Source organism: Streptacidiphilus jeojiensis, assembly GCF_042510965.1.
Lineage (GTDB): Bacteria > Actinomycetota > Actinomycetes > Streptomycetales > Streptomycetaceae > Streptacidiphilus > Streptacidiphilus jeojiensis.
In genome coordinates this window covers 1-110132 of record NZ_JBEUKS010000004.1, presented here as the reverse complement: position 1 = coordinate 110132, position 110132 = coordinate 1, and the positions used below count along the sequence as shown (strand labels likewise).

118 protein-coding genes, 7 tRNA genes and 3 pseudogenes (1 of these 128 running past the window's edge) are annotated in these 110132 nt (G+C 71.5%); 75 read left to right on the top strand and 53 right to left on the bottom strand.

Annotation, left to right across the window (positions count from 1 at the left end):
- A protein-coding gene (locus ABUW04_RS12845) for an NHL domain-containing thioredoxin family protein (RefSeq protein ID WP_380564636.1) crosses the window boundary here: on the bottom strand, positions 1 to 1059 show its 5' portion. Its footprint begins 768 nt before the window's first position; 1059 of the gene's 1827 nt are visible here — the first part of the coding sequence; the start codon lies at positions 1057 to 1059; its stop codon lies off the left edge, out of view.
- 145 nt (positions 1060 to 1204) lie between these two features.
- Between ABUW04_RS12845 and ABUW04_RS12840 the strand changes: the two genes are divergently transcribed.
- A complete protein-coding gene (locus tag ABUW04_RS12840) occupies positions 1205 to 1699 on the top strand; it encodes an LURP-one-related/scramblase family protein (RefSeq protein ID WP_030257976.1) in 495 nt (164 codons plus the stop codon).
- A 41-nt stretch (positions 1700 to 1740) separates the two neighbouring features.
- Here the strand turns inward: ABUW04_RS12840 and ABUW04_RS12835 are convergent, their stop codons facing one another.
- Positions 1741 to 3633: a serine/threonine-protein kinase gene (locus ABUW04_RS12835; protein ID WP_380564635.1), complete on the bottom strand. Its 1893-nt coding sequence runs from the start codon at positions 3631 to 3633 to the stop codon at positions 1741 to 1743.
- A gap of 225 nt (positions 3634 to 3858) precedes the next feature.
- On the opposite strand from ABUW04_RS12835, the gene clpB reads away from it, so the two are divergent.
- Both clpB and ABUW04_RS12825 read left to right on the top strand, forming a co-directional pair.
- Complete coding sequence (gene clpB, locus ABUW04_RS12830) at positions 3859 to 6480, top strand: ATP-dependent chaperone ClpB (protein WP_380564634.1); 2622 nt, start codon at positions 3859 to 3861, stop codon at positions 6478 to 6480.
- 150 nt (positions 6481 to 6630) lie between these two features.
- Positions 6631 to 7239 carry a type III secretion system chaperone family protein gene (locus ABUW04_RS12825; RefSeq protein ID WP_380564633.1) on the top strand — a complete coding sequence of 203 codons (609 nt, stop codon included), beginning with the start codon at positions 6631 to 6633 and terminating at the stop codon, positions 7237 to 7239.
- A 91-nt stretch (positions 7240 to 7330) separates the two neighbouring features.
- Here the strand turns inward: ABUW04_RS12825 and ABUW04_RS12820 are convergent, their stop codons facing one another.
- Together ABUW04_RS12820 and qcrB are read right to left on the bottom strand one after the other, a co-directional pair.
- A complete protein-coding gene (locus tag ABUW04_RS12820; protein WP_380564632.1) occupies positions 7331 to 7681 on the bottom strand; it encodes a PPOX class F420-dependent oxidoreductase in 351 nt (116 codons plus the stop codon).
- Positions 7682 to 7805: 124 nt separating this feature from the next.
- Positions 7806 to 9407 (bottom strand): annotated as a pseudogene (gene qcrB / locus ABUW04_RS12815) (cytochrome bc1 complex cytochrome b subunit); the annotation flags it as partial.
- A 102-nt stretch (positions 9408 to 9509) separates the two neighbouring features.
- On the opposite strand from qcrB, the gene ABUW04_RS12810 reads away from it, so the two are divergent.
- Both ABUW04_RS12810 and ABUW04_RS12805 read left to right on the top strand, forming a co-directional pair.
- Entirely contained in the window at positions 9510 to 10202 is a 693-nt protein-coding gene (locus ABUW04_RS12810) for a TetR/AcrR family transcriptional regulator (RefSeq protein ID WP_380564630.1), read from the top strand.
- 74 nt (positions 10203 to 10276) lie between these two features.
- Positions 10277 to 10564, top strand: a complete 288-nt coding sequence (locus tag ABUW04_RS12805; protein WP_030257989.1) for a hypothetical protein — start codon at positions 10277 to 10279, stop codon at positions 10562 to 10564.
- A gap of 71 nt (positions 10565 to 10635) precedes the next feature.
- Here ABUW04_RS12805 and ABUW04_RS12800 read toward each other — a convergent pair whose 3' ends face one another.
- The 8 genes from ABUW04_RS12800 to ABUW04_RS12765 all read right to left on the bottom strand — a co-directional run bounded on the left by ABUW04_RS12800 (position 10636) and on the right by ABUW04_RS12765 (position 19407).
- Positions 10636 to 11103: an adenylyl-sulfate kinase gene (locus ABUW04_RS12800; RefSeq protein ID WP_380564629.1), complete on the bottom strand. Its 468-nt coding sequence runs from the start codon at positions 11101 to 11103 to the stop codon at positions 10636 to 10638.
- 4 nt (positions 11104 to 11107) lie between these two features.
- Positions 11108 to 12400, bottom strand: coding sequence for an MFS transporter (locus ABUW04_RS12795; RefSeq protein WP_051725741.1), 1293 nt, complete (start codon positions 12398 to 12400; stop codon positions 11108 to 11110).
- On the bottom strand, positions 12384 to 13358 hold the full coding sequence (locus tag ABUW04_RS12790; RefSeq protein WP_380564628.1) for a glycosyltransferase family 2 protein: 975 nt from the start codon (positions 13356 to 13358) through the stop codon (positions 12384 to 12386). Before ABUW04_RS12790 ends, ABUW04_RS12795 begins: the two co-directional genes overlap by 17 nt.
- 10 nt (positions 13359 to 13368) lie before the next feature.
- Positions 13369 to 14340, bottom strand: coding sequence for a dimethylarginine dimethylaminohydrolase family protein (locus ABUW04_RS12785; RefSeq protein ID WP_380564627.1), 972 nt, complete (start codon positions 14338 to 14340; stop codon positions 13369 to 13371).
- Positions 14331 to 15620 (bottom strand): hypothetical protein, encoded by a 1290-nt coding sequence (locus ABUW04_RS12780; protein WP_380564626.1) that lies wholly within the window; start codon positions 15618 to 15620, stop codon positions 14331 to 14333. Before ABUW04_RS12780 ends, ABUW04_RS12785 begins: the two co-directional genes overlap by 10 nt.
- A 35-nt stretch (positions 15621 to 15655) precedes the next feature.
- Complete coding sequence (locus ABUW04_RS12775) at positions 15656 to 17536, bottom strand: alpha-galactosidase (protein ID WP_380564625.1); 1881 nt, start codon at positions 17534 to 17536, stop codon at positions 15656 to 15658.
- A gap of 214 nt (positions 17537 to 17750) precedes the next feature.
- Complete coding sequence (locus ABUW04_RS12770; protein WP_380564624.1) at positions 17751 to 18218, bottom strand: NUDIX hydrolase; 468 nt, start codon at positions 18216 to 18218, stop codon at positions 17751 to 17753.
- 7 nt (positions 18219 to 18225) lie between these two features.
- Positions 18226 to 19407 (bottom strand): pyridoxal phosphate-dependent aminotransferase, encoded by a 1182-nt coding sequence (locus tag ABUW04_RS12765; protein ID WP_030258006.1) that lies wholly within the window; start codon positions 19405 to 19407, stop codon positions 18226 to 18228.
- A 572-nt stretch (positions 19408 to 19979) separates the two neighbouring features.
- Between ABUW04_RS12765 and ABUW04_RS12760 the strand changes: the two genes are divergently transcribed.
- The 5 genes from ABUW04_RS12760 to pyrE all read left to right on the top strand — a co-directional run bounded on the left by ABUW04_RS12760 (position 19980) and on the right by pyrE (position 25050).
- On the top strand, positions 19980 to 20498 hold the full coding sequence (locus ABUW04_RS12760; RefSeq protein ID WP_030258008.1) for a DUF2617 family protein: 519 nt from the start codon (positions 19980 to 19982) through the stop codon (positions 20496 to 20498).
- A gap of 201 nt (positions 20499 to 20699) precedes the next feature.
- Positions 20700 to 22358, top strand: a complete 1659-nt coding sequence (locus ABUW04_RS12755) for a spermine/spermidine synthase domain-containing protein (RefSeq protein ID WP_380565021.1) — start codon at positions 20700 to 20702, stop codon at positions 22356 to 22358.
- A gap of 149 nt (positions 22359 to 22507) precedes the next feature.
- Complete coding sequence (locus ABUW04_RS12750) at positions 22508 to 23575, top strand: hypothetical protein (RefSeq protein ID WP_380564623.1); 1068 nt, start codon at positions 22508 to 22510, stop codon at positions 23573 to 23575.
- A gap of 55 nt (positions 23576 to 23630) precedes the next feature.
- The gene (locus ABUW04_RS12745; RefSeq protein WP_380564622.1) at positions 23631 to 24488 is read left to right on the top strand and encodes an aldose epimerase family protein; all 858 of its coding nucleotides are present in this window, start codon (positions 23631 to 23633) and stop codon (positions 24486 to 24488) included.
- A gap of 25 nt (positions 24489 to 24513) precedes the next feature.
- Positions 24514 to 25050 (top strand): orotate phosphoribosyltransferase, encoded by a 537-nt coding sequence (gene pyrE / locus ABUW04_RS12740; protein WP_030258016.1) that lies wholly within the window; start codon positions 24514 to 24516, stop codon positions 25048 to 25050.
- Positions 25051 to 25095: 45 nt separating this feature from the next.
- Here pyrE and ABUW04_RS12735 read toward each other — a convergent pair whose 3' ends face one another.
- The gene (locus tag ABUW04_RS12735) at positions 25096 to 25902 is read right to left on the bottom strand and encodes a DedA family protein (protein ID WP_380564621.1); all 807 of its coding nucleotides are present in this window, start codon (positions 25900 to 25902) and stop codon (positions 25096 to 25098) included.
- A 33-nt stretch (positions 25903 to 25935) separates the two neighbouring features.
- Positions 25936 to 26964 carry a hypothetical protein gene (locus ABUW04_RS12730; protein ID WP_380564620.1) on the bottom strand — a complete coding sequence of 343 codons (1029 nt, stop codon included), beginning with the start codon at positions 26962 to 26964 and terminating at the stop codon, positions 25936 to 25938.
- Positions 26965 to 27250: 286 nt separating this feature from the next.
- On the opposite strand from ABUW04_RS12730, the gene fbaA reads away from it, so the two are divergent.
- Positions 27251 to 28273, top strand: coding sequence for a class II fructose-bisphosphate aldolase (fbaA, locus tag ABUW04_RS12725; protein ID WP_030258022.1), 1023 nt, complete (start codon positions 27251 to 27253; stop codon positions 28271 to 28273).
- Positions 28274 to 28468: 195 nt separating this feature from the next.
- On the opposite strand, the gene ABUW04_RS12720 is transcribed toward fbaA, so the two are convergent.
- Positions 28469 to 28891, bottom strand: a complete 423-nt coding sequence (locus tag ABUW04_RS12720) for a DUF3151 domain-containing protein (protein WP_030258025.1) — start codon at positions 28889 to 28891, stop codon at positions 28469 to 28471.
- A gap of 151 nt (positions 28892 to 29042) precedes the next feature.
- Here ABUW04_RS12720 and ABUW04_RS12715 point away from each other — a divergent pair, with 151 nt between their 5' ends.
- The 3 genes and pseudogenes from ABUW04_RS12715 to ABUW04_RS12705 all read left to right on the top strand — a co-directional run bounded on the left by ABUW04_RS12715 (position 29043) and on the right by ABUW04_RS12705 (position 31178).
- Entirely contained in the window at positions 29043 to 30155 is a 1113-nt protein-coding gene (locus ABUW04_RS12715) for a hypothetical protein (protein ID WP_380564619.1), read from the top strand.
- A 57-nt stretch (positions 30156 to 30212) separates the two neighbouring features.
- Positions 30213 to 30683 (top strand): annotated as a pseudogene (locus ABUW04_RS12710) (DoxX family protein); the annotation flags it as partial.
- A gap of 30 nt (positions 30684 to 30713) precedes the next feature.
- A complete protein-coding gene (locus ABUW04_RS12705; protein WP_380523927.1) occupies positions 30714 to 31178 on the top strand; it encodes a QcrA and Rieske domain-containing protein in 465 nt (154 codons plus the stop codon).
- A gap of 10 nt (positions 31179 to 31188) precedes the next feature.
- Here the strand turns inward: ABUW04_RS12705 and ABUW04_RS12700 are convergent, their stop codons facing one another.
- Positions 31189 to 32169, bottom strand: coding sequence for a diacylglycerol kinase family protein (locus tag ABUW04_RS12700; protein ID WP_030258035.1), 981 nt, complete (start codon positions 32167 to 32169; stop codon positions 31189 to 31191).
- A 132-nt stretch (positions 32170 to 32301) separates the two neighbouring features.
- Here ABUW04_RS12700 and ABUW04_RS12695 point away from each other — a divergent pair, with 132 nt between their 5' ends.
- The 6 genes from ABUW04_RS12695 (at position 32302) to ABUW04_RS12670 (ending at position 37918) form a co-directional block, all read left to right on the top strand.
- Positions 32302 to 33588 (top strand): adenylosuccinate synthase, encoded by a 1287-nt coding sequence (locus ABUW04_RS12695; RefSeq protein ID WP_030258037.1) that lies wholly within the window; start codon positions 32302 to 32304, stop codon positions 33586 to 33588.
- A gap of 156 nt (positions 33589 to 33744) precedes the next feature.
- Complete coding sequence (locus ABUW04_RS12690) at positions 33745 to 34347, top strand: GNAT family N-acetyltransferase (protein ID WP_380564618.1); 603 nt, start codon at positions 33745 to 33747, stop codon at positions 34345 to 34347.
- Between the two features lie 4 nt (positions 34348 to 34351).
- Complete coding sequence (locus ABUW04_RS12685; RefSeq protein ID WP_380564617.1) at positions 34352 to 34807, top strand: GNAT family N-acetyltransferase; 456 nt, start codon at positions 34352 to 34354, stop codon at positions 34805 to 34807.
- An 87-nt stretch (positions 34808 to 34894) separates the two neighbouring features.
- Positions 34895 to 36250, top strand: a complete 1356-nt coding sequence (locus ABUW04_RS12680) for an aspartate aminotransferase family protein (RefSeq protein ID WP_030258045.1) — start codon at positions 34895 to 34897, stop codon at positions 36248 to 36250.
- 139 nt (positions 36251 to 36389) lie between these two features.
- Entirely contained in the window at positions 36390 to 37184 is a 795-nt protein-coding gene (locus tag ABUW04_RS12675; protein ID WP_063757574.1) for a GntR family transcriptional regulator, read from the top strand.
- A gap of 86 nt (positions 37185 to 37270) precedes the next feature.
- Positions 37271 to 37918 (top strand): hypothetical protein, encoded by a 648-nt coding sequence (locus ABUW04_RS12670; RefSeq protein WP_030258051.1) that lies wholly within the window; start codon positions 37271 to 37273, stop codon positions 37916 to 37918.
- A gap of 91 nt (positions 37919 to 38009) precedes the next feature.
- On the opposite strand, the gene ABUW04_RS12665 is transcribed toward ABUW04_RS12670, so the two are convergent.
- Entirely contained in the window at positions 38010 to 38792 is a 783-nt protein-coding gene (locus tag ABUW04_RS12665) for an SLATT domain-containing protein (RefSeq protein WP_030258054.1), read from the bottom strand.
- 353 nt (positions 38793 to 39145) lie between these two features.
- On the opposite strand from ABUW04_RS12665, the gene purD reads away from it, so the two are divergent.
- The 4 genes from purD (at position 39146) to ABUW04_RS12645 (ending at position 45149) form a co-directional block, all read left to right on the top strand.
- Positions 39146 to 40387, top strand: a complete 1242-nt coding sequence (gene purD / locus ABUW04_RS12660) for a phosphoribosylamine--glycine ligase (protein ID WP_030258057.1) — start codon at positions 39146 to 39148, stop codon at positions 40385 to 40387.
- Positions 40388 to 40766: 379 nt separating this feature from the next.
- Positions 40767 to 42416 carry a hypothetical protein gene (locus ABUW04_RS12655; RefSeq protein ID WP_380564616.1) on the top strand — a complete coding sequence of 550 codons (1650 nt, stop codon included), beginning with the start codon at positions 40767 to 40769 and terminating at the stop codon, positions 42414 to 42416.
- A 98-nt stretch (positions 42417 to 42514) separates the two neighbouring features.
- Positions 42515 to 44095: a N,N-dimethylformamidase beta subunit family domain-containing protein gene (locus ABUW04_RS12650; protein ID WP_380564615.1), complete on the top strand. Its 1581-nt coding sequence runs from the start codon at positions 42515 to 42517 to the stop codon at positions 44093 to 44095.
- 139 nt (positions 44096 to 44234) lie between these two features.
- A complete protein-coding gene (locus ABUW04_RS12645) occupies positions 44235 to 45149 on the top strand; it encodes a phosphoribosylaminoimidazolesuccinocarboxamide synthase (RefSeq protein ID WP_380564614.1) in 915 nt (304 codons plus the stop codon).
- Between the two features lie 124 nt (positions 45150 to 45273).
- On the opposite strand, the gene ABUW04_RS12640 is transcribed toward ABUW04_RS12645, so the two are convergent.
- The 3 genes from ABUW04_RS12640 to ABUW04_RS12630 form a co-directional block, all read right to left on the bottom strand.
- Positions 45274 to 45349, bottom strand: a tRNA-Gly gene (locus ABUW04_RS12640).
- A gap of 113 nt (positions 45350 to 45462) precedes the next feature.
- A tRNA-Gly gene (locus ABUW04_RS12635) sits at positions 45463 to 45534 on the bottom strand.
- A 158-nt stretch (positions 45535 to 45692) separates the two neighbouring features.
- A complete protein-coding gene (locus ABUW04_RS12630; protein ID WP_030258066.1) occupies positions 45693 to 46010 on the bottom strand; it encodes a histone-like nucleoid-structuring protein Lsr2 in 318 nt (105 codons plus the stop codon).
- A gap of 98 nt (positions 46011 to 46108) precedes the next feature.
- On the opposite strand from ABUW04_RS12630, the gene ABUW04_RS12625 reads away from it, so the two are divergent.
- The 6 genes from ABUW04_RS12625 to ABUW04_RS12600 all read left to right on the top strand — a co-directional run bounded on the left by ABUW04_RS12625 (position 46109) and on the right by ABUW04_RS12600 (position 51305).
- Positions 46109 to 46285 carry a hypothetical protein gene (locus tag ABUW04_RS12625; protein ID WP_157623880.1) on the top strand — a complete coding sequence of 59 codons (177 nt, stop codon included), beginning with the start codon at positions 46109 to 46111 and terminating at the stop codon, positions 46283 to 46285.
- Between the two features lie 180 nt (positions 46286 to 46465).
- On the top strand, positions 46466 to 46714 hold the full coding sequence (gene purS, locus ABUW04_RS12620) for a phosphoribosylformylglycinamidine synthase subunit PurS (protein ID WP_380537253.1): 249 nt from the start codon (positions 46466 to 46468) through the stop codon (positions 46712 to 46714).
- Positions 46711 to 47391, top strand: coding sequence for a phosphoribosylformylglycinamidine synthase subunit PurQ (gene purQ / locus ABUW04_RS12615; protein ID WP_030258071.1), 681 nt, complete (start codon positions 46711 to 46713; stop codon positions 47389 to 47391). The genes purS and purQ overlap by 4 nt, the downstream gene beginning before the upstream one ends.
- The gene (gene purL, locus ABUW04_RS12610) at positions 47391 to 49646 is read left to right on the top strand and encodes a phosphoribosylformylglycinamidine synthase subunit PurL (protein WP_380564613.1); all 2256 of its coding nucleotides are present in this window, start codon (positions 47391 to 47393) and stop codon (positions 49644 to 49646) included. Before purQ ends, purL begins: the two co-directional genes overlap by 1 nt.
- Before the next feature lie 145 nt (positions 49647 to 49791).
- Entirely contained in the window at positions 49792 to 50364 is a 573-nt protein-coding gene (locus ABUW04_RS12605) for a carboxymuconolactone decarboxylase family protein (protein ID WP_380564612.1), read from the top strand.
- Positions 50361 to 51305 (top strand): RNA polymerase sigma-70 factor, encoded by a 945-nt coding sequence (locus ABUW04_RS12600; protein WP_380564611.1) that lies wholly within the window; start codon positions 50361 to 50363, stop codon positions 51303 to 51305. The genes ABUW04_RS12605 and ABUW04_RS12600 overlap by 4 nt, the downstream gene beginning before the upstream one ends.
- Here ABUW04_RS12600 and ABUW04_RS12595 read toward each other — a convergent pair.
- Positions 51253 to 51642, bottom strand: a complete 390-nt coding sequence (locus ABUW04_RS12595) for a MerR family transcriptional regulator (RefSeq protein ID WP_380564610.1) — start codon at positions 51640 to 51642, stop codon at positions 51253 to 51255. The genes ABUW04_RS12600 and ABUW04_RS12595 overlap by 53 nt on opposite strands.
- Before the next feature lie 60 nt (positions 51643 to 51702).
- Between ABUW04_RS12595 and ABUW04_RS12590 the strand changes: the two genes are divergently transcribed.
- Positions 51703 to 52299 carry a transglutaminase-like domain-containing protein gene (locus ABUW04_RS12590; protein ID WP_380564609.1) on the top strand — a complete coding sequence of 199 codons (597 nt, stop codon included), beginning with the start codon at positions 51703 to 51705 and terminating at the stop codon, positions 52297 to 52299.
- On the opposite strand, the gene ABUW04_RS12585 is transcribed toward ABUW04_RS12590, so the two are convergent.
- Positions 52278 to 53237, bottom strand: a complete 960-nt coding sequence (locus ABUW04_RS12585; protein ID WP_380564608.1) for a DMT family transporter — start codon at positions 53235 to 53237, stop codon at positions 52278 to 52280. The genes ABUW04_RS12590 and ABUW04_RS12585 overlap by 22 nt on opposite strands.
- 63 nt (positions 53238 to 53300) lie before the next feature.
- Here ABUW04_RS12585 and ABUW04_RS12580 point away from each other — a divergent pair, with 63 nt between their 5' ends.
- The 3 genes from ABUW04_RS12580 to purM all read left to right on the top strand — a co-directional run bounded on the left by ABUW04_RS12580 (position 53301) and on the right by purM (position 56957).
- The gene (locus tag ABUW04_RS12580) at positions 53301 to 54155 is read left to right on the top strand and encodes a maleylpyruvate isomerase family mycothiol-dependent enzyme (protein WP_380564607.1); all 855 of its coding nucleotides are present in this window, start codon (positions 53301 to 53303) and stop codon (positions 54153 to 54155) included.
- 100 nt (positions 54156 to 54255) lie between these two features.
- Entirely contained in the window at positions 54256 to 55839 is a 1584-nt protein-coding gene (purF, locus tag ABUW04_RS12575; protein ID WP_030258087.1) for an amidophosphoribosyltransferase, read from the top strand.
- A 32-nt stretch (positions 55840 to 55871) separates the two neighbouring features.
- Positions 55872 to 56957, top strand: coding sequence for a phosphoribosylformylglycinamidine cyclo-ligase (gene purM, locus ABUW04_RS12570; protein ID WP_380564606.1), 1086 nt, complete (start codon positions 55872 to 55874; stop codon positions 56955 to 56957).
- Between the two features lie 182 nt (positions 56958 to 57139).
- Here purM and ABUW04_RS12565 read toward each other — a convergent pair whose 3' ends face one another.
- Both ABUW04_RS12565 and ABUW04_RS12560 read right to left on the bottom strand, forming a co-directional pair.
- The gene (locus ABUW04_RS12565; protein WP_084714803.1) at positions 57140 to 57397 is read right to left on the bottom strand and encodes a DUF3073 domain-containing protein; all 258 of its coding nucleotides are present in this window, start codon (positions 57395 to 57397) and stop codon (positions 57140 to 57142) included.
- Between the two features lie 377 nt (positions 57398 to 57774).
- Positions 57775 to 58923: a Glu/Leu/Phe/Val dehydrogenase dimerization domain-containing protein gene (locus ABUW04_RS12560; RefSeq protein ID WP_380564605.1), complete on the bottom strand. Its 1149-nt coding sequence runs from the start codon at positions 58921 to 58923 to the stop codon at positions 57775 to 57777.
- A gap of 89 nt (positions 58924 to 59012) precedes the next feature.
- Here ABUW04_RS12560 and ABUW04_RS12555 point away from each other — a divergent pair, with 89 nt between their 5' ends.
- Together ABUW04_RS12555 and bldC are read left to right on the top strand one after the other, a co-directional pair.
- Entirely contained in the window at positions 59013 to 59975 is a 963-nt protein-coding gene (locus ABUW04_RS12555) for a hypothetical protein (RefSeq protein WP_380564604.1), read from the top strand.
- Positions 59976 to 60566: 591 nt separating this feature from the next.
- On the top strand, positions 60567 to 60773 hold the full coding sequence (bldC, locus tag ABUW04_RS12550) for a developmental transcriptional regulator BldC (protein ID WP_003949541.1): 207 nt from the start codon (positions 60567 to 60569) through the stop codon (positions 60771 to 60773).
- Between the two features lie 315 nt (positions 60774 to 61088).
- Here bldC and ABUW04_RS12545 read toward each other — a convergent pair.
- The 3 genes from ABUW04_RS12545 to ABUW04_RS12535 all read right to left on the bottom strand — a co-directional run bounded on the left by ABUW04_RS12545 (position 61089) and on the right by ABUW04_RS12535 (position 62732).
- Positions 61089 to 61162 (bottom strand) — tRNA-Asp (locus ABUW04_RS12545).
- A 100-nt stretch (positions 61163 to 61262) separates the two neighbouring features.
- Positions 61263 to 61979: a VIT1/CCC1 transporter family protein gene (locus tag ABUW04_RS12540; RefSeq protein WP_380564603.1), complete on the bottom strand. Its 717-nt coding sequence runs from the start codon at positions 61977 to 61979 to the stop codon at positions 61263 to 61265.
- A 33-nt stretch (positions 61980 to 62012) separates the two neighbouring features.
- On the bottom strand, positions 62013 to 62732 hold the full coding sequence (locus ABUW04_RS12535; RefSeq protein ID WP_380564602.1) for a glycerophosphodiester phosphodiesterase: 720 nt from the start codon (positions 62730 to 62732) through the stop codon (positions 62013 to 62015).
- A gap of 236 nt (positions 62733 to 62968) precedes the next feature.
- Here ABUW04_RS12535 and ABUW04_RS12530 point away from each other — a divergent pair, with 236 nt between their 5' ends.
- The 4 genes from ABUW04_RS12530 to ABUW04_RS12515 all read left to right on the top strand — a co-directional run bounded on the left by ABUW04_RS12530 (position 62969) and on the right by ABUW04_RS12515 (position 68374).
- On the top strand, positions 62969 to 64456 hold the full coding sequence (locus ABUW04_RS12530; RefSeq protein WP_380564601.1) for a hypothetical protein: 1488 nt from the start codon (positions 62969 to 62971) through the stop codon (positions 64454 to 64456).
- Positions 64457 to 64605: 149 nt separating this feature from the next.
- Positions 64606 to 65793: an IS701 family transposase gene (locus tag ABUW04_RS12525; protein WP_380564600.1), complete on the top strand. Its 1188-nt coding sequence runs from the start codon at positions 64606 to 64608 to the stop codon at positions 65791 to 65793.
- 180 nt (positions 65794 to 65973) lie between these two features.
- A complete protein-coding gene (locus ABUW04_RS12520; RefSeq protein WP_380564599.1) occupies positions 65974 to 66597 on the top strand; it encodes a hypothetical protein in 624 nt (207 codons plus the stop codon).
- Positions 66598 to 66709: 112 nt separating this feature from the next.
- Positions 66710 to 68374, top strand: a complete 1665-nt coding sequence (locus ABUW04_RS12515; protein WP_030258111.1) for an AbgT family transporter — start codon at positions 66710 to 66712, stop codon at positions 68372 to 68374.
- Between the two features lie 168 nt (positions 68375 to 68542).
- Here the strand turns inward: ABUW04_RS12515 and glsA are convergent, their stop codons facing one another.
- The 5 genes from glsA to ABUW04_RS12490 form a co-directional block, all read right to left on the bottom strand.
- Positions 68543 to 69799, bottom strand: coding sequence for a glutaminase A (gene glsA / locus ABUW04_RS12510; protein ID WP_380564598.1), 1257 nt, complete (start codon positions 69797 to 69799; stop codon positions 68543 to 68545).
- Positions 69796 to 71046, bottom strand: a complete 1251-nt coding sequence (locus ABUW04_RS12505; protein WP_380564597.1) for a hypothetical protein — start codon at positions 71044 to 71046, stop codon at positions 69796 to 69798. Before ABUW04_RS12505 ends, glsA begins: the two co-directional genes overlap by 4 nt.
- Before the next feature lie 174 nt (positions 71047 to 71220).
- Positions 71221 to 71294: transfer RNA gene (locus ABUW04_RS12500), tRNA-Phe, on the bottom strand.
- 28 nt (positions 71295 to 71322) lie between these two features.
- A tRNA-Asp gene (locus ABUW04_RS12495) sits at positions 71323 to 71396 on the bottom strand.
- Between the two features lie 33 nt (positions 71397 to 71429).
- Positions 71430 to 71502, bottom strand: a tRNA-Glu gene (locus tag ABUW04_RS12490).
- A 107-nt stretch (positions 71503 to 71609) separates the two neighbouring features.
- On the opposite strand from ABUW04_RS12490, the gene ABUW04_RS12485 reads away from it, so the two are divergent.
- The 5 genes from ABUW04_RS12485 to ABUW04_RS12465 all read left to right on the top strand — a co-directional run bounded on the left by ABUW04_RS12485 (position 71610) and on the right by ABUW04_RS12465 (position 77881).
- Positions 71610 to 71960, top strand: a complete 351-nt coding sequence (locus tag ABUW04_RS12485; protein ID WP_030258119.1) for a metallopeptidase family protein — start codon at positions 71610 to 71612, stop codon at positions 71958 to 71960.
- 200 nt (positions 71961 to 72160) lie between these two features.
- Positions 72161 to 72682, top strand: coding sequence for a hypothetical protein (locus tag ABUW04_RS12480; RefSeq protein WP_380564596.1), 522 nt, complete (start codon positions 72161 to 72163; stop codon positions 72680 to 72682).
- 282 nt (positions 72683 to 72964) lie between these two features.
- On the top strand, positions 72965 to 75289 hold the full coding sequence (locus tag ABUW04_RS12475) for a DEAD/DEAH box helicase (RefSeq protein WP_380564595.1): 2325 nt from the start codon (positions 72965 to 72967) through the stop codon (positions 75287 to 75289).
- Positions 75290 to 75620: 331 nt separating this feature from the next.
- Positions 75621 to 77630, top strand: a complete 2010-nt coding sequence (locus ABUW04_RS12470; RefSeq protein WP_380564594.1) for a hypothetical protein — start codon at positions 75621 to 75623, stop codon at positions 77628 to 77630.
- A gap of 178 nt (positions 77631 to 77808) precedes the next feature.
- Positions 77809 to 77881: transfer RNA gene (locus tag ABUW04_RS12465), tRNA-Lys, on the top strand.
- Between the two features lie 157 nt (positions 77882 to 78038).
- Here ABUW04_RS12465 and ABUW04_RS12460 read toward each other — a convergent pair.
- From ABUW04_RS12460 to ABUW04_RS12410, 11 genes are all read right to left on the bottom strand, one after another.
- Positions 78039 to 78296 carry a hypothetical protein gene (locus ABUW04_RS12460; RefSeq protein ID WP_380564593.1) on the bottom strand — a complete coding sequence of 86 codons (258 nt, stop codon included), beginning with the start codon at positions 78294 to 78296 and terminating at the stop codon, positions 78039 to 78041.
- Positions 78297 to 78506: 210 nt separating this feature from the next.
- Positions 78507 to 78752 (bottom strand): hypothetical protein, encoded by a 246-nt coding sequence (locus ABUW04_RS12455; protein WP_380564592.1) that lies wholly within the window; start codon positions 78750 to 78752, stop codon positions 78507 to 78509.
- A gap of 356 nt (positions 78753 to 79108) precedes the next feature.
- Positions 79109 to 79498, bottom strand: coding sequence for a hypothetical protein (locus tag ABUW04_RS12450; RefSeq protein ID WP_380564591.1), 390 nt, complete (start codon positions 79496 to 79498; stop codon positions 79109 to 79111).
- 76 nt (positions 79499 to 79574) lie between these two features.
- Positions 79575 to 79796 (bottom strand): hypothetical protein, encoded by a 222-nt coding sequence (locus ABUW04_RS12445; protein ID WP_380564590.1) that lies wholly within the window; start codon positions 79794 to 79796, stop codon positions 79575 to 79577.
- Positions 79797 to 79864: 68 nt separating this feature from the next.
- Complete coding sequence (locus ABUW04_RS12440; RefSeq protein ID WP_380564589.1) at positions 79865 to 80158, bottom strand: DUF6907 domain-containing protein; 294 nt, start codon at positions 80156 to 80158, stop codon at positions 79865 to 79867.
- Positions 80159 to 80393: 235 nt separating this feature from the next.
- On the bottom strand, positions 80394 to 80648 hold the full coding sequence (locus ABUW04_RS12435; protein ID WP_380564588.1) for a hypothetical protein: 255 nt from the start codon (positions 80646 to 80648) through the stop codon (positions 80394 to 80396).
- Positions 80645 to 80887, bottom strand: coding sequence for a hypothetical protein (locus ABUW04_RS12430; protein ID WP_380564587.1), 243 nt, complete (start codon positions 80885 to 80887; stop codon positions 80645 to 80647). The genes ABUW04_RS12435 and ABUW04_RS12430 overlap by 4 nt, the downstream gene beginning before the upstream one ends.
- Positions 80884 to 81138 (bottom strand): hypothetical protein, encoded by a 255-nt coding sequence (locus ABUW04_RS12425; RefSeq protein WP_380564586.1) that lies wholly within the window; start codon positions 81136 to 81138, stop codon positions 80884 to 80886. The genes ABUW04_RS12430 and ABUW04_RS12425 overlap by 4 nt, the downstream gene beginning before the upstream one ends.
- A 66-nt stretch (positions 81139 to 81204) precedes the next feature.
- A complete protein-coding gene (locus ABUW04_RS12420) occupies positions 81205 to 82059 on the bottom strand; it encodes a helix-turn-helix domain-containing protein (RefSeq protein WP_380564585.1) in 855 nt (284 codons plus the stop codon).
- Between the two features lie 6 nt (positions 82060 to 82065).
- On the bottom strand, positions 82066 to 82593 hold the full coding sequence (locus ABUW04_RS12415; RefSeq protein WP_380564584.1) for a DUF6879 family protein: 528 nt from the start codon (positions 82591 to 82593) through the stop codon (positions 82066 to 82068).
- The gene (locus ABUW04_RS12410) at positions 82565 to 82825 is read right to left on the bottom strand and encodes a hypothetical protein (protein ID WP_380564583.1); all 261 of its coding nucleotides are present in this window, start codon (positions 82823 to 82825) and stop codon (positions 82565 to 82567) included. The genes ABUW04_RS12415 and ABUW04_RS12410 overlap by 29 nt, the downstream gene beginning before the upstream one ends.
- Positions 82826 to 83008: 183 nt before the next feature.
- Here ABUW04_RS12410 and ABUW04_RS12405 point away from each other — a divergent pair, with 183 nt between their 5' ends.
- The 5 genes from ABUW04_RS12405 to ABUW04_RS12385 all read left to right on the top strand — a co-directional run bounded on the left by ABUW04_RS12405 (position 83009) and on the right by ABUW04_RS12385 (position 86059).
- Positions 83009 to 83578, top strand: a complete 570-nt coding sequence (locus tag ABUW04_RS12405) for a hypothetical protein (RefSeq protein ID WP_380564582.1) — start codon at positions 83009 to 83011, stop codon at positions 83576 to 83578.
- A gap of 16 nt (positions 83579 to 83594) precedes the next feature.
- A complete protein-coding gene (locus ABUW04_RS12400) occupies positions 83595 to 84209 on the top strand; it encodes a hypothetical protein (protein ID WP_380564581.1) in 615 nt (204 codons plus the stop codon).
- A 174-nt stretch (positions 84210 to 84383) separates the two neighbouring features.
- Positions 84384 to 84809, top strand: a complete 426-nt coding sequence (locus ABUW04_RS12395) for a hypothetical protein (protein ID WP_380564580.1) — start codon at positions 84384 to 84386, stop codon at positions 84807 to 84809.
- 102 nt (positions 84810 to 84911) lie between these two features.
- On the top strand, positions 84912 to 85502 hold the full coding sequence (locus ABUW04_RS12390; RefSeq protein ID WP_380564579.1) for an SHOCT domain-containing protein: 591 nt from the start codon (positions 84912 to 84914) through the stop codon (positions 85500 to 85502).
- 32 nt (positions 85503 to 85534) lie between these two features.
- Positions 85535 to 86059: an HIRAN domain-containing protein gene (locus ABUW04_RS12385; RefSeq protein ID WP_380564578.1), complete on the top strand. Its 525-nt coding sequence runs from the start codon at positions 85535 to 85537 to the stop codon at positions 86057 to 86059.
- Between the two features lie 80 nt (positions 86060 to 86139).
- On the opposite strand, the gene ABUW04_RS12380 is transcribed toward ABUW04_RS12385, so the two are convergent.
- Both ABUW04_RS12380 and ABUW04_RS12375 read right to left on the bottom strand, forming a co-directional pair.
- Positions 86140 to 86700 carry a hypothetical protein gene (locus tag ABUW04_RS12380; RefSeq protein WP_380564577.1) on the bottom strand — a complete coding sequence of 187 codons (561 nt, stop codon included), beginning with the start codon at positions 86698 to 86700 and terminating at the stop codon, positions 86140 to 86142.
- 111 nt (positions 86701 to 86811) lie between these two features.
- Entirely contained in the window at positions 86812 to 87648 is an 837-nt protein-coding gene (locus ABUW04_RS12375; RefSeq protein ID WP_380564576.1) for a recombinase family protein, read from the bottom strand.
- Positions 87649 to 87815: 167 nt separating this feature from the next.
- Here ABUW04_RS12375 and ABUW04_RS12370 point away from each other — a divergent pair, with 167 nt between their 5' ends.
- On the top strand, positions 87816 to 88346 hold the full coding sequence (locus tag ABUW04_RS12370) for a hypothetical protein (protein ID WP_380564575.1): 531 nt from the start codon (positions 87816 to 87818) through the stop codon (positions 88344 to 88346).
- A gap of 2 nt (positions 88347 to 88348) precedes the next feature.
- Here the strand turns inward: ABUW04_RS12370 and ABUW04_RS12365 are convergent, their stop codons facing one another.
- A complete protein-coding gene (locus ABUW04_RS12365; RefSeq protein WP_380565019.1) occupies positions 88349 to 88534 on the bottom strand; it encodes a helix-turn-helix domain-containing protein in 186 nt (61 codons plus the stop codon).
- 106 nt (positions 88535 to 88640) lie between these two features.
- On the opposite strand from ABUW04_RS12365, the gene ABUW04_RS12360 reads away from it, so the two are divergent.
- The 3 genes from ABUW04_RS12360 (at position 88641) to ABUW04_RS12350 (ending at position 89823) form a co-directional block, all read left to right on the top strand.
- A complete protein-coding gene (locus ABUW04_RS12360) occupies positions 88641 to 88961 on the top strand; it encodes a hypothetical protein (protein ID WP_380564574.1) in 321 nt (106 codons plus the stop codon).
- 46 nt (positions 88962 to 89007) lie between these two features.
- Entirely contained in the window at positions 89008 to 89247 is a 240-nt protein-coding gene (locus ABUW04_RS12355; RefSeq protein ID WP_380564573.1) for a hypothetical protein, read from the top strand.
- Between the two features lie 321 nt (positions 89248 to 89568).
- Positions 89569 to 89823: a hypothetical protein gene (locus ABUW04_RS12350; protein ID WP_380564572.1), complete on the top strand. Its 255-nt coding sequence runs from the start codon at positions 89569 to 89571 to the stop codon at positions 89821 to 89823.
- 55 nt (positions 89824 to 89878) lie between these two features.
- On the opposite strand, the gene ABUW04_RS12345 is transcribed toward ABUW04_RS12350, so the two are convergent.
- Positions 89879 to 90211: a hypothetical protein gene (locus ABUW04_RS12345; protein ID WP_380564571.1), complete on the bottom strand. Its 333-nt coding sequence runs from the start codon at positions 90209 to 90211 to the stop codon at positions 89879 to 89881.
- 289 nt (positions 90212 to 90500) lie between these two features.
- Between ABUW04_RS12345 and ABUW04_RS12340 the strand changes: the two genes are divergently transcribed.
- Entirely contained in the window at positions 90501 to 90947 is a 447-nt protein-coding gene (locus ABUW04_RS12340) for a lamin tail domain-containing protein (RefSeq protein WP_380564570.1), read from the top strand.
- 60 nt (positions 90948 to 91007) lie between these two features.
- On the opposite strand, the gene ABUW04_RS12335 is transcribed toward ABUW04_RS12340, so the two are convergent.
- On the bottom strand, positions 91008 to 91328 hold the full coding sequence (locus ABUW04_RS12335) for a hypothetical protein (protein WP_157623889.1): 321 nt from the start codon (positions 91326 to 91328) through the stop codon (positions 91008 to 91010).
- 127 nt (positions 91329 to 91455) lie between these two features.
- Between ABUW04_RS12335 and ABUW04_RS12330 the strand changes: the two genes are divergently transcribed.
- From ABUW04_RS12330 to ABUW04_RS12250, 17 genes are all read left to right on the top strand, one after another.
- Positions 91456 to 92031, top strand: a complete 576-nt coding sequence (locus ABUW04_RS12330) for a hypothetical protein (protein ID WP_380564569.1) — start codon at positions 91456 to 91458, stop codon at positions 92029 to 92031.
- Between the two features lie 36 nt (positions 92032 to 92067).
- Complete coding sequence (locus tag ABUW04_RS12325; protein WP_380564568.1) at positions 92068 to 92298, top strand: VOC family protein; 231 nt, start codon at positions 92068 to 92070, stop codon at positions 92296 to 92298.
- A gap of 15 nt (positions 92299 to 92313) precedes the next feature.
- Entirely contained in the window at positions 92314 to 92511 is a 198-nt protein-coding gene (locus tag ABUW04_RS12320; RefSeq protein WP_380564567.1) for a hypothetical protein, read from the top strand.
- Between the two features lie 194 nt (positions 92512 to 92705).
- Positions 92706 to 92981, top strand: a complete 276-nt coding sequence (locus ABUW04_RS12315; RefSeq protein ID WP_380564566.1) for an STAS domain-containing protein — start codon at positions 92706 to 92708, stop codon at positions 92979 to 92981.
- A gap of 222 nt (positions 92982 to 93203) precedes the next feature.
- Positions 93204 to 94304, top strand: coding sequence for a molybdopterin-dependent oxidoreductase (locus tag ABUW04_RS12310; protein ID WP_380564565.1), 1101 nt, complete (start codon positions 93204 to 93206; stop codon positions 94302 to 94304).
- A 50-nt stretch (positions 94305 to 94354) separates the two neighbouring features.
- Positions 94355 to 94915 carry a hypothetical protein gene (locus ABUW04_RS12305; RefSeq protein ID WP_380564564.1) on the top strand — a complete coding sequence of 187 codons (561 nt, stop codon included), beginning with the start codon at positions 94355 to 94357 and terminating at the stop codon, positions 94913 to 94915.
- On the top strand, positions 94866 to 96506 hold the full coding sequence (locus ABUW04_RS12300; protein ID WP_380564563.1) for a molybdopterin-dependent oxidoreductase: 1641 nt from the start codon (positions 94866 to 94868) through the stop codon (positions 96504 to 96506). Before ABUW04_RS12305 ends, ABUW04_RS12300 begins: the two co-directional genes overlap by 50 nt.
- Positions 96507 to 96596: 90 nt before the next feature.
- Complete coding sequence (locus ABUW04_RS12295) at positions 96597 to 97259, top strand: fasciclin domain-containing protein (protein ID WP_380565017.1); 663 nt, start codon at positions 96597 to 96599, stop codon at positions 97257 to 97259.
- A 125-nt stretch (positions 97260 to 97384) separates the two neighbouring features.
- On the top strand, positions 97385 to 97972 hold the full coding sequence (locus ABUW04_RS12290) for a sigma-70 family RNA polymerase sigma factor (RefSeq protein WP_030258196.1): 588 nt from the start codon (positions 97385 to 97387) through the stop codon (positions 97970 to 97972).
- On the top strand, positions 97969 to 98736 hold the full coding sequence (locus ABUW04_RS12285) for an anti-sigma factor (RefSeq protein WP_380564562.1): 768 nt from the start codon (positions 97969 to 97971) through the stop codon (positions 98734 to 98736). The genes ABUW04_RS12290 and ABUW04_RS12285 overlap by 4 nt, the downstream gene beginning before the upstream one ends.
- A 163-nt stretch (positions 98737 to 98899) precedes the next feature.
- A complete protein-coding gene (locus tag ABUW04_RS12280; RefSeq protein ID WP_380564561.1) occupies positions 98900 to 99466 on the top strand; it encodes a TetR/AcrR family transcriptional regulator in 567 nt (188 codons plus the stop codon).
- A gap of 42 nt (positions 99467 to 99508) precedes the next feature.
- Positions 99509 to 100117, top strand: a complete 609-nt coding sequence (locus tag ABUW04_RS12275; RefSeq protein ID WP_380564560.1) for a DUF4865 family protein — start codon at positions 99509 to 99511, stop codon at positions 100115 to 100117.
- On the top strand, positions 100114 to 100542 hold the full coding sequence (locus ABUW04_RS12270; protein WP_084714811.1) for a carboxymuconolactone decarboxylase family protein: 429 nt from the start codon (positions 100114 to 100116) through the stop codon (positions 100540 to 100542). Before ABUW04_RS12275 ends, ABUW04_RS12270 begins: the two co-directional genes overlap by 4 nt.
- Positions 100543 to 100544: 2 nt before the next feature.
- On the top strand, positions 100545 to 101474 hold the full coding sequence (locus tag ABUW04_RS12265) for a phosphotriesterase family protein (RefSeq protein ID WP_380565015.1): 930 nt from the start codon (positions 100545 to 100547) through the stop codon (positions 101472 to 101474).
- A gap of 39 nt (positions 101475 to 101513) precedes the next feature.
- Positions 101514 to 102179 carry a LysE family translocator gene (locus tag ABUW04_RS12260; RefSeq protein WP_380564559.1) on the top strand — a complete coding sequence of 222 codons (666 nt, stop codon included), beginning with the start codon at positions 101514 to 101516 and terminating at the stop codon, positions 102177 to 102179.
- 76 nt (positions 102180 to 102255) lie between these two features.
- Positions 102256 to 102495 (top strand): helix-turn-helix domain-containing protein, encoded by a 240-nt coding sequence (locus ABUW04_RS12255; protein WP_037596263.1) that lies wholly within the window; start codon positions 102256 to 102258, stop codon positions 102493 to 102495.
- 2 nt (positions 102496 to 102497) lie between these two features.
- Complete coding sequence (locus ABUW04_RS12250) at positions 102498 to 103067, top strand: Clp protease N-terminal domain-containing protein (protein ID WP_380564558.1); 570 nt, start codon at positions 102498 to 102500, stop codon at positions 103065 to 103067.
- 87 nt (positions 103068 to 103154) lie between these two features.
- Here the strand turns inward: ABUW04_RS12250 and ABUW04_RS12245 are convergent, their stop codons facing one another.
- The gene (locus tag ABUW04_RS12245; protein WP_232242392.1) at positions 103155 to 104774 is read right to left on the bottom strand and encodes an LCP family protein; all 1620 of its coding nucleotides are present in this window, start codon (positions 104772 to 104774) and stop codon (positions 103155 to 103157) included.
- A 578-nt stretch (positions 104775 to 105352) separates the two neighbouring features.
- Here ABUW04_RS12245 and ABUW04_RS12240 point away from each other — a divergent pair.
- From ABUW04_RS12240 to ABUW04_RS12230, 3 genes are read left to right on the top strand one after another with little or no spacing between them, the layout of a single operon-like run.
- Positions 105353 to 106501, top strand: coding sequence for an ABC transporter ATP-binding protein (locus ABUW04_RS12240; protein ID WP_380564557.1), 1149 nt, complete (start codon positions 105353 to 105355; stop codon positions 106499 to 106501).
- Entirely contained in the window at positions 106501 to 107139 is a 639-nt protein-coding gene (locus ABUW04_RS12235; RefSeq protein WP_030258222.1) for an ABC transporter permease, read from the top strand. The genes ABUW04_RS12240 and ABUW04_RS12235 overlap by 1 nt, the downstream gene beginning before the upstream one ends.
- Positions 107136 to 107807, top strand: coding sequence for an ABC transporter permease (locus ABUW04_RS12230; protein WP_030258224.1), 672 nt, complete (start codon positions 107136 to 107138; stop codon positions 107805 to 107807). Before ABUW04_RS12235 ends, ABUW04_RS12230 begins: the two co-directional genes overlap by 4 nt.
- A 144-nt stretch (positions 107808 to 107951) precedes the next feature.
- Here the strand turns inward: ABUW04_RS12230 and ABUW04_RS12225 are convergent, their stop codons facing one another.
- From ABUW04_RS12225 to ABUW04_RS12210, 4 genes and pseudogenes are all read right to left on the bottom strand, one after another.
- Positions 107952 to 108479: a GTP-binding protein gene (locus ABUW04_RS12225; RefSeq protein WP_232242408.1), complete on the bottom strand. Its 528-nt coding sequence runs from the start codon at positions 108477 to 108479 to the stop codon at positions 107952 to 107954.
- Positions 108480 to 108531: 52 nt separating this feature from the next.
- A complete protein-coding gene (locus ABUW04_RS12220; RefSeq protein ID WP_030258227.1) occupies positions 108532 to 109002 on the bottom strand; it encodes a DUF742 domain-containing protein in 471 nt (156 codons plus the stop codon).
- A 170-nt stretch (positions 109003 to 109172) separates the two neighbouring features.
- Positions 109173 to 109628 (bottom strand): roadblock/LC7 domain-containing protein, encoded by a 456-nt coding sequence (locus ABUW04_RS12215; protein WP_030258230.1) that lies wholly within the window; start codon positions 109626 to 109628, stop codon positions 109173 to 109175.
- Positions 109625 to 110132: pseudogene (locus ABUW04_RS12210) on the bottom strand (ATP-binding protein); the annotation flags it as partial. The gene ABUW04_RS12215 and the pseudogene ABUW04_RS12210, both read right to left, overlap by 4 nt.

The following is a 110132-nucleotide window of genomic DNA, read 5'->3' as shown; positions in this document are numbered from 1 at the left end:
GGCCAGTCCGGACGGCTGGGCGAACCAGGCCTCGTCCGCCGGGCCGTCGACCAGGCCCTCGTTGGTGGTCCCGGCCGCCACGGCGACGGTCCCGTCGGCCGGGTCCCAGGCCCACAGCTGGTGGGTGCCGGCCATGGCGATCCACACCCGGCCGTCGAACCAGGCGACGTCCCAGGGAGAGGAGAGGTCGACCTCGCGGGCCGGTCCCGAGGTGGCGGAGTTCTGCCACCACTGCCGGCCCGTCCCGGCCACCGTGGTCACCTCGCCGGTGGCCAGGTCCACCCGGCGCAGCGCGTGGTTGACGGTGTCGGCGACCACCACGGCGCCGCCATTGCTGTCCCCGGGCAGCAGGGCCAGGCCCTGCGGCTCGCTGAACCGTGCGGTGCCGGCCGGTCCGTCGACGAACCCGCGCTCGCCGTCGCCGATCCGGCGCAGCACGGTCTCGCTGTCCTCGGCCAGCTCGACCAGCGAGTGGTGCCCGGAGTCGGCCACCAGGTAGCCGCCGCCCGGCAGCCGTACCGCCTTGCCGGGGAAGCGCAGTGCGCCGGGCTCGGCCACCGGCGGGACGTAGGGGCTGTCGCCGCGCCGCAGCGTCCCCTTGGCGGCGTGCTCCGCCTCCAGCTCTCCCACCAGGGTGGCGATGGCGTGCGCGTGCCCCTCGCCCGCGTGCTGGGCGACGACGTACCCCTCCGGGTCCACCACCACCAGCGTGGGCCAGGCCCGCACCGCGTACTGCTTCCAGGTCACCAGCTCCGGGTCGTCCAGCACCGGGTGCGCCACGTCGTACCGGGCCACCGCGTCGACCACCGCGCCGTGCTCGGCCTCGTGCACGAACTTGGGCGAGTGCACCCCCACGATCACCAGGGTGTCGCGGTGCTTCTCCTCCAGCTCGCGGAGCTCGTCCAGGACGTGCAGGCAGTTGATGCAGCAGAAGGTCCAGAAGTCGAGGAGGACGATCTTCCCCCGGAGATCGCCGAGGGTCAGTTCCTTGCCGCCGGTGTTGAGCCAACCACCCTTGCCGACCAGTTCGGGAGCGCGAACGCGTGCACGTGAAGCCATGTCCCCATCCAACAGCATGATCCGGGTCCGCATTCCGGGCCGGGTTCGTCCCCGGGAGTGGGACAGTTGCCCCGGGCGGCTAGGAACTCCCTCCTGGGGGAAGGCGTCCTACCCGGTACAGGACCACTCCCGGAGGGCGACACCCATGAAGTTCCTGATGCGTGACCGGATGTTCTCGATCGGCGACGATCACTGGATCACCACCGAGCACGGCGACAAGGCGTTCCTGGTGGACGGCAAGGTGCTGCGGGTCTCGGACACCTTCGAGCTGAAGGACCCGTCCGGGGTGAAGGTCGCGGTGATCAAGAAGAAGATCGTCAGCGTCCGCGACGCCATGAAGATCGAGCGGGACGGCGAGACCATCGCCACGGTGAAGAAGAAGCTGTTCACCCCGTTCCGGGACAAGTACGAGGCGCACCTCGACGACGGCCGCGAGTTCGAGATCCACGGCAACATCCTCGACCACGAGTTCGACATCGAGGATGACAACGGGGACCGGGTGGCCCGGATCTCGCGCAAGTGGTTCACCCTCAGGGACACCTACGGCATCGACATCGAGGACGGCCAGGACGTCCCGCTGCTGCTGTGCGTGGCGGTGTGCGTGGACCACCTGCAGCGGATGGAGGGGCACGGGGACTGACGGGACGTCACCGTCCGTCCGGGCTTCAGCGGGGGCGGTGCTCAGCCGAGGTGGAGCGTGCGCCAGCCGCGGGTGATCCGCTCGCCAAGGTCCGGCGGGCGCTGCGCCCCCGGCAGCAGCTGCAGCAGCAGCGCGTTGCCGTCCGCCGGACGCTGCGCGCTGTCCCTGGTGAGGGCCAGCCGGACCACCCGGAGCAGTTCGGGGGAGACCTGGCCGAGGGTGGCCAGCGCGGTCTCGTCAGGGCCGGCGATCAGCACCCGGTTGAGGATCGCCGCGGTGTCGCGGGCCTGGAACGGGCTGCGTCCCGCGGTCGCGGCGACCAGGCAGCAGCCCCAGGCCCAGACGTCGGTCCAGGGTCCGGCCGGCTCCTCGCCGAACTGCTCGGGGGCCATGTAGGGGAGGGTGCCGATGCCCATCCCGGTGCGGGTGAGCCGGGTGCGGTCCAGCATCACCGCGATGCCGAAGTCCAGCAGCCGCGGACCCGCGGTGGTGAGCATGATGTTGGCCGGCTTGAGGTCGCGGTGCACCAGGCCGCTGCGGTGCACCCCGTCCAGGGCGACGGCCAGGGCCAGGGCGAAGGCGTTCAGGGCCTCGGGGGCGAGGATCGGGCCGCGCCGGCTGAGGTGCGCGTCCAGCGGGGAGCCGTCCAGCAGGTCCATGGCGATGAACGGCAGGCCGTCGGCGATGCCCGAGTCGATGACCCGGGCGGTGTACGCGCTGGAGACCCGGCCGAGCGCCTCCGCCTCGCGCTGGAAGCGCTGTGCCAGCTCGGGGTCGTCGAGCAGTTCCGGCTTCAGGGTCTTCAGGGCGACCTGGGTGGCCGACCCCTCCAGGCAGGCGACGTAGACGGTGCCCATGCCGCCGGCGCCGATGCGGCCGAGCAGCCGGTAGGGGCCGAGGGTGCGCGGCTCGTGCGGGCCGAGCGGGGAGCAGCGGACCACCGGGACCGGCGCCGGATCGGGCGCGCGGGTTGCGGGTGCGGTGGCCGGCCGCGGCGGTGGTGCGGTGGCGGGGGCGGTGGGGGACGCCGGCGGCGTGGGGACCGATCCGGGGTTGGGCAGGTTGGCGTACGGGGCACTGATGGGTGCCGCGGCGGGTGCCGGTACCGGCGGCCCGGTGTGCGCCGGCGGGAAGGCGGCCGGGCCGGTCCACAGCTGGGAGACCACCGGACCGGTGGCGACCGGGCGGCCGATCACCGGCAGCGGGGTCGTCATCGGCCGCTTGCTGTGGAAACGCCGGGCGGCCCGCAGTGCGACCAGCTGCCACAGCAGCAGCGTCGCGATGCCCAGCACCGGGAGCAGCAGCAGCGCGGCCAGGAACCGCACCGCGAGCTGCGGCCACAGGGTCCGGCGCAGCCGGGACCGCTCCCAGGTACCGGAGGGGGTGTGCACCACGTGGAGCAGGTAGCGGGTCCGGTACCAGGCGCCGAGCCAGAGCAGTGCGAGGACCAGGCAGATCAGCAGGGTGGTCGCGCCGCCGTGGGTGCGGCCCTGGAAGGCCTGCGACAGCCAGGTGCTGGGGAAGGGCGGTTCGAAGCGGAAGAGCGCCAGGTCCCGCCGGTCGATGGGGTTCTTGGGGACGGCGATGTTCTCGATGTGCATCAGCACGGTCATGCCGCCCACGACCAGGACGCCGAACAGCAGCTCCAGGCCGCTGGCCAGCAGGTGCCGGGGGTAGCCGAGGTCGAGCTGGCGCAGCGCGTACTGGCGCTGGGAGGCGTCGTCGGCGAAGTGGCCGCGGATCTCCCTGCGGCGCTCCCCGGCCACGGCGCGGCTGCGCCAGCCGATCTGGGAGCGCAGCAGCCAGGCGATGCCGAGCAGGCGCAGGAGCAGCACAATGCCCAGTAGTACGGCGATCGGCTTCCAGGTCTCGCCCTGCGCCCAGTTCTGGCCCGCCCCCGGTACTGCGGCGGCCGACAATGCAGCGACGCCCATGCGGCACTCCCCCTCGCGCTGCCGCCCCGGTCCCCCCGGCTCGGCAGAACCAGGAGCATAGTCGGGGCGGGTGCCGCGCCAGGGGCGGTTCGGGCTTCACAGTCGCCTTGAGTGGAATAGACTCAACTTACGTCATGCTGAACATGGCAACAAAGCGGTGGCACCATCGCACGCAGTCGAACAGCAGAGCACCTCGAACAGCAGAGCACGGGAGGACGTACAAGCGTGGACGCGAGCAAGCTCACCACCAAGGCACAGGAAGCCCTGTCGGCGGCGATCCGGCAGGCGTCGAGCACGGGCAACCCCGATGTCACCCCGGTGCATCTGCTGCTCGCGCTGCTGGAGCAGCCGGAGGGCATCGCGGCCCCGCTGCTGGAGGCGGTCGGCGCGGACGTGCCGCGGATCCGGGCGGCCGCCACCCGGCAGCAGAACGCGCTGCCCAGCGCCCAGGGCTCCACCGTGTCCGGGCCGCAGCTGGCCCGGCAGACCGTCGGCACCCTCAACGAGGCGGCCGCCCGGGCCGCCGAACTGGACGACTCCTTCGTCTCCACCGAGCACCTGCTGGTCGGCCTCGCCGCCGAGGGCGGCCCGGTCGCCGAGCTGCTCAAGGGCGAGGGGGCGACCCCCAAGGCGCTGCTGGCGGCCTTCAAGGAGGTCCGGGGCAGTGCCCGGGTCACCTCCGCCGATCCCGAGAGCACCTACAAGGCGCTGGAGAAGTACGGCACCGACCTGACCCAGGCCGCCAGGGACGGCAAGCTGGACCCGGTGATCGGCCGGGACCAGGAGATCCGCCGGGTGGTCCAGGTGCTGTCCCGCCGGACCAAGAACAACCCGGTGCTGATCGGCGAGCCCGGCGTCGGCAAGACGGCCGTGGTCGAGGGGCTGGCCCAGCGCATCGTGGCCGGCGACGTCCCGGAGTCGCTGCGCGGCAAGCGGCTGGTCTCGCTGGACCTCAGCGCCATGGTCGCCGGGGCCAAGTACCGCGGCGAGTTCGAGGAGCGGCTGAAGGCCGTGCTCGCGGACATCAAGCAGTCCGAGGGCGAGGTCGTCACCTTCATCGACGAGCTGCACACCCTGGTCGGCGCGGGCGCCGGCGGGGACTCCGCGATGGACGCCGGCAACATGCTCAAGCCGATGCTGGCCCGCGGCGAGCTGCGGATGGTCGGCGCGACCACCCTGGACGAGTACCGCGAGCGGATCGAGAAGGACGCCGCGCTGGAGCGCCGCTTCCAGCAGGTCATGGTCGGCGAGCCCTCGGTCGAGGACTCCATCGCCATCCTCCGCGGCCTGAAGTCCCGCTACGAGGCGCACCACAAGGTGCAGATCTCGGACGCCGCCCTGGTCGCCGCGGCGACCCTGTCCAACCGCTACATCACCTCCCGGTTCCTGCCGGACAAGGCCATCGACCTGGTCGACGAGGCCGCGTCCCGGCTGCGGATGGAGATCGACTCCTCCCCGGTGGAGATCGACGAGCTGCAGCGCGCCGTCGACCGGCTGCGGATGGAGGAGATGGCGCTGGACAAGGAGTCCGACGCGGCCTCGGTGGAGCGGCTGGAGCGGCTGCGCCGCGACCTGGCCGACCGCCAGGAGCAGCTGGCCGGGCTCACCGCCCGCTGGCAGGCCGAGAAGTCGACCCTGAACAAGGTCGGCGAGCTCAAGGAGCGCCTGGACGACCTGCGCGGCCAGGCCGAGCGGGCCCAGCGCGACGGCGACTTCACCACCGCCTCCCGGCTGATGTACGCGGACATCCCGGCCGCCGAGCAGGAGCTCGCCGAGGCGCAGGACGACGCGCGCACCGAGGCCACCAGCGCCTCCATGGTGAAGGAGGAGGTCGGCCCGGACGACGTCGCCGACGTGGTGGCGTCCTGGACCGGCATCCCGGCCGGGCGGCTGCTGGAGGGGGAGACGGCCAAGCTGCTGCGGATGGAGGACGAGCTGGGCCGCCGCCTGATCGGCCAGACCACCGCGGTCCGCGCGGTCTCCGACGCGGTACGGCGCTCGCGCTCCGGCATCGCCGACCCGGACCGTCCCACCGGCTCCTTCCTGTTCCTGGGGCCGACCGGGGTCGGCAAGACCGAGCTGGCCAAGGCGCTCGCCGACTTCCTCTTCGACGACGAGCGGGCCATGGTCCGCATCGACATGAGCGAGTACAGCGAGAAGCACAGCGTGGCCCGGCTGGTCGGCGCCCCGCCCGGCTACGTCGGCTACGAGGAGGGCGGCCAGCTCACCGAGGCGGTCCGGCGCCGCCCGTACAGCGTGGTGCTGCTGGACGAGGTGGAGAAGGCCCACCCCGAGGTCTTCGACATCCTGCTCCAGGTCCTGGACGACGGCCGGCTGACGGACGGTCAGGGGCGGACGGTGGACTTCCGCAACTCGATCCTGATCCTGACCTCGAACCTGGGCTCGCAGTGGCTGATCGACCCGTCGCTGGACGACGCGGTGAAGAAGGAGCGGGTGCTGGAGACGGTCCGCACCTCCTTCAAGCCGGAGTTCCTGAACCGGCTCGACGACATCGTGGTCTTCGACCCGCTGGGGACCGAGGAGCTGGCCCGGATCGTCGACCTCCAGGTCGCGGCCCTGGCCAAGCGCCTCACCGACCGCAGGCTCACCCTGGACGTCACCCCGGCCGCCCGCGACTGGCTCGCCCTGACCGGGTACGACCCGGCCTACGGCGCCCGCCCGCTGCGCCGGCTGGTCCAGTCGGCCATCGGCGACCAGCTGGCCCGCGCCATCCTGAGCGGCGAGGTCCGCGACGGGGACACCGTCGTGGTCGACACCGCCGCGGACGCGGACCGGCTGACCGTCGGCCCGGCGGAGCGCACGGCCACCTCCTTCGAGAAGGAGTAGCCCGCGCCCGGCCGCCCGCGCCCCGCGTGCGGCGGCCTGTGCGGTGATGCCCCGGAACCCCGTCACGAGGGGCTCCGGGGCTTCGCCGGACCCCCCCGGATGAGGCAGGATGGGGGCGGTAAGTCCATTCGAAGGGAACCCGGCCAAGTTATGAGCATCGACCCGTCTTCCATCCCCTCATTCGGGGTGCCGCAGCCGCAGCCGTCGGGCCAGGACGGGCCGCCGCCGGTCGTCGTGCCCGACCAGGACCTGGTCACCCAGCTGCTGGACCAGATGGAGCTGAAGCACGCCGTGGACGAGGAGGGCGACCTGCTCGCCCCCTGGGAGGGCTTCCGCGTCTACTACATGTTCCGCGGCGAGCAGAAGGAGCTCTTCGCGGTCCGCGCCTTCTACGACCGCCCGCACCCGATCGAGCAGAAGGCCGAGCTGCTGGAGGCCCTCGACGAGTGGAACCGGGAGACCCTCTGGCCGAAGGTCTACACCCACGTCCACGACGACGGCGTGGTCCGGGTCATCGGCGAGTCGCAGATGATCGTCGGCATGGGCGTCAACATCAACTACTTCGTGGCGATGACGGCCAACTGGACCCAGGCCGCCGTCGGCTTCGACCAGTGGCTGGTCGAGCGCCTCGGCCTGGCCACCGACGTCGACGAGGACGAGGACGCGGACGGCACCGCCACCGACGGCTCGGCCGAGGGTGACGCCGAGGACAACGGCACCGAGGGCAACAGCACCGAGGACGGCCCGGCCGAGAGCTGACCGCTCGCTGCTCCGAGGGCCGGTACGCGCACGCCGCGTACCGGCCCTTCGCGTACCGGCCCTTCGCGCTGCCCTCGCCGGGCGGCGGTCCTCAGTTCGGGCTGTAGAAGGTCGCGGTCGGGCGCCAGTCCGGGCAGAGCAGCGGCCAGGTGGTGCCCGCCGGGGTGAGGCGGACCGGGGTGCTGGCGGTCAGGCCGTGGGCGAGCCGGGCCAGGCCCAGGGCCAGGGCGGTGGTGAAGCCGTACTTGTTCATCAGGGCGGCGCGGTACTGCGCTCCGAGGTCGGCGGTGCCCAGCGCCGCCCGGGCCGGGGACTGGCCGCCGGTGCGGGTGCCGCGGGCGTCGCAGGGTGCGACCAGCAGGCCGGGACGGTTCCGGAGCCGGACGGCGACCGGGGAGTCCGCCGCCAGCAGCACCCCGAGGGCGTCGCCGTCGGCGACCACCTTGCACACCAGGCTGGTCGGGACCTCGTCAGGGGAGTACGCGGTGAGCAGGAGATGCCTGCTCTCCGAGAGCCGCAGGGGCCTGCTGCTGTACCGCCTCGTGCTGCTGTGCCGCCTCGCCAGTGCCATGGCCGTTCGCCTCCTGGGGGGTCGCCTTGGGTATCTGGGCAGCCTCGCCGTACCAGCCCCGGGAGAGCAACGCCCGGAGCCTTTCCGCCGCGTGCACCTTGCGGCGTACGCCGTTGGGGTCCACCGCGGGCGGCAGCTCCACCGGCCGGTACTGCTCGTGCGCGGTCAGTACGTGCAGCCGTGCCGCCGGGAGCGGCTCGTGGACCTCGACGAACTCGCCGTGCGGCAGTCGCTTGATGGTGCCGGTCTCGCGGCCGTGCAGCACCTTCTCCCGGTCGATCCGCTGCAGGCCGAGGCACCAGCGCTTGGTGATGGTGAACGCCGCCACCGGCACCACGAAGAAGCCGATCCGGCAGGCCCAGGTGATGGCGTTGACGGAGATGCCGAAGCGCAGCGCGAACAGGTCGTTGCCGCCGGCGGCGAGCAGCAGCAGGTACTCGGCGATCCAGGCGACGCCGACCGCGGTCCGCACCGGGGCGTTGCGCGGGCGGTCCAGGATGTGGTGCTCGCGTCGGTCGCGGGTGATCCAGCTCTCCAGGAACGGGTAGACCGCGATGGCCACCAGCACCAGCGGGAACAGCGTCAGCGGCACCAGGATGCCCATCTCCAGGGTGTGGCCCCAGCCCCTGATCTCCCAGCCGGGCATGATCCGGATCAACCCCTCGGCCATGCCCAGGTACCAGTCCGGCTGGGCGTCGGTGGACACCTGGTCGGGCCGGTAGGGGCCGTAGGCCCAGATCGGGTTGACCGTGGCGACGGCGGCCACCACCGAGATCACTCCGAACACCAGGAAGAAGAACCCGCCGGCCTTGGCCACGTAGACCGGGAACAGCGGGGCGCCGATCACGTTCTTCTCGGTCCGTCCGGGGCCCGCGAACTGGGTGTGCTTGTGGTAGAAGACCAGGATCAGATGGGCCGTCAGCAGCGCCACCATCACGCCCGGGATCAGCAGCACATGGATGCTGAAGAAGCGCGGGATGATGTCGTTCCCGGGGAACTGCCCGCCGAACAGGAACATGGCGATGTAGGTGCCGACGATCGGCGTCGCCAGCACCGCCCCCTCGACGAAGCGGATGCCGGTGCCCGACAGCAGGTCGTCCGGCAGCGAGTAGCCCAGCAGGCCGTCGAAGAGGCCGAGCACCAGCAGGGTGAAGCCGAACAACCAGTTGATCTCGCGGGGCTTGCGGAACGCGCCGGTGAAGAAGACCCGCATCATGTGCACCGTCATCCCGGCGACGAACACGATGGCGGCCCAGTGGTGGATCTGACGGATCAGCAGCCCGCCGCGGACGTCGAAGCTGATGTCCAGGGTGGACTTGTAGGCCTCCGACATCCGGATGCCGTCGAGCGGGGTGTAGCTGCCGTGGTAGACGACCTCGCCCATGCTGGGCTGGAAGAACAGCGTCAGGTAGATGCCGGTGAGAATGATGATGATGAAGCTGTAGAGGCAGATCTCGCCGAGCATGAACGACCAGTGGTCCGGGAACAGCTTCCGCAGGTTGGCCTTGGCCATCGCGTAGAGGCCGAGCCGGCCGTCGACCCAGTCGGCGGCCGCGACCGCCGGGCCTTCCTCCTGCTGCGCCTCCTGCTGCGACATGGTGCACCCCCTGCGATCAAGTGGGGTCAGCTCCCCACTTCCCGAAAAGGATCGTAGCAGTAACCGGACAGGGCTCCCCACTTGCCCTGCTATCCTGCTTCCATGCACGTCAGCAACGCGCGCCCCACGGACCCCCGGCCGCCGCGGGCGGAGGCCCCTCCGCTGCGGGCGGACGCCCTGCGCAACCGGGAGGCCGTGATAGCCGCGGCCCGCGAGGTCTTCGCCGCCCAGGGGCTGGACGCACCGCTGGACGAGATCGCCCGCCGGGCCGGCGTCGGCAACGCCACCCTCTACCGGCGCTTCTCCACCCGGCAGGCCCTGATCGAGGCGGTCTTCGCGGACGGGCTCAGCACGGTGCTGCGCGCCGGCGAGCGTGCGCGGGGGGCGGAGGACGCCTGGGCCGGGCTGACGGCGCTGGAGGAGGAGATCTGCACCCTGCTGGTGACCGACCACGGCGCCAAGGACCTGCTCACCACCGGGATCCGCGGCATCCCCACCCTGGACGCGCTGAAGCAGCACAACCTGGAGACGGTCACCCTGCTGGTCCACCGCGCCCAGCGGCAGGGCACCATGCGCACCGACGTCACCCCGGAGGACCTGCTGGTCAGCCTGGGCGCCCTGTGCGCCGCGGTACCCGCCCTCTCCGCCGCGGCGCCGGACGCCTGGCGCCGCTACCTCGCCCTGCTCCTGGACGGCTTCCGCGCCGAGGGCGCGCACCCCCTCCCCGCGCCCACGCTCACCCCGGACCAGCTGGACACCGCCATGCAGGAACTCGCCGCCCCGATGCGGGCCTGATCCGCCCCCTACGGCGGTTCGGCGTAGCGTGAGAGCAGTACGTGACAGGCGGGGGACCGGCTACGGAGGCTGCCATGACCCGTCAGCACCACTTCCACCTCGACCACGCCGGGCACTCGATCACCGTCGAGGCCCGCACCGGTCGCACCCCCGAGGTCACCCTGCTCGTCGACGGCAAGGAGGTCGGCTACCGCCACCAGCGCGGCGCCGACGCCACCGTCCTCACCAGCGAACTGCCCGACGACCCTCCGCAGCCCTTCGAACTCCGCCTGGACCACCTCTGCCACGGCACCCGCGCCCTGACCTGCACCCTGCTCCTGGACGGCCGGGAACTCCCGATGCCGGAGCGCACCGCCGCCTAGGGCCGCATCGCCGCCTAGGGGCCGGACCACAGTCCGGGATCGCACCGCTGCCCGGCGTCCCGGCGCCGGTGCTACGCCACGAAGGACTTCGCCGCCAGCAGCCGCGCCAGGATCACCAGCGCTTCCCCGCTCGACTGGGCCTGCGCCGGGATGACCAGGTCGGGATGGTGCGGCGGCTCGTACCGGCGGTCGGCCCCGATCGGGTCGTGGGTCCGGGCCGGCGCCTCCACGTGGACTTCGAGGAAGTGGGTGCCGCTGCTGCGGTGCCGGTCCCGTACGGCGTCGCGAGCGCTCGCGTCCGGTGCGGCCGAGGACACCAGGGCGATCACACCGTTGTGCGCGAGCACCTCGGCCGTCAGGCCGACCCGGTGCACGCTCCTGGCGGGTGCCTCGTCGGTGCTGAGTGCCGCCACCCGGTAACCCGCGCCGCGCAGCCGCTCGGCCAGCGCCTGTGTCAGGGCCGATGTGCCGACGTCGGACGGACCGGTCAGCCATACCGTGACGCCGCAGCCGCACGGCTTGCTGCGCATCTGCATCATCGATTCAACCTCGTTCCACAGGCGGCGAGTTGGTCCGGCGCGGCCACAGCTCTCCGGAGAGGGTCCACCAGAGGGTGCCGTAGGCGATCACGATGCCGGCGATGCACAGGGCGGCCTCGGACGGCGCCATGGCCGTCGCGAGCCCCCCGGCCACCAGCTGGCTCGCGCCGAGGGACAGGGTGGAGAACATGAAGTCGACGCTGAGGACGCGCCCGCGGATGCCGTCCGGAGTGGCCGACTGCAGGGCGAAGGAGGACAGGGTGGAGTTCATGCTGCCGCCGACATGGGCCGCCACGACCAGCAGCACGGCCAGCGGGAACCAGGTGACCGTGGAGAAGCCCGCGTAGGCGGCGCCGAAGGTCAGTGTCGAGGCCAGGGTGAGGACGCGGATCCGGCCCTCCCGCCCCGACAGCAGCCGCCGGCCGGTCACCGGACCGATCAGCGCGCCCACTCCCCGGGCGGCGTACAGCAGCCCGACGCCGACGTCGCCCACGTGGAACACGGCCGCCCCCAGCGCCGGGAAGAGCGCCAGTACCCCGTTGCCCAGCGCGGTTCCCGGCTTGGCCAGCAGCAGCGCGACGATGCGGCGGTCCTCGCGGGCGAACGACGCGGTCTCGCGGAGGTCGTCCCGAACCCTCGCCCGCGGCCTGGCGTCCCGGCTGTCGCCGAAGGGCTTGCGCACCCGTCCGACCAGGGCCGCGGAGACGCAGAAGGTGACCACGTCGAGGGCGAAGCACCAGTCGATGCCGAGGACGGAGGCGAGCAGCGCACCCAGCGAGGCGCCCACGGCCAGCATGACGCCCCAGGCGCCGCCGCTGAGGGCGTTGGCGGTCAGCAGGTCGGACGTGGGCACCAGGTTGGGGAGCGCGGCGCTCGCGGCGGGACCGTAGAACGCCTTCACGCCCGCGACACCGCCCAGTGCGACCAGGGCGATCCAGGCGGTCGACCCGGACCGCACCAGGAACAGGGTGGCGATGAACCCCGCGGAGAGCAGGTCGCAGAGGACCATCAGCCGGCGGCGGTCGACCCGGTCGACGACCACCCCGGCGTACGGCGACATCACGGCGATGACCAGGGTGTCGGCGGCGAGGACCAGCGCTCCCCACAGCGGGCCGTCGGTCAGCTTCTGCAGCAGGGCCAGCAGCGGGATCATCGCGAACCAGTCGCCGCCGAGGCTGACCAGCTGGGACAGGTAGATGCGACGGAAGTCGGCCTCCTGGCGCAGCAGTCGCCCGGCCGGCCGCGGCGGCAGCGGCGGTCTCGGTTCGCTCTCCTTCGCGCTACTGCCCGTCAGCACGCAGGCTCGCACGAAGCTCGTCGGACCGCCCCGCCAGCAGGAGGGCGAGCCGGTGCCGGTCGGGATCGGGCAGTTGGCCGATCACCCGCCCGTCCACCCGGGCGAGGAAGCCGCGGCCGATTTCCAGGGCCGTCGCCATCGCCCGGTCGGTGTTCTCCAGCATCGCGTGCATCGCGATCCGCAGGTCGCCGAGGCACATGTCGCGTTCGTAGCCGGGCAGCAGTTCGGGGGCGTGCTCGCGGACGACGTCCCCGGTGACCGCCATCATGCGCATCCGGGCCGCGATGTTGTCGGGCTCGTACAGGCGCTGGGTGATGGAGCGTTCGCCCGCCTCCCGGATCCGCCAGTGGTAGACGACCTCCCCCACCACGTCCACGGTCCGCGCCTCGATGTGGGCCCGTACGGTGACGGGCGCGTCCTCGTACTGGGCCAGGGAGAAGGCGAAGCGGTGCTGCTCCCAGAAGGACCGGCGGAACACCTTGTTCCAGATCATCCGGTCCAGGATCAGGTCGCGGTCACGGGTGATGTGGGTGCGGCTGCGCGCGGTGGCGAAGACATCGGCGTACCGCGGATGGCGGTGCGTGCCCGAGGAGTCGAGGCGTCTGACGTCTCCGGAGGCGAAGTCGGAGCCGGTGCGCTCCAGGGATTCCACCAGGACCCGGTAGGCCGCCGGCGGGACGACGTCGTCGGAGTCGGCGAAGGCCAGATAGCTGCCGGTGGCCCTCAGCGCGCCGGCGTTGCGGGCCGCGCTGAGGCCGCGGTTGGGCTGGGTGACCAGGGAGAACCGCTCGTCCTCGGCCACCCGTGCGGCGGCGGTCCGCGGGCTGCTGTCGGTGGAGCCGTCGTCGACCAGCACGACTTCGATGTCCTTGAGCTCCTGCGCGGCCAGCGAGTCCAGGAGTTCGGAGAAGTAGGGGGCGACGTTGTAGAAGGGCACGACGATGCTGAGTGTCGGCATGGGGGCTACCTCAGTCCTGGGTTGTGCGGGCGAGGATTCCGGTGGCGCAGGCGATGCCCCCGGCGCCCTTGGCGAGTTCCGGTATCGGAACGCGGGCGACGCACTCGACTCCGTGCCGGGCCAGCAGCGCCGCCGTGTCCGCGGACCCGGTCGGCATGAGGACCGCCCGCGGTGCCACGGTGACGAAGTTGAACGCCAGTTGGGTGCGGACCTCGTCGGACTCGGGGATGTCGACCACGGTGAAGCCCAGTTCCCGCAGCAGCCCGACCTCCCCGGGGTCCATGACCGAGGTCCGGGCGGCGAGCAGGTCCGCGTCCAGCACCTGGAGGACGCCCAGCAGGTGCTGGACCCCGGTCGGCACGGACAGCCGGACGACCCGCGCGCCCTGCTGTCCGGCCTCGTCCTCGACCTGTCGTGCACCCGCTTCGTTGGTGCGGGCGCCCAGCCCCACGGCGACCAGGTCGGAGCGCAGCCACTGGGCGTCCGCGCCCTCGAAGACGCCGTCGGCACCGATGGTCCTGGCCACCGGTACGCCCAGCCGGGCGCACAGTCTGAGGGTCTGCAGCTCCTCGCCCGCACGGACGGTGCTGGCCATCCGGGGGATCACCGCGCCGGCCCTGGTCATCCAGAGCAGATCCCGCGCGTACATGGCGTTGGCGCCCCGGTACGGGTTCCCGCCGGGGGGCCCGGGGGCGGGCAGCTCGTGCACGGTGACGCCCAGGGCGCGGTAGGCCTCGGCCAGCCCGTCCAGGTCACGGCGGAGCGCGGTGCGGTCGAGCCGTTCCAGGTGCTGGAGCGCGTCCGGCTCAGCGGCGGTGAGCAGTTCGGCCGACGGGCAGTGCAGGACGACGTCGGTGAGCGGGTCGAAGTCGCGGCCCACCCGCAGCGGTGCCCAGGCGCCGCCGCGGGCGAGGTCGTCCTCCTGCCGCCCGGGACGGGAGCGCCAGCCCGGTCCGTGGTAGGCGGCCGCGGTCACAGCCATCGCTCCTCCTGCCCCTGGTGGTAGCCGAGTTCGTCCGCGACCGCCCGGACGGCCGGCTGGTCCAGCGCGGGGAGTACCAGGTCGGCCCGGCGGCGCCAGCGCGCGGGACGGGGACGGGCGGTCGCCATCACCACCGGGAAGTCCACCGGACCGGGTGGCTGCGGGATCCCGGCGAAGGCGAAGACGGACCGGAGGGTCGGCTCCCGGGTGCCGGGATCGAGGATCCGCTCGAACGGGACCCGCAGGACGGCGTCCGCGGTGTCGGGGCCGAGGCCGTCCAGGGCCGCCCGGTGCGCGCCCGCCCACTGGTGTGCGCAGACCCGTTCCAGCGGCTGGTCGACGAACTTCCCCCAGCCGGGCGGGATGTCGAAGTTCCACCAGCGCCGCGCCGCCGAGCCGAGTTCCGAGTACCCGTCGATGGACAGGGTGTGCTGCTCGGAGACGTCGTAGGAGAAGAACCCCCGGTCGCGCCAGCCGTCGTAGAGGCCGTTCACGCTCGCGGCGGGATTGCGGGTCAGGTGGATCACCCGGATCCGGGCGTTCGGCATCAGCCGCCGCAGCAGCGGCAGCCGGTAGGCGTCGACCGACGACTTGATCACCACGGGATGCCGCCGCAGCGCGTCGGGACCGGCGGCGGTGCGGGCGCGCGGCACCACGAACGGCGGTTCCTCGATGCAGTAGCCGTCGTGGGGCGGGCGGAGCGCGTCGTCGGCCGGCCGGCCGCGCAGCGCGGGCGGCAGGTCGTAGCAGCACGGGTCGAGACGCGGATGGTCGGCCCGGAGTTGCCGCAGCACCGCCGCGAACAGCGTGTCGGGATCGTCGGGGCCGGGGCAGGTCCGCAGCGCACGGGTCACCGCGTCCTCGACGGTCGGGTAGCCGATCTGCTCCAACGGCCACTGCAGGGCCAGCCGCCGGGTCACCACGGCCGCGTACCGCTTCAGGCCGACGGCATCCGACGGGGGACGGGCCGGCCCCGAGCCGAGCAGGGACATGAAGTCCCGGGAGAACTCGGCCCGGTCGAACGCGACGTCCGGCTCCAGCGCGTCGGAGCCGTCGGGGCCGCGGTCGAGCCTGTTCAGCTTGTACAGCGCGGTGTGCTCACCGGAGATGGACAGCACGTCCGGCTGGTCGGAGAGGATCTGGTGGAGCAGGCTGCTGCCGCCTCGGGAGGAGGCCACGATGGCCACCGCGCTGGTGATGCAGGACAGGTCCGCCGCGTCGGCCGGACCGTCGGGCGCGGTGCTCCGCAGCTCGGCCAGGGTGCGCCGGGCTGCGGTCAACGACCTTTCACGGGACGGGACTTCCAGCGCCTGAGTCATGGCAGCCGGACCCCGTCCGCGGTGCTCTCGGTGAAGTCGATGCCCCCGCCCGGTGGGACGTCGACGGTGAGCGGGCCGCCCGGGTGCTCACGCGGTTCGGTGAGCCGTCCGCCGGACGGCGACAGCACGGTGAAGCAGAGCCCCGCGGCCTCGGCGTCGACCGTCAGCCGGGTCGCGTAGCCGCCGTTGAGCACGACGGCGGGCCGGTCGATCCGGCAGGACGTGGAGGGCTGCAGGACGAACACGATGTCGCGCTCGGCGGCCCGCGCCCGCAGCACGCCGTGCGAGGCGTTGTGGGCGGTGCGGTGTTCCAGGAAGCCGCTCATGTTGTCGGCGTAGAGGCGGTGGTACCACCGCAGCACGTCCCTGGACTGGTCGGAGAGGCGGGCGAAGTCCGATCCGTAGGCCGGGATGCCGGCGGCCAGCATGGCGATGACCGCCACCGCGACGTCCTGCGGGGAGTCGTCGGGGCCGAAGGTCTGGTAGTCGTTGATCGCGGCCGGGGTGTAGGCCTGGACGTGCAGGGTGCGCAGGAAGTTGGTCCGCGGGTCGAAGGGCGCGTCGCCGGCGCGCATGCAGGTGCCGTAGGGGGTGAGGAACACCGTGCCGTAGTTCTGCTTGAGTTCGACGATGTAGTCCGGGGACAGCTCGTGCGTGCGCCGGTCGGCCTCCGCCAGCATCAGCCGCAGGCCGATGAGCATCGAGTCCAGGTCGTGCTCGTGGTGCGGGCTCTCGCAGCGCAGGTCGGGTATCCAGTTGAACAGGTCGTACTTGGCCCCGTGGAAGCCGTACTCCTGGACCAGCCGTACGCAGACGTCGGCCATGGCCCGGCGGGCCTCGGCGTTCATGAAGCAGAGCGAGTAGAACTGGGTCTCGCCCAGCACGGGTTCACCCGAAGCGGGTGCGATCAGCAGGTGACGGCGCCCGGCGAAGGCGTCGGACGCCGGTCCGACGGCGTGCGGGGCGCACCAGATGACGGCCCGCGCCCCCAGCGCCTCGATGCGGCGCACCAGCCCGTGCATGTCGGGGAACTTGGCCGGGTCGGGCGTCCAGTCGCCGATGTTCAGCGGGGTCTCGTAGGCGGTGTCGAGGCCGGGGCCGAACCAGCCGTCGTCGATGATGAAGTTCCGGACGCCGACGTCGAGGCCGATCTTGACGTTCTCCAGGACCATGGCCTCGCCGATGTCGTCACTGGCCCAGTCGGTCCAGCTGCACCAGAAGGGTTCGAAGGAGGTGGCGACGATGCGGTCCTCCAGCCCGAAGACCGAGCGGGTCCGCTCGGAGAAGTCCCGCAGCACGTCCAGCCAGGGTCCGTGGCTGCCCTGCTCCGGCCTGGTGCGGAGGTAGACGTACTCGGTCACCGAGCCGTCGGCCGCCGGAACGGACCGGGGCAGCGGGTACTCGTCCGTCCCGCGGCGGACACTCACCTCGACGCCACGGGTGTGGACGTTCAACGCCCGGTTGGAGACCGGCTCCAGGAGCCGGAGGTCGGTCTCGACCAGTTCGCCCAGGACGCCCATGGCCAGCTCGACGTTCCCGTCCCGCCCGGTGAACAGGTAGAGCGGGACCTTGACGTCGTTGATCTTCGACTGGGCGAGCCGCCCGTACTTCCAGAATCCGGTGACGTGCATCAGGTTCATGAACCAGCGGCCGCTGTCCGGTGGGACCACCTCGTCGAAGTTCCCCATCGGGGCCCGCAGCAGGTACTCCAGGGAGACGATCCGCTCGCCGCCCGGCGGGCGCACGGTCACCCGGTACGGCGCCGCCGCACCCACGCCGACCTCGACGCCCTCGCGGGTCACCGCGGCGGCCTCCCCGAGCGGGAAGGGGCCGAACTCCCGTTCCTCTCCCGACTCCAACCGGACTAACAAGCGCATGTGCGGCATCGCGTGCATGGCTGTGCCCTTCTGATCGTTGCGGTGCTGATGCACTGGCAGAAGGCCCTCACCGGGCGGCAGGACGGGTCGGTGTTACGCTCCGTTCACAATCCGGAGCTAACCATAATCAAACATTGAGCGTCAACGGATCAGCTCAACTTCCCAGGATAATCAACATAGTTGAACCAAATCAGACACCAGCGGCGTCGCGATCTCAGGGCTGGATCAGGCCGCCGACCGGGACGGGCGGGACGTGGCCGGTGGCCGGGGCGGTCTGCGCCAGGGCGAGGCCGATGTCGACCAGCGACGACCGGCGCAGCCGGGCGACGTCGGGGACCGGGGTCCACACCGACTCGGCGGTCTCGCCGTTGGGTTCGGGCCGGAGCCGGCCGCCGACGATGCGGACCTGGTAGAAGACGCCGACGTTCTGGTGCTCGGCCCCCGCGCGAGCGAGGGCAGCCGGGATCACCCTGGAGTCCACGCCCAGCAGGCGCTCGACCACCGCGTCGCAGCCGGTCTCCTCGGCTACCTCCCGGACCACCGCGTCGAACGGGTCCTCCCCGTGCTCGACCCCGCCGCCCGGAAGGGTCCAGACGGGTACGTCCTCCGGCGGTACGTGCAGGGCGAGCAGCACCCTCCCGCCCTCGACGCACACGGCGTAGGCCGCCAGCCGGAAGCTCATTCCGGCGTTACTGGTGGCGCAGGTCGGCGAGGCCTGCGGTCAGTCCCTCGACCGCTGCGGAGATCACGTCCAGGCGCTTGCAGAAGGTGAAGCGGACCTGGCTGCGGCCGGCGTCGGGGTCGTCGTAGAAGACGGAGTTGGGGACGGCGACGACGCCGCAGCGGGCGGGCAGGGCGCGGCAGAAGGCGTAGCCGTCCTTCTCGCCGAAGGGGGTGATGTCGGTGGTGATGAAGTAGGTGCCCTGGGGCTCGTACACCTCGAAGCCGGCGCTGCGCAGCCCGGCGTCCAGCAGGTCGCGCTTGCGGAGCAGGTCGGTGCGGAAGTCGGCGTAGTACGCGTCGGGCAGGCGCAGGGCCTCGGCGACGGCGTACTGGAACGGGCCCGCGCTGACGTAGGTCAGGTACTGCTTGGCCGTGCGGACGGTGCTGACCAGCTCCGGGGTGGCCGTCACCCAGCCGACCTTCCAGCCGGTGAAGGAGAAGGTCTTCCCGGCGGAGGAGATGCTCACCGTGCGTTCGCGCATGCCGGGGAGCGCGGCGATCGGGTGGTGCGCGCCGGAGAAGACCAGGTGCTCGTAGACCTCGTCGGTGACCACCAGCAGGTCGCGTTCGACGGCGAGTTCGGCGATGGCGGTCAGTTCGTCGGGGGTGAGCACCGTGCCGGTGGGGTTGTGCGGGGTGTTGAGCAGCAGCAGCCGGGTGCGCGGGGTGACCAGGGACCGCAGCAGGTCCAGGTCGGGGCGGAAGTCCGGGGCGCGGAGCGTCAGCGGGACCCGGGTGGCGCCGGCCATGGCGATGCAGGCGGCGTAGGAGTCGTAGAAGGGCTCAAAGGCGATGACCTCGTCGCCGGGTTCGAGCAGGGCGAGCATCGCCGCGGCGATGGCCTCGGTGGCACCGGCGGTGACCAGGACCTCGGTGTCCGGGTCGTAGCCGAGGCCGTAGAAGCGCTGCTGGTGCTCGGCGATCGCGGTGCGCAGCTCGGGGATGCCGGGGCCGGGCGGGTACTGGTTGCCCCTTCCCTCGCGGATGGCCCGCGCCGCGGCCTCGGCGATCTCGGCCGGGCCGTCGGTGTCGGGGAAGCCCTGGCCCAGGTTGATCGCCCCGGTCGCGGTGGCCAGGGCCGACATCTCCGCGAAGATCGTCGTCCCGAGTCCGGCCAGCCGGCGGTTCAACAGCGGCCTCGCACCCATGTCGCCAACACCTCTCCTGCGCCGTCCGGTGACGCCCCTGCCGGGCAGCCTACGGGTTCGCGACCGGACGCCCGGTCGGGGCGGGGTGGTGAGGTGACCGCCTCCACCGCGTCGGCCGCGCCACCCTGGCGGGTGACGGCGCATCAGCGATTGACAGGCGGGTGTGCCGTACGAGTGACCCTCGAAGGAGTGAGAACGGCAGGGGACAGTGCTGGGGTCGATTGCCCAGGGCATGTGACAATCGTCGATTTCCTTCACCGGCCCTTCCGAAGCAGTTCCCAGGGTGCTTCCGGTTATCCCTGCGACCAGGGTTTTCCCACGTCAACGGGCAGCATCGGTCAGGGCCGCGGACACAAGGAGAAGGAATCCATCCGGGAATGATGGTAGGGCGGTGAAGTTGGGTAAATGCTCTACGAACACGGAGTATTCGTGCTTCCCTGCTTCTGAGTCCCCGAATGACCGCTGCCGCAGGGCAGCCATGTCCCGATGCGCCATGCCCGCAGGACCGTGCGCGTGTTCGGCGGCAGTTCCGACCCGGTGCCCTCGAGTGACCCGAGTACGCGGAGCCAAGAATGCTCACCACCCTGAACACCTCCTACACCGACACCCGCGCCGGGGATCTGGCCTGGTGCCTGGGCAGCAAGGAACTGCCCGCGCTGGCGGTCCTGGATCTCCGGATCGGCCCGGTGGACCTCCAGTTGCGCCTGCTCGGCGCCTCTCACCAGGTGGTCCTGGGTACGGAGTCCGGCCGTTGCTCGGAGACCGTGGCCTGTCTGCCGGGGCGGCGCTCGCCGCTGCCGGCCCGGGTGGCCGAGCGGGTCCAGGGTCGGGAGTACGAATTCGCGGCCCGGGTGGAAAGACTGGAGGAACAGAGTTTCGCCGGTAGGGCACAGGAGTTGCTCGCGCTGGTGGAGAACCATCCCTATGGACTGGCCGGGGTGTTCCCCGGCGACCCGACCGCCTTCACCGCATTGCTCGCCGGAGGCGACGCGCAGGGCATCCACTGGCGCACCTGGCATGCCTATCCGCAGGAGGGGCGACTGGTGTGCACCCGCTCGTCGCTGAAAGTTCAGGACTGGTACCGGAGTTGACGGATCGACAGAGGAACCGGAATTCCGTGCGGGGTTCCGTCAGGGGTTCTGCACGAGGGCGGTGCCAGGCCCGGCGCAGTTTTCATGGACATGCCCATGTGTATGTCCGCTCACATGATCGAAGCGTCAATGCGGAACATGTCCCTATCACTCTCACGGGGGAAGTGGCCGTGACCTGACGTCGCCTAGCGTTTGTTCGTGATCAACCATTCCGCAGGTTCCTCGCAGCCGCCGACCGAGGGCAGGCCGGCCGACGGCAGGCGTGCCGCCCGGCTGCTGGTGCTGCTGGCGGCGTTCGTCTGCGCCGCCTGCGGTCTGGTGTACGAACTGGAACTGGTCGCCCTGGGCAGCTACCTGCTCGGCGACTCGGTCACCCAGGCCTCCGTGGTGCTCTCGGTGATGGTCTTCGCCATGGGTGTGGGCTCACTGCTGGCGAAGCGCTTCACCCGCCGCCCGGCCACCTCCTTCGCCCTGGTGGAGAGCGCACTCGCGCTGGTCGGCGGGCTGTCCGTGCTGCTGCTCTACGGCTGCTTCGTCTGGGTCGGCCACTACCGGACCGCCCTGGTCGGGGTGGCGCTGCTGATCGGCATCCTGATCGGGGCGGAGATCCCGCTGCTGATGACCCTGATCCAGCGGATCCGCAGGCAGGAGGCGGGACGGGCGGTCGCCGACCTCTTCGCCGCCGACTACGTCGGCGCCCTGGTCGGCGGTCTGGCCTTCCCCTTCCTGCTGCTGCCGATGCTGGGCCAGGCCACCGGCGCCCTGCTGACCGGTGCGGTCAACGCCGTCGCCGGCGCGGTGGTGGTGCTGTGGCTGTTCCCCAGGGAGCCCAGCCCCCGGGTGCGGGTGCTGCTCTGGGGCCTGTGCGGCGCGGTGCTGGTGGTCCTGGCCGTCGCCGCCGCGCTCACCGGGGCGTTCGAACGCGCCGCGCGGCAGGCGCTGTACGGGGCGCCGATCCGCTTCTCCACCCAGAGCCGCTACCAGGACATCGTGCTGACCGGGGCCGCACGGGTGCCCCCGCCGCGCACGGCGAGCATGGGGTACCCCCCGCACGAAGTGCCCGGGGAGGGCAGCCAACCCGCCTCCCGTCCGGCCGAGGACGCGGCGGCGGCGGCTTCGCTGCGGATGTACCTCGGCGGCAGGCTCGCCGTCTGCGGTGCCGACCAGGCCCGCTACCACGCCGCGCTGGTCCAGCCCGCCCTGGTCGGCGCGCACGCCCGGGTGCTGGTCCTCGGCGGCGGTGACGGCCTGGCGGCGGCCGAGGCGCTGCGCGAGCCGGGCGTGCGGGAGGTGACCGTGGTCGAGATCGACCCGGCGGTGGTGCACCTCGGCCGCACCGACCCGGCGCTCACCCGGATGAACCGGAACGCCCTGGCGGATCCCCGGGTACGGGTGGTCACCGCCGACGCCTTCGACTGGCTGCGCACGGCGGCCCGCGGCGGGCAGCGCTACGACGTGGTCGTCGCCGACCTCCCCGATCCCGGCCTGGACGAGGGGCGCAAGCTCTACACCCAGGAGTTCTACGGCATGGTCCACCGGGTGCTGGCCCCGGACGGGCGGCTCGCCGTGCACGCCGGACCGGTGGCCGCGGACGCCTTCTGGGCGGCCGAGGCCACGCTGCGCTCCACCGGACTGCGGACCGCCGAGTACGCGGTGCCCGCGGACCGTTCCTGTGACGGGCCGACCGACTGGGGGTTCATCCTGGCCTCCGTCGGCGCGCCGAGGCTCCGCCCGCCGACCAGTTCCGACGCCTCGCCCGGCAGCCTGGACGCGGCCGCGCTGCGGATCGCGGTCACCCTCGCCGACCTGCGCCGTCCGGCGCACCAGCCGGCCCCCTCGACCCTGCTGAACCCGCGCTGAGGGCCGTCGCGAGGCCGGGGCGAGGCCCAGGCGAGGCCCGTGGCGGGCTGCGCCGAATCCGTGCCGAGTCCGTGCCGGGTTCACGTTGCGTGAGGTTCACAGCCGCATACGCCCGCCCGGGAGCCGGGTGATCTGTAGGCTTCCAAGGCATGGAGCATGAGGTTCTGGTACCGCTTCCGCAGCAGGCCGTCCGAGAGGCACTGCGCCGTTCCGAGCTGCTGGCGCGCTGCCTGCCGGGATTCACGGCGGAGCAGCCCGAGGTCCGGCCCGGAGCCGGCGGCGGCGATCCGGGCGGCACCCCGGCGGGGCCGGCGCTGGTGGGCCGGTTGAAACTGCGGATCGGCAGCTCCTCCATCACCTACCGTGGCGAGCTGGAGTTCGTGCCCGCGACCGACGCCGGTCCGGACGGCGACGCCGGCTACGCCAGAGACATGGTCGTCGCCGTCCGGGCGCAGCAGTCCGTCGGCAGCGGCTCGGTGTCGGGGCTGCTGCGGGTCGCGGTGCTGCCGGACGGCGAGGACCGGGCCCGGGTGCTGTTCCACGGCGACCTCGCGGCCAAGGGCCGGGTGGAGGAACTCCACCCGGAGGCGGTCTCGGTCGCGCTGCGCCGCCTGCTGGATCGTTTCTGCGCGGCGATGGTCGCCGACCTCGCCGACGCCGACCTGATCGGCGCTGACGGTGCCGTCCAGGGGGACGGCGCCGAGGACGATCCGATCCTCTTCGCCGAGCTGGCCGACCTGGAGGAGCTCGCCGAGCTGGGCGAGCTCACCGACCTCTCCGAGCTGGCCGACTTCGACGACCCGCAGGGCCCGGACAGCCCCGAGGACCCGGATGGCATCGAGGGGATCGACGGCGTCGACGAGTCCGGACTGTTCCTGATCGACGAGCCCGCCGGCTCCTTGGACGCATCCTCCTTCAACGCCGCCGCCGCGCTCAACGAGCCCTGGCCGGACCCCTCCGCGACCCGCCGCAGCATGGTGGGACGGTCCGCCGAGGAGGTGGACCACGCCCCGCCGAGCGGTCGCTACGGCCCCACCCTGCCCCCGCGCAGTGCCCGTTCGCGCGCCGCGGCCCGTTGGGGCGGCCCGTCCCGCCGGATGGGCGAGCCGCCGTCCGCCGACGGCGAGCCCAGCCGGGTGCCCTGGGTGGTCGGCGGCGGAGCGGCCCTGCTGGGAGGGGCCGTGATCCTGGTCAGGGTGCTGCGCCGACGCGGGTAGCGTCGACCCCGACGACTCCGTCGACCCGACGTCCCCGCACTCCAGGAGGCCCGCGATGCCTCGCTCCGCCGCTTCTTCGGCCGCTCCCGCCGACGCCGCCGTCCTGCTGACGGCAGGTGACGTCGAGGTGACCGTGCTGCCCGGCGACGGCTGCCGCCTCGGCAGCCTCAGGATCGGCGGTACCGAACTGCTGCGGACCGGGCAGGACCCCGCCGCGCAGGGGAAGGGCGTGTTCGCCTACGGCTCGTTCCCGATGGTGCCCTGGGCCGGGCGGGTCGACCACGGCCGCTGGCGCAACGGCGGGGAGCGCCACGAGCTGCCGGTCGACATGCCGCCGCACGCCATCCACGGCACCGGCGTCCGCACCGCCTGGCGCGAGGCCGCACCCGTCGGCGCGACCAGCGCCGCGTACTACTACGACCTGACCGAGCCGTGGCCCTACGCGGGCCGGGTCACCCAGCTGTTCGAGCTGACCCCGGAGTCGCTGCGCACCACCCTCTCGGTGGAGACCGCCGAGGTCTCCTTCCCGGCCATGGCCGGCTGGCACCCGTGGTTCCGCAAGCAGCTCAGCCCGGACGGGGCGGCGGCCCGGCTGGACTTCGAGCCGGCCTGGCAGGAGGAGCGCGGCAGCGACCACCTGCCCACCGGCAACCGGATCAGTCCGGTCGACGGACCGCGCGACGACTGCTTCGGCCTCCCGTACGGGGTCGACGCCACCCTCGTCTGGGAGGACGAGCTCAGCCTGGAGATCAAGGCGGGCTGCGACTGGCTGGTGGTCTTCGACGAGCAGGACGACGCCATCTGCGTGGAGCCGCAGACCGGACCGCCCAACGGCCTGAACACTGCTCCGCGCCTGGTCACCCGTATCGACCCGCTGGAGGTCAGCACCACCTGGACCTGGCGGCGCCACTGAGCCGGCGTCGATAGGCTGGGGCCTCATGAGCAACCACCGCGACGCGCTTCTCGACCAGATCAAGACCAAGGCCGTGGTCCACGGCAAGGTCACGCTGTCCTCGGGCCTGGAGTCCGACTACTACATCGACCTCCGCCGGATCACCCTGGACGGCCAGGCCGCACCGCTGGTCGGCCAGGTGATGCTGGACCTCACCGCGGACCTGGACTTCGACGCCGTCGGCGGGCTCACCCTGGGCGCGGACCCGGTGGCCACCTCGATGCTGCACGCCTCCGCCGCGCGCGGCGAGCGGCTGGACGCCTTCGTGGTCCGCAAGGCGCAGAAGGCGCACGGGATGCAGCGCCGGATCGAGGGCACCGACGTCAAGGGCCGCCGGGTGCTGGTCGTCGAGGACACCTCCACCACCGGCGGCTCGCCGCTGACCGCCGTCGAGGCGGTGCGCGAGGCCGGTGGCGAGGTGGTCGCGGTCGCGGTCATCGTGGAGCGCGGCGCGGCCCCGACCGTCGAGGCCCAGGGCCTGCCGTACCTCGCCGCCTACCAGCTGACCGACCTCGGGCTCTGACCAGCCTCTGACCAGCGCGGAGCGGGGGGCCGCTACCGGCCGGCGTCAGCGCCTGCGGTGGCGCCCGCCCGCTGCGGCCTCGTCCGCGGACGGCCGCTGCGCCGCCACGGCGGAGGCGGTGGCCGTCGCGGCGAGCCCGTCGGCCTCAGCGGTCCCGGCTCCGGCCGCTCCGGCTGCTCCGTTCTCGACGGCCCCGCCGGCCCGCTTCTTCCGGCGCTCGCGCACCAGCTCCAGCAGGATCGGCGAGATCGACAGCAGGATGATCAGCGCCATGGCGGGGACCAGGTACTTGTCGATGACCGGGGCCATCGAGGCGCCGAACTCGTAGCCGATCAGCAGCATCGACTCGGTCCAGACCACGCCGCCGACCACGTTCCACACGAAGAACTGCCGGGCCGGCATCTCCAGCGTGCCGGCCACCGGGTTGAGGAAGGTCCGCACCACCGGGATGAAGCGGGCCATCAGCACCGCCTTGGCCGGGCCGAACTTGACGAAGTACTCCTCGGCCTTGTCCACGTGCTCCTGGCGGAACAGTTTGGAGTTGGGCCTCCTGAAGAGCTTGGGCCCGGCCTTGGCCCCCAGCAGATGGCCCAGCTGCGCGCCGGCGATGGCGCACAGCGGCGCCGCGACGAGCAGTTCCGCGATCGACATCTGCACGCCCAGCACCTTCATACCGGCGCTGGACGCGGCCACGCCGCCGAGGATCAGCAGCGAGTCGCCGGGGAAGAAGAACCCGATGAGCAGGCCGGTCTCCGCGAAGATGATGGCGAGCAGGCCGATCGCACCCACCTGGGCGATCAGGGCTTTGGCGTCGAGCAGTGTCGATACGTTCAACGCGAGAGTCGTGGTCACCCGCGCAGAGTAACCCGTGCGGCTAGGAGCCCCCTAGCTCCGCACTGTGAACGGCAGGCTCTCCGCGGCCAGTGCGGTGTCCCCGCTCTGCACCGCGAGACCGGCGAAGGCGGAGCCCACCGCGTGCGGGGCGCCCTTCGCCACGGCCAGCCTGAGCTGCACGGTCTCCTCGGCGCCGGGAGCGAGCGCGACGCCCGACGCCGGCCGCAGCGCGGTGCTCATGCCCGGATCGCAGACGCCGGCCAGCAGCGGCAGCCCGACCCAGCCGCGCCCGCGCAGATACTGCTGGAGCACCAGGTCACGCGGCGTCAGGACGCGTCCGGCGCCGGTGCCGTAGGCGTAGAACAGCGCGGTGAGGGCGGGGTAGGACCGGTCGGTGGTGTTGCGCACGGTCAGGCCGAAGCGCTGCGCCGGGCCGCCGCGGTGCAGTGCGACCCGGGCCGGCCAGCCGGTGAAGTCGATGCGCGGACGGGTGACCGTCGAGCTCACGGCCAGCGCCCGGTAGCGGTGACCGTGCCCGTCGGCGAAGGACGCGGTGACGCTGAGCCTGCCGGGCGTGTCCAGGTCCTGGAGCCGCAGCGGGACGATCTCGGGGCTGGACGGCGAGGCGCCGGTGGCGATCGGGAAGCTGAAGCTGCCCCGGGTGGGGAAAGCGGCGCTGCTCCGGGCCGCGGCGAGGTCCACCCACCGGTGCGAGGCCGGGACCCAGCGCTGGACCTCGACCGAGTCGGTGCTGAAGCCTCGGCTGGCCAGGTCGAGCCGTACGGTGCCGTGCGCTGCCGGGGCGCGCAGCACCACGGTGGCGTCCGACCACAGCCCGATCGGGAGTTCGCCCGGCTGGTCGTACCAGAGGCGCCGGGCCGCCGCCTGGTGGGACAGGGCGACGGTCCGGTACGCGGCGGGCCTGGGCCCGGCCGACGCCGGTCGCCGGATCGACGCCGTGGCCCCGCAGGCCTCCGGGGCACGGCGGCTCAGCTGCGTCCCGGCCTGGGCCCGCGCGGTGCCGGCCGCCGGGACCCCGGCGAGCAGCAGCAGCGCGGCCGCCGTCACCGCGGCGTTCACCCACCTCGATCGTGACGTCCGCTCCGTGCCCGCCCGCGTGACCATTCGGGTGCCCCCCGTTCTGTCGATCCATCAGCCCTACCGGGGAGACGCTTCCCGGCAGGGCTGCCCGGCTTGGCCGAATTGATCCTTTTTAATCCGTTCGGGTGTGCGAGGGGGGAAACGTCCCGGGTGTCCCCCGCGGGGGTGAAGCCGACGGGCAGGGATGGGAGAATGACGCCGGTGCCCGACTCCTGGTCGGGGTCGCAGTGTCCGTAAACGCATCACCGACAGGAGCGGATTCGTCATGGCTATCGCCACCCCCGAGGTCTACAGCGAGATGCTGGACCGGGCAAAGGCAGGCAAGTTCGCCTACCCGGCCATCAATGTCACCTCGACCCAGACGCTGCACGCAGCCCTGCGCGGCTTCGCCGAGGCCGAGAGCGACGGCATCATCCAGATCTCCACCGGTGGTGCGGAGTTCCTGGGCGGCCAGTACAGCAAGGACATGGTGACCGGCGCGGTCGCGCTCGCCGAGTTCGCCCACATCGTCGCCGCCAAGTACCCGGTCACGGTGGCGCTGCACACCGACCACTGCCCCAAGGACAAGCTGGACGGCTACGTCCGCCCGCTGCTGGCGATCTCCGCGGAGCGCGTCGCCCGCGGCGAGAACCCGCTGTTCCAGTCGCACATGTGGGACGGCTCGGCCGAGACCCTCGCCGACAACCTGGCCATCGCCCAGGAGCTGCTGGCCAAGGCCGCCGCCGCGAAGATCATCCTTGAGGTCGAGATCACCCCGACCGGCGGTGAGGAGGACGGCGTCTCGCACGAGATCAACGACAACCTCTACACCAGCGTCAACGACGCCGTCCGCACCGCCGAGGCGCTGGGCCTGGGCGAGAAGGGCCGCTACCTGCTGGCCGCCTCCTTCGGCAACGTGCACGGCGTCTACAAGCCGGGCAACGTCGTCCTCAAGCCGGAGCTGCTGCGCGAGCTGCAGGACGCCATCGGCAAGCAGTACGGCAAGACCGACCCGTTCGACTTCGTCTTCCACGGCGGCTCCGGCTCCTCCGCCCAGGAGATCGCCACCGCGCTGGAGAACGGCGTCGTGAAGATGAACCTCGACACCGACACCCAGTACGCCTTCACCCGGCCGATCGTGGACCACATCTTCCGCAACTACGACGGTGTGCTGAAGGTCGACGGCGAGGTCGGCAAGAAGAGCACCTACGACCCGCGCACCTGGGGCAAGCTCGCCGAGGCCGGCATGGCCGCGCGCGTGGTCGAGGCCACCCAGAGCCTGCGCTCGGCCGGCACCCGGCTGAAGTAGCCGCAGGCGGTACGCCGCACCGCTTCATGCAGGGGCCCGGTACGCGATCACCGCGTACCGGGCCTCGGGCTTTCCGCCCCCTGGGGCGCCGCCGGGCTGCCCGGGGCTACTGCCCCTTCAGCTCCTCGTAGCCGGCCAGGCTGCTGTCCTTCAGACTCCAGCCATCCGGGGGGCGACCCCCGGACCCCCGCAGGGCTACTGCCCCTTCAGCTCCTCGTAGCCGGCCAGGCTGCTGTCCTTCAGGAACTGCCAGCAGCGGTCGGCCTCCTCGGTCTCCTTGATCGAGTCGGCGGCGCGGGCCAGCGCCGCCAGGCAGCGCAGGAAGCCCCGGTTGGCCCGGTGCTCCCACGGCACCGGCCCGTGGCCCTTCCAGCCGCTGCGGCGCAGCGCGTCCAGGCCGCGGTGGTATCCGGTGCGGGCGTAGGCGTACGACTCGACGACATGCCCGGCGTCGTAGGCGTCGTCGGCGAGCATGGCCCAGGCCAGCGAGAAGGTCGGGAACTCCGCCGCCACCTGCGCCGGCGATGCGGACTCCTCCGCCAGCATGCGGTAGGGCTGCTCGTCCTCGGGCAGCAGCGTCGGCTCCGGTCCGTCCAGCAGATTCTTGTGGATGCTCATGCCCTGAAGTCTGCCATCCGGCTGTCAAGGTCCTGTAAGCACCGGCTGTCAGCGCGGAACCGGGGCGCCCGTGGAGAGCGTGTTCCCTGCCGGATGACCTGTTCGGCAGTCTTGGGGGGACTCGCGGATGTATCGACCACTGGCGCTTCTTATGGCCTTTTTCCTATACATCGCAGGGGTTTGGGCGGTCGCCACGACCTCCTGGTCGGCGGTCGCCGAGTCCGCGCCGCCGGTCTCGTCCACCGCCTCCTCGTCGCCGTCCGCCTCGTCCTCCGGCCCGTCGTCCGCCGGCTCGTCCCCGACCCCTTCGCCGTCCAGCACGGCCCCGACGGTTCCCGCCGTCTGGACGTTGAGCACGCTGCGCAACTACCTGGTCGCCGAGACCGATGCCAAGGACCCCGGCGCGGCCCTCGCCGACCTGGAGCGGATCACCCTCAAGGACCCGTACGTCGACGGCTTCTGCCATCCGGTGGCGCACGAGATCGGGCACGCCGCGCTGGCCAAGTACCACGGGAACTTCACCAGGGCGGTCTCCTTCCTGAACGACGTATGCGGCTCCGGCTACCTGCACGGAGTGGTGGAGGAGAAGCTGCAGCAGATGCCCGATCCGGAGACGGCGGTGACCACCCTCTGCTCGCCCGACCAGTCGCTGTCCTGCATCCACGGCATCGGGCACGGAGCGATGTTCGTCTCCCACCTGGACGTGGCCGGAGCGGAACGGATGTGCGACCGCTTCCCCGAGTCCAGCCAGGTGGTGGCCTGCTCCGAGGGCATCTTCATGCAGCTCTTCGAGCCGGACGAGGGCGATCCGACGGCGCTGGCGAAGCTCCCGGCGGACCGGCTGGCCGGCGAGCCGCAGTACCCCTGCGCGGAGCAGCCGTCGATCTACCGCAGCGCCTGCTACTTCTACGCCCCGATCTACTTCCTGCAGACCCACGACTACACCGCGCACCCGACGGCCTTCGTCCAGTCCCTCACCTGGTGCCTCGCGGCACCGACCAGCAGCGCCCGCGAGGACTGCTCCCGGGGCACCGGTTCGCGGCTGATGAAGTACAACATCGACCGCCCGGTCTGGACGGCGGCGCAGTGCGAGCAGGCGTCGTCCGCCTGGCAGCGGGCCGACTGCGTCAGCGGGATGGTCAGCTACTGGGACGTCAACTACGCCAGCAGGTCGGCGGCCAGGGACAGGCTCTGCCCGCAGCTCAGCGGTGACGCCGCCCGGCTCTGCCGGAGCGCCGCCCCCGGCAGCAGCTCCGCCGACTGACCCCTGATGAACCGTCACCGTCCTTACCCGCAGCCGCAGCCCGATCGGACCGAAGCCATGGACACTCCGCCCGACCGCTCACCCAGCCGCTACGCGCTGCTCCCGCTGCGGCTGTTCCTCGGCGCGACCTTCGTCTACGCGGGGTTGGACAAGCTCGCCGACCCGCACTTCCTGGCCGGCGTGGCCGACCCCGCGTCCATGGCCGCACAGGCGCACGCCGTGGCCGCGCACAGCCCCATCGGCGCGCTGCTGGACCAGGCGGTGCGCTCGCCCACGCCCGCCGGGCTGGCCATGGCCTTCGGCGAACTGGCGGTGGGGTTCGGCACCCTGCTGGGGCTGTGGGGGCGACTGGCCGCGCTGGGCGGCGCGCTGATCAATCTGACCCTGTGGCTGAGCGTGAGTTGGGGCGTGCACCCGTACTACCTGGGCAACGACCTGATCTATCTGATGGCCTGGGTGCCGCTGGTGCTGGCGGGGACGCCGCAGTACTCGCTGGACGAGCTGATCGCCCGTCATGCGCGCGGGACGGCCGCCGGCCGGGGCCGCAGGCAGGTTCTGGTGGACGGCGGCATCGCGACCCTCGCGGTGGCCGGCGCGGTGCTGCTGACCGGCGCGGGGGTGGCCCGGAGCCGGGGCCGGACGGCCGCGCCGAGTGCGGGGGCAGGGACCGGAACCGGGGCAGGGACCGGCACCGGGGCGGGGACGGGAACCGGGACCGCCGTCGCGGCGGTGGCCTCGGTGCCGGTCGGCGGTGTGCTCCGGGTGGCCGCTCCGGGCAGCGGAGATCCGGTCTACCTGCAGCAGCCCGAGGAGGGCCGCTACACCGCGCTGTCCGGCGTCTGCACCCACTCGGGGTGCACGGTGAACCCGCCCGAGGACGGCCGTTTCGTCTGCCCCTGCCACAACTCCTGCTTCGACGCAGCCACCGGCGCCGTGCTCCAGGGCCCGGCCACCAAGGCGCTCGCCCGCTTCGGCATCACCCGGACCGGTGACCAGCTGCACCTGGGGACGGAGACGGCCTGAGCCGCAGGCGTCAGGCGGCAGGTGGGACGGTCAGCCGCCAGGCGGCGGGTTCGGCGGTCCAGGTGCGGTGCTGGACCGGGCCGCCCGGCGCGTCGTCCGCCAGATAGGTGAAGCTGGTGGCCGGGCCGCCGCTGACGGTTATCCGCCGGACCCGGACCCGCAACGGCCCGCCGGACCCGGACGAGGGGCTCAGCAGCACCTCCATCAGGCCGTCGTCGGGGGCGGCGACCAGGTACACCGGGTGGTCCAGATCGGCCAGCATCCGCCCGTCCGCCTCGACCAGCAGCGCCTGCCCGGGGTCGCCGCGGAGCGGGCGCAGCTGTGCGGCGACGCTGCGGGCGGCCCGTCCGAACTGGAGGCCCCAGCCCAGGCAGCGGGACGGAAGCAGACCGCCTCGCCCGGGCGCAGCTTTGTTCGCCCTGAGCGAACGCGGCTCGGAGTCGGCGCCGCTCGGCTGCGGTACCGCTGCGGCGCCGTCCGCGGAGCCGGGCGGACGGTCCGGGTGGATCAGCTCCGCGGCTGCTCCGGGCACGGCTCCGGGGTGCCCGCGGCCGGGGATGCGCAGTCCGCCGAGCACCACTCCGCCGCTCTCGTCGACGAGCAGGCCCAGGGTGCGTTCGGCGCCGCCGACGACCGTTCTGGCGGCGTCCACGGGGCGCGCGGCCACCCCCAGTGACCTGGTCAGGGTCACCTTTTCGCCATTTCCGATCGGGATGATCCCGAGGGGGCTCACCGCCAGCTCCGCACGCTGGTGCAACACCTGCACCACCTGGTGCACCGCACGGTCATCACCAATCACAACGAGTCGCTTCCCGCCCCTGCGCGAAAGCGTCCGTTCCAGCTCGGCCAGGCTCCCCGGAACCACCAGCTTCACCGCGAAGGCTGCCCCGAGAACGTCCCTGGCCACCCTGACCGATTCCGCGTCCAGGGCCAGGGCGGCGGGGGAGACCACCACCAGGAGTGCCTCTCCCGCCGATCGCACAGCCGACACCGCTCTCCTTCCTCGGGTAATCTCTCGGTGTAAGAGCCCCTTGCGCTGTTGCGCCAGGGGCTTGGTCTATCCGGGGCCAGAACGGCGGCCTTCCGCCGTCTGTTGTGCCCCGCCCGAAAGGGGTGTACGCCTGTGCCCGCACTCGTGCTGGTCGGCGCTCAGTGGGGCGACGAGGGCAAGGGGAAGGCCACCGACCTCCTCGGTGGCTCGGTCGACTACGTAGTCCGCTTCCAGGGCGGCAACAATGCCGGTCACACGGTGGTCGTAGGCGATCAGAAGTACGCACTGCACCTGCTTCCCTCGGGCATTCTCAGCCCGACGTGCACGCCGGTGATCGGCAACGGCGTGGTCATCGACCCGGCCGTGCTCTTCTCCGAGCTGGTGGGACTGCAGGACCGCGGCGTGGACACCTCCAAGCTCCTGGTCTCCGGGAACGCGCACCTGATCACCCCGTACCACCGGACCCTGGACAAGGTGTCCGAGCGGTTCCTGGGCAAGCGCAAGATCGGCACCACCGGTCGCGGCATCGGCCCGACCTACGCCGACAAGATCAACCGCGTCGGCATCCGGGTCCAGGACCTGTTCGACGAGAGCATCCTGCTGCAGAAGGTCGAAGCCGCGCTGCACGACAAGAACCAGATCCTGGTCAAGCTCTACAACCGCCGCGCGGTCCCGGTCGACCTGGTCGTCGAGGAGTACCTCGGCTACGCCGAGAAGCTGCGCCCGTTCGTCGCGGACACCGTCCTGGTCCTGAACAAGGCCCTGGAGGAGAACAAGGTCGTGCTGATGGAGGGCGGCCAGGGCACCCTGCTGGACGTGGACCACGGCACCTACCCCTTCGTCACCTCGTCGAACCCGACCGCCGGCGGCGCCTGCACCGGCTCCGGCATCGGACCGACCAAGATCGACCGGGTCATCGGCATCCTCAAGGCCTACACCACCCGCGTCGGCTCGGGCCCGTTCCCGACCGAACTGCTGGACGCCGACGGCGACGCGCTGCGCCGCATCGGCGGCGAGCGCGGCGTCACCACCGGCCGCGACCGCCGCTGCGGCTGGTTCGACGCCCCGATCGCGCGCTACGCGACCCGGGTCAACGGCCTGACGGACTTCTTCCTCACCAAGCTGGACGTGCTCACCGGCTGGGAGCAGATCCCGGTCTGCGTGGCCTACGAGATCGACGGCCGGCGGGTGGACGAACTCCCCTACTCGCAGACGGACTTCCACCACGCGAAGCCGATCTACGAGAACCTGCCCGGCTGGTCCGAGGACATCACCAAGGCCCAGACCTTCGAGGACCTGCCGAAGAACGCCCAGGCGTACGTGAAGGCCCTGGAGGACATGTCCGGCGCCCCGATCTCCGCGATCGGCGTGGGACCGGGCCGCACCGAGACCATCCAGGTCAGGTCATTCCTGTCGTAGCCGCTCCGACCGGCCCGCTGTCGTCGTCGACCGAGGACCCCGTTCACCCGCCGTCGCGGGTGGGCGGGGTCCTCGGCGTTCGGGCACCACCGTCCCCTATTTGTACTAATGCAGAAATGAATTGCGCTTAGTTCAAACGTTGCCTACTGTCTGACCATGCCTGCGAAGACACCCGCGTCCACGACGCTCACCGGGGCCCATGTCCGCCTGGAGCCGCTGTCCCGCGACCACCTGCCCGAGCTCTTCCTGGCCGGGGGCCGGGACGAGGAGGTGTGGCGCTGGTTGACGGTCACACCGCCGCAGAGCGAGCAGGAGCTCGGCCGACTGCTCGACGAGCGCCTCGCGGAGGTGGAGGCCGGTACCTCCGTCGCCTTCGCCGTGATCGATCTGGCCACCGGGAAGCCGGTCGGGTGGACGACGTTCCTCGACATCGTTCCGTTCGACGAGCGCCTGGAGATCGGCTGGACCTGGTACGCCCGCCCGGTGTGGCGCACGGCGGTGAACACCGAGGCCAAGCTGCTGCTGCTGACCCACGCCTTCGAGGACCTCGGCATGGGCCGGGTCCAGTGGAAGACCGACCACCTGAACACCCGTTCGCAGAACGCCATCGCCCGGCTCGGCGCGCAGCGCGAGGGCGTGCTGCGGCGGCACCGGCTGCGGGCGGACGGGTCCTGGCGCGACAGCGTCTACTTCTCGATGCTGGTGGACGAGTGGCCGGAGGCCAAGGCCCGGCTGACCAACCGACTGCTGGAGGGCTGACGCCGTGTCGGATCTGAGCATCACCCCGGTGCTGGCCGGGGAGCGGCAGCGCTGGCAGGAGCTCTATGCGGGCTACTGCGCCTTCTACGCCGTGGAGTTGGGCGAGGCGGACTACGACCGGGTCTGGGCCTGGATCCACGACCCGGAGCGGGAGACGCGCTGCCTGGTCGCCCGGGACGCGGACGGCGTGCCGGTCGGGCTGGCGCACTTCCGGGCCTATGACTCGCCGTTGCGGGGGACCAGCGGCTTCCTCGACGACCTGTTCGTGGACCCGGCCCGCCGGGGCAGCGGTGCGGCGGACGCGCTGCTGGCCGCGCTGGCCCGGATCGCGGCGGACGAGGGCTGGGCGACCGTCCGCTGGAACACCGCGGAGAACAACTACCGGGCCCGGGCCGTCTACGATCGGCATGCGGCCAGGACGGTCTTCCTGACCTACAGCATGGACGCCGCACCGTCCTGACCCCGGTTGACAGCCTGTAGCGCTGCCCCGGTATCGGCGAACAGGCTGTCGCTGCCGGGGCGGCGAACCGCTCCGTAGGCTGCGGCCATGAGCATCTCTGTCGACTCCGCAGCGGGGCAGGCCGTCAAGGCTGCCGACCGCGCCCACGTCTTCCACTCGTGGTCCGCGCAGGCCCTGATCGACCCCCTCGCCGTCGCTGGCGCCGAGGGCTCGTACTTCTGGGACTACGAGGGCAACCGCTTCCTCGACTTCTCCTCGCAGCTGGTGAACACCAACATCGGGCACCAGCACCCCAAGGTGGTCGCGGCGATCCAGGAGCAGGCCGGCAAGCTCTGCACCTTCGCCCCGGCGTTCGCCCTGGACGTGCGCAGCGAGGCGGCCCGGCTGATCGCCGAGCGCACCCCGGGCGACCTGGACAAGATCTTCTTCACCAACGGCGGCGCCGAGGCCAACGAGAACGCCATCCGGATGGCGCGGCTGCACACCGGCCGGCAGAAGGTGCTCTCCACCTACCGCTCGTACCACGGCGCCACCGCCAATGCGATCGCGCTGACCGGTGACCCCCGGCGCTGGGCGAACGAGACCGGGGTCTCCGGCGTGGTGCACTTCTGGGGCCCCTACGCCTACCGCTCCAACTTCCACGCCGAGAACGAGGCGCAGGAGTGCGAGCGCGCGCTGCAGCACCTGGAGGCGACCATCGCCTTCGAGGGCCCGCAGACCGTCGCCGCGATCATCCTGGAGACCGTGGTCGGCACCGCCGGGATCCTGGTGCCGCCGGCCGGCTACCTCGCCGGGGTCCGCGAGATCTGCGACCGCTACGGGATCGTCTTCATCCTGGACGAGGTCATGGCCGGCTTCGGCCGCACCGGCGCCTGGTTCGCGGCCGACCACTGGGGCGTCACGCCGGACCTGCTGACCTTCGCCAAGGGCGTTAACTCCGGCTACGTCCCGCTGGGCGGCGTCGCCATCAGCGGTGCCATCGCGGAGACCTTCGCCGAGCGCCCGTTCCCCGGCGGGCTGACCTACTCGGGCCACCCGCTGGCCTGCGCCTCCGCGGTGGCGACGATCAACGCCATGGCCGAGGAGGGCATCGTCGAGCACGCCAGGCAGCTGGGCGAGACGGTGATCGGTCCCGGTCTGCGCGAGCTGGCGGACCGTCACCCGGTCATCGGCGAGGTCCGCGGCCTGGGCGTGTTCTGGGCGCTGGAGCTGGTCCGGGACCGGACCACGCGGGAGCCGCTGACCCCCTACAACGCAGCTGGCGCCGCTGCGGCGCCGATGGCCGAGCTGGCCGCCGCCTGCAAGCAGCGCGGGCTGTGGCCGTTCGTCAACATGAACCGGCTGCATGTCGTCCCGCCGTGCAACAGCAGCGAGGCCGAGGTCAAGGAGGGCCTGGCCATTCTGGACGAGGTGCTCAGCATCGCCGATGCACATACGGTCTGAGCTGGGGTTACTTTCAGGTGATCTTTACTGATTTGACATAAGGTCTAGACCACACTGGCCCCGAATTCCGCTGCTTCCGCGGGTTCGGGGCCTTACCCTTGGGAGGCCCGAACCACTGAAGCCCACCCGAGGAGGGGTCGTGCCGTCCGACCTGCCGCCCTCGGGGCCGCGGGCCTCACAGGCCGCGGAGACATCGCCGGCCCAGCCGTCCCCGCTCCGCCGCAGCAGCCTGCGCGAGCAGGTCGCGGGCGCCATGCGCGACGAGATGATGGCGGGCCGGCTGCCGGCCGGAACGCACTTCACCGTCAAGGAGATCGCCGAGCTGTACGGGGTCTCCGCCACCCCGGTCCGGGAGGCGCTGCTCGACCTCACCGCCCAGGGCCTGCTGTGGACCGAGCACCACCGCGGCTTCACCGTCCCGCAGCTCGGCTGGGCCGATTTCGTCGACATCGTCGAGGCCAGGACCCTGGTCTCGGACGGGATGTTCCGCCGCCTCGCGGTCCATCTGAAGGCGATCGACTGGCAGCGGCTGCCCTCGCTCCAGCGCCGTGCCGACGCCGCCCACCGGGCGGCCCGGGCCGGGCACCTGGACGTGCTGGTCGGGTGCGACCTGCGGTTCTGGGGGGAGCTGGCCGGCCTGGTCGCCAACGAGCGGCTGACCGGGTACCTGGACTGGCTCCGGGTGCAGTACTGGATCTTCGCGGCGCCCTATCTGCGCGGGCGCCCGGACATCGCCGACTACTGCTGGTCCGGGCACCTGGAGCTGATGGAGCACCTGGTCGCCAAGGACCGCGAGACGGTGCACCGGATGCTGATCGACTACAACCGCGAGTCGCTCCGGCAGATGGCCGCGCTCTGCGGTGAGAGCGCCGAGGGCACCCTCATCGGCTACGCCGACATCCTGCCGATTCCCGCTCAGCGCGACTCCCTGTGAGGCTTCGCCGCAGAGCGTTAGGGTGGCTGCGATGAGAGCAAACCCCACCGTCGTCGCAACCGGCGCGTACGCGCCCAGGAGTGCCCGTGGCCTGTGACATCTGGCTCGTCCCGCTCGTCGACGTACTCGTCCACAGCCCGGAGAACCCGTTCGCCGAGGACCTGGAGATCTACAACGCCTCGCTCGGTGCGCACGGACTGCCGCCGGTGCCGGTGTTCCAGTACATGCCGGGCCTGAGCGGTGACGTGGAACCCGTCGCCGCGTTCGACTACGAGTCACTGCACTTCCTCCGCCGCGCCTACCTGCTGCAGCTCACCAACCTGCCGGTGACCCCCGTGGACGAGCTCGGCGGGGACTACGAGCAGCTGCTGGAGATGTTCGAGGACACCGCCGAGCGGTCGCACCTGGTCTGGCACTTCGACCACGCCGGGGCGTACGTCCCGATCGACTTCGAGAGCCCGATCGTGGACGACGCGCTGCTGGCCACCGGAGGGCCGCTGGGATCGCTGCACGGGCTGCTCCGGGAGCTGGAGGCGGTGGCCCCCTGGATCGGCATCGACCACCAGGCCCCGCCGGTCCCGGTCCGGCCGGTCGCCCCGACCACGCTGGAGGGCCCGGCGCACCCGCCGCCCGGCAACGACGGTCCCTTCTCCCGCGAGCGCCACGCCTGGACCGGGCTGCACGCGGCGGCGGTCCGCGCGCTGGGACAGGGCTCCATGGTCGTCTTCGCCTGAGGCCCGGAAACGGTTGAGCTCCGGAAGCGGTTGAGGGGGCGCCCGACGGGCGCCCCCTCAACTACGTCTACCGACCACGTCCACGACCGCGCTACCGCAGCGGGGGCTCCGGCGGACGCTGCCGCGGCATCGTCGGCCGGCCGCCGCCGAGCGTGGGCAGCACCCGGACCTGGGCACCCGCGCCCTCGGTACGGCCGCCCCAGTTGCCCGCGGCCTGGGTCGGCAGCTGGGTCATCGAGGCGCGGAACTCCAGCATCCACTCCGAGGTCTCCATCCGGACCATGTCCGAGACGTCCTCGCAGAACCGGCGCAGCACGCCCAGGCAGCGCTCGGCGGCCTCGCTCGCGGTGCCCTCGGTCGGGCCGAGCACCTCGCGCACGCACTCCGAGGCCCAGTCGAACTGGAACGCCTCCAGCCGCCGCTGCAGCGCCTGGCCGGTGCTGACGTCCCGCATCCAGCCGCTGGTCAGGCCGAAGGCCCGGTCCGCGCCCAGGCAGGCCCCGGCGAGCAGCAGCAGCACGTAGCCCCAGTCGGCCGCGCCGTTCCAGACGCCGGTCAGGTGCACCAGCGGCAGCACCGCGCCGGCCACGCCCGAGAGCGCGGCAAGATACCGCAGCGTACGGGCGCCGCGGCGCTTCCAGCGGCGGTCCCGCTGGTACCAGTCGATCGCCTCGACGGCACGCTCCTCCGACCAGCGGTAGAGCTCTTCCAGGCGCTCTGCGGGCTCGCCCCAGTCGCCCAGCGGGAACTGCCGGGTACTGAGATCACGACCGCCGGACGCCTCCGGCTGCGGGGGTGCAGCGGTCACCGGTTCCTCCATCCCGGGGTCGGTACCCCAAGGACTCTCTTCGGGCTGCATTTCGGGCTGGCTCACCGTGGGAACTCCCTGTCCTTCGGCCCATCGGGTCCGATCGTCCCAGGTGCCACTGACACAAGCACTGCCCTCAGCCCTCCTGGTTCCAAGCACCACTTCTTACCGCCAAATGGCTGACCATGTGACCGTTCCGCTCGGATTCGGCTGCAAAACCGTCACCGGGGCCCTCGCAGAAACCCCAGACAGCAACCCGGACGGGCGGCTGCGGCAGGGATCCGCGACTCTCACCCTTACGGGTGGGTGGCCCGCAGGAGCGTACCTGACCCGGCGGCCCGGGCCTGTTGCGTCGGTCACGCCGCCACCACGTGGACCGGCGGACCGGGCGTCCTCCGGCACCGACTAGGCTCAGCCCCGTGAAGGTCCTTGTCATTGGCGGCGGTGCCCGCGAACACGCCCTGTGCCGTGCCCTCTCCCTCGACCCCGAGGTCGGCGAACTGCACTGCGCCCCCGGCAACGCCGGGATCGCCCGGGTCGCCCGGGTCCACCCGGTCGACCAGCTCGACGGCGCCGCGGTGGCGGACCTCGCGGTCTCGCTCGGCGCCGAGTTCGTCATCGTCGGCCCGGAGGCGCCGCTGGTCGCCGGGGTGGCCGACGCGGTGCGCGAGCGCGGCATCCCGGTCTTCGGACCCAGCGGCGAGGCGGCCAGGCTGGAGGGCTCCAAGGCCTTCGCCAAGGACGTCATGGCCGCCGCCAACGTCCCCACCGCGCGCTCCTACCTCTGCACCACCCCGGCCGAGGCGGCGGAGGCGCTGGACGCCTTCGGCGCCCCGTACGTGGTGAAGGACGACGGACTGGCCGCCGGCAAGGGCGTCGTGGTCACCTCCGACCTGCAGGCCGCGCTGGACCACGCGGCCGGCTGCGACCGGGTGGTCATCGAGGAGTTCCTGGACGGCCCCGAGGTCTCGCTGTTCGCCGTCACCGACGGCACCACCGTGGTCCCGCTGCAGCCCGCCCAGGACTTCAAGCGCGCCCTCGACGGCGACCAGGGCCCCAACACCGGCGGCATGGGTGCCTACTCCCCGCTGCCCTGGGCCGCCCCCGGCCTGGTCGACGAGGTCCTGGAGACCGTGCTGCAGCCGACCGTGGACGAGCTCCGCCGCCGCGGCACCCCGTTCTCCGGGCTGCTCTACGCCGGCCTGGCGATCACCTCGCGCGGAGTGCGGGTGATCGAGTTCAACGCCCGCTTCGGCGACCCGGAGACCCAGGTGGTGCTGGCCCGGCTGAAGACCCCGCTGAACGGGCTGCTGCACGCCGCCGCCACCGGGCGGCTGGCCGACTTCCCGGACCTGCGCTGGCGCGACGGCGCCGCGGTGACCGTCGTCATCGCCGCCGAGGGCTACCCGGAGAGCCCCCGCAGCGGTGACCCGATCACCGGGCTGGACGCCGCCGAGGCCCCGGACGGCACCGCCTACGTGCTGCACGCCGGCACCGCGGCTGGTGCGGACGGCGGGGTCGTCAGCGCCGGCGGCCGGGTCCTCTCGGTCACCGCGACCGGCAAGGACATCCCGCAGGCCAGGACGCGGGCGTACGAGGCCGCCGCCAGGATCGGGCTGAAGGGCTCGCACCACCGCAGCGACATCGCCGCCGGGATCTGACCGCGGGGGATCCCACCGCCACCCGCAGGGCCCAACGCCGCCCTGCCGGAACGGACCGCGACCGGATCGGGGCAACAAGCCCAAGGACCAAGCCCATCGGGTGACGGGAACCCCATCCGGCTGACGCCTGTCGCCCCTCGGCCTTATGGTGCCCCGAAGGTACCGCAGACCGCTGTGCCCTCGTCCGCCCCCGGAGGCCGGTGCCGGGTACGCCGGGCGTCGAGGGGGGAGGCTGCGGTTCAGAGGGAATCACTTATCCGAGTGGTTCCGACCCGTTCCTGGAACACCGTGCCCGGGTCGCTCGTCGTCAATAGGCGACGGGGGACGACAGTCCGGGTCCGGCGGATCCGCGGCAGAGCAGGCAGGGGGTGACTGATCCATGGCCGGTGTGGAAGCGGCGCGCGATCGCGCCCAGGCGGTGCTGCGGGTGCGCGGTGCCGCGCTCGCGGTGGCCGCGCTGCCGGCCGCTGCCGCCGCCGTGCTGATCGCCGGCGGTGTCACCGGCCACCTCGGCGCCGCCGGCTCCGCCGACGCGGCCGGGTGGGACGCCGCCCGCTGGGCCGTGTCCGCGGTGGCGGCCGTGGTGCTGCTCGGCGTGCTGGCCCTCGCCGCGGTGCTGCGCCGGGTCAGACCCCCGCTGGTGCCGGCCGTCCCGCTGACCGAGACCGAGGCGCCGGAGCTCTACCGGCTGGTCCGTGACGTCGCCGAGCGGATGGACGTGCCGGCCCCGGCCAGGATCGCGCTCACCCCGGACTGCGACAGCTGGCTGGAGGACCCCTCCCCGGCCGCCGCCCCCGCGCTGCCGGTGCCGGCCGCGGCCGGCGGCGACGCCCTCGGCCGGGAGGCCGCGGCCCCGCCCGCGCCCACCCTGGTCATCGGCTCCCCGTTCATGTGGTGGATGCGCGTCGCCGAACTGCGCGCCCTGCTGGCGCCGGTGGTGGCCGGCACCGCCTGCTCGGCCGACCCCGACATCGCCGCGGCCCGCCGGTTCGTCCGGGCCCTGGACGCCGCCCTCGGCCTCGCCGCCGACCGGGCCGCCGCCCCGGCCTGGCAGCGCCCTGCGCTGGTGCTGCTGGGCCGGGTCTCCGCGCTGCTGCTGCGCCGCTGCCGGGGCCATGCCGCCGAGATGGAGCGCGCCGTCGCCGGATGGGCCTCCGAGCAGGCCAGGCAGGTGGACTACGGGCTGCGGATCGCCGCGCAGGAGCAGGTCGGCCTGGCCTACGCGGGCTGGGACCGGCTGCTCACCCGGGTCGCGCTGCCGGCCTGGCAGATAGGCCGCTGGCCGGGGCGGCTGGACGCGGGCGTGGTCTCCGCGCTGACCGAGCTCTCCCGGCGCGACCGGCTCGCCGACGGCTTCGAGACCCGGCTCGGCGAGCGCCCGGCCTGCGATCTGCTGGAGGAGCCGGGCCGGATCGACGAGGCGGTCTCGCTGCTGGCCGCCAGGCTGTTCCACGGCGGCCCGCAGGCCGCCGCCCCCGCCGCGGCCGCGGCCCGCTGGGCCCCGGTCGACTGGCAGGACTACCCGCAGGACGTGGTCGAGCGGGTGTGGCGCTCGCACGCCGACGACCTGCTCGCGGTCGCCGGACTCGACCGGACCGGCACGGACCGGGGCGGCGCGGCCCGGACCGGAACGGCTCCCTCGGCGCGGGCCATCAGCGAGCTGCTGGTCCGGCTGCGCGAGGACGGCGCCGCCGACGCCCTGGCCGGAGCGCTCACCAGCCGCCGGCTGCGGGCCGCCGCAGCCGCTCCCGCACAGCAGCCCGCGCAGCAGCTGCAGCCGCCGCGAACCGGCCGGGACCTGCTCGGGGAGCACCTCAGCGCGCTGGTCTGCTGCGTCGCCGTCGGCAGCGGTGCCGCCGTGGCCGGGCTCGACTGGCTGGACGGCCCGGTGCTGCTGGTGGACGGCGTCCGCAGGACGGATCTCGCCGCCCCGGTCGCGCTGGCCGTGGAGCACGGCGACGGGGAGCCGCTGTGGGCCTGGCTCACCGGGATCGGCGTCCGGGTGGAGAAGCCCGTGCGTCTGCCCTGACAACCCGTCAGCACGTACGATGAGTACACATGGGGTGAGCTGACAACCGTATTCGGTGACGAAGCGTCACCTCGCCGCCGCAACCAGGGGAGGGGCGCGTGGGTGCGGAGCAGGGCCGTCGCTGGGAGTCGGGGGCGCTCGCGCACGGGGCCACCGACCCCTTCGGACAGGGCCCGCTGCCCTGGCTGCGGGGCGCGGACCAGTACTTCGACGACTCGGGGCTGCAGGTCCCCTGGTACGTCGACCTGGGCCAGGCCGAGGGCCAGCTGCCGCTGTCCCGCCGCCCGCCCGGCGCCGAGACCCGCCCGGCGCTGGGCCTGCCGCGGCCCTCGGACGACGTCGGCGGCCAGCTGAAGGGCTTCGCGGCGGCCGCCGCCGACCTCGGCGGCTCGCTGGACCTGAAGGTCAGCGTCAGCACCGCCCGCGAGTTCACCGTCGACGTCTACCGGATCGGCCACTATGGCGGCGCCGGAGCCAGGCACTTCGCGGCCAGTCCGCGGATCTCCGGGCTGGTCCAGCCCGCCCCGCTGGTCGCCGGGCGCACCGTCTCCTGCCACCACTGGTGGATGTCCTGGCGGCTGCAGATCCCCGCGCACTGGAGCCCCGGCGCCTACGTCGCGGTGCTCACCACCGCCGACCACCGCCACCGCAGCCACATCCCCTTCACCGTCCGCGGCCTGCCCCTCGCCCACCACCACCCTTCTGACGGGGAGCTGCGCTCCGCACCTCCCTTCGCGGCGGACCTGCTGCTGCTGCTCCCCGACGTGACCTGGCAGGCGTACAACCTCTACCCCGAGGACGGCCGGACGGGCGCCAGCCTCTACCACGCCTGGAACGAGAAGGGCGAGCTGCTCGGCGAGGAGGAGGCGGCCACCACGGTGTCCTTCGACCGCCCCTACGCGGGGGCCGGGCTGCCGCTGCACATCGGCCACGCCTACGACTTCATCCGCTGGGCCGAGCGCTACGGCTACGACCTGGCCTACGCCAACGCGACCGACCTGCACTCGGGCCGGGTCGACCCCGGGCGCTACCGGGGGCTGGTCTTCCCCGGCCACGACGAGTACTGGTCGGCGCGGATGCGGCGGTCGGTGGAGGACGCCAGGGACGGCGGCACCTCCCTGGTCTTCCTCAGCGCCAACACCATGTACTGGAAGGTCGAGCTCGACCCCGGCCCGAACGGCGAACCGGACCGGCTGCTGACCTGCCGCAAGCGCCGCCGCCCGGCCGACGGCAGCCCGGCCGGGGCCGCCCCGTCGGCGCTCTGGCGCGACCAGGGCGCACCGGAGCAGCTGCTGATGGGCATCCAGTACAGCGGCCGGGTCCCCGAGCCGGCGCCGATGGTGGTCCGCAACACCGGCCACTGGGTCTGGGAGGGGACCGGGCTGCGGGACGAGGACCGGCTGCCCGGGCTGGTCGCGGGGGAGTCCGACCACTACTTCCCGCGGGTGCCGCTGCCCTCGCACACCGAGCGCACCCTGCTGGCCCACTCCCCGTACCGGGACGCCAGGGGGGCGTTGCAGCACCAGGAGACCTCGCTGTACCGGGCCCCGGGCGGCGCCCTGGTCTTCGCCAGCGGCACCTTCGCCTGGTCCCCGGCGCTGGACCGGCCCGGCCACACCGACGAGCGGGTCCAACGCGCCACGGCGAACCTGCTGGACCGCATCTGCAAGGTCCACTGACGTCCACAAGGTCCACTGACGTCCACCGGAGCGGGCCGCCGGAGCGGACACCACAGCGGCCCCGGTCGGCCGGGAAGGGCCCTGTGAAAGACTTCCGGCAAGCTCCCACCCCGAGATTCACTTGACTGAGGGACATGTCTTGAGCGGATTCGTCGAGAAGCCCCAGCCGGTGCAGGTGCCCGGCCTGATTCATCTGCACACCGGCAAGGTGCGTGACCTCTACCGGAACGACGCGGGTGAGCTGGTGATGGTCGCCAGCGACCGGACCTCGGCCTTCGACTGGGTGCTGCCCACCGACATCCCGGACAAGGGCCGCATCCTCACCCAGCTGTCGCTGTGGTGGTTCGACCGGCTGGCCGACCTGGTGCCCAACCACGTGATCTCCACCGAGGTCCCGGCCGGCGCCCCGGCCGACTGGGAGGGCCGGACTCTGGTCTGCCGCAGCCTGGAGATGCTGCCGGTGGAGTGCGTGGCCCGCGGCTACCTCACCGGCTCCGGGCTGAAGGAGTACCTGCAGTTCCAGACGGCGTGCGGGGTCGCCCTGCCGGCCGGGCTGGAGGACGGCTCGGAGCTGCCCGCCCCGATCTTCACCCCCGCGCTGAAGGCCGAGGTCGGCGACCACGACGAGAACGTGCCCTACGAGGAGGTCGCCCGCAGGCTCGGCGCCGAGGTCGCGACCCAGCTGCGGCAGACCACCCTGGCCGTCTACGGCAGGGCCAGGGACATCGCCAGGGACCGGGGCATCATCCTGGCCGACACCAAGTTCGAGTTCGGCCTGGCCGACGGGGAGCCGGGCAGCAGCAGCCTGGTGCTGGGCGACGAGGTGCTGACGCCGGACTCCTCGCGCTTCTGGCCGGCCGACGAGTGGGAGCCTGGCCGGGCCCAGCGCTCCTTCGACAAGCAGTTCATCCGCGACTGGCTGGCCTCGCCGGCCTCCGGCTGGGACCCGGCCTCGGAGCTGCCGCCGCCGGCCCTGCCCGAGCAGGTCGTCGCCGACAGCCGGGCCAAGTACGTCGAGGCCTACGAGCGCCTCACCGGCCAGAGCTGGGCCTGAGGCCACCGCGGGTCCGGGCCCGGGAGGGTCCGGGCCCGCAGCGGCGTCGAACTGGCGCACCGTCAGGTTCTGGCCGACACAAAAGAAAGAAGGCGCACTCTGACGAGTGCGCCTTCTCACGATCTGGAGCGGACGACGGGATTCGAACCCGCGACCCTCACCTTGGCAAGGTGATGCTCTACCAACTGAGCCACGTCCGCATGGTGTTCGCCTTCTCGGTCCTTCGGCCTGCTGGCCTCCGGTCCGTTCCGGCGAGCTCTACTCTACCTGATCCTTTCGGCTGCTTGCGCCAGCCGGTCGGAGCGTCGAGTTGAGCAGGTGACAGGGATTGCACACTGTGCCTCTCCCCTGGAAGGGGAGCGCTCTACTACTGAGCTACACCTGCGAGCCCACCCCGTTGACCTGGCCTTTCGGCTTCCGTCTCCGGTGTGTTCCGCTGAGAAGAACACTAGCCCATGGATCACTGCACGATCCACGAGGGTGGGCGCTTTGACCTTTAGGTCAAGGAAAGTCCGGTTTGATCCGACCCAGCCCCGGCCCGGCTCAGCTCGCCTCGGCGAACGCCTCGTAGACATGCTTGGGCAGCCGGCCGCGGGCGGGCAGGTCGATGCCCCGGGACTGCGCCCAGGCGCGGACCGTCGCTGGGTCGGGAGCGACCTCGGTGCGGCGGAGCGCCTTGCCGGCTCGGCTCTGCTTGCGGGCCGCCGCCACATACGGGGCGAGCGCACTCCGCAGCTTTTCCGCGTTTCGGGCAGACAGGTCGATCTCGTACGACTTCCCGTCGACGGCGAAGTGGACGGTTTCCTCGGCCACCCCGCCGTCGATGTCGTCAGAGAGGGTTACCACTACGCGCTGAGCCATGGATGCCAATCCTCTCGGATTTCCACGGTGCCTTGGCGCCGTCTGAAACCCGCAGGTCGGAGGTACATTTCGGGAGGTCGCGAGGCTGGGAGCGCCGCTTGCCCACCGAGCGCGCGCCGAAGCGGCGGCCGGTGTCCGCCATTCTGCCCCTCAAGCGTCCCAAAATCGAAGAGGCAAGTTTTTCTGCCCCCTATTCCGTGTCGGTTCGAGACCTCGCCGATACCGGACCGAAACCTCTGGACGGGCTCTCGGCGGTGCTGCTAATGCATGGCTGAATGTGGCGAATGAGGGAATTTCCGACGTTCAATCCGTGCCTACCAGGCGGTAGTCATTTGTGTGAACCTCCGCACGCTGCCCCCGTTCTACGCGCGTCCAGCCAGGCGATCATCCAAGGACGCCCGGCTGCCCCAGTAGAGTGGGGGCTCCCCCCGCACCACCACTCACCGGGAGTACCCGTGGCACGCGTCGTTGTCGACGTCATGCTCAAGCCGGAGATCCTCGACCCCCAGGGCCAGGCGGTGCAGCGTGCGCTGCCGCGTCTGGGCTTCGCCGGGATCGCGGACGTCCGCCAGGGCAAGCGCTTCGAGCTGGAACTGGAGGGGCCGGTGGACGACGCCGCCCTCGCCCGGATCCGCGAAGCCGCCGAGACCTTCCTCGCCAACACCGTGATCGAGGACTTCACCGTGAGGGTGGAGGAGAAGTGACCGCCCGCATCGGCGTCGTCACCTTCCCCGGCTCGCTCGACGACCGCGACGCGCAGCGCGCCGTGCGCCTGGCCGGAGCCGAGCCGGTCGCCCTGTGGCACCGCGACAAGGACCTGCACCAGGTCGACGCCGTGGTGCTGCCCGGCGGCTTCTCCTACGGCGACTACCTGCGCTGCGGCGCGATCTCCCGCTTCTCCCCGGTGATGGACACCATCATCGAGCAGGCCAAGGCCGGTCTCCCGGTCCTCGGGATCTGCAACGGCTTCCAGGTGCTGACCGAGTCGCACCTGCTGCCCGGCGCCATGCTGCGCAACGAGAGCCTGCACTTCGTCTGCCGCGACCAGAAGCTCCGGGTCGAGAACGCCGCGACCGCCTGGACCACCGACTACACCGTCGGCCAGGAGATCTCCGTCCCGCTGAAGAACGGCGAGGGCCGCTTCACCGCCGACGCCCGGACCATCGACGAGCTGGAGGCCGAGGGCCGGGTCGCCTTCCGCTACCTGGACGTCAACCCCAACGGCTCGATCAACGACATCGCCGGCATCACCAACGCCGCCGGCAACGTCGTCGGCCTGATGCCGCACCCCGAGCACGCCGTGGAGCCGCTGGTCGGCACCGGCCGCACCGACGGCCTCGGGTTCTTCACCTCGATCCTGAAGCAGCTGGTGAGCTCCTGATGACTCTCGACACGGTCAAGCACGCGACCGAGACCCCGGACGCCGAGCAGCCCTGGGCCGCCCTGGGCCTCAAGGCCGACGAGTACGCCCGCATCCGCGAGATCCTCGGCCGCCGCCCCACCGGCGCCGAGCTGGCCATGTACTCGGTGATGTGGTCCGAGCACTGCTCGTACAAGTCCAGCAAGGTGCACCTCAAGCAGTTCGGCGACAAGAAACCGGAGACCGACGCGCTGCTGGTCGGCATCGGCGAGAACGCCGGAGTGGTCGACGTCGGCCAGGGCTACGCCGTCACCTTCAAGATCGAGTCGCACAACCACCCGTCGTACGTCGAGCCCTACCAGGGCGCGGCCACCGGCATCGGCGGCATCGTCCGCGACATCCTGGCGATGGGCGCCCGCCCGGTCGCGGTGATGGACCCGCTGCGCTTCGGCGCCCCGGACCACCCCGACACCCGCCGGGTGCTGCCCGGGATCGTCGCCGGCATCGGCGGCTACGGCAACTGCCTGGGCCTGCCCAACATCGGCGGGGAGGTCGTCTTCGACCCCTGCTACCAGGGCAACCCGCTGGTCAACGCGCTCTGCGTGGGCGTGATGAAGCACGAGGACATCCACCTGGCGCAGGCCTTCGGCGCCGGCAACAAGGTCATCCTCTACGGGGCCAGGACCGGCGGCGACGGCATCGGCGGCGCCTCCATCCTCGCCTCGGAGACCTTCGACGCCACCAAGCCGTCCAAGCGCCCCGCGGTCCAGGTCGGCGACCCGTTCCAGGAGAAGCTGCTGATCGAGTGCACCCTGGAGGTGTTCCGGGAGCGGCTGGTCTCCGGCATCCAGGACTTCGGCGCGGCCGGCCTCTCCTGCGCCACCAGCGAGCTGGCCTCGGCCGGTTCCGGCGGCATGCGGGTCGAGTTGGACGACGTGCCGCTGCGCGACAACACGCTCTCGCCGGAGGAGATCCTCATGAGCGAGTCGCAGGAGCGCATGTGCGCGATCGTCGAACCGGCGAACGTGGACCGCTTCCTGGAGATCTGCGAGAAGTGGGACGTCATCGCCACCGTCATCGGTGAGGTCACCGACGGCGAGCGGCTGGAGATCTTCTGGCGCGGCGAGCAGATCGTGGACGTGCCGCCGCGCACCGTGGCCCACGACGGCCCGGTGCTGAACCGGCCCTTCGCCCGCCCGTCCTGGCAGGACGAGCTGCAGGCCGACGCCCCCACCGCCGAGCGCCTCAAGCGCCCGGCCGGCGGGGACGAGCTGCGCGCCGCGGTGCTGCAGCTGGTCGGCTCGCCGAACCAGGCCGACAAGTCGTGGATCACCTCGCAGTACGACCGCTTCGTGCTGGGCAACACCGTGCTGGCCACCCCCGAGGACTCCGGCATGATCCGCGTCGACGAGGAGTCCAACCTCGGCGTCGCCATCGCCACCGACGGCAACGGCCGCTTCGCCAAGCTCGACCCGTACACCGGCGCGCAGCTGGCCCTGGCCGAGGCGTACCGCAACGTCGCCGCGACCGGCGCCAAGCCGCTGGCCGTCTCCGACTGCCTCAACTTCGGCTCCCCCGAGGACCCGGACGTGATGTGGCAGTTCGCCGAGGCCACCCGCGGCCTGGCCGACGCCTGCCTGACCCTGGGCACCCCGGTCACCGGCGGCAATGTCTCGCTCTACAACCAGACCGGCGCGGTGGCCATCCACCCGACCCCGGTGGTCGCCGTCCTGGGTGTGATCGACGACGTCAACCGCCGTACGCCGATGGCCTTCGCGGAGGAGGGCCAGCTGGTCTACCTGCTCGGCGACACCGCCGACGAGCTGGGCGGCTCGGCCTGGACCCAGGTCGCCCACGACCACCTCGGCGGCCTGCCGCCCAGGCTGGACCTGGAGCGGGAGCGGCTGCTCGCCGAGATCCTGATCTCCGGCTCCCGGGACGGCATGATCGACGCGGCGCACGACCTCTCCGACGGCGGCCTGATCCAGGCCCTCACCGAGAGCTGCCTGCGCGGCGGGAAGGGCGCCCGGCTGGTCGTCCCCGAGGGGCTGGACCCGTTCGTGTTCCTCTTCTCCGAGTCGGCGGGGCGCGCCATCGTCTCCGTCCCCCGCAGCGAGGAGCTCCGGTTCACCGAGATGTGCGGCGTCCGCGGCCTCCCGGCCACCCGCATCGGCGTCGTCGACGGCGACGGCATCGAGGTCCAGGGCCAGTTCACGCTCCCGCTGGCCGAGCTGCACGAGGCCCACACCGGCGTCATCGAGGCCCTGATCGGCTGATCCGCCGGCCACCGGAGCACCCCGGCTGCCCCCGTCCCCAGGCGACCCCGCCCCGGGACGGGGGCAGCCGTGTCACGTTTGACGCCGCTGTTCTGTCTTACCTGTGGACACCGCGATCCGCCGCGATCCAAGGAGGCAGCAAGCCATGGCCCGAATCTCCCTCGACCCGCCGCGCACCGTGCTCTTCCGCATCGGCGCGTGGTACTCCAGGCGCGTCTACGGCGCGGTGCTCGACCCCGGGAAGGCCTACGCCCACCATGCCGGGGTGCTCCTGGCGACCACCCGCTTCGAGCGCGGGCTGGCGCGCTGGAACCGGCTCGACCCCACGCTCAAGTCCCTTGCGGTGATGGCGGTGGCGGCCCGGATCGGCTGTTCCTGGTGCCTGGACTTCGGCTACTGGGAGAGCCACGGGAAGGGGGTCCCCGCGGTCAAGCTGCGCAGCGTCCCGGACTGGCGGGACCGCACCGAGGTCTTCACCGACCTGGAACTGCTGGTGATGGAGTACGCCGAGGCGGTGACCGCGACCCCGCCCGCGGTCACCGACGAGATGACGCAGTGTCTGATCGCCGACCTGGGCGAGCCGGCCTTCGTCGAACTCACCGCGATGATCGCGGTGGAGAACCTCCGCTCCCGGGCCAACAGCGCCTTCGGCCTGGTCGGCCAGGGCTTCAGGGACCGCTGCGGGATCCCGCTCCGTCGGGTAGCTTCCGAGGCGTGACCGACGCCTCCGACGCCACCACTGCCACCGCCGCCACCGATGAAGCCCTGCTGCTGTTCCAACAGCACCGCCCGGTCCTCTTCGGCATCGCCTACCGGATGCTCGGCAGTGCGGCCGACGCCGAGGACATCCTGCAGGACGCCTGGCTCAGCTGGAGCCGGGTGGACACCGCGGGCGTCGCCGAGCCCAGGGCGTACCTGGCCCGCACGGTCACCAACCTGTCCCTCAACCGGCTCAAGTCGGCGACGGTGCAACGCGAGTCCTACGTCGGTCCCTGGCTGCCGGAGCCGCTGGTGACCGGGCCGGACGCCAGCGGCGGGGTGGAGCGGGCCGAGGCGGTCTCGATGGCCATGCTGGTGGTACTGGAGTCGCTCTCGCCGCTGGAGCGGGCCGTGTTCGTCCTCAAGGAGGTCTTCGGCTTCCCCTACGCCGAGATCGCCGGAATGCTCGACCGCACCGAGGTGTCGGTCCGTCAGGTCGGCACCCGGGCCCGCAGCCACGTCCAGGCCCGGCGCCCCCGCTACGAGGCCCCGGCCGAGGTGCGCCGCCGGGCCACCGACGAGTTCCTGTCGGCCTGCATGGGCGGGGACCTCAACCGGATGATGGAGCTGCTGGCCCCGGACGTGACGGTGTGGTCGGACGGCGGCGGCAAGATCCGCGCCGCGCTGCGGCCCATCGTCGGCGCGGACAAGGCGGCCCGCTGGATCCTGGGCGTGCTGACCGTCCGTCCGCGCCCGGATCTTGCCGTGCACCCGGTGGACGTCAACGGTCAGCCCGGCCTGCTGCTGACCTCCGCCGGAGTGGCCGACAGCGTCTTCGTGCTGGAACTGGACGAGACCGGGATCACCGGCATCCAGGTGGTCCGCAATCCCGACAAGATGCGCAACGTCAGCGTTCCGAAGCCGCCTGAGGGCCCGGCAGCTGGGTCCGGTACCAGCTGATCTTCTCCTTCAGGTGCGACTGCTGGCTGCGCAGGTCGGCGACTGTGCGCTCGACCTGCTCGTCGTGCTCGACCAGCAGCGCCATCCGCTCGGCGATGGTGCTGTCGCCGGCCCTGGCCAGCTCGGCGTAGCGGCGCATCTGCGCGATCGGCATCCCGGTGTCCCGCAGGCAGCGCAGCACACCGAGCCACTCCAGGTCCTCGTCGGCGTAGCGGCGCCGGCCGCCAGGGCCGCGCTCGATCCGGTCCAGCAGGCCGATCCGCTCGTAGTACCGCAGCGTGTCCAGGCTGAAGCCGCTGCGTTCGACCACCTGGCCGGGGGAGAGGAAGTCCGTCATGGAGGAGAGCCAAGCACCTGGAGTCCGGTCCAGGTCAAGGGTTCTGGGTACGGTGACCGCATGATCGTGCCACTGGTCCCCGCCTCCGCCGACTACCTCGCCGCCGATGACGTGATCGACCACACCCATCCGGCGGTCCGGGCCAAGGCGGCGGAACTGCACCGCGCCGGCGACGGCACCGCCACCGCCCGGGCGGCGTACGACTTCGTCCGCGAGCGGATCGCGCACTCGCGCGACCTCGGGGAGTGGAGCGCCGCCTACACCGCCTCGGACGTCCTGGCCGCGGGCAACGCCATCTGCCACGGCAAGGCGCACCTGTTCGCCGCCCTGCTGCGCGCCAACGGCATCCCGGCCGGGCTCTGCTACCAGCGGCTGGCCGACGACGTGCCCGGCGGCTTCGTCGTCCACGGCCTCAACGCCGTGCTGCTGCAGGACCGCTGGGTGCGGCTCGATGCCCGGGGCGGCGCTCCGGGGGCCGGTGCCCGGTTCAGTACGGACCCGGCCGACGAACGGCCCGCCTTCCCGGCGGACCCGGCGCAGCAGGAGGTCGACTACCCGACCGTCCACGCCACCACCCCGCCGGCCCTGCTCGACGGCCTGCGCGCGGCCCGTCCGGACCGGCACGGCTACGACTACTACCTGCCCGCCGCGCTCTGACGGGTCCACCGCTCCAGCCGGAGCCGGGAGACCGCCACCCCGGCCAGGCACAGCACGCCGCCGACCAGGGCCACCCAGCCGGGCACCTCGCCCAGGACCAGCCATCCCAGCAGCACCGAGATCGGCGGTACCAGATAGGTGGTCACGCCCAGTCGGCCGGCGCTGGTGCGCGCCAGCGCGTAGGCCCAGGTGGTGAAGGCCACCGCGGTCGGCAGCGCGCCCAGGTAGACGGCCCAGGCGAGCGGGGAGGCATGGGCGTGTCCGGCCTCGCGGACCAGGGCCGGGGCGAACGGCAGGCAGGTGACCGCGCCCACGGTGCAGGCCAGGAAGGTGATCTGGAGCGGCGAGACCCGGGCCAGCAGCGGCTTCTGGATCACCACCGAGCAGGAGTAGGCCAGCGCGGCGACGAAGCACAGCAGTACGCCCCAGCCGACCGAGCCGCCACCGCCGCCGGAGGAGGACAGGCCGATGACGACCAGTCCGGCGAACGAGAGCGGCAGTCCCAGCATCAGCGGCCTGGGGAACCCCTCCCGCAGCACCACCCCCGCGATCAGCACCAGCAGCACCGGCGCGACGCCCACCAGCATCGACGCGGTGCCGGCGTCCACCATCCGTTCGGCGGCGTTCAGGGCCACGTTGTAGAGCCCGAACCAGAGCACTCCGCAGGCGACGATCCCGGGCCAGTCCCGGCGGGCCGGGAGCGGCTCGCGCCGGATCACCACCATCGTCCCGAGCACCAGGCTGCCGACCAGCAGCCGCGCCAGCGCCAGCGGCCCCGGTGCCAGCGCGTGGCCGGCCGAGCGGATGCCCACGAAGGCACTGGCCCACAGCACCACGGTGACACCGGCGGCAGCCGAGGCCAGCAGCGCCTGCCTGCGGGCGGGGGAGGACGGCGCGGACGCGGGCGTGCCGGTGCGGACGGCGGGTTCGGTGGTCATGACAGTAGCGTCGCCGCCTCAATGTCCTGGCGGCAAGCGGGATTCGTGCCTACTCTCGCTCACATGCCGCCAGCCGACACCAGCTCACGGGAGCGCAAGGGCCCCCGCGCCCGCAGCTACGACCCCGCCCGCACCCGGGCCGCCCTCGCCGCCCAGACCGAGGTGCTCCGCACCGCCGTCCACAGCCTGTGCGCGGACGACGCGGCCGAGGCACTGCTGGCCCGGCCCACCCGGCTCGGCGGGTGGCGGGTCAGGGAGCTGGTGGCCCATCTCGGCTTCGTCCTGGACTGGGTGCCGCGGAACCTCGGCGCCGACGTCCCGGCCGGCGCCGCGCTGCTCTCGCCGACCGCCTGGGTGACCGGCACCCGGACCGCCGCGGCCGACATCGACGAGGGCGTGCGCGAGTCCGCGGCCGAGGCCTTCGGCGGCGGCCCCGGACAGGTCGCCGCCGAGTTCGACCGGGCCGCCGACCTGCTGCTGAGGACGCTCGCCGAGGAGCACGCCGCCGGCCTGGCGCTGCCGACCCGCTACGGTCCGATGCTGCTCTCCGACTTCCTGGTCACCCGGCTGCTGGAGACCGTGGTGCACGGCGACGACCTGGCCGACGCCCTCGGCACCGAGGTCCCGCACGACCGGCAGGCGCTGGCCGCCACCACCCGGCTGCTCGCCGACGCCCTGGCCGCGCAGGCCCCCGGCGGCTCGGTGGAGCTGCGGATCCCCCCGTTCGCCGTGGTCCAGTGCGTGGCGGGCCCGCGCCACACCCGGGGCACCCCGCCCAACGTGGTCGAGACCGCCCCGCTGCCGTGGATCCGCCTGGCCACCGGCCGGGCCGCCTGGGCGGAGCTGCTGGACGTGGCGCAACTCACGGCCTCCGGCGAGCGCAGTGATCTTTCTTCGCTACTCCCGGTGATGGGCTGATCCGTTTCGCCCGATATCTACGCGCGTCGGCGATCCGCTGCGTGACCTGCGGCCGTCCCCCGTTCGGCTGGCACCGCCGGACTGCCCTAGACTCGGTGGCGTGCCACGCGGTGACGGACGACTCAGCCATGACCTCCTTCCCGGCGAGAAGGGCCCCCAGGACGCCTGCGGTGTCTTCGGTGTCTGGGCCCCCGGTGAAGAGGTCGCCAAACTCACCTACTTCGGGCTGTACGCCCTGCAGCACCGCGGACAGGAGTCCGCGGGCATCGCAGTGAGCAACGGCTCCCAGATCCTGGTCTACAAGGACATGGGCCTGGTATCCCAGGTCTTCGACGAGACCTCCCTCGGCTCGCTGCTCGGCCATATCGCCGTCGGCCACGCCAGGTACTCCACCACCGGCTCCTCGGTGTGGGAGAACGCCCAGCCCACCTTCCGGGCCACCGCCCAGGGCTCGCTGGCGCTCGGCCACAACGGCAACCTGGTGAACACCGCCGAACTGGCCGAGATGGTCGCGCAGCTCCCCGGCGAGCAGCACGTCTCCCGCTCCGGCCGGTCCGCGGTCACCAATGACACCGACCTGGTCACGGCCCTGCTGGCGGGCTACCCGGACCTCTCCATCGAGGAGACCGCCCGGCAGATCCTGCCCAAGGTCAAGGGCGCCTTCTCGCTGGTCTTCATGGACGAGCAGACCCTCTACGCCGCCCGCGACCCGCAGGGCATCCGCCCGCTGGTGCTGGGCCGGCTGGAGCGCGGCTGGGTGGTCGCCTCGGAGACCGCCGCGCTGGACATCGTCGGTGCCTCGTTCATCCGCGAGGTCGAGCCGGGCGAGCTGATCGCGGTGGACGAGAACGGGCTGCGCAGCTCCCGCTTCGCCGAGTCCAAGCCCAAGGGCTGCGTCTTCGAGTACGTGTACCTGGCCCGTCCGGACACCACCATCGCCGGGCGGAACGTGCACCTCTCCCGGGTCGAGATGGGCCGCCGGCTGGCCAAGGAGGCCCCGGCCGAGGCCGACCTGGTGATAGCGACTCCGGAGTCGGGGACCCCGGCCGCCATCGGCTACGCCGAGGCCAGCGGCATCCCCTACGGCTCGGGCCTGGTGAAGAACGCCTACGTCGGGCGCACCTTCATCCAGCCCAACCAGACCATCCGGCAGCTCGGCATCCGGCTCAAGCTGAACCCGCTGAAGGACGTCATCAAGGGCAAGCGGCTGGTGGTCGTGGACGACTCGATCGTCCGCGGCAACACCCAGCGCGCCCTGGTCCGGATGCTGCGCGAGGCCGGCGCCGCCGAGGTGCACATCCGGATCTCCTCGCCGCCGATCAAGTGGCCCTGCTTCTTCGGCATCGACTTCGCCACCCGGGCCGAATTGATAGCGAACGGCCTGTCGGTGGACGAGATCGGCGCCTCGCTGGGCGCCGACTCGCTCGCCTTCATCAGCACCGAGGGCATGGTCGAGGCGACCGACCAGCCCCAGGAGCGGCTCTGCACGGCCTGCTTCACCGGTGAGTACCCGATGGAGCTGCCCGACCCGGAGCTGCTCGGCAAGCACCTGCTGGAGGCGGAGATCGCCTCGGCCGGGCGCGCGCCGGGCGTGCGCAACGCCGGGAAGAACCGCAGCGACGCCGACGGCGTGCAGTCCATGCTCGGCGGCATCGGCGCGGCCGACGCGCTGCGCCGCCCCTGATTCTCGTCTCCCCCGTTGAAAGGGCCGTTCTGATGAGCGACCAGACCACCCCCGGCGCCGGCGCCACCTACGCCGCCGCCGGAGTCTCCATCGAGAACGGCGACCTCGCCGTCGAACTGATGAAGCAGTGGGTCTCCAAGGCCACCAGGCCCGAGGTGGTCGGCGGCCTCGGCGGCTTCGCCGGGCTGTTCGACGCCAGCGCCCTGAAGCGGTACGAGCGCCCCCTGCTCGCCTCCGCGACCGACGGCGTGGGCACCAAGGTCGCCCTGGCCGCCGCCATGGACAAGCACGACACCATCGGCCACGACCTGGTCGGCATGGTCGTGGACGACCTGGTGGTGTGCGGCGCCGAGCCGCTGTTCATGACCGACTACATCTGCGTCGGCAAGGTCCACCCGGAGCGGGTCGCCCAGATCGTCAAGGGCATCGCCGAGGGCTGCGTGCTGGCCGGCTGCGCCCTGGTCGGCGGGGAGACCGCGGAGCACCCCGGGCTGCTCGGCCCGGACGAGTACGACGTGGCGGGCGCCGGCACCGGCGTGGTCGAGGCCGACGCGCTGCTGGGCGCCGACCGGGTGCGCGCCGGTGACGTGGTCATCGCGATGGCCGCCTCCGGGCTGCACTCCAACGGCTACTCGCTGGTCCGGCACGTGCTGCTGAACGAGGCCGGCTGGAAGCTGGACCGCCGGGTCGAGGAGTTCGGCCGGACCCTGGGCGAGGAGCTGCTGGAGCCGACCAGGATCTACTCGCTGGACTGCCTGGCGCTGATCCGGGCCACCGAGATCCACGCCTTCTCGCACGTCACCGGGGGCGGACTGGCCGCCAACCTGGCCCGGGTCATCCCCGAGGGCCTGCACGCCCGGCTCGACCGGGGCACCTGGACGCCGCTGCCGGTGTTCCGGACCGTGGCCCAGGTCGGCCGGATGGAGACGCTGGAGATCGAGAAGACGCTGAACATGGGCATCGGCATGGTCGCCGTGGTCCCGGCCGAGTCGGTGGACACCGTGCTGGCGGTGCTGGCCGACCGCGATGTCGAGGCCTGGCCGCTGGGCGACATCGTCGAGCGCGGCGGCGAATGGTCTGATGGCGGCGCAGCACTGTACGGCGCGTACGCGGAGTAGGAGAGTAGGGGCACGAGGGGCGCGCCGGTTGCGGCAGCGCCCCCGTCCAGTTCCAGCTCCCGTCCGCCGCGGGGCCGTCCGTCAAGGTCGGGGCCGGGGTGGGCGACCGCCTTCGGTGCGCGGATACGCCGAAGGGCCGACCCGGTCGGCACCGGATCGGCTCTTCGGTCGGCTCGAAGAGGTCAAGCGTGTTTGCGGGCGTGGTGGCCCGCTGGCTCATCCTCTTCGTCTTCGTCGTCCTCGCCGTTGTACAGCTGTGCGTACGAGGCGTACGGATCGTCGTCATCCTCATCGTCATCGAGAGGCTCCGGATTCACCGGTTCCCTCGTTGGCGATGCGCCCAGCTCGTTGGCCAGACGTGACGGGTCGAAACCCACGTCGCCGTACTTCAGCTGGCGGGCGACCTTTGTCTGCTTGGCCTTGGCCCGGCCGCGCCCCATGGCTCGACCCCCTCAACGACGGGGCTCATGGCCCCGAGTCTTGACACGCGTTCATGATGAGGAACGACCCCTCGCCGGAGTGAGAGGGTCGGTCCTTAGAGCAATAACGGTACCTGCTTACAGCGCCGTACGGTACGCCGCCCGTGCGACATGCCGCACCCCGGCTCGGGTTGTGACCATATCGATGCAGGTCAGAGCAGGAATGAGTGGCTTTCGCAGGACTCGTCCCGGAGCGCCGGAAGGGGCCGCTCCAGGACGATTGTCCCCCGTCCGGGCACTCCGTATCCCTCGGACGGCCCTGTCAGGTGAGAATGCCGTTCTTGTCTCCTTCGCCGTCGGCGGCCCCGTCGGGGGCGCTGCTCCGGCCGTCGGTCGGGCTACTGCTTCCGGGGTCCGGTGAGCAGGATCGAGCGGAGCCGGCCGATGTCCGCCATCCGGCGCTCGGCCAGGCGGTCCGCGGAGACGGCCGGGGGCACGCCGTCGGCCCGGGCCCGGTCGAAGATCTCCAGGGTGGTGTCGAAGATCTTCGCGGCCTTGGCCCTGGCCCGCTCGAAGACGAAGCCCTGGATCTCGTCCGCCACCTGGATCACTCCGCCGGCGTTCACCACGTAGTCGGGCGCGTAGAGGATCCCGCGGTCGGCGAGGTCCTTCTCGACACCGGGGTGGGCCAGTTGGTTGTTGGCCGCACCGCAGACGATTCCGGCGGTGAGGGCCGGGACGGTGGTGTCGTCCAGTGCGCCGCCGAGGGCGCAGGGGGCGTAGACGTCCAGGTCGGCGCGGATCAGCGCGTCGGCGTCGGCGGCGACCTCGACCTGGGGGTGCTCGGCGCGGACCCGCTCGACGGCCTCCGCGCGGACGTCGGTGACCACCACCCGGGCGCCCTCCTCGACCAGGTGCCGGACCAGGTAGTGGCCGACCTTGCCGATCCCGGCCACGCCGACCCGGCGGCCCTCCAGCGAGGGGCTGCCCCAGCGGTGCTGGGCCGAGGCGCGCATGCCCTGGAACACCCCGAAGGCGGTCAGCACCGAGGAGTCCCCGGCGCCGCCGTGCTCGGGGGAGCGGCCGGTCACGTAGTCGCACTCGCGGGCGACCACGTCCATGTCGACGACGTAGGTGCCGACGTCGCAGGCGGTGACGTAGCGCCCGCCGAGGGACTGGACGAAGCGGCCGTAGGCGCGCAGCAGCGCCTCGCTCTTGTCGCCGCCCTCGGCGCGCGGGGCCGGATCGCCGATGATCACGGCCTTGCCGCCGCCCAGGTCGAGTCCGGCCAGCGCGTTCTTGTAGGACATCCCCCGGGCCAGGTTCAGGGCATCCTGGACCGCCTCCTCCTCGGAGGCGTAGGGGTGGAACCGGGTGCCGCCGAGGGCCGGGCCCAGGGCGGTGGAGTGGATGGCGATGACGGCCTTGAGGCCGCTGTCGCGGTCGTGGCACAGGACGACCTGCTCGTGGCTGTCGCCGGGGGCCGCTTCGGTCTCGGAGGCGAAGATCCGGCGCAGTACGCCGGAGCGCTCGCTGACATCGGTCACGGTGGTGACTCCATTGTCGGACGGCGCCCGCTGATGTGGTGCGGGCGTTGTGTCTGAAGCGTAGGACCGGCGTGGCTCGCCGTGCGACGATGCGGGACGTGGCTACCTTGCGGACCTCGGTACGACCTCCCTACGCCGCCTACTTGCGCGTGTACGAGCCGCTGGCTGCCTTCCGGGAGCCGGAGCGGTCCTACTGGCAGGGCTACGCCGCGGCCCGGCGCGGCCCGGCGGCGGTGGCCGGGGCGACCGCGCTGGAGGAGGCGCGGCGGCGGCTGGCCGACCTGATCGCGGTGCCGCCGGTGGCCGTGCCCGAGCAGGAGAGCCGGGAGGCCTTCGTGCACGAGGCGGACGGCGTGGTCTACCTCTGCCCGTGGCGCACCCGGCTGCGGAGCTGGATGGCCCTGGAGGAGCTCCAGGAGCTGCTCCCGGCGCCGCTACTGGACGCGGCGGTACCGGCGGGCGTACGGGCGGCCGCGGAGGCCGACTGGGACCGCTGGAGGGCGCAGAACCCGGACGGGCGGCCGTGGATCCTCACCGAGACCTGGAACGTGCCGGTGCGCTGGTTCCTGCTCTTCGGCCCGGAGGACCGGGAGTTCGAGCCGGGCCGCTGGACGGACGGCGCCGACGCGGACGGCGGCGATGGCGCGGACACCTCGGACACTGCGGAGGGCGCGGACGAGCCTGCGGGGGGCGTGAAGCGGCGGACCGCGCCGGTGATGCGCTACCGGACACCCATGGCCCAGGCGCGCAGGCGGGTCGCCCGCGGTTTCCGGGTGCTCCGGGACACCCTGGACGAGGGGCCGATGGTCGCCGGGGTGGAGGAGGTCGGCCGCTGGCTGGAGGAGTTCCACCCCCGTTCGCTGGTGGAGCTGGACTACGGCGGCCTGGTGGACGTCATCCCCGAGGAGGGCCTGGCGGCGGACCGCTCGGTCGAGGAGGTAGCCGAGGGAATAGCGGCTCTGCGCGAGGGGGACGGCGCCGGGGCGGGCCGCTCCTACCGGGCGCTGACCGAGCGCTGGCGGCGGGTGCAGGAGCTCCAGTACGCGAACTGACGGTGGGTCGGATCGTCCCGGCGGGTGCCAGGGAACGGCTCTGGCGGAGTTCCGCCACGACAGTTCACGCCACGGCTGGACCAGACCACCTCTGGGGACGCATGGCATCCTTCCCTCATACGTCACACGGGGGCTTATCTCCCGCCCACATGGGACCAACGTCCTGGAACGGGTCAATACCCCACGAACGTGACGTGACTCACCGTTGACGCGAAGTACTCTCAGGGTGTCAAAATAGGACAACCAGCCTCACCGCAGATCAATGTGTCCACAACCTGTGGAGATCTGCGGAGGATCGAGAGACTTCGCGGGGGACGCGGGGGGTCTGGGCATGTCATGACTGATCGTCACTAAGGGGTGACTGTCCGCTATGGCATGGTCCATGGCCATCCGTCGAGCTTGAACCCGCGAGGGTCAATTCCGATGGTTTGGCCGTCGGTGCTGGACGGATGGTGTAGTTGTAGTGCCGAGGACAAGCCGTTCGTCCTATTACCGACTCGGTCGGCGCATGCCATTTCGGGCATCGCAGACCAAGGTGCAGAATTTGAAGGAAAGAACCGCGTTGGTTCGGTTCTCCCGAGGAGGCCGCTCATGACCGCTCGTACCCCTGACGCCGAACCGCTGCTGACGCCGGCTGAGGTTGCCACCATGTTCCGCGTTGACCCCAAGACGGTCACTCGCTGGGCCAAGGCCGGCAAGCTCACGTCGATCCGTACGCTCGGTGGGCACCGCCGCTACCGTGAGGCGGAGGTCCGCGCTCTGCTGGCGGGCATTCCGCAGCAGCGCAGCGAGGCCTGAGGCTCGTAGTAACACCTCGTTTTCTGCGTCGGCACGCAGTAATTCGAGATCTTGCAGTGCACCTGAAACACAGAGAAGTCGCACCGAACTCCGCCGGGTTCGGTGCGACTTCTTTTTGCTGGTCAGGGTGGCCTTATCTGCCAGTGCAATTGTACATATAAAATTGATGCCCTCGTCGGGGTGTCGATGTGAGAGCATCTCAAGAAAATTTAAGTGACCTGTGTCACAGGTGTCACGGATGTGACAGCGGATGCACACCGGAACACACCGGAACGCACATCAGCCCGAATCCGGTGGGATTCGGGCTGATCACTGCGACCTCGACGGGACTTGAACCCGCGACCTCCACCTTGACAGGGTGGCGAGCTAACCAACTGCTCCACGAGGCCAGGCTGTGCTGTTCGACTCCCAGACCATACTCCATTCCGGGGGGTGAGGTCCAAACGCAGGTGGGACGCAGGTGGGCGCCGCCGGGGATCGCCCCGGGCATCAGTCGGCCGCCCCCAGCAGCGTTCCGGCGAGGTAGGTGACGCCCATGGCGAGCGCGCCGCCCGCGACGTTGCGCAGCACCGAGGCACGGACCGGAGCGCGACCCAGCCGCGCGCTCCCCCAACCGCAGAGCGCCAGGGCCGCCAGGACCGACACCACCGTGACGTACAGCCGGACCGACGCCGGCGGCAGCACCATGGCCAGCAGCGGCAGCAGGGCGCCCGCGGTGAAGGCCAGGAAGCTCGCCCCGGCCGCGTGCCACGGGTTGGTGAGCTCGTCCGGGTCGATGCCCAGCTCGGTCTCGGCGTGGGCGCCCAGGGCGTCGTGGGCGGTCAGCTGCCGGGCCACCTCGGCGGCGAGGTCCGGGGTGAGCCCCTTCTGCTGGTACAGGCCGGCCAGCTCGGCGAGTTCCGCCTCCGGGGTGCGGTCCAGTTCCAGCCGTTCCAGGTCCAGCGCGGCCTGCTCGGAGTCGCGCTGGGTGCTGACCGAGACGTACTCCCCGGCCGCCATCGACAGCGATCCGGCGAGCAGGCCGGCGAGACCGGCGGTCAGCAGCGTCTGCGCGGAGCCGGTCGCCCCGGCGACGCCGACCACCAGGCCGGCGGTGGACACGATGCCGTCGTTGGCGCCGAGGACGGCGGCGCGCAGCCAGTTCAGCCGGGTGGCCAGGCCGTCCTGGTGCGGTTCGTGCGGAGCGGCGCCGCTGTCGGTGGTCACTCCGGGGAGTCTGCCCGCAGGACGGCGGAGCGGCTACTCGCCGCGGGGCGTGTCGCGGGTTCCGGCGCCCGCACGGGTGCAGGCCGCCAGCAGGGCGCGGATGTCGTTCGAGATGATCGCGTCCACCCCGGCCGAGGCCAGCGCCGCCATCCGCAGCGGGTCGTCCACCGTCCAGGTGCTCACCTTCAGGCCCCGGCGCTGGATCCGGGCCACCCTGCCCCGGGTGAGCAGCCGGTGGTGCGGATTGAAGAACTGCGGGCGCACCCGGCGCATCAGCCCGGCGCGCGGCGGCAGCACGGACTCCCAGCTCATGGCGATGGCCGCCTCCGGCGCCGCCGCCCGCACGTCCACCAGCGCGGCCGGTACCCCGGTGAAGACGCTGCCGTCGAGCAGGCCCATCGACCGCACCAGCTCCACCGACACCCTTGCCTCGGACGGTGCCGGGACGTCCACCATCAGCGGGACGCCGCTGTCGGCGGCGAGCTCCAGCGCCTGACGCAGCGTCGGGATCCGCCAGTCGCCCTCGTGCGCGAGCCCGTCCAGCTCGGCGTGGGTGAGCGCGTCCACCCGCAGGTCGTGGCCCCACAGCCGGTTCAGCGTCTCGTCGTGCAGCAGCACCGGGACCCCGTCCCGGGTGAGCCGCACGTCGATCTCCACCCAGTCGGCGCCGAGCCCGATCGCCGACTCCACGGAGGGCAGGGTGTTCTCCCGCAGCAGCAGCGGATCGCCGCGGTGCGCCACCAGAAGTGTCATAAAAGGGAGTCTGCCCTCCCGAACCGGGCGCGGGCGAACGGACGGTGGGGGTATTGCCCGACGGCCTGTCGGTGCGTGTGTGTACTGTGAGCCCGCTCCACACCGAACCATCACTCAAGAATCTTGGGAGCACGGTGTCTCGTCGCCGACTCATAGTCCTGGCTGCCACTGGCGCAGCCGCTGTCATCGCAGTTCCCGGCACGGCCCTCGCCGCGGGTTCGACCACCGCCCCCGCCGTGTCCAAGCTGGTCGTCCAGAAGGTTCCGCTGACGACCACCTCGGTGGAGGGCCTCAGCGGCTTCTCCCACCCGGTCTTCTCCTCGCGCGCGGCCGGCGTCAAGGCCGCCGCCTCCACCCTGTCGTTCACCCCCACCCGCACCCCGGGCAAGGGCGCCTATGACGTCGAGTACAGCATCGACGTCACCGGCAGCACCGGTGCGGTGACCCTGACGGCCAGTTGGGACGGTGTCAAGGCCACCCCGATCACGGCGTCCGGCGACGGTGCTGTGGCGATCGGGCACACGTTCACCACGGTGGGCGAACACACCCTCAGCGTCAGCGTGACCGATCAGACCGGAACCTTCACCAACGGCACGCCCGTGTACCCCGACGGTTCGGACTACACCGCCTACGGTCCGACCCGGCTGCTGGACACCCGCGTCAGCAAGACCACGCTCAAGCCGAACACCACGGTCAAGGTGAAGGTCGGTGGCAACGGCGGCATCTCCGCCGACGCCATCGCGGCGATACTCAACCTGACCGTCACCAATGCCACCGGCGGCGGCTACATCACGGCCTACCCCGACGGCTCCGGCCGCCCGCCGAGCTCCAACGTGAACTTCGCGGCCAAGCAGACCGTGGCCAACCTGTCCTTCGTCCCCGTGGGCAGCGGGGGCTACGTGGACCTCTACAACGGCAGCAAGGGCACCGTCGACGTGATCGCCGACATCGACGGCTACTTCAGCCAGACCGCGGCCAGCGGCTACACCCCGGTCGGGCCGACCCGGCTGGTCGACACCCGCAAGGGCACCGGCGCGACCAAGGCGCAGATCCCCGCGAAGGGTTCCATCGCGGTCCAGATCGCGGGCAAGGCCGGCGTGCCCAGCGGGGTCACCGCAGTGGCGCTGAACGTCACCGCGACCAACGACAAGTCGGGCGGATACCTCACCACGTACCCGGACGGCAGCACCCCGCCGACGGCGTCCAACGTGAACTTCTCCGCCAACGAGACCGTCGCCAACGCGGTGGTCGTGCCGGTGGGCGCGGACGGCAAGATCCGCATCGCCAACGGCCCGGGGCTGGGCGTCGACGCCGTCGTGGACGTCGCGGGCTACTACAGCGCGGGCAGCACCAGCGCCTTCCTGCCGACCGACCCCACCCGGGTGGAGGACAGCCGGACCGACAAGCAGCCGATGGCCGCCTACGGCGGCATCGGGTTGCAGCTCGAGAAGAACGGGACGGAGGCGCTGCCGACGGCCCTGGTGTACAACGCGACGGTTCCGGTGGCCACCGGCCCCGGCTACCTCGCAGTGACGCCCGAGCCCACGACGGCGCCGACCTCGCTCCCCAGCGTCTCCACGCTGAACTTCGTGAAGAACCAGACGGTGCCGAACCTGGTCCAGGCCACCCCGGGCGCGACGACCGGAGCCATCGACTTCTGGAACGTCTCCGCCACGCCCAACCACCTGGTGGTGGACCTGTTCGGGTACTACCTGAACTACTGATCGTGAACCGCTGATCCTGAACCACTGATCAGCAGTGCCGTCCCACCGGCTCGTTGCCGCAGGGCAGCTGCCTCTCAGCGCAGCTGCCCTGCGGCGCGTCCGCGTCCCGCCGTCTTCCGCAATGCCCCGCGGTGGCGCACCGTGGTCGGATGGACACAGCTCGGGGTGGGGGTGCCGTGGCGGCGTCGGGAGCGGATGCGCTGGCCGCGTACGCGGCGGACGTGCTGGGGTCGGTGCGGCGGCGGGACCAGCGGGCCAGGGCGGTGGGCTGGCTGGAGCGGGCGGTGCTGGACGGGGGAGCCGGCGGCGGCGTGCCGCGGAACCTGCGGTACTTCGTCAACCGCTCGCCCTGGGATCCCGCGCCGGTGCTGCGGCGGATCGCCGAACGGGTGCTGCCGGTGCTCGGACCGCAGGCCTGGGTGGTCGAGGACGTCTCCTTCCCCAAACGGGGGCGGCTGTCGGTCGGCGTGGCCCGGCAGTTCAGCGCCGGCCTGGGCCGCAGGGCCCGCTGCCAGGTGGCGGTGGGCGTGCACGCCGTGGTCCCGGAGGCGTCCTGCCCGCTGCAGTGGCGGCTGTTCCTGAACCAGGAGTGGGCCGACGACGCGGAGCGGCGGCAGCAGGCGCGGGTGCCCGTCGGGATCGGGCACCGGGAGAAGTGGCGGCTGGCCCTGGACGCCCTGGACCAGCTGGCCGGGTGGGGGATGGTGCCACCGGTGCTGGTCGCCGACTCGGCCTACGGCACCGGCACCGCGTTCCGGGCCGGCCTGGCCGCTCGCGGGGTGCCCCATCTGGTCGGTGTGCACGGCGAGCTGACGGTGCATCCGGAGTCGCTGCGGCCCGCCGGGAGCACCGGCGCGGGTCGCGGCGCGCGCGGGCTGCCGCGCTACCGGGAGGCACCGTGGTCGGTCCGGGCGATGGCCCAGAGCGCCGGACGGGAGGCCTACGCCAGGGTCGACGGGGCCGGTCCGGCGACCCGCTTCCTGGCCCTGCGGGTGCGCCCGGCCGGGGCCCGGACCCGCCGGCTGGTGCGGGATGCGGCGGTGGCCCGCGAGGGCCGCTGGGACGGGGTGCTGCCGGTCGCCGGGCTGCTCGCCGAGTGGCCCGACGCGGCACCCGCGCCCTCCGGCTTCTGGCTGACCGATCTGCCCGAGCGGACTCCGCTGCCCGAGCTGGTGCGGCTGGCGGGGAGCCGGGGCAGGGTCGCCGAGGACCGTGCGGTGATGCGGGACAGGCTGGGGTTCGGGCACTACGAGGGCCGGTCCTGGCCGGGCTGGCACCACCACGTCACGCTGAGCACCGCCGCCCACGCCTTCACCGTCGAGCAGCGGCTCGGCTGAGATCCCGTCAGGTCCCGAGGCGGCGGGCCTGAGGCAATAGGACACTGCTCGGCAAACCTGCGTGTACCCCGGACGGGTCTGCGCGGTCGCGGTGCGTCCGGTTCGGCGCCCACGATGGGGCCAGGTGCGGGATCAGGAGCCCGGCCCCGGACGATGGGTGCGACGGTGGGCGTTTTTCACGTGGGTACAGGCACGCGTGCGGGGCGGCTGACGCTGGCCGGTGCGCTTCTCGCCGGGGGGACGGCCGCGGTCGTCGGGCTGGCGGCGTGCAGCAGCTCCTCAAGCAACGCGGGCAGTTCCGCCTCGTCGGCGGCCGCCTCGATGTCCGCCACCGCGGCCGCCACCGCGTCGTTCTCGGGGGAGGGCCCCTCGTCGCTGGCCTCCAAGGCGGCCTCCGCGGTGGCGGCGGCCGAGTCGGCGGCCGCCTCCTCGGCCGCGGCCGCCACGGCCTTCGCCTCCTCCGCGGCGGCGGGCACCGCCGCGATCAAGGCCGCCGCGACGGCGGCGCTGGCGAAGGTGGAGGGCAGCGGCAACGCCATGGCCGACGTCGGGCTGACCGGCCTCAACCGCGACCGGACCGGCGGCCTCTACGCGGCCATCGTCAACATCACCAACCGGACCGGCTCGACCGCGAACTTCGCGGTGCAGGTCGACTTCGTGGACGGTTCGGGCAAGGTGGTCGACAGCGACGTGGTCGGCGCCGCCGATCTGGCGGCCGGTCAGAAGGCCCAGCCGGTGGCCTTCAGCACCAAGCCGTCCGAGCTCAACCTGGTCCCCAGGGTCGCCAAGGCCCAGCACTACTGAGCACGGGTTCGGCCGAGAGGGTATTTCTTCCGGGCACGGCGGCGTGCCCACGTATGGATCAGATATACATATGGGACAGATGGGGCACCGCCCAGCGCGAGGAGCCCCTCCCATGAGTACTGCCGCCGCCGCTCCCGACGATTCGGGTAAGCGGTCCTTCACCCAGCGCATGCTGGACGGCATCGAGAAGGCGGGCAACAAGGTCCCGCATCCGGCCGTGATCTTCCTGCTGCTGATCGTCCTGGTGGTCGTGCTGTCGGCGATCCTGTCGGCGTTCGGCGTCCACGCGACCTACGAGACCGCCTCGCCGGCACCGGTCGCCGGCTCGGTCACCTATCCGCAGGGCACGAGCGAGCCCACGGTGAGCTACCCGCCGGGTGCGGCGCTCCACCCCGACGTGCACGTCACCACCGAGACCACGCACGTCAAGAGCCTGCTGACGGCCGACGGCATCCGCTTCATCTTCACCTCGGCGGTGGACAACTTCACCGACTTCGGTGTGGTCGGGGTGATCCTGGTGGCCATGGTCGGGGTGGGGCTCGCCGAGGAGGCGGGCCTGATCGGGGCGCTGATCCGAAAACTCGTCGCGGTCTCCCCGCCGGCGACGCTGACCTTCATCATCGTGCTGCTGGGCGTCCTGTCCAGCATCGCCTCGGACGCCGGCTACCTGGTGCTGATCCCGCTGGGCGCGGTCGCCTTCAAGAGCGTCGGACGCCATCCGCTGGCCGGGCTGGCCGCGGCCTTCGCCGCGGTCGGCGCCACCTTCGGGGTGAACGTCCTGATCACCCCGGTCGACGGCATCGTCACCGAGGTCACCAACGAGGCGATCCACCTGGTCGACCCCAACCGCAGCATCGACCTGACCTCCAACCTCTACTTCGGCATCGCCTCGACGTTCTTCCTGGCGATCGTCATCACCGTGCTCACCGAGAAGTTCGTCGAACCGAGCCTGGGCCCGTACCAGCCGCCGGCGCAGGCCGTCGCGGAGGAGGAGGCGGAAGGGACGCTCGCCCCCGAGCGGGAGGCGCGCGGCCTGAAGTTCGCCCTCTACGGGCTGCTGGCCGTCGTGGTGGTGCTGGTGCTGCTCACCGCGTTCCCGAGCGCTCCGCTGCGGAACCCGGAGACCGGCAGCGTCTTCGACAACTCGCCCTTCATGGACAGCCTGATCTTCATCATCATGCTGCTCTTCCTGGTGGCGGGGCTCTGCTACGGCGCCGGGGCCGGGACCCTCAAGGGCAGCGCTGCCGCGATGGCGGCCATCACCAAGACCTTCGCCGGCCTGGGCGGGCTGATCTTCCTGCTGCTGATCATCGCCCAGTTCATTGCCTACTTCAACTACTCCAACATGGCCACGGTGATCGCGGTGAAGCTGGCCGACGCGCTGGAGCGGGCCAACATCGGGGCGGTCTGGCTGCTGATCGGGTTCATCCTGGTGACCCTGGTCCTGGACATCATCATCCCCGGCGTCATCCCCAAGTGGGCGATCTTCGCGCCGATCTTCATCCCGCTGTTCATCCGCCTCGGCGTGGCCCCGCAGACCATCCTGGCCGCCTACCGGGTCGGCGACGGCCCGATGAACATCGTGACCCCGCTGATGGTCTACATCCCCTTCATCGTGCTGCTCACCCAGAAGTACAAGAAGGAAGCCGGCGTGGGCACGGTGGTGTCGATGATGCTGCCCTACACCCTGGTGGTCGCCGTCACCTGGCTGATCTTCTTCATCGCCTGGTACCTGATCGGCATCCCGCTGGGGCCGGGTGCACCCGTGCACCTCTAGGGCGAGCTGGACTTCCGCCGGAGCCCGTCCGCGGCGTCTGCCTGGCTTGTCGCGCAGTTCCCCGCGCCCCCAGGGGGCTGCAACTCACCCACAGCGGTCAGTTGCAGCCCCCTCAGGGGCGCGGGGAACTGCGCGACAAGCCCCCTACGGTCCGCAGCAAAGAATCCCTCAGGTGCCAGGACCCACCCGCTCCCACGGCCCGCTCCCCAGTACGTCTCCGACCAGGACCACCCGGTGGCCCCGCTCGGAGAGCAGGTTCAGCGCCCTGGTCAGCATCGCCCGCGCCGTCGCGTCCACGGCCGTCACCCGGTCGAGGTCCAGGACCAGCCGTCCCGGGGCCGCCGGCACGCGATCGGCCAGGGCGAACAGCAGCCGTTCCGCCGCCGTGAAGTCCAGCGCCCCCTGTGCCGCCAGCAGGGCCCCGCCGCCGGCCACCGCCTCGGCGCCGTCCGGGAGAACCGTCGCCGCTCCCGGCGCGGGGTTGTGCATCAGGTGCAGACCGAACCGCTCCGACAGCTCGCGCAGCACCGCCACCCCCCGCACCGGATTCCCCACCCGGTCCAGCCGGGGGCTGTGCACCGCCACGCCGAAGCGGGCCGGGGCGACCGCGACCAGGCCGCCCGACACCCCGCTCTTGGCCGGCAGCCCCACCCGCAGCATCCACTCGCCCGCCGCGTCGTACATCCCGCAGGTGGCCATGACCGCCAGCACCTGCACGGCGACCGGCTCCGGGACGACGGCCTCGCCGGTAACCGGGTTGACCCCGCCGTTCCCCAGCGTCGCGGCCATCACCGCCAGGTCCTCGACGGTGGCGCGCACCGAGCACTGGCGGAAGTAGGTGTCCACCGCCTCCGCCGGGTCGCCGGCCAGTGCACCGGTCCCGCGCATCAGATAGGCCAGCGCCCGGTTGCGGTCCCCGGTCTCCGCCTCCGAGCGGTACACCGCCTCGTCGACCTCCAGCCGACGCCCGGCGAAGCGGCCCAGGCAGTCCAGGATCCGCGCGAAGCGCTCCCCGGGGTCCGCCGCCGGGACCAGCGCGGTGACCGCGATGGCGCCCGCGTTGATCATCGGGTTCGCCGGGCGCCCGGTCACCGGGTCCAGGCTGATCGCGTTGAACGCCTCGCCGCTGGGCTCGCAGCCGACCCGCCGGCCCACCGGGTCCGTGCCGAGCTCGGCCAGGGCAAGGGCGAGGACGAAGGGCTTGGTCACCGACTGCAGGGTGAAGCCGGTCCTGGAGTCGCCGGCCTGGTAGCGGTGCCCGTCCATGCTCACCAGGGCCAGGCCGAAGCAGTCCGGGTCGGCCAGGGCCAGCTGCGGGATGTAGTCGGCCACCTCGCCCTGGTCCAGGTCCCGGCAGCGCCGGTACAGGTCGGCCAGGGCCTCGCTGACGACATCGATACCGGCAGGTCGCTGAGGCGGCGTCATGCTCCGATCGTGCTGGACGGGAGCGGGGCCGGCCACTCGGACGGCGGGTCCACCGGCTCCGCCGCGCGCGTGCGGGCGCGGGTCCGGGTGCGTTGCCGGGTGCGTTTCCGCGAGGTGGGCCAGAGCAGCACATAAGCGGTGGAGAGCACCACGAAGCCGAGCCGGACCAGCCCGCGCGCCGGGTCCGAGGGGATCAGCAGCGTCCCCCCGTACAGCGACAGCAGCGCGATCCAGCTCCACCACGGCACCAGCCGCCGCTGGCCCACCGCGTCCCAGATCAGCGTGCCCAGCAGCACCGAGGCGGTGTAGTAGGTGTAGACGCTGGGGTCCAGCAGGATCCGGGCGTCGGCGCCCAGCAGCACCACGGCCGGCCAGCGCCCGCGCAGCACCGCGAGCGCCCCCAGCACCAGTCCCAGCGAGAGCTGCGCCGGGCGGTCCCAGGGCGGGGTGGACGGCGCGCTGACCCCCAGCCAGCGCAGCGAGGAGGCGGGCTGGTTGGGGATGACGAACCTGGCGGCGGCCACCGAGTCCAGGTTGCCCAGGTAGAAGGGCAGCCAGGCGACCGCGACCAGGGCGCAGAACAGCGCCGACACCCGCAGCCGCCGTCCCTGCGGCAGCACCAGCAGCAGCGCGGCGAAGGAGAGCGCCCAGGGCTTGGAGTCGGCGGCCAGCGCCAGCCAGACCCCGACGGCGGTGCTCCGGCCCCGGCTCAGCGAGTACACCGCCAGCGTGGTGAAGAACAGCGCCAGCGCGTCGTCCAGGTGCGCGAACCGTACCGACACCTCCACCCACATCGGTATGAAGGCCAGCCCGGCGATGAGTATCCGCTGCTGCAGGCGCCGGTGGTTGGTCCCGGTGCCCAGGTAGTGCTGGGCCGCGGTGCGGCCCACCAGGATCAGCATCAGCAGGCCCAGCGCCGACATGACCGCCTCGGCCAGCAGCTGTCCGGTCTGCGGCGGGAAGGGCGCGAACAGCCGGGCGGCGAGCAGGCTCACCGGCCCGATCTGCAGCTCCGGATGCCGGGCGTAGAGGGAGAGGCCGCCTCCCGGGGCGTCGCCGAAGAGCAGTTGCTCGCCCTGCCGCAGGTAGTGCCAGGACACCCCGCCGCTCCGGGCCACCAGCAGGAACCAGACCACGGTCCACAGCCCGAGCAGGGCGTTGTGGCGGCGCAGCGGGAGGAAGCCGATCCGCCCGGTCCGCCTGCCGTAGTCGCCGCCGGCGGCTGCTCCCTCGACTCGGCTGCCCACCTGGTCCTCCCCGCCCCGCGCGACCGCACATACGCCCGACAGGGCGCGCACAGGCTACGGGGCGGACGTAAGAGGAAAGCATGCGTCCGCTCCGGGGCGGCGCCCGCGACGACGAGAAGCCCCCGGTGAGTGATCTCACCGGGGGCTTCTCCACTGCTTCACGCAGTACCGCTGTGGCCAGGGGCGGGGTCGAACCGCCGACCTACCGCTTTTCAGGCGGTCGCTCGTACCAACTGAGCTACCTGGCCGTGGTCCCCCTCGAAAGGAGGAACACTGCGACCTCGACGGGACTTGAACCCGCGACCTCCACCTTGACAGGGTGGCGAGCTAACCAACTGCTCCACGAGGCCTCGCACAGGCGAACCTGCGCGCGGTGTAATGCGTACCCCCAACGGGATTCGAACCCGTGCTACCGCCTTGAAAGGGCGGCGTCCTGGGCCACTAGACGATGAGGGCGCTGGCCCTCCCGGCTTCCTTGCGGCCGTCGGGGACGTTCAGAAGCATATGGGATGGGGACGGGTAACGCCAAAATGGTTTCGTTCCGCCCCGTCCCGAGGAGCACCGTGCTGGAGATGTCCCGAGAGCGGTTCGAGGAGCTGGTGGGTGAGGCGCTCGACCGGATACCGCCCGAGCTGGCCCGGCTGATGGACAACGTGGTGATCTTCGTGGAGGACGAGCCCGAGCCCGGTATGCCGGAACTGCTCGGACTGTACGAGGGGACGCCGCTGACCGAACGCGGCGACTGGTACGCCGGGGTGCTGCCGGACCGGATCACCGTCTACCGCAACCCCATCCTGCGGATCTGTGCGACGGAGGAGCAGGCGGTCGCGGAGGTGGGGGTGACCGTGGTGCATGAGATCGGTCACCACTTCGGCATCGACGACGAGCGGCTGCACGCACTCGGGTACGGCTGAGAAGGGTCGGGATCGGGGCTGTGGCCGGATCCCGGTGTGCCGGGCCGAACGGCCGTGTCCTTTCGCCGCGCCCTCCCGTTGGACTGAGGAGGGCCGTCGGTGGCGGTCGCCGTACCGAACGGGAAGCGGGGCCGCGCACGGTGGGCAGCAGGATTGATGGTGGTGGGGCCGGACTGCGGCGGAGGCTTCGGACCGTCGCGGTGGGGGCCGCGGTCGGCGCGCTGGCGGCGGTGGCGCTGACCGGGTGCACCGAGGTGGACGGCGCCGGCAGCCCCTCGGTGACGGGAGGGCCGGTCTCCGAGGGGGCCTCCGCCCCGGGCCACTCGCAGGACGGCATCGGCGGCCGGACCAGGACCGGGGCCCAGCACCAGCCAGGGGCCGGCCAGTCCGCCGGCGCCGCGCCCAGCGGTACCGGCAACGCAGCGTCAGGAGCCGCGCAGGCCACCGCTCCGGGCGCTCCCGGTGCGGCCGTCGCGGAGCAGACCCCGGTCGCCGGCGGCTCCCCCGCGCAGGGCGTCGCGGCCGGCACCTCCGGCGGTGGCGGTGCCGGCGGCGCCGGCGGTGCAGGCACCACTGCTGGGGGCTCGGGCGGGGGCATGACCGGTGCGCCCACCCCGTCCGCGGTCCCCTCGACCGCTCCGGCCACCCAGCCGGTGACGCCCACGTCGGACCCGGCCTCCAGCGCCCCGTCCCAGCCGGCCCCCTCCAACTCGACCCAGTGAGGCGGGAATAGAATCAGGGCCCGGTTCGCTGACCACCTCGTGAGGCAGCGTACGGATGGGCCTCAGGTCGCCCTTCGCACTCCCGGCCAAGATCGAGCTGTTTGCGTGGGGGGTCGGGCCTAGGCTATCTTGGTAGATCGTTGTTTGTTTCATTTGCCCGGCGCTGCTGCTACTCCCATCAGGCGCCCTGGCGCGTACCGTGCACTCCGTGGCTGACCGCATTGAGGCGGTTGTAGGTGAACCCCGCGGAATTGGCGCGTGCCATATTCCGGAAGGTTCTTCATGTCTCTCGTTGACGACGACCGCTTCGCCATGCCCGAAAACGGCACCGAGGCCCCCGCCGCCACCGTCACCACGGATGTCACCGCTGAGTCGACCGACTCTGCGGACGGCACCGACTCCATCGACACCACCGCGACCGACACCGCTGACGTCGACACCGACGCCGCCCCCGCCTCGGCGGAATCCGCCGAGCCCGCCGAGCCGAAGGTCACCTTCGGCGACCTGGGCCTGCACCAGGACATCGTCCGCACCCTCGCCAAGCGCGGGGTCACCGAGCCCTTCCCGATCCAGGCCGCGACCATCCCGGACGCGCTGGCCGGCAAGGACGTCCTCGGCCGTGGCCGTACCGGCTCCGGCAAGACCCTGAGCTTCGGCCTGCCGCTGCTGACCCGCCTCGGCGGCAACCGCAGCCAGGCCAAGCGCCCGCGCGGCCTGATCCTGGTCCCGACCCGCGAGCTGGCCATGCAGGTCGCCGACGCCCTGGAGCCGTACGGCTCGGTGCTCAACCTGCGCCTCAAGGTGGTCTGCGGCGGCACCTCGATGTCCAACCAGATCTACGCGCTGGAGCGCGGCGTCGACATCCTCGTCGCCACCCCCGGCCGACTGCGCGACCTGCTGAACCGCGGCGCCTGCACCCTGGACGAGACCGAGGTCATCGTCCTGGACGAGGCCGACCAGATGGCCGACATGGGCTTCATGCCCGAGGTCACCGAGATCCTGGACCAGGTCCCGGCCGGCGGCCAGCGGATGCTGTTCTCCGCCACGCTGGAGAACGAGATCGACACCCTGGTCAAGCGCTACCTCAAGAACCCGGTGACGCACGAGGTCGACCCGTCGGCCGGCGCCGTCACCACCATGAGCCACCACGTCCTGGTCGTGAAGCCCAAGGACAAGGCCCCGGTCACCAACGCCATCGCCGCCCGCAAGGGCCGGACGATCATCTTCGTCCGCACCCAGATGGGCTGCGACCGGGTCGCCGAGCAGCTGCGCGACGCCGGCGTCCTCGCCGACGCCCTGCACGGCGGCATGACCCAGGGCGCGCGCACCGCGACCCTGGGCGACTTCAAGGACGGCTACGTCAACGTCCTGGTCGCCACCGACGTCGCGGCCCGCGGCATCCACGTCGACGACGTCGACCTGGTGCTGAACGTGGACCCGGCCGGTGACCACAAGGACTACCTGCACCGCTCCGGCCGCACCGCGCGGGCCGGCCGTTCCGGCACCGTCGTCACGCTGATCCTCCCGCACCAGCGCCGGAGCGCGTTCCGCCTGCTGGAGGACGCCGGAGTCGACGCCACCCGGCACATCGTCGGCGGCGCCTTCGACGCCGACCTGATCAAGATCACCGGTGCCCGCTCGCTGAGCGAGGTGCAGGCCGAGTCGGTCGCGACCCAGGCCAAGCAGGCCGAGAAGGACGTCCAGGAGCTGACCCGCGAGCTGGAGCGTGCCACCAAGCACGCCGCCGACCTGCGGGCCGACGCCGAGCGTCTGGCCGCCCGGGCCGCACGTGAGCGGGCCGAACTGGGCATCGAGGACGAGCCGGTGGCCGACGCCGCGGCGGAGACCGTCGCCGAGGCGACCGTCCCGGCGCAGAGCGCGGCCGTGGACGTCGAGGACAGCCGTCCGGCGCGCACCACATCGGTGCGCGACGAGCGCGGCCGCGACAGCCGTGAGGGTCGTGACAGCCGGGGCTTCGAGCGCCGTGACGACCGCGGCGGCGAGCGTGGCGGTGACCGCGGTGGTTTCCAGCGTCGTGACGACCGTCCGTCCTACGGTGGCGGCCGTTCCTCCTACGGTGACCGTGACAACCGCGGTTCGGACCGTGGCGGCGAGCGCGGCGGCTTCCAGCGTCGTGACGACCGCGGCGGTTCCGGCGGTGGCTTCCAGCGCCGTGACGACCGTCCGTCCACCTCGGGCGGCCGCTCCTACGGCGACCGCGACAACCGTTCCGGTGGCGCCTCCGGCGGTGGTTTCCAGCGTCGTGACGACCGTCCGTCCTACGGTGGCGGCCGTTCCTCCTACGGTGACCGTGACAACCGCGGTTCGGACCGCGGCGGCGAGCGCGGCGGCTTCCAGCGCCGTGACGACCGTCCGTCCTACGGCGAGCGCAGCGGCCGTCCGTCCAGCCCCTACAAGAGCCGTGACGACCGCAGCGGTGGCGGCAGCAGCCGTCCGGCCTTCGGCCGCCGTGACGACCACCGTCCGGCCTCCGGCGGCGGCCGCTCCTTCGGTGACCGCGACAGCCGCCCCGGTGGCTTCCAGCGCCGTGACGACCGTCCGTCCTTCGGTGGCGGCGACCGCAACAAGCCGCGCTGGAAGAACTGACGCACCCAGCACCTGAAACACCGCTGCCCCACCGGAACTCCGGTGGGGCAGCGGTGTTTTGACTGAAGCTTTACCAAGGGTGGGAGCGGTTCTTGTACTGACTTAGAGGACAAACCGCCGGGGGCGCATTGCTACGCTCCGCCTGATCTTGTGCGCGGGGCTTGAGGGGACTGTGGGCCTTCTGAACGGACCCACACACGGCGCCGTCGCATCCACGCGAGCGCGAGGGGGGACACCCATGTCCAGGGGAACGACGACGCGGCCGACCGGCCGCCGTCGCAACGAGAGAGGCCGGGGCGGCCGGGGAAGCCTGGGCGGCCGGGGAGGCCGCGTGTCGGCCGGAGGCCCGTTCGGCCTGCTGGTACTGCTGCTGGCGGTGCTGTCCGCACTGCTGCTGCCCGTGACCGGTGCCGAGGCGGCGGCGAAGGCGCCCCGTGCGGGGTCCCAGACGATCGATCCGACCATTCCGACGCCGACGGCGGCGGAGATGGGGACGGACCCCGGCACCACCGGTGGCACCAGCTGCGGAGCGGGCGGCTCGTCCTGGCTGGCGTACAGCGGCGCCACCCAGGTGAGGCTCAAGGTGTCGCTTCCGGCACTGCCGGCGGTGAACGGGCTCTGGTCCACCACAGCGCATGTCTGGGACACCGACGGCTCGTCAGCCGTCGACGTCTCGGACTCGGACCTGGCCGGCGGCGAGACGGCCTACATGTACCTCAACCTGCCGCTCGTCGACGGTCACACGTACGGCTGGTACGCCCAGATAGCCAACGCGACCGCGTCTTCGCCCGAGTCGGTCAGCTGCTACTTCACGGTGGACGCAGGCTGGCCGTCCACCCCGCTGGTCTCGAGCACCGACTTTCCGTCCCTCGCGGGTGTCGCGCCGGTCAAGAGCGCCAACCAGCTGGGCACCTTCGACATCAGCGGTTCGAAGGACCCGCTTCCGTCCGGGTGCACCTCGGCGTCTGCGCCCGACTGCAAGGCGAGCGGCCTCGCCTACTACCTCTACTCGGTGGACAGCCAGCCGGGATCAGGTTCCCCGCAGCTGACCCCGGACGACTGCGGCAACGCCTCGCTGGGCCTCTCCTTCGGCTGGGGCACCCACACCCTCTTCGTGACCCCGATCGACAAGGCGGGTTTGCGCGGCGGCACGGTCCAGTACACCTTCTACGTCTCGTCGCAGACCCTGCCTCCGGCGCCGGCCTCGACGCCGCCACCTGCCTGCACCACCTATGTGCCGGTGGCGCCGACCCGGGTGCTCGACACCCGGAGCGGTACGGGCGGCTTCAACAGGCCGCTGGGCGCCGGCGGATCGCTGGCCCTGCCGGTGGCCGGACGCGCCGGGGTGCCGTCGAGCGGCGTCGGAGCCGTCGTGCTGAATGTGACGGCGACCGGGGCGACCCTCAGCAGCTGGATGTCGGTCTACCCGGACGGACAGCCCCGGCCGACCGTGTCCAACCTGAACTTCGGCAAGGGGCGGACGGTGGCCAACCTGGTGACGGTGCCGGTGGTGGACGGGCAGGTGGACCTCTACAACGCCTACGGCTCGGTCAACGCCGTAGCCGACCTGGTCGGCTACTACACGACGGCGGCGACCGGCTCGACCTTCGTGAGCTCAGGGCCGACCCGGGTGCTGGACACCCGGACCGGAACCGGAACCCCCAAGCAGCAGCTGGCCGCGGGGAAGGCGATCCCGCTGCAGATCGCCGGGGTGAACGGGGCTCCCGAGAAGGTGACGGCGGTGGCCATGAACGTCACCGCGACCGGGTCGACCCAGGGCGGCTACGTCACCGCCTACCCGGACGGCCAGGCCCGGCCCACCACTTCGACGGTGAACTTCGCCGCGAAGCAGACCACACCGAACCTCGCGATCGTGCCGGTGGTGGACGGGAAGATCGACTTCTACAACGGCTTCGGCTCGGTCGACGTCGTCGCTGACATCACCGGCTACTTCACCGGCGACGACACCGGGGCGTACTTCTACCCCACCGTTCCGACCCGGCTGCTGGACACCCGTAATGGAACGGGCGGCTTCCACAAGCCGGTGAGCGCAACTGCGGGCATCGCGCTCCCGGTGGCCGGCCAGCCCCCGGTGCCCGCGACGGGAGTGTCGGCCGTTGTGATGAACGTGACCGTCACCGGGGCGACGCTCGGCGGCTGGCTGGCGGTCTGCCCGGACGGGCAGGGGAAGCCGACGACCTCCACGCTGAACTTCACCCCGGGGCAGACCGTCGCCAACCTGTCGATCACCCCGATGACCGACGGCAAGGTCGACTTCTTCAACGGCTTCGGCACCGTCAACGTCATCGCCGACCTGGCCGGCTACTTCAGCACCAGCTGACACCCCTGCCACCGGCTGCCCCGCCCCGCCACCCGGCGGGCCGGGGCAGCCCGGCAGCCACTCGCCCCGGGCCCTGCCGATCGGCACGGCAATCCGGTGGCGGAACCAGCCGTAGATCCAGGTAGGCTTCACTCGGCAGCTCGCCCTGTCCCTTCCGGGGGCAGCGGCACCGCAGCCTGGGCCGCTAGCTCAATTGGCAGAGCTGCGGACTTTTAATCCGTAGGTTGTGGGTTCGAGCCCCACGCGGCCCACCCTGTGATCAAGCCCCCACCAGGCAACTCGCCTGCGGTGGGGGCTTTTTCGTATCCGGCGGGAGATCACATGGAGGCCCTGCTCGCCCGCTGCTCGCCCGCTGCTCGCTCGAACGCTAGATGATCTACGTTTTCCGGGGCGGCGCGTTCCGGTCGGCTACTCGACCTGAGTGCGGGTCTTGCTCGCGGTGGCCTTGGCGTCAATCCGCTTGGTGGCCCCAGGTGCAGGGCTGAGCCGCCGCCCAGGCGATGGCCGCTCCGGGAGCTCGTTCGTCTCATGGGTGAGCCAGCGCAGGAATGCGACCAGGTGCCCGTTCATGTCGGATCCGACCTCGGCGGCAGCGGTCTTGGCCCGCTCGTACAGCTCGGGCTCGGGCCGGAAGGTCCTGGCCGGATTCTTGTGGACTGAAGGCATGGACAGATCTTCGCACGGTGGATTGCCACCGGTCCATCCCTCTGCGCACAGTGGTGGCCAGCCACCTTGGTCAGCTCAAATAGGCGGTCCCGCTGGGGAGTTCGGCCAGCAGCAGTAGTCCGCCCCGGCCGGGCGGTGCAACAGCTGCCCGGCCCCGGGCTACCGTCGCAGGCTCCTTGATCAATCCGCTCTGCACCGGCAGTAGCAGGGTCACCCGTGGTGGCCTCCGCCCCCGAAGTCCCCGCCGCCGTGGTGGATACCGGGGTCGTGGTGGGCGTGGTGGCCGCCGCTGGAGTGGTGAGCGTCGTCGGAGGAGTCCGCCCCGGTCCATGCGCCCTGGGCATCGGGGTCGCTCGACCGCCGGCGGTCGTCCACGCCATCTGTGACCAAGCGGATCACAAGGACCGCGAACGCGATCACGACGACGACGGCGATCAGGATGTCGAACACGCTCATGGGGTCCCCCGGGTTCATGGTGCGTCTGGCGGGCTCAGCGTGGCATAGGTACTGACCTGCGGCAATGGACTTGACCCAGTCCTGAGGAACCCCGTCGGGGCGGCTGTGCCCACACGTCGCGTCCGCCGTTTCGCCGGCCGACCTGCTCCGGGACTCGATAGCCGAGCATTGCGTCGAGTCGTCTCCTCAACCATGAAGACTTGACGCTCACCGACGCGATTGAGGGAGACAGCGCTGATCCGGAGCGGCCACCCGTCACGGCGAGGGACTCGACCACGGTCATGACGACGGTGGCAGCCACTGACCCTCACACTGCGGGGTCGGTCACAGAGGTACCCACAATCCGGGTGTCTCTGCTACCAGATCCAGATCATCCGAGGGTCGGCATCGCCGTTCGCGTCAACACCGATGAGGTGAGCTGCCTCAGGCCCTGGGCGGGACGCCTCATCCAGGGGGATCGCGAAGCGGTGCTCGCCGGAGTCGACGGTCAGCAGCCGGTCGGGGACGAGGAGGCACTCGTCGACGGTGAGGCCGATGTACCGGCGCATGATCGTCGGGGAGCTCCCCTCTGGGAAGCGCCAGCCCTGGCAGCCGAACATGCCGAACGGGTCGGCGAGAGCACGAAGGACCGGACCGTCGAAGTGCATCTCGACGTAGTCGCGCACGAAGCACACGGCGCTGATCTCCCTACCGACGAGCATCTGCAGCGGCAGGGCGGGGTCATCGATTGGGGTCACGGCAGCCATGCTGCCAGAGGACCGGGCGGCGAGGTCCTTAGCCTGCTCGGGCCGGGCGGAGAAGCCCTCCTGTGCCGACGTTGCACTACTCGTGCGGCTCGATGCTGTTCACGTCATCGAGCCCCCGTTGGACTGAGGCCAGCCAGTCTGTCCACCGCGCCGGGTCGGACTGCATGTACTGCCAGAGCAGTACCAGCCCTTCATCGGGCCGCTCCTCCAGCGCAATGTACTGATCCACCATGTAGAAGGCCGCGCGGTAGGCCTGCTCCAATGTCAGCGTGGCGGGAGACCGATCTTGGGTGCTCATGCCCGGCATCTTCACGCATCGCCGCCCTGAACCCCGCCCGACAGGCCGCACACCACCTCAGCCAGCGATCAGCGACTACGTCCGCCAGGCCTTGGCCGCCCGGTCGTCCGCCCGGTGGGGTCCGCCAGCTGCAGCGAGATGTACGCCTCGCGCTTGAACGGGTCGGTGGCGTTCGGGTACTGGGTGATGTCGACCGACCCGATCTCGTAGGCGCGCCCTTGTAGCTCGACGTCCAGGCACACCGGCTGGGTGGCGCGGAACTGCGACTCTCCCCAGCCCTGGCGCGGATTGTGCACACCGCCGCACCACGGTGGGCACTCGGTCAGGAACTCGTTGGGCATGTCGGGGGCGCGGTCTTGCACGTCTACTCCTGGAGAGGATGTCGGCCCCGGCGCGATACGCGTACCGCCGGGGCCATGGTGCCGGTACCTGCTGGGGCCAACCACAGTGGTCCCGGCACCGTCCCCGCCGTCCGCGGCCTCCCCAGCAACACGGACGGGGCGAGGAACTGGTGACCGTCCGGACTGCCTGGGAGCAGGACGGCCGTCGGGCCTCGCCCGGCTGCGGCACCAGCGCAGGGGCCAGCCGGGCTGGAGATCAGAAGTATGACGGCAGCGCCGGCACGTGGTCGCCGTTGCCGGCCAGCCTGCGGGCGTCGGCGAGGACCACCGCTAGGCAGGGGCGGCAGAACCGGATGTCCCAGCCGGGCCCGGTGCCAGCCTCGATGCCGCCGACGATCACGGTGTGGCGCTCCTTCTTGCACCGGTCGCAGTTCCGGCGCAGGTACGTCGAGGTGAACGCGATGGTGTTGAGGAACGCCGAGTCGTCGGGGTGCGGATCGTGGTCGGTCACGGCTTGGGCTCCTCGGGGCAGTCCGGGCAGGAGAAGAGACGGAACGTCACCACGCGCTGGTAGCTGCCGTGCTGGTGCACACTCTCGGTCGTGCCGACCGCGACCCTGTCCCCGCGGAGGCTCGTCTTGCACCAGACGCAGCGCAGGCCGCGGCACTGGTCGACGTGCAGGTCCCACGGATGCGGCAGCACCCGGACCGTGACCGCGTCCGGGGCAACGGGTTCCGACGGGGCGGTCACGGCCGGTCCGCCCGCAGCGGATCGTCGGCGACATGTCGGGGGCAGGCGACGACGGGCCAGCCGTAGCGCCCGCCGTCCCCGTCGCCGGTGTAGACGTGGCCGGCCGGGACCAGCGGGCCGGTGGTGGTGCCGCAGAAGAAGCACGCCAAGGCGTGCAACCTCCCGAACGTCACATCGTCGACCGGTAAGGCAATGACCGGGCTCAGCTGGTCGAGGTCCATCACGGCCCCTTCACGTTGCGTGATGTCCACGGTGCCGTGAGTACTGGCCGGATCTCCATCTTGTTGCAGTCTGTTGCACTCAGATGTGACAGGCGATCACGAGAGGCCGATCAGGGCCTTGTCGATCAGAGCGCGCGCCGCACCGCCGTAGACCGCCAAGCCACCGAGCGCGAGGAACGCCCGCTCGTACAAGGCGATCTCGCTCGGGGTGGTCACATTGATCTCGGCGCTGAGGTTCTCCACGATGACCCGGTCCAGGTCGAACATGTAGAACGTCTCCAGCTGCCACATGGCTGAGCGCTCCGAGGCGAACGGGATGACGCCCAGGGCCAGCGAGGGCAGCCGCATCGCCTCGACCAGGTAGGCCAGCTGCTCCTGCATTACCGCACGGTTCCCGATGCGATTGTGCAGGACGGACTCCTCCATCAGGACTACGAACCGGTGACCGGCCGTCGACAGTGCCTGTCGGCGCCGGAGCCGGGACGCCACGGCCTCTTCGATGTCGATGGTCGGCACGTCGCGGAACGTCGCGATGGACGTCAACAGGGTGCGGGCGTAACCCGCCGTCTGCAGGAAGCCGGGCATCTGGCTGGAGGTGTACACGCGCTGGAGCCGGGTGCGGTCATGCAGCGGGAGCAGGTCATCCTGAAGACGCCGGTAGCCGCCGCGCAGATGCCGGCGCCACTCGGTGTACAGCTGGTCCGCCTGCCGGTTGTCGGCGAGCAGATCCGCCAGCAGGTCGCCGCTGTCGCAAGCCATGCACCAGGTACGGATGTCGGTGTCGGACGGGGCCGTGCGGCCGGTCTCGATGCGCGAGGTCTTGGACGGCGACCAGCCGCAGCGCGCCGCGTGCCCGCGCACGTCCAGGGCAGCGTCCAGGCGCAGGTCCCGCAGGCGTGCGCCCAGGCGTTCCCGGGCGGCCTGCGCGGCGGAGGAGGCGGAGCGGGGCACGGTGAGCTAGCTGATCTGGAAGTCCTCGTGCGGGGTCGCACGCTCCCACACGGCCTCGAAGGACGCCCGGCACATCTTGACCACCTCGGTCTCCTCGCGCAATTCGTCGTAGGTCCACGTGCCATCGCCGGCGAAGTAGTGGAAGCGCACCGCGCGGTCGTCGAAGACCCAGAAGTCATTCCCTGGCAGGCACAGATCCGACGCCTCGGTCCGCAGGAGCCAGCGGACCTGCTCGCCCGCGAGGGTGTTCACGTCGGTGGCCGCGTGCTCGTACCGGATATAGGCGCTGGCCGGGATGGAGATGATGCGGGCGCGCCGTACCGCGACACCGCGCGCGGTGGCGTCGCGGACCTTCGCTACCCAGGACGCCCAGTACGGGGAGGCCGGGTCGGCGTCCCGCTGGCCGGTCTGGCGCCAGCGGGCGAAGTCGTCGGCTTCCTCGTCGACCTGGTAGTGGTCGCGCATCTCCAGGTGCAGGGCGGTGGAGGTGGTGGCGGCGAGTAGTTCAGCGAACGGCGGGATCTTCTGCGGCATCGCACGCTCTCCTGAGTGCCGGCACCATGCGGGCCGGGATCCTGACGACGGCTTCCCCGGCCGGGACTCCCGGGGAGTGGTGCGGTGCCGGCGACTGGGCGACGTCGGCGAGCAGGGCGGCGTCGGCCTCCCAGCCCTGGATGACGATGTCCGCGGTGTCGGGGTCGACCCATACGGTGGGGCTGTGGTCGTTGCCGGTCTCCGGGTCCACGTCGATGAAGATTAGTGCCATGATCGCCATCCTCGGTAGCGCGTGCAGGCTGTTGCACGCAGACTCCCGTGGGGGTGACGGACCGTCAAGAGACGGTTACCGGCCATCCTGGCGCGTGGATCAGTAGGAGCACCGTTTCGAACGCCGCGTCACCATCGCGCATCTTCCCCGCACGCTGCTGCCAGCCACTGCGATGCTGCCGGGATGCGCCGAACCCTCACCCTCACCAGTGCCGCCCTGCTGCTCGCACTCACCGGCTGCTCAAGCGCGGCCAGCACCACCGGCAGCAGCGATGCCGCGACACCCACCACCGGGACGAGCCCGGCCAGCAGCGCCACCACCTCCGTGACGGTCAGCAGCAAAGCCGTCGCTACCTCCGGGGACCTCACCGCGACCACCGCCATGGCGCTGCTCACCGCGAAGGTCCCCACGGCCAAGCTGACCGGTGTGATCACCGAGAACAACGACGGCAACAACCTCATCGGCCGGCCGCACCAGTACACCTCGAAGGTCACCTTCAAGGACTCCCGGATCTCCGCCGGTGACACAGTCGGCTTCAAGGCGGGCGACCTGGAGTTCGGCGGCGCGGTCGAGGTCTTCGGCACACCTGCGGACGCGACGGCACGGGCCAAGTACATCCAAGCCGTCACCGCGAGCATCCCCGCGCTCGCCGAGTACGACTACGTCCACGGCACGGTCCTGGTCCGCGTCAGCCACTTCCTCAAGCCCAGCCAGGCCAAAGGGTACGAGCAGGCTGTAGGCAGCATCGGGTAGCCCTACGCTGCTCCGCATGTCATCAGTACAGTGGGGCGACGTCCCTACCTGGATCACTGCGGTAGCCACCCTTGCAGCAGCCGGCGGCGCGTTCTTCGCAGCAGTTACCGCCTTTCGCCAACTCCGCGAGCAGCGGAGTGAGATTGCACGCCAGGGTGCCGAGCAGGCGCGCCTTGCGTTACTCCAGAACAAGCAACTTGAGCAGCTCAACCAGCAAGCGTCAGCGCTTCGGAGGACCCAGGCCGAGCAGGCTTGTGTCAGCTTCGGCCCGGTATTCACCTCATTCAACACGATGGAGCCCTCGCCAGGTGGCTTCGCCGCTGTGACGGTGGACAACCAGTCCGGGAGGCCTTTCCGGAACGTCCGGAGTCGCCTTGTGATCGACGGTGCGCACTATCCGTCGAACCTGGTGTATCCAGGCACAGCGTCGCCTAACGAGACTGTGGACACTGCCCCGGGCCGCGAGTACGAACCGTTCCTCGTCAGGGGAGGAGACACACGACAGATCATCTGGTCCAAGCTGTACAACCGGGGTCAGCGTTTCCTCCTGCGGTTCCAGGATGATGCAGGCATTGAGTGGCAAGTCGACCATGACCTTCACCTCGCCGAAGCGCCCGATGCCGACTGGTGATCAGAACTTCGTGGCGTAGGCGGCAGAGCGGCTGATCTTCAGGGCGATCGGACCAACCGGTCCGCAGCTACGCTCCGCACGGCGGTCCTGGCATCGGCCGAGCGGGACCCCTGCACCCGTCTGGGCGTCGAGTCGGTCCGGGCCGCTGTCAGTGCCGGGAGCTACCGTGCGCCCATGCGCCCCGACCGGTTCCTCAAGCACCTCACCGCCACCGCCATGACCATCCCGGGCGTCACCCGCGCCGAACAGGTACCCGACGACGAGCGCAGCAAGCGGCCCTACCTCCTCGCCGTCGAGGCCGGCGGGAAGACCACCCGGTGGCAGGTCGTCGCCGTCAGCGCCCCCGGCGACAAGTACAGCGAACCCGAGCGCGAACCCGTGACCGGCCCGCCGCCCGCTGCCCCGGTGACCGCCCCCGCGGCCGTCGGCAGCCCGGACCAGGTCGAGGCAGCGCTCCTCACCGCCCTGCTCGCTGCCGACGATGGGGAGATCGCCGCCGTCGACCCGTACTCGCAGCGGACCCCGCCCGGCGCCATCGACCACGGGGCCACGATCCTGTTCCACGACGGGTCGAAGATCTTCCTCAACCACGGGAGGTAGGGCAGCGAAGTCGAACCCCCGGTCACCGTTCGGCAACACCCCGCAGGCCGCACGCTGGCCGGTGCCAAGCTGGCCCCCTTCGTCTCACCCAAGGGGGACACCATGGGACTCTTCGGCAACAAGCAGACCAGCGCCACGACGGCGCCGTTAGCCGAGTACAAGGTCGTGTACCGCGGCGGACTGCCCCACCTGCCCAAGGCCAAGGTCGCCGGCATCGAACTGCGCTACTGGCCCGACCGGCTCACCCTCGACCCCACCAGCGCCGCCAAGAAGTTCTGGGACCCCCTCAGCATCCCCTACGGCGCGATCAGCGACCTCACCATCGAGCAGCGCCAGGTCAGCACCGCCGAATCGCTGCTCGCCTCGGGCAGTCGAGGCGGCATCCGGGACCTGGCCACCCACAACAATATCCACCTGGCCTACAGCGACCCGACCGGGCAGCCGATGCTGCTGCGGGTGGAGATGCTCACCGGCGTCACCGTCAGCGGCCAGGCCAAGAAGTGCGCCGAGATGCTCGACATGATCCGCGTCCACGGCATCCGCGACCACTTCGCCACCCCGTCGGCTACCACCACCCCGGCGGCCTCCGGATCGGTCGCGGACGAGCTGGCCAAGCTCGGCCAACTGATGCAACAGGGCATCCTGTCGGCTGACGAGTTCGCCGCCGCGAAAGCCCGGCTCCTCGGCCAGTAGCCAGCGCCACCGAGCCCACTGAAGGAGAGCCCATGTATGTGCCGGCGGACGGGCCCGCCGATCGCTTCGTCCCGGCGGTGGGCAGGATGCCGAGACTGCACCTCGTCGACTACCAAGGGGGCCTGCGGCTGTGCGAGGACGCCACTGGCCTGCTTGTCGGACCCACCGACCGGCGACTGCAGTTTGCCGGTCTGCACGTCGACAACCTCCGGGGCATGTCCCACTACCAGCCCGCCGCCAGGTCGGCCGAACTGAGCCCCAGGAAGATGCTGCGGTTGGTGCCCGAGCCGGAGAACGCATACGACCCGCACGCCATCGCGATCTACTCCGCCGAGAATGTCGGCCCGGTGGGCTACGTGAACAAGCAGAAGGCCCGACGCTGGTCCAAGCTGATCGCCGACGGTGTGCGCCTCAGGGCCATCAGCCTGCGGGGAACAAGAGCCGGCGCGAGCTGCGATGCAGCCACGGTGCTCGTTGCCGATCCGAAGGTGATTGACCACCTGCTATCCCCACGCCCGGTAGGCCTCCCGGTCCCGCTGTTCCTCCAGCAGCATTGAGCCGGATCACAGCCCCGTGCCGGACATCGGGTTCTCCTCCCACTTGTCGACGTCCTCGAAGTACGGCTGGCCCAGCCCAGCTACGGCTGCCTCGGGCGAGCTTGTGATGCATTAACCGGGACAAGGCCGCCGGAGTCGCGCTCGATCAGGTCAATGATGTGAAGCACGACATGGTCGCGCGCAATATCGGCGATCACGACGTTGCGTCTCGCGTCAGCGAGCTTCTCACTGGACGGATGCCGCATTGCCTCTCGAAGCAAGCGAGTTGCCTCCCGGATATGCGGGCTGGGCCCCTCCAGCGAGATCAAACTGACCTGCGACTTGAGCAGGTCATCGTGCGCTTGCCAGGTAGCAGCCACCAGTTCCTGCGAGCGTGACTCGAAGGCGTCAGGATCGATTTGCCTGCCCGCTTCGAGATCACGGAGCACATCCTTGAGATAGTGGATGTTCGTTCGGGTCACGCCGCGGAACGCGATGAGGCGACCAGTCCGGTCATCGAGAGCCTTCGACCGCTCTTCGGATCTCTTCACCGCGTCCTGCCTCCGATACAGGCGCAACGGACCGAAGTAAGAGGCGGCGCCCCCAAATGCGGCACCACCCAGCCCGGTGATCAACCCGTACAGTGCAGTGAAGTCAGCCACGCCGACACGATGCCCGGTGCCCCGACCGACCAATCCGTAGAAGCGGACGGTGAGGTGACTAGCCGTTGGTCTCAGCTATCGCCCCTGGCCAATCTCACTTCGGGGTAGGGCTCAGCTGACGCTACCGAGGATCTTCTGGGCCCGGGTGCGCTTGGTGTCCTCCTTACGCCGGGCCCGGTCGCGGGCGGACTGCGCGTTCGCGGCGGCGCGCGCCTCCGGACTGAGGATCCGTGCCACCGTGGTCGGATGCCACTTCCCGCCCCGCTTGGACGGCACCTCGGCCTCGTTCAGCCGCCGGCAGATCGGACGCGGCCCGAGGCCCTCCTCGTCGTGCCAGCGGCGGATCATGTCCTCCACGTCCTTCTCCTCGGCCAGGTCGACCAGGACGCCATCCACAACCTGCTGGCCATACCTGGGGGCACCGTAGGCGTAGCCGCCCTTCTCGCCCTTCGAGGCCCGGCCCTCGCGCAGTCGCTTACGGATCAGGCCGCGGTCGAGCTGATGGAAGACACCGCGCATCTGCCGCATGGCGGTGCGCATCGGGTCGGACTCGTCGTCCTCCAGGTGCTCGCCGTGGTCGGCGGTGAACACCCGGCCGCCGAGCGCCCAGACGTAGGAGAGCACGGCCTCCTGCACGGTGAGTTCTCGGGCGAGGCGGTCAAGGTTGGGGGCGAGGATCCCGTCCGCGCGGCCGTCGGCGATCCACTGGACCGCGTCCATGAGGCCGTCGCGCTCGTCGATGGTGCTCTTGCCGCTGGTGCTGGTCTTGTCGCCGTCGACGACCGAGTGGACCAGCTTGTGCCCGGCGCCGGCGCCGCGGTTCCAGCGGCGGCAGTCGGCGTCCTGGGCATCGAGACCGTAGCCGTCGGCGGCCTGCCCGACGGTGGAGACACGGCGGACCATGACGAGTCGAAGGCGTTCGCGGCGGGGCGCACTGGAGTTATCCACAGCCCGACTGTACACATCTATAGGTATAGATGTAACGGAACTGGTGGGGCGCATATCTGTCACATGGAGAGTGTTCTCCTAGGAGACCGACTGCCCGACGCGCGCAGCGGCGTGTATCGACCTTCGTCCTGCGGTACAGACCGCTCAGGCAGGCGGCTGGGGGCGGCATGGGGAATCTGTTCGCAAGGTGCATGAAATGGGTGTGGCGGGGCTTCGCGTTCTTCCACGGTCATGCACTGATCGTGCTGGCGAAGATCGTGGTGTCGAAGGTCTCGGCTACGGCCAGCAAGGTGTGGAACTTCCTCGACTTCCTACACGACCCGGGCAAGATGATCGCGGAGGAGATGACGCAGACGGAGGCCGTCGGTCGAAAAGATGGCGTGGCGGGGCCGCAGCCCACCTCCACCGCCTTGCCGAATCCGGGGGAGCACGTAACGACATCCGCCGTTCGGCGCGAGCAGGCATCCATCGCGGAACAGGGTCATGCCGCCGTGGGACTCCCCAATGGAATCGCGCAAGACGCGGATCCAACCCAAGTCCACGCCGGACTGCGCAGTGCCCTCTACTTCCGTGACCCAGCGTCCGACAAGTCGGACCCCATAGCGCCCAGCACCACGACCTACCCGGCCGTCAGCCCCTCCCTGTCTACCGAAATCGACGAGGACGGACAGCGGAGCATCGACGGTATGAGCATGTAGGCCTACTTGCCGTGCTGCGCCCGCAGGGGGTGATCGGCGCCGGCGTCGTTGACTGCGGCGTCGAGCAACTGCTCCCGCTCGGTGCCGTCGAGGACGAGCACCTCGGCGAGCTTCTCCGCTACGGTCACCGACGGGCAGCGCTGCCCGGACTCCAGGTACAGCAGGTAGACGTGCGAGACGCCGACCAGGCGCGCACTCCTGACCTCGATAGCCGGCCCGCAGCCTCGCGGCGGCGAGCATTAGCCCGAGGAGGAGCGCGAGGCCCTGGCGGCCGAGCGCGCGAAGCTGGCCGAGATGCCGCCGTTCCGCCGGATGACCGGTCGGATGACCCGCCAGCGGATCCGGGCCACCCTGCGGGTCGCGCTGAACTCGCCGATGGGCCGCCGGGTCGTCGCGAACAACTCCGCGCAGCACCTGGAGATGCCCCAGGCGAAGCGACGCAAGGCGAAGCTCTGGACCGACGTCCACGTCCGGCGGTGGCAGGAGGCCGGTGAGAGGCCGTCCCCGGTCATGGTAGACGGGAAGTTCTTCACCGCTCCGGACGGGAACTGGCTTCACCTGGACGTCGTGACGACGGTTCGGGTGGCTTCGGTGGTCACGGTTGCATCTCCTTGATCGTTTCCGGCGTCGGCGCTGGTCGGGGCTCACTAGGGTGCGGGTCATGTCATTTCGAGTGCGCAACACGTTGCGGTTGGCTCTGATGGGTCTGGCCGTTGATGGCCTTCTGGTGCTGCAGTGGCGGTTTGGGCGTCATTCGTCGTGGGCCGGGATTGCGCCGTGGGGCCTGGGTTTCTTGGCGTTGACGCTGCTGAGCACGGGGTATGCGTGGTGGTTCTACGGCAGCCCGCAGCGGGTGGCCGAGCTGGCGGCGAGGAAGGCGGCGCGGCGGTCCGGCCTCTGACTGACCGTCCGCCGGCAGCCGGGAGCTGCGGGCCGACGTCAGCGAGCCCGGGCGTGGACGGGGGTCGGTGAAGGTCTGGGCGTTGGTGATCACGTTTGCGCCTCCTCGATCGCTGGGGATGCGGTTCGAGGCCAGGCAGGCGAAGCGTCTGGCGCGGCGCGGCCGGCACCAGTAGCCACAGCCACCTCGACCTGGTCGGGAGTTCAACTCTCCCTGCCCGCCTCCCTGGCCCGCTGTGTGTGGTCGCCTGCCATGAGCATGAGGGGGTCTGTTGTCGGCTCGGGGTAGCTGCATAGTCTTGATCCCCTTGAGGAGGGGCTTATGACTGATGATCAGGGGCAGGGCTACAGCGCGACCGAGGCGCTGAAGGGCAGGAGTATCAAGAGCGGTGCCAAGAAGTTCCTGGGCGGTGTGGTGATCGCGCTGGTCGTCCTGGGTGTCGCTGTCGGCTCGGTGGGCGCGGTTGTCGTCGTCGACTGGTTGGCGTTCCGCTTTGCGGTGTGGCTCGGCATCGTGCTGATGGTCATCGAGGGGATCGTGGGCCTGTACTGGCGCAGACACCCGAAACGATCCTGACCTGGGGTGATCGATTTCAATACTGGTCGCCGAGTACGACGTCTTCCACCTCTCGCTAGGCGGAACCGGCCTCGGCGTTCCAGGCGGTGAACGCCTCCGCCCATCGGATCGTCACCTCGGCCAGGGCCGCCCTGACAGGGATGGTGGCGACTTTCCCGTTGCTTCCGCCCAGGATCAGCGTGATGTCTCCGTCGTGCTTCTTCCCTCTGCGTCCCTTGGGCCGGGGCAGCGGAAGGTACTGCCCGGACGCGTCCAGGATGTGGAGGCGCGCGCCGTTGATGGGGGTGCGCACCGGGCTGAAGCCGGTGGTGTGCAACTCCGACGTATCCAGGCGCATGCGAAGGCCCACGGCGTTCGGCGGGCGCGGCGGTTTCTTGGGTGCAGCCATCCCGCCAGTGTGCGGCAAGTGCGGTGCTTTGCAGCTGAGTTCTGCCATTCCGGCTGCAGGGACCACGGTGCGCGCGGCTCAAGGCGATGCGACCCGGCACTGCCGGGCGAGTTCTCCAAGCGCCTGTCGGCGAACCCCCGGGTCACCGTTCCGCAACACACGCCCCGGGCCTGACCGGACCTGCAAGGCTGCCCGTACGCCGATGATCACAGCCCGGTTCGCCGGGGGCAGGCCACGGCGCAACACTGGATGCGACGGGTCCGCGCCCGTTCCGATCGAAGGCCACCCCATGAACCGTGCCGCAGCACTCACCGCCACTGCCCTCGCCGCGGCAGCCGCCGTGCTCACGATCGTGCCGGCGCAGGCCGCCGGATCCGTGCACCTCACGAAGATCTACTACAACAGCCCCGGCAGCGACACCCGCAGCAACGCGTCGCTGGACGCCGAGTACGTCGTGATAACCAACACGACCGGGGCCGCAGTCAACCTCAAGGGCTGGGTTCTGGTCGACGCCTCCAACCACAAGTACACCTTCACCAGCTTCTCCCTGGCCAAGGGCAAGTCCGTGACGATCCACACCGGACACGGCACCAACACCGCCACCAACCGCTACTGGGGCTCCGGCAACTACATCTGGAACAACGACAAGGACAAGGCCACCCTCAAGCGCGCCAGCGGTGCCGTGCAGGACACCTGCGCCTACAACAACGCCAAGGCCGCCTGGGTCAACTGCTGACCCGACCCACCTGCGGCCCCGCACCGGCCATCCTGGCGGGGCCGCTCTGCTCGGCGGCTCCTACAGCCAGTTGCCCCAGCCGAAGGTGAACAGGTAGGCCCTGCGTACGGCATCCCGACCATGGCGTCCGCGCAGCCGGAGCACCGTCAGTGTCAGGGTGAAGAGCGCCACGAAGCCCAGCGCCACCAGTGCGCCGGACCACGGCCCCGCGTAGCACCCCGTCACCACGGAGACCAGGACGACCGCCCCCGCGCCCACATGCGCCGCCGGCATGTCGGCCCGAAATACCTCACGCAGCAGGCGTCGGTTGTCCCGCAGATCTCGCAGGTAGCGCTCCCGGGCCGCCTCCGGGTCTGCCGGTCCGTCAGGCCAGTTGTCCACTCCGCCCCCAACCCCATGGCCGATCTCGCCCGGCCACCGTAGTGCCTGCTGGACCCCTGGGGTGAGGGCCGGTTGGCGCGTCGCTAGGATCCACTGACTTCCGCACAGCAGTCACACAAGGGGGACCATGTTCAGGATCGTGCGCTCCGCTGCGATGGCCGTTGCTGTCGCAGCGGCCTTCGCCGTCACGCCCACTGCCGCCGATGCGGCCACGGCACACGCCTACAGGCAGGCGTGCTGGGACGGCAGTCTCCAGGCTGCCGGCCACTTCGGCGTGGTGCCCGATGCCCACCGTGCCGGCCAGAAGCTGGACGTCTGGACGCCGATCAAGAACCGGGACACCATCCGGCGATGGGCCCAGTACAGCCTCACCATCGACGCCGGAGGCAAATGGCGCACCGTTCCGCCCACCGTGTGGTGGCGTGTCGACAAGGGCGGCTGGCACCAGATCCACTTCACCTGGCACCCCGGCGGGAAGAACTTCGACCCGGTCTGGACCACCGCCCAACTGGGTCTCGGGTTCTTCAACCCGGGCCAGACCCGCACTCTGGAGATCTCCACCAGCTTCGTCCGGAACGCCCACTCCGGCATGTACTCGGGTTGGGAGCAGTTCTCGACCCCCTGGTGCACCACCGCGGGAGGCCGTTTGGAGCAGGGGTCCTCAGTCGTGGCCTTCTACTACGACCCCTCCCACCCGAATTAGGCCAAGCCGGGCTGAGCCCTGGTTGGAGGAATATCCGTGATCGGTTCGTTGCAGTGCGTGGTTCTGGACTGTCCGGATGTCCTCGAACCGGCCCGGTTCTACGAGGCGCTCCTCGGTGGGGTGGTCGACCAGCCGGATCCCAGGTGGGCGGTCGGTGACGACTTCTCGACTCTGCACACGGGCTCCGGCCTGGTGCGGGCCACCCCTTCTGCCTTCTTCGAGGCTGACGGTTGTCTCGGCGGGATGCGTGTCCCGATGCTGTGCTGAATCGTTTATTCGGGCATGGACACTGCTCTGGCCGCCACTCCCCCCGTTCCCGCGCCCGCCGGGCGGCGCCGTCGATCGCGGCGGGTCGTGGCGGATCCGGACGAGCCCGTGTACGCGGCCCTGGTCGCCGAGTGGCGCGGGCGTGGGCGGACCATCCCCGGGGAGACGGACTGGGAGTGGCTGGACCTGGCCGCGTACGACAGCCGACGGTAGGCGGCTGCGCCGTCGGGGGCGGTGGCCGCTCGGTGCTGTTGCGATTGCCGCCTGTGAATTATGGAGAAGTTGTGCCCAACTGGTCTTGTCTTCAACTACCTTGATGGCCCGGCATGTGTGTGACACAGGGAGAGCTGGCGGCCATGGGCACTGGATCGAGTACCGCTGTGGTGGTTCTGGACGGTGGTCCCGTCGTGGAGATCCTATTGGAGGGCGATCTGGACCTGGCCGTGTCCCCGCTGCTGGCGCCGGTGGTGCGGCAGGTGCTGGTGGATCCGCTGGTGCGCTCGATCGAGCTCGACGTCGCGCTGGTCGCGTTCTGCGACAGCAGCGGGCTGAGTGCACTGCTCAACGCCAGGAACCGGGCGGCGGAGAAGGGTGTGTCGCTGCGGCTGGTACGGGTGGGGGCACGGCTGGAGCGGTTGCTTGCGGCGACCGGGCTCGGACGGGTGCTCGGGGTCGCCGGGTGAGCGGGCCGGCGGACGGACGGGGACGGGCGGGGACGGGCGGACGGACGCGGACGGGCGGACCGGCAGGCCGGCTGACGGGTACGTCGACGGCTCCGTAGGACTTCCGTAAGCAGGCGGTTCACGTGATTCGATGATCCGTGGCGGTCTCATGGAGAGGTGTCCAGACAGACTCTGCAGAGATCAGTTCTCGCCAAGGTTCCACCCGGGCTGCATCCGGCGCGGTTGCAGTCCGCATTCCGTTCGCGGCTGCACGAACCGCGCACCGCCGTGGTGATCGGACGGTGGCTCGGCGCCGCCTTCGTGATCTGCTTCCTGACCGGCCTGATCAGCCACGGGCTGCAGGATCCGCCCGGATGGCTGCGCGACCACCTGCCCAGCCGGCCGGTCGACGGCTACCGGATCACCCAGGGGCTGCACGTCATCAGCGGCATCGCGGCGATCCCGCTGCTCGGCGCGAAGCTGTGGACGGTGTATCCCCGGCTGTTCGCCTGGCCGCCGGTGCGCAGCGTGCTGCACGCGCTGGAGCGGCTGGGCATCGTCCTGCTGCTGGGGGCGGCGCTGCTGGAGGTCTTCACCGGGTTGCTGAACACGCTGCAGTGGTACCCCTGGCCGTTCCCGTTCCGGCAGACCCACTTCTGGCTGGCCTGGATCGCGGTGGGCGGGCTGCTGCTCCACATCGCCGCCAAGTACCCGGAGATCAGCGCGAACTGGCGCAGGGTCAGGGCGGCCCCGGTGCCCGGGCGGCGGGCGTTCCTGACCGGGGTGGCAGTCTCCGTGGCGACGGTCACCGCGGTCACCGCCGGCCAGTCGGTGCCCTGGCTGCGGCGGCTGGACCTGCTGGCGCCGCGCCGTCCCGACATCGGGCCGCAGGGGCTGCCGGTCAACCGGACCGCGGCCGCCGCCGGGACCGCCGGGGTCAGGGCGGCCGGCTGGCGGCTGACCGTGGCCGGCCCGGCCCCGTACACGCTGACGCTGGCCGAGCTGGAGGCGCTGCCCCAGTACACGGCGCTGCTGCCGATCTCCTGCGTCGAGGGGTGGAGCGCCTCGGCGCACTGGACCGGGGTGCGGGTGCGCGACCTGCTGGACCGGGCCGGGGCACGGGTCGGGGCCCGGCTGCGGGTGGTGTCGCTGGAACGCTACGGCGGCTATGCGACGACCGAGATGGAGGCGTCCTATGCTCGGGACCCGCTGACCCTGCTGGCCCTGCGGGTCAACGGCGAGGTGCTGGCGCCCGACCACGGGTACCCGGCGCGGATCATCGCGCCGAACCGGCCGGGCGTGCTGCAGACCAAGTGGGTGTCCCGACTGGAGGTGCTCGGATGAGCCGGACGCCGCGGGTGAGCCGGACGACGCGGGTGAGCCGGACGACACGGGTGAGCCGGGCGACACGGGTGCGGCTGGCGCTGCTGGTGGCGGGGGTCTCCCTGCTGGTGTTCGGGGTCCAGGGCCTGCTGGACGAGCCGTACCTCACCGGGCACCGGCTGCAGGTGCTGGTCTGGGCGGCCGGCGGGATCCTGCTGCACGACGGGGTGTGGATCCCGCTGGTGCTGGTGGTCGGGCTGCTGCTGGGCCGGGTGGTGCCGGACCGGGTGCGGGGCGCCGTCACGGCAGGGCTGATGACGGCTGCCGCGCTCGCCGCGGTGGGGCTGCCCGCGGTGGTCCGGGAACACGACCACAACGGCAACCCGACCCTGCTGCCGCTCCCGTACCTGCGGAACTGGCTGCTGCTGCTCGCCGCGGTGGCCGCCGGGACGGCGGTGGCCGTCGTGGTGCAGTGGCGGCGCGGTCGAGTGGGCAGGGGCCCATCCGGAGCCGGTCGACCAGGACCCGGCCGATCCGGAGGGGATCGGTCCGGTGGCCAATCCGGGAGGCCGACAGGTCCGAATGCGAGGCGTGACCGAGAACTGCGACAGAAGCCAACAAACCTGGCATAGCGCCGCCCGGCTGCTCCGGGTCGGGCTCGGCGCGCTGAGCGGTCTGGTGGCCGGCTTCACCGCGTTGGCGGTCGCGGAACTGGCCTCGGTCCCGGTGCGACAGCAGGCGGGTCCGGTCACGGCGGTGGGCGGCGCGGTCATCGACCGGACGCCGGGGGCCGTGAAGGAGTTCGCGGTCCGGCACTTCGGGACCAACGACAAGCTGATGCTGCAACTGGGCATCCTGGCGCTGCTCGCCGTCTTCGCGATGGCCATCGGTGCGGTCGCGGTGCGGTGGCGCCGGCTCGGGGCCGCGGGGGTGCTCCTCTTCGGGTTGCTCGGCGCCGTTGCCGCCGCCTCGCGTCCGGACGCGGGTGGTCTCGACTGGCTGCCCTCCGCGGTGGGTGCGGTGGCCGGGGCGGCGGTGCTGTACCTGCTGGCGGGGCGGTTGACGCCCGCCGGGTCCGCCGGGCCGGGCGGGGCGCAGGAGGCGGAAGGAGTCGCGCCCGAAGGGGCTTTCGACCGACGCGGCTTCGTCCTGCTGGCGCTCGCCGCCTCGGCGGCCTCGGCGGGACTGGGGGCACTCGGGCGCGGCCTCAACGCCGCCGGCGGGGACAGGGCCGTCGCCGAGCGCGCCGCCGTGGCCCTTCCGGTGCCTTCGTCCCGGGCTGCGGCCCTGCCGCGCGGGGTCGACCTCAAGGTGCCCGGGCTCAGCGCCTTCACCACGCCCAACCCGTCCTTCTACCGGGTCGACACCGCACTGGTGGTGCCCCGGGTGAACGCCGACTCCTGGCGGCTGCGGATCCACGGGAAGGGCGTCAGCAAGGAGTTGAACCTTGGCTACCACGATCTGCTCGCCCGCGACCTGATCGAGCGTGACATCACCCTGACCTGCGTATCCAACGAGGTCGGCGGCCCCTACCTGGGCAATGCCCGCTGGATCGGCGTCCCGCTGGCGCCCTTGCTGCGTGAGGCCGGGGTCCGGCCGCCCTCCCGGGGCGGACCGGCGGACCAGCTCCTGGCCCGGTCGGTGGACGACATGATGATCGGCAGTCCGGTGGAGACCGTCATGGACGGCCGGGACGCCATGCTGGCCCTGGGGATGAACGGCGAGCCGCTGCCCTTCGCGCACGGCTTCCCGGTGCGGATGCTGGTCCCCGGCCTGTACGGCTACGTGTCGGCCTGCAAGTGGCTCCGCGACCTGGAGCTGACCAGCTTCTCGGACTACGACGCCTACTGGGTGCGCCGCGGCTGGTCGCCGCAGGCCCCGATCAAGACCGAGTCCAGGATCGACACCCCCAAGCCGTTCGCGCAGATCGGCGCGGCCGAGGGGGCTGTGGCGGTGGCCGGGGTCGCCTGGGCGCAGCACCGGGGCGTCGACCGGGTCGAGGTACGGGTGGACGGCGGCCCCTGGCACACCGCCGACCTCGCGGCCGAGGACACCACGGACACCTGGCGGCAGTGGGTCTGGCGATGGCCGGCCACCCCGGGCTCGCACACCCTCGAGGTGCGGGCGACCGACCGCACCGGATACACGCAGACCGACCAGCGTGTCGGAACGGTCCCGAACGGCGCGACCGGCTGGCACTCGGTGGTCGTCAGCGTTGGCTGACGAAACCCCAAAAATCCTTCTGTACAAGGCAATCCATGACAAATGCTGCTTCGAATAACAGATGAGACAAAGGAGCCTTCCATGACCACCATGCGCACCTTCCGTGCCACCCGCACCACCCGTATCGTCGCCGCTTCCGTTGCTGCAGGTGCTCTCGCCCTCGGCGCCGCCGCCTGTTCCAGCGGCTCCAGCGGCACCGGCTCGGCCAACGGCGGGGCCACGTCCTCGACGTCCTCCGCGGCGGCGTCCGGCGGTGCCTCCGGGACGGCGATGGCCGACGCGCCGTTCGGCTCGGCCTGCGCCACGGTCCCGGCGACCGGCGCCGGCAGCTTCGACGGCATGGCCCAGGCCCCGGTGGCGACGGCCGCGTCCAACAACCCGGCGCTGTCCACGCTGGTGACGGCCGTCAAGGCGGCGGGTCTGGTGGACACCCTGAACAGCGCGCAGAACATCACCGTCTTCGCGCCCGACAACGCCGCCTTCGCCAAGCTGCCCAAGGCCACCCTGGACAAGGTGCTCGCGGACAAGGCGATGCTCACCAAGATCCTGACGTACCACGTGGTGGGTCAGAAGCTCACTCCGGCCCAGCTCGGCAGCGGCAGCTACCCCACGCTGGAGAAGCAGTCGCTGACCACCGCGGGCAGCGGCACGTCCTACACGGTGAACGGCACGGCGAAGGTCGTATGCGGCAATGTCAGGACGGCGAACGCGAATGTCGAGATCATCGACACGGTGCTGATGCCGCCGTCCTGATGCCCGGTGTTGGGGCGGTCGGCGGGAGCATTCGAATGATCATCCGAACTTCCGCATGAACGGACCAATCCGTCCCTGCGGTGGCGACGAACCAAGGGCGACCGCTGATCCCACCGGAGGTACCGATGCACGTGGCAGCCCGCGGCGACGAGCCCGCGGCTCCCGGCCCAGGTTCCCTGGAGACGCTGCTCGACCGTGTCTCCAGGGGCGACCAACAGGCCTTCGAGACCGTCTACTCGGCTGTCGCCGGGCCCGTGCTCGGCCTGGTGCGCCGACTGCTCCGGGATCCTGCGCAGTCCGAGGAGGTGGCGCAGGAGGTGTTGATCGAGGTGTGGCGGTGCGCCGCCCGCTTCGATCCCGACCGGGGCAGCGCGATGGCCTGGATCATGACCATGGCGCACCGCCGCGCGGTGGACCGGGTGCGCTCGGCCCAGGCGTCGAGCGACCGGGAGCAGCGCGCGGCCGCCCGGGACCACTCGCCGGCCTTCGACGAGGTCAGCGAGCAGGTCGAACGCCGGCTGGAACGTGAGCAGGTACGGCGCTGCCTCGGGTCGCTCACGGAGTTGCAACGGGAGTCCGTGATGCTCGCCTACTACCGTGGCTGTACCTACCAGGAGACCGCCGACCTGCTCGGTATCGCACTGGGGACCATCAAGACCCGACTCCGGGACGGACTCATCCGGCTCCGCGACTGCCTGGGGGTGACCTCGTGACCAGTGCCGATCTGCACACGCTCACCGGCGCCTTCGCTCTCCACGCGCTCTCCGACCGGGAGTCCGAGGAGTTCGCCCGCCACCTGTCCGCCTGCGAGGCCTGTGACCAGGAGGTGCGGGAGCTCCAGGAGACGGCGGCGCGGTTGGCGCTCGCCGCGGCTGTGACGCCCTCGGCCGAGTTCCGGGCCGGGGTCATGGCGGCGCTGCCCGAGGTGAGGCAGCTGCCGCCGCTGGTCAAGAACGCGGGTGGGCGGTCCTTCTGGCCGCTGCGCCGGCGGTTGATCCAGCGTCGGCTGCCGCAACTCGCCCTGGCCGCCTGCCTGGTGCTGGCGCTGGTCGCGGGCGGGTTCGCGATCGACGCGCATCAGCAGGAGCAGCGGCAGCGGCAGGCCACCGCGCAGGCCCAGTCGCAGGCGGCCACGCTGAGCGCGCTGTTCTCGGCGCCGGACGCCAGCTTCCACGGCGCGGCGGTGAAGGGCGGCGGCAGCAGTACGGTCGTCAGCTCGCAGCTGTTGCAGCAGACCGCCTTCGTCTTCCAGGGGCTGGCCGAACTGCCGTCCGGCAAGGTCTATGAGCTCTGGTACAGCAAGGGCGGCCACATGGTCCCGGCCGGGCTGCTGCCCGAGCGGGCCGTGGACGGCGCAACGATGCTGACCGGAACTCCGAGCGGTGCCGCCGGGGTCGGGGTGACTGTGGAGCCCGCGGGCGGGTCGCCGCAGCCCACGACCACGCCGGTGGTGCTGGTGGGACTGCCGACGACGTGACGGTGCGCCGTCGCGGCGCTGGGATCGCCGCGACGGTGCCTGTCCGACGTCGGCTGGGGGGAGTGTGGGCGGTCGGGTCCTCGGACCTGACCGCCCACACGCATGTCCGTGCAGGTGGGAGCGGTCTTGCGGACTGTACCTACTAGTATGTACGGTGGGTGCCATGAGCACTCCTGAACGTCTGATCGAGAGCACCCAGGAGCTCCTCTGGGAGCGCGGCTACGTCGGGACCAGCCCCAAGGCGATCCAGCAGCGCGCCGCGGCCGGCCAGGGCAGCATGTACCACCACTTCAAGGGCAAGCCCGACCTCGCGCTGGCCGCGATCCGCCGCAGCGCCGACGAGCGGCAGGCGCTGGCCGAGGAGCAGTTCTCCGGCGCCGGCACGGCGGTTGAGCGGGTCGCCGCCTACCTGCGCCGCGAACGGGACGTGCTGCGCGGCTGCCCGATCGGCCGGCTCACCCAGGACCCCGAGGTGGTCGCCGATCCGACGCTCCGTCAGCCCGTCGCCGACACCTTCGAGCACCTGACCCGGCGGCTCACCGCCGTCCTCACCGAGGGCCAGGCGCTGGGGCAGCTGGACTCCGAACTCGATCCCGCCGACACCGCCGCCACCGTGGTCGCGGTACTCCAGGGCGGCTATGTGCTGGCCCGGGCGGCGGACTCGGTCGAGCCGTTCCGGCGGGCGACCGAGGGTGCGATCGCCCTGCTCGCCGCCCGCGAACTGCGCTGACGCCACCGGCCGACCGAGCACCCGCCTGGAAGGGCCCAAACCGTGCACGCCATGCAGTACACGATCACCCTCCCCGCCGACTACGACATGGACGTCATCCGCCGCAGGGTCGCGGCCAAGGGCTCGCTGCTGGACGACTTCCCCGACCTCGGCCTCAAGGCCTACCTGATCCGCGAGCGCGGCCGCGAGGGTTCCCCCGTCAACGAGTACGCCCCGTTCTACCTCTGGAACGGCACGGCCGGCCTCGGCCGCTTCCTCTGGGGCGGTTCCGGCTTCGGCGGGATCGTCGCGGATTTCGGCCGCCCGACCGTCCGCCACTGGATCGGGGCCGCGGCCACGGCCGGACCGGAGCCGGCCGGAGGTCCGCCGCGCACGGCGGTCCGCCGCACCGGCACGGTGCCGGACGGCGCCGACCCGGCCGAGTCGATGGCCCGGGCGGAGGCCGAACTGTCCGCGCTCGCGGGCACCCCCGGGCTGCACAGCGCCGCCGTCGCGCTCGACCCGCACCACTGGGAGCTGGTCCACTTCAGCCTGTGGGCGGGCACCGCGCCCACCGACCTGCCGGGCGACCGCTACCAGGTACTGCACCTCTCGGCTCCGGGGCTGGCCGAGCTGACCCTCGCCGATCGGACAGCAGGAGCGACCCGATGAACCCGCCGAACCCCCTGAGCCCGATGAACCCGCTCACCGAGGCACCCCTGGACCGCGAGGCCGGCTACCGGCTGCTCGGGGAGCTCCAGGACGCCGAGGCCCAACTCGGCACCCTCGCCGCCCTGGACGTCCATGCCCCGGGCTTCCCCGACTGGATCGTCACCGCGCTCTTCGGCGGCACCTACCAGCGCGAGGGGCTGGCGCTGCGCGACCGGCAGATCGCCAACCTCGCCGCACTCACCGCGATGGGTGGTGTCGAGCCCCAACTCGCCCAGCACGTAAGGGCGAGCCTGCGGGTCGGGATGAGCCCGGAGGAGGTCGTCGAAGTGCTGGTGCACCTGGCCCCCTATGTGGGTGTGCCGAAGGCGCTGGCCGGTCTCCGGGTGGCCACAGCGGTGCTGGACGAGCCCCGGACGACGCCGTGACCATGGTCCGCACGGTCCTCGGGGACGTCCCGCCGGCGGAGTTGGGCATCGTCGACGCCCACGACCACCTCTTCCTGGCCAGCGCCCTGCTGCCCGGTCAGGAACTGGACGATATGGAGGCGGCACAGGCCGAGGCCCTGGCGTTCCACGCGCAGGGCGGCGGCACCGTCGTCCAGTGGACGCCCCACGGCCTGGGCCGCAGGGCGGAGCTGCTAGCGGAGGTCTCCCGGGCGACCGGGGTGAACATCGTCGCGGCAACCGGGCTGCACCAGGCCCGGCACTACGGCCCGGGGTTCGACCTCGCGGATCCGGCTTCCACCGGGCTCACCCCGGCCGCGCTGTTCACCGCCGAACTGACCGAGGGGCTCCGGGCGTCGGACGGCGACGAGGTGCTGCCGGCCCGGGCCGGCCTGATCAAGGTGGCCGGCGGCTTCCACCGGCTGGACCCGCATGCCCGCACGGTCATGGCCGCAGCGGCGGAGGCGCACCACGCCACGGGCGCGCCGATCGGGGTGCACCTGGAGCACGGCTCGGCCGCCGCCGAGGTCCTGGCCCTGCTCTGCGACGACCTGGCGGTACCGGCGGAACGGGTCGTCCTCGGCCACCTCAACCGCCTCCCCGACCTGCGGCTGCACCGGGAAGCGGCGGAGCGCGGAGCCTACCTCTGCTTCGACGGTCCGTCAGAGGCCAACCACGCCACGGACTGGAGGCTGCTGGACGCTCTGGCCGCGCTGGTCGACGCGGGCCACGCGGATCAGCTCCTGATCGGCGGCGACACCACCACCGCGGGCGCCCGCGCCGCCACCGGCGGGGGCCCCGGCATCCCCTACCTGCTGCATACCCTCCGTCCCCGGCTGCGTCGCGAGCTGGGCGAGGAGACCGCGGACCGGCTCTACACCGTGAACCCGGCGCGGGCGTTCGCCTGGGCCTGAGGGACAGGGCACCGATGCCGGCACGTAGGGTGAGCGGGCATGGACACCATGACGGCAATCTGGTCGTTCGCCCTGGTCGTCGGCCTGCTGACGCTGACGCCCGGGCTCGATACGGCACTGATACTGCGAACCGCCGCGCTGCGGAGCCGGCCTGAGGCGTGGGGGGTTGTGCTGGGGATCCAGGCCGGGACGCTGGCCTGGGGGATGTTGAGTTCGCTCGGGGTGAGCGCGCTGCTGACGGCGTCGCACACGGCGTACGAGGCGCTGCGGGTGGCGGGCGCCGGCTACCTGCTGTGGATGGGCAGCCGGATGCTGTGGGGGACGCTGCGGCGACGGAGCGGCGAGGCGGCGGCGGACCTGGACGCGGACGAGGCGGTGGCGGCGGGCGACGCGGCGGGTGCCGGGGGCCGGGTACTGGTGGGGCTGCGGCGCGGGGCGCTGACGAATCTGCTCAACCCCAAGGTGGGCGTGTTCTACGTGGCGGTGCTGCCGCAGTTCATCCCGGCCGGGGCGCCGCATCTGGCCATGGGCGCGCTGCTGACCTGCGTGCACGTGGCGGAGGGGCTGACCTGGTCGGTGGTGCTGGTGGCCTTCGCCGGGGTGCTGCGGAACTGGCTGCGGCGGCCGGTCGCGCGGCGGGTGCTGGACCGGGTCACCGGGGTCGTCGTGGTCGGGTTCGGGCTTCGGCTGGCGCTGGGCGACTGAGACGACTGGAGCAGCCGGGCAGCCGGGCGTGTCAATGATGGTTGACGCCCGGCGAGTGTCAACGTACATTGACAGCATGAGTGAGACCAGACAGCTCGCGGACGACGCGGGCAGCCGCGACCCCGCGGTGGGGCTCAGAGCGGTCCGCGCTCTGCGCGACCTCGCCGAGCGGCTCGAGGACCTGCAGGTCGGCAATGCCCGGGCGCAGGGTTGGTCGTGGCAGGACATCGCCTCCTGTCTCGGCGTCAGCAGGCAGGCCGTGCACAAGAAGCACGCCCGGCGCGGGCCGGGATTCTTTGGAAGAGGTGACGAGTAGCCATGCTCGAACGATTCACCGCGCCCGCGCGCCGGGTGGTCACCGAGACGCAGTTGGAGATGCGCGGGCTGCACCACGGCCACGTGGGCACCGAGCACCTGCTGCTCGCCCTGCTCCGGCAGCCGGCGGAACCGGCGGCCGCCCTGCTGGTGCGGCACGGCCTCGACCTGGAGACGGCCAGGGCGGCGGTGCAGCGGCTGCTGGGGGAGTCCGGCGCGACGATCGACGGTGCGGCACTGGAGACGATCGGGATCGACCTGGACATGGTCACCGCCCGGGTCGAGGCCGCCTTCGGGGTCGGTGCCCTCGCCAACCCGGGCGGGGCCGCGGGCCGGGGGCGGACCAGGACCCAGGGCCGGGGCACCTTCACCACTCGGGCCAGGAAGGTCCTGGAGCTGGCGGTGCGGGCCGCGCAGGGCCGGGGGGACAGCAGCATCGGCACCGGCCATCTGCTGCTCGGAATGGTGCGCGAGGGCGGCGGGTTGGCGGTGGGCGTGCTCAGGGACCACGGCCTGGACCTGGCCGAGGTCGAGCGGGAGACCGAGCGGAGCCTCGGCGCGGACGCGGCCTGACCGGCCGCGCAGCGCAGCAAGGAGGGCCGACCCGAAACGGGTCGGCCCTCCCTCGTCGCACGGTCACGCCGGGTCACGGCGCTCGGGTCACGGCGCGGAGTCCTTGACGTTGGGGCTGAGGGCGTAGGCCCGTATCGGGGTCATCCCGCCGTAGCCGGGGAGGCTGACCGTGTCCTGGGTGCCCACCTGGGCGCAGGAGCCGGTCTGGTTGCCGGTCTGCACGTTGGCGTTGCTCAGCGCGACCTTGGTGTTGGCCGGCGGGGCGGAGGCCTTGCCGCCGGGGTAGGTGTTGCCGGTCGGCCAGTCGGTGCCGATGAGCAGGTGTATGCCGCTGGCGGTGCCCTGCTTGAGCGCGCTGCTCGGCAGGCCGAGGCTGCTGGCGACCTCCTGGGCGTCGGCCGCGCGGCCGGGGCCGTAGGTGAGCGTGGTGGTCTTGATGTTGGTGGACGGCGGCGACTCGATGTCGGTGTTGGACGCGTAGCCGTCCGCGATCAGCACCTTCTGCAGTTCGGAGGCGCGACCGGTGAGGGTGGTGGTGCCGTTCGCCACATGGACGGCGATCTCCGAGGGAGCCAGCGCCGACTTGGTGGCGGCGGGCGCCTTGGAGGCGCTCGCGGCGGCCGTCGAGGGCGCGGCCTTGGCGGTGGCTGCGGCGGCGCTGGACTTGGCGCCGCTGGCGGTGGTCAGCGACTGGTCGTTGGCGATGGTGGAGAACAGGGTCTGTGCGCCGGGGGCGATCACCAGGCGGTTGATGTTGGTCGGGTCGGCCCCGGTCTGCATGGTGGTGAAGGTGATGCGGTCGGTGGGGACCTTGTTGAGGTCCTCGGCCAGGCCGGTCAGCTTGGGGATGCTGTCCAGCGAGGTGTCCACGGTGAGCGCCTTGGTGGCGGCGTTGGCCAGGTTCCACAGCTTGGTCGGGCTGGTGAGGGTGCCGGCGCTCTTCATCTGGTTGATCATCGCGGTCAGGAAGATGTGCTGCGCCGCGGTCCGGCCGATGTCGCCGCCGTTCCCGAAGCCGTGCCGGGTGCGGACGAACTCCAGCGCGGCCACGCCCTTGAGGGTGTGGGTGCCCTTCGCCAGCTTGAGGTGCGACTGCGGGTCGTAGACGTTGTTGCTGACGCAGACCTTCACGCCGCCCACCGCGTCCGACATGGCGACCACGCCGCTGAAGTCGACCATGGCGAAGTGGTCTATGGGGATGCCGGTCAGCTGGTGGATGGCGGCGACGCTGCAGCCGGGCCCGTACTGCAGGGCGCTGTTGATCATTCCGTAGCCGCCGCTGGTGCTGGCGCCGGTCTTGTCGTCCTTGCAGGCGGGCAGGTTGGTCATCAGGTCGCGCGGGACGCTCATCACCGTCGCGTTGCTGCGGTCCGCGGAGATGTGGACCACCATCTCGACGTCGGCGTTGCCGTCGCCGCCGCTGCTACCGCCGGCGCAGTCGCCGCCGAGCTTGCAGTCGGCGGCGTTGGCGCGGATGTCGGAGCCGATCACCAGCATGTTGATGGGGCTGCGGCCGAAGGCGTCGACCTTCTCGGTGCCCGCGTTGCCCGAGGTTCCGGCGAAGAGAGCGTCGCTCTTGATGTTGCCGTTGAGCTTCTCGTACGCGTAGACGCCGCCCGCCGCAGCGACGACCATGACGCCGGCCGTGCTGATGGCTATGATCTTGATCGGACTCTTCTTCTGGCCCTTCTTCGCCGCCTTGCGCATCGCCGCGCGACCGCCGGGGGGCGGACCAGCTGCGCCGGGACCTCCGGGTGCCGCACCTCTGCCCTGGGATGGACTTCCGCCACCACGGCGGGCAGCGGCCCGGCCACCGGTACTGGCGTCGCTCATGGTCACATCCTTGGTCAGGTGAGCCCGAAGGCTACCGGTCGAAACTTTTGCTACTCGTCGAACGCGCGTGCTCTGTATCGGGGGCATGGGGGCACAGGAGGTAGGACTGTCCGCTCCTGGGTTCCGGTTCCACGGCTGGGCAATTTAGCAAGTGTTTGTGAGTACGACATAAGGACAACCCTGCGAATCGTTTCTGCGGGGTAACGAGCGGCTGTGAGTGACGGCCGCCGTCACGTCCGGTGATCGGACGATCGCGGGGGAGCACCGTGGGGTGAGCGGGATCACGTGGGGATCCACTCTGCCATCCGCACCCGGCCGTTGGGAGTGGAGGGGCGTAAGAGACGTCCACGCACCGTCGGGGCCCCTGATTTTGAACGTTGACGGGCATGTGTTCGGGCCAGGAAAATGGAACCCCGCTGTTTATTGCGTGCCCCGAAGGGTTATGTACCGCTTTGATACTGATCGACGCTGTGACGAAGCGTTACCCGGACGGCACTACGGCCGTGGACCGACTCACCCTGGAGATACCGGACGGTTCCATCACCGTTCTGGTCGGACCGTCCGGCTGTGGCAAGACCACCACGCTGCGCATGATCAACCGCATGATCGAACCGACCGAGGGACGGATCACCCTCGACGGCGCCGACATCCGCGAACAGCCGGTCAACTCGCTGCGCCGCACCATGGGTTACGTCATCCAGCACGCCGGGCTGTTCCCGCACCGCACCATCGTGGAGAACATCGCCACCGTCCCCCGGCTGCTCGGCTGGGACCGCCGGGAGGCCAGGACCCGCGCGCTGGAGCTGATGGAGCGGGTCGGCCTGGACCGCTCGCTGGCCAAGCGCTACCCCTACCAACTGTCCGGGGGCCAGCAGCAGCGCGTCGGCGTGGCCCGCGCGCTCGCCGCCGATCCGCCGGTGATGCTGATGGACGAGCCCTTCTCTGCCGTCGACCCCATCGTCCGCAAGGGTCTGCAGGACGAACTGATACGCATTCAGGGCGAGTTGGGCAAGACCATCGTCTTCGTCACGCATGACATCGACGAGGCCATCAAGATCGGCGACATGGTCGCGGTGCTCCGCGAGGGCGGGAAGCTGGCCCAGTACGCGCCGCCGGCCGAGCTGCTGTCGGCGCCGGCCGACGGCTTCGTCGAGGACTTCCTCGGCCTGGACCGCGGCATCCGCAGGCTGTCCTTCTTCACCGCCGCGGGACTCGAACTGGACACCGTGCCGATCGTCGCGGTCGACAGCACGGCCGAGCAGTTGGCGGCCCGCACAGTCCCACAGACTCCTTACCTTCTTGTCACCGACACCGAGGGCCGTCCCCTCGGTTGGGCCGACGCCAAGCAGCGGGCCGCCGGCAGCGAGGCGCTGATCCCCTTCGGCCACTCGTTCACGGCCGGACGCGACTCGCTCCGCGCCGCGCTGGACTCGGCGGTGCTCTCCCCGACCGGCTGGGCGGTCGCGGTCGACGAGAACGGCCGCGCCGTCGGTGTCGCCGCGCAGGAGACCATCGCCGCCGCGATCAGGACCGCGCACCTGGAGCAGCAGGCCACCGGGTCGGCCTCCGGTGTCGCCGACGCAGCTCCGGTGGATGCGTGATGGGCGGCTTCTTCGACATCCCGAGCGACCTGCAGGCCAGCTGGTGGGGCCTGATCGGGCTGCACCTGGAGGAGGCGCTGGTCCCGGTCCTGTTCGGACTGCTGATCGCGCTGCCGCTGGCCCAGCTCTGCGCCCGGTTCCGCTGGCTCTATCCGCCCATGCTCGGCATCACCACCGTGCTCTACGCGCTGCCGTCGCTGGCCTTCATCGTGCTGCTGATCAACTGGACCGGCCTCAGCACCACCACCGTAGAGATCCCGCTGACCATCTACAGCCTGGTCGTGCTGATCCCCGCGATCGTGGACGGGGTCCGCTCGGTGCCCGAGGAGACCCACGCCGCGGCCACCGCGATGGGCTTCGGACCGATCCGCCGCTACATCCAGGTGGAGCTGCCGATCGCGGTCCCGGCGATCTTCGCCGGGCTGCGGGTCGCCACCGTCTCCAGCATCAGCCTGGTCAGCGTCGGCGCGCTGATCGGCAACGAGGGCGGCCTGGGCAACCTGCTGTCGGACGCCCTGCACTACCACCGCCCGATCCTGGCCTGGAACTCCGTGCTCACCACCGCCGTCCTGGCGATCCTCATCGACGGCCTGCTGGTGCTGCTGCGCCGGCTCCTCACTCCCTGGGCGGTGCGGTGAACCTGTTCCACTACGCCAATGTCTTCTTCAGTGACAACGCCAACTGGAGCGGGGCGGACGGCATACCGACCCGGCTGTGGGAGCACGTCCAGTACACGCTGATGGCGCTCGGCATCGCCGGGGTGATCGGCCTGCCGCTCGGGCTGGTCACCGGTCACACCGGGCGCGGCGGGAATGCGCTGGCGCTGGTCGCCACCGCGGCCCGGGCGCTGCCCAGCTTCGGTCTGCTGGTGCTGCTCACGGTGCTGATGGGGCTGGGCCTGACCCCGGTGATGGTCCCGCTGGTGGCCCTGGCGGTGCCGCCGATGCTGGTCACCACGTACGAGGCGATCCGCTCGGTGGACCGCTCGCTGGTGGACGCGGCCCGGGGCATGGGGATGGGGCCGCTGCGGGTGATGTTCCAGGTGGAGCTGCCGGTGGCGCTGCCGCTGATCCTGAGCGGGATCCGCTCTTCCGCTGTGCAGATCGTGTCGACGGCGACGATCGCGGCGTACGTGTCCTTCGGCGGGCTGGGGCGGTACATCGTGGACGGGCTCTACCAGGTGGACTACAACAAGGTGGTCGGCGGGGCTGTGCTGGTCGCTGCGCTGGCGGTGGTGACGCTGGGGGTGTTCTGGGTGGCCGGGCGGGTGCTGGTGTCTCCTGGGGTGCGCAGGCAGCAGCGGTAGGGTTTTCGGCCGTTTGCGGGTGCGGACCGTAGTTGGCTGGTCGCGCAGTTCCCCGCGCCCCTAGGGGGCTGCAACATGCCCGCCGTGGTTCAGTTGCACTATCCAGGGGCGCGGGGAACTGCGCGACCAGCCACCCCCACAGCGTTAGCGTTCCGCGCGGGCCAGGGCCAGCTCCAGGACGACGAGAAGAGCGTCGCGGACGGACCCGCGCTCGCGGGCGTCGAAGAGGACCAGCGGGACGCTCTCGCCGATGTCCAGGGCCCAGCGCACCTCGTCCAGGTCGTGGCCCAGGCTGCCGTCGAAGACGTTGACGCCCACGGCGAACGGCAGGCCCTTGTTCTCGAAGTAGTCGACGGCGGCGAAGCAGTCGTCCAGCCGCCGGGTGTCCACGATCACCAGACCGCCCAGCGCGCCCTCCACCAGGTCGTCCCACATGAAGCCGAAGCGGTCCTGTCCGGGCGTGCCGAAGAGGTAGAGCTTCAGAGTGGGGTCCAGGGTGATGCAGCCGAAGTCCATGGCGACCGTGGTCGTGGTCTTGTGCGGGGTGTGCGTCAGGTCGTCGACCCCGGCCGCGACCTCGGTGATGCTGGCCTCGGTGGTCAGCGGCTCGATCTCGGATATCGCGGCGACGGTGGTGGTCTTGCCCACGCCGAACCCACCCGCGATGACCATCTTGACGGGGAGCGGGGGGCGGTTGGAGACGGCGGTGCCGAGGTGGTCTGACTCAGGCAGGGCGGTCGCTGTCACGTGGAAGTCCTCGGGAGTCGGGGACGGCGCGGAGACCATCGATAACCCTTCGCAGTACGGAAACGTCTTGGGCGGTGCTGGCCTGGGGTACGTAGACGGCCAGGTGCCGGGCGGTGCGCAGGTCGCCGGCGATCACCCGGACGACGTTGAGGTGGAGCCGTAGCCGGGCGGCGAGCTCGGCGAGGGACAGCGGGACCCGGCAGGCCGCGACGATCGCGTGCTGCTCGAAGGTGAGGCCCGGAAGCGCGGCCAGCCCGTCCGACGTGGCCACGACCTGGGTTTCCAGGGGCAGTTCGGCGGCCCCGGCGACACGACCCGTGGTGAGCAGGAACGGGCGGACGGCGAGGCTGCTGCGGGTGCTCTCGGGCGCGGTGACCGGAGCGGGCTCCGGCTCCGGCTCGGGAGCCGGAGCGGCGGGCAGGGGCGGGGGAGGCGGGTCGTCCGCCATCACGTACGGGCGCAGTGGGCGTACCTGCGGGGAGCCGTACGGGCCCTCGGTGGTTGCCGCGCTGCCCACCATGCTGGTCCTCTCTCGCTCGTCCCGGCGTCTTGATGCTTCGTCAGTCACAGTAAGCAGTAAGTATATTGGTTAGGTTGTTCGAGCACAGTCAAAGTCGATCAACTGGCCGAGGAGGCACCCACGCCGTTCTTCAGCTCGATGATCAGCTGCGGGCTCAGCGCGGCGCCGGCCCGGTTGGCGAACAGCGTCATCTCGTAGGCGATGTTGCCGAGCTTGGCCTCCTTGGAGGCCACCACGCCCAGCACCGAACCGTTGCCTATGGAGGAGACCAGCAGGTGGCCGCCCTCCAGGTCGATGATCACCTTGTTGAGGGCGCCCAGACCGTAGTTGCCCGAGGCGCCCGCGGCGAGGCTGGTGATGCCCGACACGATGGCGGCGAGCCGTTCCGAGTCGGCCGGGTCCCTGAGTCTGGACACGGCGATCAGCAGCCCGTCCGAGGACACCGCGATGGCGTCAACCACGCCTGCGGTCTCCGTGGCGAAACGGTTCAGCAGCCAGGTGAAGTCGGCGGCGGCGGAAGCCAGGGCGGCGGGGTCGTCTGTGGGCGTGGTCACGGTCCCACTCCTTCCGGAAGTTCCTGCGGTGCGGCGACGTTTGGCGCAGCGTTCTGTTGTAGCAAGTCCGTTGGTGCGGCGTCCGGTTGGGTACTGCCTTGTTGGGTGTCGCCGACGCGCAGTCCGGTCAGCGTGGCGTCGCGCTCGGCGCGGTCGACGGCTGCCTCGAACTCCTCCAGCGAGTCGCGCACGGCCTCGGCGTCCAGCTGCGGCGGGGCGAAGGCGGCCGCGGCGGGCGGCTGGGCCGGTCGGGCCTGGTTCAGGGTGGCGCCGCGGACCCGGCGGCGCAGTGTGCCGCCCTCGGGCCCGGGCCGGGCCGCCTCGCCTGCCTGCGGCTCGACGGCGCCGGCCTGCGCGTGGACCGGCTCGTCCGGGGCGCGGCGCGGCGTCCGGCGGGGTAGCCCGCCGTCCGGTGCGGCCGTGGCGGCCGGGACCGCTGCGGGTCCGCCCGCGGGCCACCCCGAGGGGGCAGCCGGGACCGGAGCCGGGGCGGCCGGAGCCACC

What these genes read in the sequence shown, in the direction of transcription:
- ABUW04_RS12785 (WP_380564627.1), bottom strand. Translation starts at nt 14,340, where the DNA reads ATGGCTGTGACCGCGGCCGCCTACCACGGACCGGGCTGGCGCTCCCGT.
- ABUW04_RS12290 (WP_030258196.1), top strand. Translation starts at nt 97,385, where the DNA reads ATGCACGTGGCAGCCCGCGGCGACGAGCCCGCGGCTCCCGGCCCAGGT.
- ABUW04_RS12250 (WP_380564558.1), top strand. Translation starts at nt 102,498, where the DNA reads ATGCTCGAACGATTCACCGCGCCCGCGCGCCGGGTGGTCACCGAGACG.
- ABUW04_RS12555 (WP_380564604.1), top strand. Translation starts at nt 59,013, where the DNA reads ATGCGGGACGTGGCTACCTTGCGGACCTCGGTACGACCTCCCTACGCC.
- ABUW04_RS12350 (WP_380564572.1), top strand. Translation starts at nt 89,569, where the DNA reads ATGACTGATGATCAGGGGCAGGGCTACAGCGCGACCGAGGCGCTGAAG.
- ABUW04_RS12450 (WP_380564591.1), bottom strand. Translation starts at nt 79,498, where the DNA reads ATGGCTGCCGTGACCCCAATCGATGACCCCGCCCTGCCGCTGCAGATG.
- purL (WP_380564613.1), top strand. Translation starts at nt 47,391, where the DNA reads ATGACTCTCGACACGGTCAAGCACGCGACCGAGACCCCGGACGCCGAG.
- ABUW04_RS12340 (WP_380564570.1), top strand. Translation starts at nt 90,501, where the DNA reads ATGAACCGTGCCGCAGCACTCACCGCCACTGCCCTCGCCGCGGCAGCC.
- fbaA (WP_030258022.1), top strand. Translation starts at nt 27,251, where the DNA reads ATGGCTATCGCCACCCCCGAGGTCTACAGCGAGATGCTGGACCGGGCA.
- ABUW04_RS12405 (WP_380564582.1), top strand. Translation starts at nt 83,009, where the DNA reads ATGCGCCGAACCCTCACCCTCACCAGTGCCGCCCTGCTGCTCGCACTC.
- bldC (WP_003949541.1), top strand. Translation starts at nt 60,567, where the DNA reads ATGACCGCTCGTACCCCTGACGCCGAACCGCTGCTGACGCCGGCTGAG.
- ABUW04_RS12330 (WP_380564569.1), top strand. Translation starts at nt 91,456, where the DNA reads ATGTTCAGGATCGTGCGCTCCGCTGCGATGGCCGTTGCTGTCGCAGCG.
- ABUW04_RS12690 (WP_380564618.1), top strand. Translation starts at nt 33,745, where the DNA reads ATGCCTGCGAAGACACCCGCGTCCACGACGCTCACCGGGGCCCATGTC.
- ABUW04_RS12810 (WP_380564630.1), top strand. Translation starts at nt 9,510, where the DNA reads ATGCACGTCAGCAACGCGCGCCCCACGGACCCCCGGCCGCCGCGGGCG.
- ABUW04_RS12475 (WP_380564595.1), top strand. Translation starts at nt 72,965, where the DNA reads ATGTCTCTCGTTGACGACGACCGCTTCGCCATGCCCGAAAACGGCACC.
- ABUW04_RS12825 (WP_380564633.1), top strand. Translation starts at nt 6,631, where the DNA reads ATGAGCATCGACCCGTCTTCCATCCCCTCATTCGGGGTGCCGCAGCCG.
- pyrE (WP_030258016.1), top strand. Translation starts at nt 24,514, where the DNA reads ATGAGCAACCACCGCGACGCGCTTCTCGACCAGATCAAGACCAAGGCC.
- ABUW04_RS12270 (WP_084714811.1), top strand. Translation starts at nt 100,114, where the DNA reads ATGAACCCGCCGAACCCCCTGAGCCCGATGAACCCGCTCACCGAGGCA.
- ABUW04_RS12775 (WP_380564625.1), bottom strand. Translation starts at nt 17,536, where the DNA reads ATGCGCTTGTTAGTCCGGTTGGAGTCGGGAGAGGAACGGGAGTTCGGC.
- ABUW04_RS12715 (WP_380564619.1), top strand. Translation starts at nt 29,043, where the DNA reads ATGGCCTTTTTCCTATACATCGCAGGGGTTTGGGCGGTCGCCACGACC.
- ABUW04_RS12360 (WP_380564574.1), top strand. Translation starts at nt 88,641, where the DNA reads ATGCCGCCGTTCCGCCGGATGACCGGTCGGATGACCCGCCAGCGGATC.
- ABUW04_RS12445 (WP_380564590.1), bottom strand. Translation starts at nt 79,796, where the DNA reads ATGAGCACCCAAGATCGGTCTCCCGCCACGCTGACATTGGAGCAGGCC.
- ABUW04_RS12400 (WP_380564581.1), top strand. Translation starts at nt 83,595, where the DNA reads ATGTCATCAGTACAGTGGGGCGACGTCCCTACCTGGATCACTGCGGTA.
- ABUW04_RS12245 (WP_232242392.1), bottom strand. Translation starts at nt 104,774, where the DNA reads ATGCGCAAGGCGGCGAAGAAGGGCCAGAAGAAGAGTCCGATCAAGATC.
- ABUW04_RS12455 (WP_380564592.1), bottom strand. Translation starts at nt 78,752, where the DNA reads ATGAGCGTGTTCGACATCCTGATCGCCGTCGTCGTCGTGATCGCGTTC.
- ABUW04_RS12395 (WP_380564580.1), top strand. Translation starts at nt 84,384, where the DNA reads ATGCGCCCCGACCGGTTCCTCAAGCACCTCACCGCCACCGCCATGACC.
- ABUW04_RS12255 (WP_037596263.1), top strand. Translation starts at nt 102,256, where the DNA reads ATGAGTGAGACCAGACAGCTCGCGGACGACGCGGGCAGCCGCGACCCC.
- ABUW04_RS12800 (WP_380564629.1), bottom strand. Translation starts at nt 11,103, where the DNA reads ATGATGCAGATGCGCAGCAAGCCGTGCGGCTGCGGCGTCACGGTATGG.
- ABUW04_RS12390 (WP_380564579.1), top strand. Translation starts at nt 84,912, where the DNA reads ATGGGACTCTTCGGCAACAAGCAGACCAGCGCCACGACGGCGCCGTTA.
- ABUW04_RS12370 (WP_380564575.1), top strand. Translation starts at nt 87,816, where the DNA reads ATGGGGAATCTGTTCGCAAGGTGCATGAAATGGGTGTGGCGGGGCTTC.
- ABUW04_RS12535 (WP_380564602.1), bottom strand. Translation starts at nt 62,732, where the DNA reads ATGACACTTCTGGTGGCGCACCGCGGCGATCCGCTGCTGCTGCGGGAG.
- ABUW04_RS12410 (WP_380564583.1), bottom strand. Translation starts at nt 82,825, where the DNA reads ATGGCACTAATCTTCATCGACGTGGACCCGGAGACCGGCAACGACCAC.
- ABUW04_RS12220 (WP_030258227.1), bottom strand. Translation starts at nt 109,002, where the DNA reads ATGGCGGACGACCCGCCTCCCCCGCCCCTGCCCGCCGCTCCGGCTCCC.
- ABUW04_RS12590 (WP_380564609.1), top strand. Translation starts at nt 51,703, where the DNA reads ATGATCGTGCCACTGGTCCCCGCCTCCGCCGACTACCTCGCCGCCGAT.
- ABUW04_RS12595 (WP_380564610.1), bottom strand. Translation starts at nt 51,642, where the DNA reads ATGACGGACTTCCTCTCCCCCGGCCAGGTGGTCGAACGCAGCGGCTTC.
- ABUW04_RS12630 (WP_030258066.1), bottom strand. Translation starts at nt 46,010, where the DNA reads ATGGCTCAGCGCGTAGTGGTAACCCTCTCTGACGACATCGACGGCGGG.
- ABUW04_RS12515 (WP_030258111.1), top strand. Translation starts at nt 66,710, where the DNA reads ATGAGTACTGCCGCCGCCGCTCCCGACGATTCGGGTAAGCGGTCCTTC.
- ABUW04_RS12295 (WP_380565017.1), top strand. Translation starts at nt 96,597, where the DNA reads ATGCGCACCTTCCGTGCCACCCGCACCACCCGTATCGTCGCCGCTTCC.
- ABUW04_RS12750 (WP_380564623.1), top strand. Translation starts at nt 22,508, where the DNA reads ATGGAGCATGAGGTTCTGGTACCGCTTCCGCAGCAGGCCGTCCGAGAG.
- ABUW04_RS12355 (WP_380564573.1), top strand. Translation starts at nt 89,008, where the DNA reads ATGTCATTTCGAGTGCGCAACACGTTGCGGTTGGCTCTGATGGGTCTG.
- ABUW04_RS12585 (WP_380564608.1), bottom strand. Translation starts at nt 53,237, where the DNA reads ATGACCACCGAACCCGCCGTCCGCACCGGCACGCCCGCGTCCGCGCCG.
- ABUW04_RS12565 (WP_084714803.1), bottom strand. Translation starts at nt 57,397, where the DNA reads ATGGGGCGCGGCCGGGCCAAGGCCAAGCAGACAAAGGTCGCCCGCCAG.
- purM (WP_380564606.1), top strand. Translation starts at nt 55,872, where the DNA reads ATGAGCGACCAGACCACCCCCGGCGCCGGCGCCACCTACGCCGCCGCC.
- ABUW04_RS12280 (WP_380564561.1), top strand. Translation starts at nt 98,900, where the DNA reads ATGAGCACTCCTGAACGTCTGATCGAGAGCACCCAGGAGCTCCTCTGG.
- ABUW04_RS12745 (WP_380564622.1), top strand. Translation starts at nt 23,631, where the DNA reads ATGCCTCGCTCCGCCGCTTCTTCGGCCGCTCCCGCCGACGCCGCCGTC.
- glsA (WP_380564598.1), bottom strand. Translation starts at nt 69,799, where the DNA reads ATGACGCCGCCTCAGCGACCTGCCGGTATCGATGTCGTCAGCGAGGCC.
- ABUW04_RS12265 (WP_380565015.1), top strand. Translation starts at nt 100,545, where the DNA reads ATGGTCCGCACGGTCCTCGGGGACGTCCCGCCGGCGGAGTTGGGCATC.
- ABUW04_RS12320 (WP_380564567.1), top strand. Translation starts at nt 92,314, where the DNA reads ATGGACACTGCTCTGGCCGCCACTCCCCCCGTTCCCGCGCCCGCCGGG.
- ABUW04_RS12770 (WP_380564624.1), bottom strand. Translation starts at nt 18,218, where the DNA reads ATGAGCTTCCGGCTGGCGGCCTACGCCGTGTGCGTCGAGGGCGGGAGG.
- ABUW04_RS12460 (WP_380564593.1), bottom strand. Translation starts at nt 78,296, where the DNA reads ATGCCTTCAGTCCACAAGAATCCGGCCAGGACCTTCCGGCCCGAGCCC.
- ABUW04_RS12765 (WP_030258006.1), bottom strand. Translation starts at nt 19,407, where the DNA reads ATGGGTGCGAGGCCGCTGTTGAACCGCCGGCTGGCCGGACTCGGGACG.
- ABUW04_RS12760 (WP_030258008.1), top strand. Translation starts at nt 19,980, where the DNA reads ATGCTCACCACCCTGAACACCTCCTACACCGACACCCGCGCCGGGGAT.
- ABUW04_RS12260 (WP_380564559.1), top strand. Translation starts at nt 101,514, where the DNA reads ATGGACACCATGACGGCAATCTGGTCGTTCGCCCTGGTCGTCGGCCTG.
- ABUW04_RS12300 (WP_380564563.1), top strand. Translation starts at nt 94,866, where the DNA reads ATGCGAGGCGTGACCGAGAACTGCGACAGAAGCCAACAAACCTGGCAT.
- ABUW04_RS12655 (WP_380564616.1), top strand. Translation starts at nt 40,767, where the DNA reads ATGGCCGGTGTGGAAGCGGCGCGCGATCGCGCCCAGGCGGTGCTGCGG.
- ABUW04_RS12345 (WP_380564571.1), bottom strand. Translation starts at nt 90,211, where the DNA reads ATGGCTGCACCCAAGAAACCGCCGCGCCCGCCGAACGCCGTGGGCCTT.
- ABUW04_RS12525 (WP_380564600.1), top strand. Translation starts at nt 64,606, where the DNA reads ATGGACACAGCTCGGGGTGGGGGTGCCGTGGCGGCGTCGGGAGCGGAT.
- ABUW04_RS12840 (WP_030257976.1), top strand. Translation starts at nt 1,205, where the DNA reads ATGAAGTTCCTGATGCGTGACCGGATGTTCTCGATCGGCGACGATCAC.
- ABUW04_RS12225 (WP_232242408.1), bottom strand. Translation starts at nt 108,479, where the DNA reads ATGGTCATCGCGGGTGGGTTCGGCGTGGGCAAGACCACCACCGTCGCC.
- ABUW04_RS12835 (WP_380564635.1), bottom strand. Translation starts at nt 3,633, where the DNA reads ATGGGCGTCGCTGCATTGTCGGCCGCCGCAGTACCGGGGGCGGGCCAG.
- ABUW04_RS12720 (WP_030258025.1), bottom strand. Translation starts at nt 28,891, where the DNA reads ATGAGCATCCACAAGAATCTGCTGGACGGACCGGAGCCGACGCTGCTG.
- ABUW04_RS12385 (WP_380564578.1), top strand. Translation starts at nt 85,535, where the DNA reads ATGTATGTGCCGGCGGACGGGCCCGCCGATCGCTTCGTCCCGGCGGTG.
- ABUW04_RS12415 (WP_380564584.1), bottom strand. Translation starts at nt 82,593, where the DNA reads ATGCCGCAGAAGATCCCGCCGTTCGCTGAACTACTCGCCGCCACCACC.
- ABUW04_RS12580 (WP_380564607.1), top strand. Translation starts at nt 53,301, where the DNA reads ATGCCGCCAGCCGACACCAGCTCACGGGAGCGCAAGGGCCCCCGCGCC.
- ABUW04_RS12790 (WP_380564628.1), bottom strand. Translation starts at nt 13,358, where the DNA reads ATGCCGACACTCAGCATCGTCGTGCCCTTCTACAACGTCGCCCCCTAC.
- ABUW04_RS12680 (WP_030258045.1), top strand. Translation starts at nt 34,895, where the DNA reads ATGAGCATCTCTGTCGACTCCGCAGCGGGGCAGGCCGTCAAGGCTGCC.
- ABUW04_RS12805 (WP_030257989.1), top strand. Translation starts at nt 10,277, where the DNA reads ATGACCCGTCAGCACCACTTCCACCTCGACCACGCCGGGCACTCGATC.
- ABUW04_RS12605 (WP_380564612.1), top strand. Translation starts at nt 49,792, where the DNA reads ATGGCCCGAATCTCCCTCGACCCGCCGCGCACCGTGCTCTTCCGCATC.
- ABUW04_RS12235 (WP_030258222.1), top strand. Translation starts at nt 106,501, where the DNA reads ATGGGCGGCTTCTTCGACATCCCGAGCGACCTGCAGGCCAGCTGGTGG.